The 113776-nt window shown below is 60.4% G+C and carries 110 protein-coding genes, 1 tRNA gene and 1 pseudogene; 62 read left to right on the top strand and 50 right to left on the bottom strand.

The window, feature by feature from the left end; genetic code table 11:
* Nucleotides 1-20: 20 nt before the first annotated feature.
* A complete protein-coding gene (locus tag Q7V03_RS08330) occupies nucleotides 21-965 on the bottom strand; it encodes a LysR substrate-binding domain-containing protein (protein WP_304925136.1) in 945 nt (314 codons plus the stop codon).
* A 143-nt stretch (nucleotides 966-1108) separates the two neighbouring features.
* Here Q7V03_RS08330 and chvE point away from each other — a divergent pair, with 143 nt between their 5' ends.
* The 7 genes from chvE to Q7V03_RS08295 all read left to right on the top strand — a co-directional run bounded on the left by chvE (nucleotide 1109) and on the right by Q7V03_RS08295 (nucleotide 10198).
* Complete coding sequence (chvE, locus tag Q7V03_RS08325) at nucleotides 1109-2185, top strand: multiple monosaccharide ABC transporter substrate-binding protein (protein ID WP_304925135.1); 1077 nt, start codon at nucleotides 1109-1111, stop codon at nucleotides 2183-2185.
* A 49-nt stretch (nucleotides 2186-2234) separates the two neighbouring features.
* Entirely contained in the window at nucleotides 2235-3764 is a 1530-nt protein-coding gene (mmsA, locus tag Q7V03_RS08320) for a multiple monosaccharide ABC transporter ATP-binding protein (RefSeq protein ID WP_304925134.1), read from the top strand.
* Entirely contained in the window at nucleotides 3764-4939 is a 1176-nt protein-coding gene (gene mmsB, locus Q7V03_RS08315; protein WP_304925133.1) for a multiple monosaccharide ABC transporter permease, read from the top strand. The genes mmsA and mmsB overlap by 1 nt, the downstream gene beginning before the upstream one ends.
* A gap of 12 nt (nucleotides 4940-4951) precedes the next feature.
* Nucleotides 4952-5944: an AraD1 family protein gene (gene araD1 / locus Q7V03_RS08310; RefSeq protein WP_304925132.1), complete on the top strand. Its 993-nt coding sequence runs from the start codon at nucleotides 4952-4954 to the stop codon at nucleotides 5942-5944.
* Between the two features lie 7 nt (nucleotides 5945-5951).
* Complete coding sequence (gene araD / locus Q7V03_RS08305; RefSeq protein ID WP_304925131.1) at nucleotides 5952-7694, top strand: L-arabinonate dehydratase; 1743 nt, start codon at nucleotides 5952-5954, stop codon at nucleotides 7692-7694.
* A gap of 11 nt (nucleotides 7695-7705) precedes the next feature.
* A complete protein-coding gene (locus Q7V03_RS08300; RefSeq protein WP_304925158.1) occupies nucleotides 7706-8617 on the top strand; it encodes a Gfo/Idh/MocA family protein in 912 nt (303 codons plus the stop codon).
* Between the two features lie 75 nt (nucleotides 8618-8692).
* Nucleotides 8693-10198 (top strand): aldehyde dehydrogenase (NADP(+)), encoded by a 1506-nt coding sequence (locus Q7V03_RS08295; RefSeq protein WP_304925130.1) that lies wholly within the window; start codon nucleotides 8693-8695, stop codon nucleotides 10196-10198.
* Between the two features lie 174 nt (nucleotides 10199-10372).
* Here Q7V03_RS08295 and Q7V03_RS08290 read toward each other — a convergent pair whose 3' ends face one another.
* On the bottom strand, nucleotides 10373-11524 hold the full coding sequence (locus tag Q7V03_RS08290) for a fumarylacetoacetate hydrolase family protein (RefSeq protein ID WP_304925129.1): 1152 nt from the start codon (nucleotides 11522-11524) through the stop codon (nucleotides 10373-10375).
* A gap of 72 nt (nucleotides 11525-11596) precedes the next feature.
* On the bottom strand, nucleotides 11597-12958 hold the full coding sequence (locus tag Q7V03_RS08285) for a four-carbon acid sugar kinase family protein (RefSeq protein WP_304925128.1): 1362 nt from the start codon (nucleotides 12956-12958) through the stop codon (nucleotides 11597-11599).
* A gap of 73 nt (nucleotides 12959-13031) precedes the next feature.
* On the opposite strand from Q7V03_RS08285, the gene Q7V03_RS08280 reads away from it, so the two are divergent.
* The gene (locus tag Q7V03_RS08280; protein WP_304925127.1) at nucleotides 13032-13859 is read left to right on the top strand and encodes a phosphogluconate dehydrogenase C-terminal domain-containing protein; all 828 of its coding nucleotides are present in this window, start codon (nucleotides 13032-13034) and stop codon (nucleotides 13857-13859) included.
* Nucleotides 13860-13906: 47 nt separating this feature from the next.
* Here Q7V03_RS08280 and oiaX read toward each other — a convergent pair whose 3' ends face one another.
* The gene (oiaX, locus tag Q7V03_RS08275) at nucleotides 13907-15154 is read right to left on the bottom strand and encodes a 3-oxo-isoapionate-4-phosphate decarboxylase OiaX (protein WP_304925126.1); all 1248 of its coding nucleotides are present in this window, start codon (nucleotides 15152-15154) and stop codon (nucleotides 13907-13909) included.
* Between the two features lie 99 nt (nucleotides 15155-15253).
* Here oiaX and Q7V03_RS08270 point away from each other — a divergent pair, with 99 nt between their 5' ends.
* The 3 genes from Q7V03_RS08270 to nanR are packed head-to-tail and all read left to right on the top strand — an operon-like array spanning nucleotide 15254 to nucleotide 18666.
* A complete protein-coding gene (locus Q7V03_RS08270) occupies nucleotides 15254-16273 on the top strand; it encodes a Gfo/Idh/MocA family protein (RefSeq protein ID WP_304925125.1) in 1020 nt (339 codons plus the stop codon).
* Nucleotides 16270-17907, top strand: a complete 1638-nt coding sequence (locus Q7V03_RS08265; RefSeq protein ID WP_304925124.1) for a hypothetical protein — start codon at nucleotides 16270-16272, stop codon at nucleotides 17905-17907. The genes Q7V03_RS08270 and Q7V03_RS08265 overlap by 4 nt, the downstream gene beginning before the upstream one ends.
* Before the next feature lie 54 nt (nucleotides 17908-17961).
* Nucleotides 17962-18666, top strand: a complete 705-nt coding sequence (gene nanR, locus Q7V03_RS08260; protein ID WP_304925123.1) for a transcriptional regulator NanR — start codon at nucleotides 17962-17964, stop codon at nucleotides 18664-18666.
* Between the two features lie 128 nt (nucleotides 18667-18794).
* Here the strand turns inward: nanR and dhaL are convergent, their stop codons facing one another.
* The 5 genes from dhaL to Q7V03_RS08235 all read right to left on the bottom strand — a co-directional run bounded on the left by dhaL (nucleotide 18795) and on the right by Q7V03_RS08235 (nucleotide 22487).
* Nucleotides 18795-19394, bottom strand: coding sequence for a dihydroxyacetone kinase subunit DhaL (dhaL, locus tag Q7V03_RS08255; protein ID WP_304925122.1), 600 nt, complete (start codon nucleotides 19392-19394; stop codon nucleotides 18795-18797).
* Between the two features lie 3 nt (nucleotides 19395-19397).
* On the bottom strand, nucleotides 19398-20396 hold the full coding sequence (locus Q7V03_RS08250; protein ID WP_304925121.1) for a dihydroxyacetone kinase subunit DhaK: 999 nt from the start codon (nucleotides 20394-20396) through the stop codon (nucleotides 19398-19400).
* Nucleotides 20397-20503: 107 nt separating this feature from the next.
* Nucleotides 20504-20953, bottom strand: coding sequence for an RpiB/LacA/LacB family sugar-phosphate isomerase (locus Q7V03_RS08245; RefSeq protein WP_304925120.1), 450 nt, complete (start codon nucleotides 20951-20953; stop codon nucleotides 20504-20506).
* Between the two features lie 11 nt (nucleotides 20954-20964).
* Nucleotides 20965-21720, bottom strand: coding sequence for a triose-phosphate isomerase (locus tag Q7V03_RS08240; protein ID WP_304925119.1), 756 nt, complete (start codon nucleotides 21718-21720; stop codon nucleotides 20965-20967).
* The gene (locus Q7V03_RS08235) at nucleotides 21717-22487 is read right to left on the bottom strand and encodes a DeoR/GlpR family DNA-binding transcription regulator (RefSeq protein WP_304925118.1); all 771 of its coding nucleotides are present in this window, start codon (nucleotides 22485-22487) and stop codon (nucleotides 21717-21719) included. The genes Q7V03_RS08240 and Q7V03_RS08235 overlap by 4 nt, the downstream gene beginning before the upstream one ends.
* Before the next feature lie 150 nt (nucleotides 22488-22637).
* Between Q7V03_RS08235 and fsa the strand changes: the two genes are divergently transcribed.
* Complete coding sequence (fsa, locus tag Q7V03_RS08230; protein WP_304925117.1) at nucleotides 22638-23291, top strand: fructose-6-phosphate aldolase; 654 nt, start codon at nucleotides 22638-22640, stop codon at nucleotides 23289-23291.
* A gap of 68 nt (nucleotides 23292-23359) precedes the next feature.
* On the opposite strand, the gene Q7V03_RS08225 is transcribed toward fsa, so the two are convergent.
* The 5 genes from Q7V03_RS08225 to Q7V03_RS08205 are packed head-to-tail and all read right to left on the bottom strand — an operon-like array spanning nucleotide 23360 to nucleotide 29455.
* A complete protein-coding gene (locus Q7V03_RS08225; RefSeq protein ID WP_304925116.1) occupies nucleotides 23360-24307 on the bottom strand; it encodes a sugar-binding transcriptional regulator in 948 nt (315 codons plus the stop codon).
* Nucleotides 24304-25425, bottom strand: coding sequence for an iron-containing alcohol dehydrogenase (locus tag Q7V03_RS08220; protein ID WP_304925115.1), 1122 nt, complete (start codon nucleotides 25423-25425; stop codon nucleotides 24304-24306). Before Q7V03_RS08220 ends, Q7V03_RS08225 begins: the two co-directional genes overlap by 4 nt.
* Before the next feature lie 10 nt (nucleotides 25426-25435).
* Entirely contained in the window at nucleotides 25436-26365 is a 930-nt protein-coding gene (locus Q7V03_RS08215; protein ID WP_304925114.1) for a sugar phosphate isomerase/epimerase, read from the bottom strand.
* Between the two features lies 1 nt (nucleotide 26366).
* On the bottom strand, nucleotides 26367-27890 hold the full coding sequence (locus Q7V03_RS08210; protein ID WP_304925113.1) for a glycerol-3-phosphate dehydrogenase: 1524 nt from the start codon (nucleotides 27888-27890) through the stop codon (nucleotides 26367-26369).
* A complete protein-coding gene (locus Q7V03_RS08205) occupies nucleotides 27887-29455 on the bottom strand; it encodes an FGGY-family carbohydrate kinase (RefSeq protein ID WP_304925112.1) in 1569 nt (522 codons plus the stop codon). The genes Q7V03_RS08210 and Q7V03_RS08205 overlap by 4 nt, the downstream gene beginning before the upstream one ends.
* A gap of 671 nt (nucleotides 29456-30126) precedes the next feature.
* Here Q7V03_RS08205 and Q7V03_RS08200 point away from each other — a divergent pair.
* The 13 genes from Q7V03_RS08200 to Q7V03_RS08140 all read left to right on the top strand — a co-directional run bounded on the left by Q7V03_RS08200 (nucleotide 30127) and on the right by Q7V03_RS08140 (nucleotide 43382).
* The gene (locus tag Q7V03_RS08200) at nucleotides 30127-30774 is read left to right on the top strand and encodes a DUF2291 family protein (RefSeq protein WP_304925111.1); all 648 of its coding nucleotides are present in this window, start codon (nucleotides 30127-30129) and stop codon (nucleotides 30772-30774) included.
* On the top strand, nucleotides 30771-32300 hold the full coding sequence (locus Q7V03_RS08195; RefSeq protein WP_304925110.1) for a sugar ABC transporter ATP-binding protein: 1530 nt from the start codon (nucleotides 30771-30773) through the stop codon (nucleotides 32298-32300). Before Q7V03_RS08200 ends, Q7V03_RS08195 begins: the two co-directional genes overlap by 4 nt.
* Nucleotides 32301-32309: 9 nt before the next feature.
* Nucleotides 32310-33359 carry an ABC transporter permease gene (locus Q7V03_RS08190; RefSeq protein WP_304925109.1) on the top strand — a complete coding sequence of 350 codons (1050 nt, stop codon included), beginning with the start codon at nucleotides 32310-32312 and terminating at the stop codon, nucleotides 33357-33359.
* Between the two features lie 91 nt (nucleotides 33360-33450).
* Complete coding sequence (locus tag Q7V03_RS08185) at nucleotides 33451-34398, top strand: D-ribose ABC transporter substrate-binding protein (protein WP_304925108.1); 948 nt, start codon at nucleotides 33451-33453, stop codon at nucleotides 34396-34398.
* 84 nt (nucleotides 34399-34482) lie between these two features.
* Nucleotides 34483-35352, top strand: a complete 870-nt coding sequence (locus Q7V03_RS08180) for a DeoR/GlpR family DNA-binding transcription regulator (RefSeq protein ID WP_304925107.1) — start codon at nucleotides 34483-34485, stop codon at nucleotides 35350-35352.
* Between the two features lie 71 nt (nucleotides 35353-35423).
* Nucleotides 35424-36932, top strand: a complete 1509-nt coding sequence (locus Q7V03_RS08175; RefSeq protein WP_304925106.1) for an FGGY-family carbohydrate kinase — start codon at nucleotides 35424-35426, stop codon at nucleotides 36930-36932.
* Nucleotides 36929-37717: a DeoR/GlpR family DNA-binding transcription regulator gene (locus tag Q7V03_RS08170; protein ID WP_304925105.1), complete on the top strand. Its 789-nt coding sequence runs from the start codon at nucleotides 36929-36931 to the stop codon at nucleotides 37715-37717. Before Q7V03_RS08175 ends, Q7V03_RS08170 begins: the two co-directional genes overlap by 4 nt.
* Nucleotides 37714-39405, top strand: a complete 1692-nt coding sequence (locus tag Q7V03_RS08165) for a glycerol-3-phosphate dehydrogenase/oxidase (protein WP_304925104.1) — start codon at nucleotides 37714-37716, stop codon at nucleotides 39403-39405. Before Q7V03_RS08170 ends, Q7V03_RS08165 begins: the two co-directional genes overlap by 4 nt.
* Before the next feature lie 39 nt (nucleotides 39406-39444).
* A complete protein-coding gene (locus Q7V03_RS08160) occupies nucleotides 39445-39804 on the top strand; it encodes a winged helix-turn-helix domain-containing protein (protein WP_304925103.1) in 360 nt (119 codons plus the stop codon).
* Between the two features lie 57 nt (nucleotides 39805-39861).
* Nucleotides 39862-40662 (top strand): molybdate ABC transporter substrate-binding protein, encoded by an 801-nt coding sequence (gene modA, locus Q7V03_RS08155; protein ID WP_304925102.1) that lies wholly within the window; start codon nucleotides 39862-39864, stop codon nucleotides 40660-40662.
* Nucleotides 40663-40668: 6 nt separating this feature from the next.
* Nucleotides 40669-41385 carry a molybdate ABC transporter permease subunit gene (modB, locus tag Q7V03_RS08150; RefSeq protein ID WP_304925101.1) on the top strand — a complete coding sequence of 239 codons (717 nt, stop codon included), beginning with the start codon at nucleotides 40669-40671 and terminating at the stop codon, nucleotides 41383-41385.
* On the top strand, nucleotides 41382-42479 hold the full coding sequence (gene modC / locus Q7V03_RS08145; protein ID WP_304925100.1) for a molybdenum ABC transporter ATP-binding protein: 1098 nt from the start codon (nucleotides 41382-41384) through the stop codon (nucleotides 42477-42479). The genes modB and modC overlap by 4 nt, the downstream gene beginning before the upstream one ends.
* A gap of 12 nt (nucleotides 42480-42491) precedes the next feature.
* On the top strand, nucleotides 42492-43382 hold the full coding sequence (locus tag Q7V03_RS08140) for a bestrophin family protein (RefSeq protein ID WP_304925099.1): 891 nt from the start codon (nucleotides 42492-42494) through the stop codon (nucleotides 43380-43382).
* 56 nt (nucleotides 43383-43438) lie between these two features.
* On the opposite strand, the gene Q7V03_RS08135 is transcribed toward Q7V03_RS08140, so the two are convergent.
* The 9 genes from Q7V03_RS08135 to Q7V03_RS08095 form a co-directional block, all read right to left on the bottom strand.
* On the bottom strand, nucleotides 43439-44131 hold the full coding sequence (locus Q7V03_RS08135; RefSeq protein ID WP_304925098.1) for a ribulose-phosphate 3-epimerase: 693 nt from the start codon (nucleotides 44129-44131) through the stop codon (nucleotides 43439-43441).
* The gene (locus tag Q7V03_RS08130) at nucleotides 44112-44930 is read right to left on the bottom strand and encodes an alpha/beta fold hydrolase (protein WP_304925097.1); all 819 of its coding nucleotides are present in this window, start codon (nucleotides 44928-44930) and stop codon (nucleotides 44112-44114) included. Before Q7V03_RS08130 ends, Q7V03_RS08135 begins: the two co-directional genes overlap by 20 nt.
* Nucleotides 44930-45757 carry a sugar phosphate isomerase/epimerase gene (locus tag Q7V03_RS08125; protein WP_304925096.1) on the bottom strand — a complete coding sequence of 276 codons (828 nt, stop codon included), beginning with the start codon at nucleotides 45755-45757 and terminating at the stop codon, nucleotides 44930-44932. The genes Q7V03_RS08130 and Q7V03_RS08125 overlap by 1 nt, the downstream gene beginning before the upstream one ends.
* Complete coding sequence (locus Q7V03_RS08120) at nucleotides 45757-46833, bottom strand: Gfo/Idh/MocA family protein (protein WP_304925095.1); 1077 nt, start codon at nucleotides 46831-46833, stop codon at nucleotides 45757-45759. The genes Q7V03_RS08125 and Q7V03_RS08120 overlap by 1 nt, the downstream gene beginning before the upstream one ends.
* 3 nt (nucleotides 46834-46836) lie before the next feature.
* A complete protein-coding gene (locus Q7V03_RS08115; protein WP_304925094.1) occupies nucleotides 46837-47778 on the bottom strand; it encodes a carbohydrate kinase family protein in 942 nt (313 codons plus the stop codon).
* 30 nt (nucleotides 47779-47808) lie between these two features.
* The gene (locus tag Q7V03_RS08110; protein WP_304925093.1) at nucleotides 47809-48558 is read right to left on the bottom strand and encodes an ATP-binding cassette domain-containing protein; all 750 of its coding nucleotides are present in this window, start codon (nucleotides 48556-48558) and stop codon (nucleotides 47809-47811) included.
* Between the two features lies 1 nt (nucleotide 48559).
* On the bottom strand, nucleotides 48560-49612 hold the full coding sequence (locus Q7V03_RS08105) for a ribose ABC transporter (protein ID WP_304925092.1): 1053 nt from the start codon (nucleotides 49610-49612) through the stop codon (nucleotides 48560-48562).
* A 129-nt stretch (nucleotides 49613-49741) separates the two neighbouring features.
* Nucleotides 49742-50725: an ABC transporter substrate-binding protein gene (locus tag Q7V03_RS08100; RefSeq protein ID WP_304925091.1), complete on the bottom strand. Its 984-nt coding sequence runs from the start codon at nucleotides 50723-50725 to the stop codon at nucleotides 49742-49744.
* A 179-nt stretch (nucleotides 50726-50904) separates the two neighbouring features.
* Nucleotides 50905-51813, bottom strand: coding sequence for a sugar-binding transcriptional regulator (locus tag Q7V03_RS08095; protein WP_304925090.1), 909 nt, complete (start codon nucleotides 51811-51813; stop codon nucleotides 50905-50907).
* A 165-nt stretch (nucleotides 51814-51978) separates the two neighbouring features.
* On the opposite strand from Q7V03_RS08095, the gene Q7V03_RS08090 reads away from it, so the two are divergent.
* The gene (locus Q7V03_RS08090) at nucleotides 51979-52890 is read left to right on the top strand and encodes a tagatose-bisphosphate aldolase (protein ID WP_304925089.1); all 912 of its coding nucleotides are present in this window, start codon (nucleotides 51979-51981) and stop codon (nucleotides 52888-52890) included.
* A 2-nt stretch (nucleotides 52891-52892) separates the two neighbouring features.
* Nucleotides 52893-54284 carry an ROK family protein gene (locus tag Q7V03_RS08085; protein ID WP_304925088.1) on the top strand — a complete coding sequence of 464 codons (1392 nt, stop codon included), beginning with the start codon at nucleotides 52893-52895 and terminating at the stop codon, nucleotides 54282-54284.
* Nucleotides 54285-54510: 226 nt separating this feature from the next.
* Here the strand turns inward: Q7V03_RS08085 and Q7V03_RS08080 are convergent, their stop codons facing one another.
* The 3 genes from Q7V03_RS08080 to Q7V03_RS08070 form a co-directional block, all read right to left on the bottom strand.
* Complete coding sequence (locus tag Q7V03_RS08080) at nucleotides 54511-56982, bottom strand: M10 family metallopeptidase C-terminal domain-containing protein (RefSeq protein ID WP_304925087.1); 2472 nt, start codon at nucleotides 56980-56982, stop codon at nucleotides 54511-54513.
* A 196-nt stretch (nucleotides 56983-57178) separates the two neighbouring features.
* Nucleotides 57179-57664 carry a hypothetical protein gene (locus Q7V03_RS08075; RefSeq protein ID WP_304925086.1) on the bottom strand — a complete coding sequence of 162 codons (486 nt, stop codon included), beginning with the start codon at nucleotides 57662-57664 and terminating at the stop codon, nucleotides 57179-57181.
* 54 nt (nucleotides 57665-57718) lie between these two features.
* Nucleotides 57719-58735: a LacI family DNA-binding transcriptional regulator gene (locus Q7V03_RS08070; protein ID WP_304925085.1), complete on the bottom strand. Its 1017-nt coding sequence runs from the start codon at nucleotides 58733-58735 to the stop codon at nucleotides 57719-57721.
* A gap of 171 nt (nucleotides 58736-58906) precedes the next feature.
* On the opposite strand from Q7V03_RS08070, the gene Q7V03_RS08065 reads away from it, so the two are divergent.
* The 13 genes from Q7V03_RS08065 to Q7V03_RS08005 all read left to right on the top strand — a co-directional run bounded on the left by Q7V03_RS08065 (nucleotide 58907) and on the right by Q7V03_RS08005 (nucleotide 70511).
* Entirely contained in the window at nucleotides 58907-60223 is a 1317-nt protein-coding gene (locus Q7V03_RS08065) for an ABC transporter substrate-binding protein (protein ID WP_304925084.1), read from the top strand.
* 106 nt (nucleotides 60224-60329) lie between these two features.
* Nucleotides 60330-61274, top strand: coding sequence for a carbohydrate ABC transporter permease (locus tag Q7V03_RS08060; protein ID WP_304925083.1), 945 nt, complete (start codon nucleotides 60330-60332; stop codon nucleotides 61272-61274).
* Entirely contained in the window at nucleotides 61271-62209 is a 939-nt protein-coding gene (locus Q7V03_RS08055; RefSeq protein ID WP_304925082.1) for a carbohydrate ABC transporter permease, read from the top strand. Before Q7V03_RS08060 ends, Q7V03_RS08055 begins: the two co-directional genes overlap by 4 nt.
* On the top strand, nucleotides 62206-62394 hold the full coding sequence (locus Q7V03_RS08050; RefSeq protein WP_304925081.1) for a hypothetical protein: 189 nt from the start codon (nucleotides 62206-62208) through the stop codon (nucleotides 62392-62394). The genes Q7V03_RS08055 and Q7V03_RS08050 overlap by 4 nt, the downstream gene beginning before the upstream one ends.
* A 3-nt stretch (nucleotides 62395-62397) precedes the next feature.
* Complete coding sequence (locus Q7V03_RS08045; RefSeq protein WP_304925080.1) at nucleotides 62398-63492, top strand: ABC transporter ATP-binding protein; 1095 nt, start codon at nucleotides 62398-62400, stop codon at nucleotides 63490-63492.
* Nucleotides 63485-64477, top strand: a complete 993-nt coding sequence (locus Q7V03_RS08040) for an ABC transporter ATP-binding protein (protein WP_304925079.1) — start codon at nucleotides 63485-63487, stop codon at nucleotides 64475-64477. Before Q7V03_RS08045 ends, Q7V03_RS08040 begins: the two co-directional genes overlap by 8 nt.
* Before the next feature lie 10 nt (nucleotides 64478-64487).
* Complete coding sequence (locus tag Q7V03_RS08035) at nucleotides 64488-66110, top strand: dihydroxyacetone kinase subunit DhaK (RefSeq protein ID WP_304925078.1); 1623 nt, start codon at nucleotides 64488-64490, stop codon at nucleotides 66108-66110.
* A gap of 85 nt (nucleotides 66111-66195) precedes the next feature.
* The gene (locus tag Q7V03_RS08030) at nucleotides 66196-66615 is read left to right on the top strand and encodes a cytochrome c family protein (RefSeq protein WP_304925077.1); all 420 of its coding nucleotides are present in this window, start codon (nucleotides 66196-66198) and stop codon (nucleotides 66613-66615) included.
* 206 nt (nucleotides 66616-66821) lie between these two features.
* Entirely contained in the window at nucleotides 66822-68501 is a 1680-nt protein-coding gene (gene rpsA, locus Q7V03_RS08025; RefSeq protein ID WP_304925157.1) for a 30S ribosomal protein S1, read from the top strand.
* 181 nt (nucleotides 68502-68682) lie between these two features.
* Nucleotides 68683-68964 carry an integration host factor subunit beta gene (gene ihfB, locus Q7V03_RS08020; protein WP_054007070.1) on the top strand — a complete coding sequence of 94 codons (282 nt, stop codon included), beginning with the start codon at nucleotides 68683-68685 and terminating at the stop codon, nucleotides 68962-68964.
* Nucleotides 68965-69027: 63 nt separating this feature from the next.
* Entirely contained in the window at nucleotides 69028-69390 is a 363-nt protein-coding gene (locus Q7V03_RS08015) for a LapA family protein (RefSeq protein ID WP_304925076.1), read from the top strand.
* On the top strand, nucleotides 69391-70053 hold the full coding sequence (locus Q7V03_RS08010) for a phosphoribosylanthranilate isomerase (RefSeq protein WP_304925075.1): 663 nt from the start codon (nucleotides 69391-69393) through the stop codon (nucleotides 70051-70053). It abuts the gene before it with no gap.
* Between the two features lie 71 nt (nucleotides 70054-70124).
* A complete protein-coding gene (locus Q7V03_RS08005) occupies nucleotides 70125-70511 on the top strand; it encodes a VOC family protein (RefSeq protein WP_304925074.1) in 387 nt (128 codons plus the stop codon).
* An 82-nt stretch (nucleotides 70512-70593) separates the two neighbouring features.
* Here the strand turns inward: Q7V03_RS08005 and Q7V03_RS08000 are convergent, their stop codons facing one another.
* From Q7V03_RS08000 to Q7V03_RS07985, 4 genes are all read right to left on the bottom strand, one after another.
* Nucleotides 70594-70830 carry an Lrp/AsnC family transcriptional regulator gene (locus Q7V03_RS08000; RefSeq protein ID WP_054007065.1) on the bottom strand — a complete coding sequence of 79 codons (237 nt, stop codon included), beginning with the start codon at nucleotides 70828-70830 and terminating at the stop codon, nucleotides 70594-70596.
* Between the two features lie 46 nt (nucleotides 70831-70876).
* Complete coding sequence (locus tag Q7V03_RS07995) at nucleotides 70877-72415, bottom strand: ATP-dependent RecD-like DNA helicase (RefSeq protein WP_304925073.1); 1539 nt, start codon at nucleotides 72413-72415, stop codon at nucleotides 70877-70879.
* Nucleotides 72416-72767: 352 nt separating this feature from the next.
* Entirely contained in the window at nucleotides 72768-74060 is a 1293-nt protein-coding gene (ccrA, locus tag Q7V03_RS07990; RefSeq protein ID WP_304925072.1) for a crotonyl-CoA carboxylase/reductase, read from the bottom strand.
* 129 nt (nucleotides 74061-74189) lie between these two features.
* Complete coding sequence (locus Q7V03_RS07985; protein WP_370651090.1) at nucleotides 74190-75509, bottom strand: 1-acyl-sn-glycerol-3-phosphate acyltransferase; 1320 nt, start codon at nucleotides 75507-75509, stop codon at nucleotides 74190-74192.
* A 267-nt stretch (nucleotides 75510-75776) separates the two neighbouring features.
* Here Q7V03_RS07985 and Q7V03_RS07980 point away from each other — a divergent pair, with 267 nt between their 5' ends.
* From Q7V03_RS07980 to deoD, 3 genes are all read left to right on the top strand, one after another.
* Complete coding sequence (locus tag Q7V03_RS07980) at nucleotides 75777-77750, top strand: protein meaA (RefSeq protein WP_304925070.1); 1974 nt, start codon at nucleotides 75777-75779, stop codon at nucleotides 77748-77750.
* A 90-nt stretch (nucleotides 77751-77840) separates the two neighbouring features.
* Nucleotides 77841-78191, top strand: coding sequence for a DUF6455 family protein (locus tag Q7V03_RS07975; protein ID WP_304925069.1), 351 nt, complete (start codon nucleotides 77841-77843; stop codon nucleotides 78189-78191).
* Between the two features lie 68 nt (nucleotides 78192-78259).
* Complete coding sequence (gene deoD, locus Q7V03_RS07970; RefSeq protein ID WP_304925068.1) at nucleotides 78260-78964, top strand: purine-nucleoside phosphorylase; 705 nt, start codon at nucleotides 78260-78262, stop codon at nucleotides 78962-78964.
* On the opposite strand, the gene Q7V03_RS07965 is transcribed toward deoD, so the two are convergent.
* Nucleotides 78961-79839: a LysR family transcriptional regulator gene (locus Q7V03_RS07965; protein ID WP_304925067.1), complete on the bottom strand. Its 879-nt coding sequence runs from the start codon at nucleotides 79837-79839 to the stop codon at nucleotides 78961-78963. The genes deoD and Q7V03_RS07965 overlap by 4 nt on opposite strands.
* A 121-nt stretch (nucleotides 79840-79960) precedes the next feature.
* Between Q7V03_RS07965 and glyA the strand changes: the two genes are divergently transcribed.
* Complete coding sequence (glyA, locus tag Q7V03_RS07960) at nucleotides 79961-81280, top strand: serine hydroxymethyltransferase (protein WP_304925066.1); 1320 nt, start codon at nucleotides 79961-79963, stop codon at nucleotides 81278-81280.
* Nucleotides 81281-81330: 50 nt separating this feature from the next.
* Nucleotides 81331-82305: an aldo/keto reductase gene (locus Q7V03_RS07955; RefSeq protein WP_304925065.1), complete on the top strand. Its 975-nt coding sequence runs from the start codon at nucleotides 81331-81333 to the stop codon at nucleotides 82303-82305.
* A gap of 69 nt (nucleotides 82306-82374) precedes the next feature.
* On the opposite strand, the gene Q7V03_RS07950 is transcribed toward Q7V03_RS07955, so the two are convergent.
* The 3 genes from Q7V03_RS07950 to Q7V03_RS07940 all read right to left on the bottom strand — a co-directional run bounded on the left by Q7V03_RS07950 (nucleotide 82375) and on the right by Q7V03_RS07940 (nucleotide 84835).
* Nucleotides 82375-83244 (bottom strand): DUF1989 domain-containing protein, encoded by an 870-nt coding sequence (locus Q7V03_RS07950; RefSeq protein WP_304925064.1) that lies wholly within the window; start codon nucleotides 83242-83244, stop codon nucleotides 82375-82377.
* Nucleotides 83245-83518: 274 nt separating this feature from the next.
* Nucleotides 83519-84193 (bottom strand): acyl-homoserine-lactone synthase, encoded by a 675-nt coding sequence (locus Q7V03_RS07945; RefSeq protein ID WP_304925063.1) that lies wholly within the window; start codon nucleotides 84191-84193, stop codon nucleotides 83519-83521.
* Between the two features lie 129 nt (nucleotides 84194-84322).
* Complete coding sequence (locus tag Q7V03_RS07940; protein WP_304925062.1) at nucleotides 84323-84835, bottom strand: LuxR family transcriptional regulator; 513 nt, start codon at nucleotides 84833-84835, stop codon at nucleotides 84323-84325.
* 216 nt (nucleotides 84836-85051) lie between these two features.
* Between Q7V03_RS07940 and Q7V03_RS07935 the strand changes: the two genes are divergently transcribed.
* Complete coding sequence (locus Q7V03_RS07935) at nucleotides 85052-85516, top strand: autoinducer binding domain-containing protein (RefSeq protein ID WP_304925156.1); 465 nt, start codon at nucleotides 85052-85054, stop codon at nucleotides 85514-85516.
* Nucleotides 85517-85588: 72 nt separating this feature from the next.
* On the opposite strand, the gene Q7V03_RS07930 is transcribed toward Q7V03_RS07935, so the two are convergent.
* The 13 genes from Q7V03_RS07930 to Q7V03_RS07870 form a co-directional block, all read right to left on the bottom strand.
* The gene (locus tag Q7V03_RS07930) at nucleotides 85589-86365 is read right to left on the bottom strand and encodes a succinate dehydrogenase iron-sulfur subunit (RefSeq protein WP_304925061.1); all 777 of its coding nucleotides are present in this window, start codon (nucleotides 86363-86365) and stop codon (nucleotides 85589-85591) included.
* A 27-nt stretch (nucleotides 86366-86392) separates the two neighbouring features.
* Nucleotides 86393-86689 carry a hypothetical protein gene (locus tag Q7V03_RS07925; protein WP_304925060.1) on the bottom strand — a complete coding sequence of 99 codons (297 nt, stop codon included), beginning with the start codon at nucleotides 86687-86689 and terminating at the stop codon, nucleotides 86393-86395.
* Nucleotides 86690-86692: 3 nt separating this feature from the next.
* Nucleotides 86693-87025 (bottom strand): hypothetical protein, encoded by a 333-nt coding sequence (locus Q7V03_RS07920; RefSeq protein WP_304925059.1) that lies wholly within the window; start codon nucleotides 87023-87025, stop codon nucleotides 86693-86695.
* Nucleotides 87006-87425 carry a hypothetical protein gene (locus tag Q7V03_RS07915; protein ID WP_304925058.1) on the bottom strand — a complete coding sequence of 140 codons (420 nt, stop codon included), beginning with the start codon at nucleotides 87423-87425 and terminating at the stop codon, nucleotides 87006-87008. The genes Q7V03_RS07920 and Q7V03_RS07915 overlap by 20 nt, the downstream gene beginning before the upstream one ends.
* On the bottom strand, nucleotides 87425-89227 hold the full coding sequence (gene sdhA / locus Q7V03_RS07910) for a succinate dehydrogenase flavoprotein subunit (RefSeq protein ID WP_304925057.1): 1803 nt from the start codon (nucleotides 89225-89227) through the stop codon (nucleotides 87425-87427). Before sdhA ends, Q7V03_RS07915 begins: the two co-directional genes overlap by 1 nt.
* A gap of 9 nt (nucleotides 89228-89236) precedes the next feature.
* On the bottom strand, nucleotides 89237-89608 hold the full coding sequence (sdhD, locus tag Q7V03_RS07905; RefSeq protein WP_304925056.1) for a succinate dehydrogenase, hydrophobic membrane anchor protein: 372 nt from the start codon (nucleotides 89606-89608) through the stop codon (nucleotides 89237-89239).
* Between the two features lie 10 nt (nucleotides 89609-89618).
* Nucleotides 89619-90011, bottom strand: a complete 393-nt coding sequence (sdhC, locus tag Q7V03_RS07900) for a succinate dehydrogenase, cytochrome b556 subunit (RefSeq protein ID WP_304925055.1) — start codon at nucleotides 90009-90011, stop codon at nucleotides 89619-89621.
* A 205-nt stretch (nucleotides 90012-90216) separates the two neighbouring features.
* Nucleotides 90217-90978, bottom strand: a complete 762-nt coding sequence (locus Q7V03_RS07895; protein ID WP_304925054.1) for a DUF4344 domain-containing metallopeptidase — start codon at nucleotides 90976-90978, stop codon at nucleotides 90217-90219.
* Nucleotides 90979-91044: 66 nt separating this feature from the next.
* Nucleotides 91045-92073, bottom strand: a complete 1029-nt coding sequence (locus Q7V03_RS07890) for a MaoC family dehydratase (RefSeq protein ID WP_304925053.1) — start codon at nucleotides 92071-92073, stop codon at nucleotides 91045-91047.
* A 40-nt stretch (nucleotides 92074-92113) separates the two neighbouring features.
* Nucleotides 92114-92317: a DUF1737 domain-containing protein gene (locus tag Q7V03_RS07885; RefSeq protein WP_304925052.1), complete on the bottom strand. Its 204-nt coding sequence runs from the start codon at nucleotides 92315-92317 to the stop codon at nucleotides 92114-92116.
* Nucleotides 92317-92874, bottom strand: a complete 558-nt coding sequence (locus Q7V03_RS07880; RefSeq protein ID WP_304925051.1) for an NnrU family protein — start codon at nucleotides 92872-92874, stop codon at nucleotides 92317-92319. The genes Q7V03_RS07885 and Q7V03_RS07880 overlap by 1 nt, the downstream gene beginning before the upstream one ends.
* A 10-nt stretch (nucleotides 92875-92884) precedes the next feature.
* Nucleotides 92885-93733, bottom strand: a complete 849-nt coding sequence (locus tag Q7V03_RS07875) for a CoA ester lyase (RefSeq protein WP_304925050.1) — start codon at nucleotides 93731-93733, stop codon at nucleotides 92885-92887.
* A gap of 236 nt (nucleotides 93734-93969) precedes the next feature.
* A complete protein-coding gene (locus tag Q7V03_RS07870; RefSeq protein WP_304925155.1) occupies nucleotides 93970-94722 on the bottom strand; it encodes a sulfite exporter TauE/SafE family protein in 753 nt (250 codons plus the stop codon).
* A 224-nt stretch (nucleotides 94723-94946) separates the two neighbouring features.
* On the opposite strand from Q7V03_RS07870, the gene mdh reads away from it, so the two are divergent.
* From mdh to Q7V03_RS07850, 4 genes are all read left to right on the top strand, one after another.
* Entirely contained in the window at nucleotides 94947-95909 is a 963-nt protein-coding gene (gene mdh, locus Q7V03_RS07865; protein ID WP_304925049.1) for a malate dehydrogenase, read from the top strand.
* 334 nt (nucleotides 95910-96243) lie between these two features.
* The gene (pepT, locus tag Q7V03_RS07860) at nucleotides 96244-97485 is read left to right on the top strand and encodes a peptidase T (RefSeq protein ID WP_304925048.1); all 1242 of its coding nucleotides are present in this window, start codon (nucleotides 96244-96246) and stop codon (nucleotides 97483-97485) included.
* Between the two features lie 82 nt (nucleotides 97486-97567).
* A complete protein-coding gene (locus Q7V03_RS07855; protein WP_304925047.1) occupies nucleotides 97568-98239 on the top strand; it encodes a class I SAM-dependent methyltransferase in 672 nt (223 codons plus the stop codon).
* A 71-nt stretch (nucleotides 98240-98310) separates the two neighbouring features.
* A complete protein-coding gene (locus Q7V03_RS07850; RefSeq protein ID WP_304925046.1) occupies nucleotides 98311-99510 on the top strand; it encodes a hypothetical protein in 1200 nt (399 codons plus the stop codon).
* Here the strand turns inward: Q7V03_RS07850 and Q7V03_RS07845 are convergent.
* Nucleotides 99434-100507, bottom strand: coding sequence for a glycosyltransferase family 2 protein (locus Q7V03_RS07845; protein ID WP_304925045.1), 1074 nt, complete (start codon nucleotides 100505-100507; stop codon nucleotides 99434-99436). The two genes, Q7V03_RS07850 and Q7V03_RS07845, sit on opposite strands and share 77 nt — an antisense overlap.
* A 220-nt stretch (nucleotides 100508-100727) precedes the next feature.
* On the opposite strand from Q7V03_RS07845, the gene sucC reads away from it, so the two are divergent.
* From sucC to lpdA, 9 genes are all read left to right on the top strand, one after another.
* Nucleotides 100728-101921: an ADP-forming succinate--CoA ligase subunit beta gene (sucC, locus tag Q7V03_RS07840; RefSeq protein ID WP_304925044.1), complete on the top strand. Its 1194-nt coding sequence runs from the start codon at nucleotides 100728-100730 to the stop codon at nucleotides 101919-101921.
* Nucleotides 101918-102394: a hypothetical protein gene (locus Q7V03_RS07835; RefSeq protein ID WP_304925043.1), complete on the top strand. Its 477-nt coding sequence runs from the start codon at nucleotides 101918-101920 to the stop codon at nucleotides 102392-102394. Before sucC ends, Q7V03_RS07835 begins: the two co-directional genes overlap by 4 nt.
* A 55-nt stretch (nucleotides 102395-102449) precedes the next feature.
* Entirely contained in the window at nucleotides 102450-103334 is an 885-nt protein-coding gene (gene sucD, locus Q7V03_RS07830; RefSeq protein ID WP_304925042.1) for a succinate--CoA ligase subunit alpha, read from the top strand.
* A gap of 2 nt (nucleotides 103335-103336) precedes the next feature.
* Nucleotides 103337-104005: a hypothetical protein gene (locus Q7V03_RS07825; protein ID WP_304925041.1), complete on the top strand. Its 669-nt coding sequence runs from the start codon at nucleotides 103337-103339 to the stop codon at nucleotides 104003-104005.
* A 72-nt stretch (nucleotides 104006-104077) separates the two neighbouring features.
* Complete coding sequence (locus tag Q7V03_RS07820; RefSeq protein ID WP_304925040.1) at nucleotides 104078-107062, top strand: 2-oxoglutarate dehydrogenase E1 component; 2985 nt, start codon at nucleotides 104078-104080, stop codon at nucleotides 107060-107062.
* Between the two features lies 1 nt (nucleotide 107063).
* Nucleotides 107064-108275 (top strand): 2-oxoglutarate dehydrogenase complex dihydrolipoyllysine-residue succinyltransferase, encoded by a 1212-nt coding sequence (gene odhB / locus Q7V03_RS07815; RefSeq protein ID WP_304925039.1) that lies wholly within the window; start codon nucleotides 107064-107066, stop codon nucleotides 108273-108275.
* Nucleotides 108276-108333: 58 nt separating this feature from the next.
* Nucleotides 108334-109359, top strand: a complete 1026-nt coding sequence (locus Q7V03_RS07810) for a glycosyltransferase family 2 protein (protein ID WP_304925038.1) — start codon at nucleotides 108334-108336, stop codon at nucleotides 109357-109359.
* Nucleotides 109356-109751 (top strand): MAPEG family protein, encoded by a 396-nt coding sequence (locus Q7V03_RS07805; protein ID WP_304925037.1) that lies wholly within the window; start codon nucleotides 109356-109358, stop codon nucleotides 109749-109751. The genes Q7V03_RS07810 and Q7V03_RS07805 overlap by 4 nt, the downstream gene beginning before the upstream one ends.
* Nucleotides 109752-109808: 57 nt before the next feature.
* Nucleotides 109809-111197, top strand: coding sequence for a dihydrolipoyl dehydrogenase (gene lpdA / locus Q7V03_RS07800; RefSeq protein ID WP_304925036.1), 1389 nt, complete (start codon nucleotides 109809-109811; stop codon nucleotides 111195-111197).
* A 229-nt stretch (nucleotides 111198-111426) separates the two neighbouring features.
* On the opposite strand, the gene Q7V03_RS07795 is transcribed toward lpdA, so the two are convergent.
* Complete coding sequence (locus Q7V03_RS07795; RefSeq protein WP_054007020.1) at nucleotides 111427-112089, bottom strand: GntR family transcriptional regulator; 663 nt, start codon at nucleotides 112087-112089, stop codon at nucleotides 111427-111429.
* Between the two features lie 31 nt (nucleotides 112090-112120).
* Nucleotides 112121-112825 (bottom strand): M48 family metallopeptidase, encoded by a 705-nt coding sequence (locus Q7V03_RS07790; RefSeq protein ID WP_304925035.1) that lies wholly within the window; start codon nucleotides 112823-112825, stop codon nucleotides 112121-112123.
* A 158-nt stretch (nucleotides 112826-112983) separates the two neighbouring features.
* On the opposite strand from Q7V03_RS07790, the gene Q7V03_RS07785 reads away from it, so the two are divergent.
* The 3 genes and pseudogenes from Q7V03_RS07785 to Q7V03_RS07775 form a co-directional block, all read left to right on the top strand.
* A complete protein-coding gene (locus Q7V03_RS07785; protein WP_054007019.1) occupies nucleotides 112984-113322 on the top strand; it encodes a TIGR02300 family protein in 339 nt (112 codons plus the stop codon).
* Between the two features lie 104 nt (nucleotides 113323-113426).
* Nucleotides 113427-113502, top strand: a tRNA-Ala gene (locus Q7V03_RS07780).
* 87 nt (nucleotides 113503-113589) lie between these two features.
* Nucleotides 113590-113776 (top strand): annotated as a pseudogene (locus tag Q7V03_RS07775) (IS5/IS1182 family transposase); the annotation flags it as partial.

Below are 113776 nucleotides of genomic sequence, written 5' to 3'. Positions count from 1 at the left end.
CTTGTGTCCCTAAGCGGGTCTCACACGATCACCATACTCTGAATCTCTCGCGCCAGCCTTGCGGCCACTGGCGGCAGGATGCTGCCTGCGCGGGTGACAAGGCCGAAGGGTTCGACCTCAATGCCAAGGTCGATGGCCAGTTCGGTATAGGGCGCGTCGGGATGCGCGGAAAAGCTGGTGACCACGGCGCGCGCCAACGGCGCGATGGCGTTGGATTGTTGGATCAGTGCGAAGATCAGCAGGAAGGATGCGGTGGACAGCCGCTGCGGTGGGCTCGGCATGCCGCTGGCGCGCAGGCGGGCGTGGACGGCACGCGATAGCAGGGATTCGGGCGGCGGCATCACCCAATCGTAGGACATCAGGTCTGACGGTGTGGGGTTGGGGTGATTGGCAAGCGGATGGCCTTTGCGCACAACCAGGCTGACGAGTTCGGTGGCGATGGGGCTTAGCGTGAACAAATCGCGGGTCGGGCCTTCGGGCAGCCGGCCGATGACGAAATCCAGGCGTCCGGCGAGCAGTTGTTCGCACAAAAGGTCCGAGGGCGAGACGACGACCTCAACCGTCACAAGGGGCGCGGTAAGGCGGGCGTTGCGCAATGTGGGCAGCACGCGGTCGATGGCGGGTCCGGTGACGGCACCAATGCGGACGTGGCCGCTTGTGCCAGAGGCAACTTCGGTCATATCTCGGGCGGCGTCGCGCAACTCCATCTGGATGCGTTGGGCGCGGGCGGCGAGGGCTTGGCCTACGGCGGTGAGCGACATACCGCGCCCGGTGCGGTGGTGAACCGGGTGGCCGACGATGCGTTCCACCTCTGACAGCAGGCGCGAGGCGGCGGGTTGGGTGGTGCCGATCTGGCCCGCAGCAAGGCTGATCTGCCCAGTGTCGGCCAAGGCGGCCAGCAGGCGCAAATGGCTCAGTTTCAGGCCGCGCTGGGCCAGAAGATCGGCGCTGAGGGGTTTTGGCATATCAATTCCGCCATATGTCTATACGATTTCATCATTTGACCGATATATTTCGCTGTTGCAAGAGTGCCGCACGGTCTCGGGAGGGCCTACCTTTTCGAGCCGTCGGGTTATCGCGGCCATTGTGCCGCTTGGGAGGATACAGAATGCAAGTTTCAAGAAGGGCGCTTTTGGCGCTGGGCGGCGCAGCCGCTGCCACAAGCATCGTCGGTCTGCCAGCTTTTGCGCAAGACAAAGGCACCATCGGCATCGCGATGCCAACACAATCTTCGGCGCGCTGGATTTCGGACGGCAAGTCGATGGTGGAGCAGTTCACCGCGGCAGGCTACACCGCCGATCTGCAATATGCAGAAGACGACATTCCGAACCAGCTGAGCCAGATCGAAAACATGATCACCAATGGCGTCAAGGCGCTGGTGATCGCGGCAATTGACGGCACCACGCTGTCGAACGCTTTGGATGCGGCCAACAAGGCTGGCATCAAGATCATCGCTTATGACCGCCTGATCCGCGACAGCGGCTCGGTCGATTACTATGCGACCTTCGATAACTTCAAGGTTGGCGTGCAGCAGGCGACTTCGCTGGTTGAAGGCCTCAAAGAGCGTTTCGCCGACACCAAGCCATGGAATGTCGAACTGTTCGGCGGCAGCCCAGACGATAACAATGCGTTCTTCTTCTATGATGGCGCGATGTCAGTTCTGCAGCCGATGATTGATGCGGGCGATATTGCGATCCCGTCCGGCCAGTCCGGCATGAAGGTGGTTGGCACTCTGCGTTGGGATGCTGCCGTGGCGCAAGCCCGGATGGACAACCTGTTGTCGTCGAACTACGGCGACAAAGTGCTGCACGGCGCGCTGTCACCCTACGATGGTCTGTCGATCGGCATTCTGTCGTCGGTCAAGGGTGTCGGCTATGGTTCGGGCGATCTGAAAATGCCGATCGTCACCGGTCAAGATTGCGAAATCCCGTCGGTGAAGTCGATGATCGCAGGCGAGCAGTATTCCTCGATCTTCAAGGACACCCGCGAGCTGGCGAAAGTCACCGTCAAGATGGTGGACGCGGTTCTGTCCGGCGGGACTCCGGAAATCAACGACGAGAAAACCTATGACAACGGCGTCAAAGTTGTGCCGTCGTATCTGCTGGAAAGCCAGCCGGTCAACGCCACCAACTATGAGGCTGTGCTGGTGACTTCGGGCTATTACACCGCTGATCAGCTGAAGTAAGATAACGCCGTGCCCGTCTTTGGGCGGGCACGGGCTTTAGGGGGGAACCATGGCAGCATTGTTGGAAATGCGGGGGATCAGTAAGGTCTTTCCGGGTGTTCGGGCGTTGGATAATGTGTCGCTCAGCGTGCAGCCGGGCGAGATCCACGCGATCTGCGGCGAAAATGGCGCGGGCAAATCCACCCTGATGAAGGTGCTGTCGGGGGTTTATCCGTTTGGCTCTTACGAGGGCGATATTATTTACGACGGCGAGACTTTGGCTTGCCGCAACATCCGCGACAGTGAAGCGCGCGGGATTATCATTATCCATCAGGAACTTGCACTGGTGCCGTTGCTGTCGATTGCCGAGAACCTGTTCTTGGGCAACGAGGTGGCGAAGAACGGTGTGATCAACTGGGGCGAGGCCTATCAACGCACTGAAGGTTTGTTGAAGAAGGTCGGCCTGAAAGAACTGCCGACCACCAAGGTCGAAAAGCTGGGCGTCGGCAAGCAGCAGTTGATCGAGATCGCCAAGGCCTTGGCCAAGGATGTGCGGTTGCTGATCCTCGATGAGCCGACCGCAGCCTTGCAAGAGAATGACAGCCAGAAGCTGCTGGATCTGATGCTGGAATTGAAGGCGCAAGGCGTCACGCAGATCATCATCAGCCACAAGCTGAACGAAATTTCCCGTGTCGCCGACCGCATCACCGTGATCCGCGATGGCGCGTCGGTGTCCACCATGGACAAGCACGAAATCACCGAAGACCGCATCATCCGCGATATGGTCGGCCGCGATATGGCGCATCGCTATCCGGAACGCACCCTCAATCCGGGGCCGGTGCTGATGGAAGTTGCGGGCTGGAACGTCTGGCACACCGAACAAGCCGAGCGGCAGATCATCAAGGATGTGTCGTTCAACGTGAAAAAGGGCGAGATTGTTGGCATTGCCGGGCTGATGGGCACCGGGCGCACCGAACTTGCGATGTCGATTTTCGGCAAGTCTTATGGGCAGGGCCATAAGGGCTCGATCAAGATGCACGGGGTTGAGGTGGATGTGTCCACCGTGCCGAAAGCGGTCAAGGCGGGGATTGCCTATGTGACTGAGGATCGCAAAGGTCTGGGGCTGATCCTTGAGGAACCCATAGTCAAGAATATCACCCTCGCCAATCTGGCCGGGGTTGCGATGCGCGGTGTGCTGGATAAGCGGCGCGAAACCCGCGTGGCCGAGGGCTATCGCAAGCAACTCGCGATCCGCACGCCGGGGGTGCAGCAAAAGGTGGTGAACCTGTCGGGCGGCAACCAGCAAAAGGTGGTGCTGTCGAAATGGCTGTTCACCGAACCCGAGGTTCTGATTCTTGACGAGCCGACGCGTGGCATCGACGTCGGCGCCAAGTTTGAGATTTACACCATCATGAAGGAACTCGCCGAACAGGGCAGATCCATCGTGATGATCAGCTCGGAAATGCCCGAGTTGTTGGGGATGTGTGACCGGATTTATGTGATGAATGAGGGGCGCATCGTGGGGGAATTGAGCAGGGCCGAGGCCAGCCAAGAGAAGATCATGGCGTTGATCCTGAAGGGCGAAGGGAAGGCTGCATAATGGCACAAGATCAAAAATCCGGCTCGGCTTTGGGCGACCGCTTGCGCGAGAATGGCATGCTGTTGGCGCTGGTCGCCATTGTGGCGCTGTTTTCTATACTGCTCGCCTATCAGGGCAAAACGTTTTTGCAGCCGCAAAACATCACCAACATTTTCCTGCAGAATGGCCATGTGATCATCCTTGCCTTGGGGATGCTGCTGGTGATCGTGTCTGGGCATATTGATCTGTCGGTGGGGTCGGTGGCGGCATTTACCGGGGCGGTTGCGGCCTATCTGACCGTCAATCTGGGGCTGCCGTTCTATGTCGTGATCCCACTGACGCTGATCGTCGGCGGCTGCATCGGCGCTGTGCAAGGCTATTGGGTGGCGTTCTGGCGCATCCCGTCGTTCATCGTCACGCTGGCGGGGATGATGGTGTTCCGGGGGGCGACGATGTGGATGCTTGGCGGGCAGAACATCGGGCCGTTTCCGAAGGAATTCCAAGCGATTTCAAGTGGTTTTCTGCCGGATTTGACCGGGATCGGCCAGCCGCATGGGCTGACGGTGATCTTGATTTTGCTGGCGATTGGCGCGCAATTCTGGCTGGGGTTCCGGGCGCGGGCGCGCGATGCCGAGTTCGGGATTGAACCCGAGCCGATGGCGTTGTTCATGGGCCGCACCGTGTTAATCGCCGCTGCAACCGGGTTTGTCGGTTATCAACTCGCGTTTCTGAAGGGCCTGCCGAACGTGCTGGTGGTGCTGATCGTCCTCACCGTGCTTTATGCGTTTTTCACCGAAAACACCACGATGGGGCGGCGGATCTACGCGGTGGGTGGCAATGAAAAAGCCGCCAAACTCTCGGGCATCAACTCGGACCGTCTGGTGTTCGCCTGCTTTGTCAACATGGGCGTGCTGGCGGCTTTGGCGGGCATGATGGTGACGGCGCGGTTGAACTCGGCGACGCCAAAGGCAGGCACCGGATTTGAGCTCGATGCGATTGCCTCGGTGTTCATCGGCGGGGCTTCGATGACCGGAGGGTCAGGCAAGATCGTTGGCGTGGTGATCGGCGCGTTGATCATGGGCGTGATGAACATGGGCATGTCGATCATGGGCATCGGCATTGATTATCAGCAGATGATCAAGGGTCTGGTGCTGTTGGCTGCCGTGATCTTCGACGTCTACAATAAAGCGAAATAAGGCAGGAATATCATGCTGTTGTCTCAGATACTGAATGCGGATGGCTCGGTCAGCGTGGTGGCGCGGGAAGGCTCGGAAGCGGCTGTGGTGCGCGGGGCTGTCAGCACCTATGCGCTTGCGTCGGAGGCCTTGGCGAAAGGCATCGGCTTGGCCGAGGTGATCGCGGCGCGGGGTTTGGGCGAGGCGGTGGATCTGGTGGCACTGGCGGCTGCGGGCCGTCTTGCCCTGCCGATTACCCACCCCGATTTGACACATATGCATATGACCGGAACTGGCCTTACCCATCTGGGGTCAGCGGCGACGCGGGATGCGATGCACGCCAAGCTGGACGGGGCCGAAACGCTGACCGACAGCATGAAGATGTTCCAGATGGGTCTGGCCGATGGTCGGCCTGCGCCGGGTCAAGTCGGCGTGCAACCGGAATGGTTCTACAAGGGCAATGGCCATACGGCCGTGGCCCCCGGTGCGGCGCTGACCTCCCCCGGTTTCGCGCTGGATGGCGGGGAAGAACCGGAACTCGCAGGCATCTACCTGATCGACAAAGACGGCACCCCGGCGCGCGTCGGCTGGGCCTTGGCGAATGAGTTTTCCGATCATGTGACGGAACGGATCAACTATCTGTTCCTTGCCCATTCAAAACTGCGCGAGGCGTCGTTTGGGCCAGAGTTACTGGTTGGCGATCTGCCGAATGATGTGCGCGGGGCCAGCCGGATTTGGCGCGATGGTAAGGCGATCTTTGACAAGCCGTTCCTGTCGGGGGAGGCCAACATGTCGCACACCTTCGCTAATCTAGAGCACCACCACTTCAAATATGCCCTGTTCCGCCAGCCCGGCGATCTGCATGTGCATATGTTCGGCACCGCGACGTTAAGTTTTGCCGAGGGGCTGAACGTGCTGCCCGGCGATACCTTTGAAATTCAGGTGGACGCGTTTGGTCTGCCGCTGCGCAATACTTTGGCCATCGCCCCTGCCCTGTCGGGTGCGGTGACTGTCAAGCAACTCTGAGGATAACATGACCTTCAAACCCGCCGCATGGCCCCGCAAACTGCGCTCGCAAACTTGGTTTGGCGGCACCTCGAAGGACAATATCTATCACCGGGGCTGGATGAAGAACCAAGGCTTCCCGCCGGATTTGTTCGATGGCCGCCCGGTGATCGGCATCCTGAACACTTGGTCAGAACTGACCCCCTGCAACGCGCATCTGCGCGATCTGGCCGAGCGGGTGAAGCACGGTATTTATGAGGCGGGCGGGTTCCCGGTTGAGGTTCCGGTGTTTTCCGCTTCGGAAAGCGCCTTCCGCCCCACCGCAATGATGTTCCGCAACCTCGCCGCGATGGCCGTCGAGGAAGCCATGCGCGGCCAGCCTATGGATGGCTGCGTGCTGATGGTCGGCTGCGACAAGACCACGCCTTCGCTGCTGATGGCGGCGGCAAGCACGGATATTCCGTCGATTGTGGTGACCGGCGGGCCGATGCTGAACGGCTATTATAAGAATGAGCGGGTTGGCTCAGGCACGCATCTTTGGAAGTTTTCCGAGGCCGTGAAGGCCGGAACGATGACCAAAGAGGAATTTGTTGACGCCGAGGCCTCGATGTCGCGCTCGCCAGGGTCATGCAATACGATGGGCACAGCTTCGACGATGGCCTCGATGGCGGAAGCCTTGGGCATGGCCTTGTCGGGAAATGCCGCAATTCCGGCGGTAGACTCACGTCGCCGTGTGATGGCGCAGATTACCGGGCGTCGGATTGTGCAGATGGTCAAGGATGATCTGAAGCCGTCGGACATTCTGAAAAAAGAAGCCTTTGAGAACGCCATTCGCACCAACGCGGCGATCGGTGGTTCCACCAACGCTGTGATCCACCTGCTTGCCATCGCTGGCCGGGTTGGCGTTGATCTGACGCTGGAAGACTGGGATCGCTGCGGCCGCGATGTGCCGACGATTGTGAACCTGATGCCATCGGGCAAGTACCTGATGGAGGAATTCTTCTACGCAGGTGGTCTGCCGGTGGTGATCAAACGCCTTGGCGAGGCGGGTCTGCTGCACAAGGATGCGCTGACGGTGTCGGGTGAAACCGCATGGGAGCAGGTCAAAGATGTGGTCAACCACAACGATGACGTGATCCTGCCCGCAGACAAGGCGCTGGCGCAATCGGGCGGCGTGGTGGTGGTGAAGGGCAATCTCGCACCGAAGGGGGCTGTGCTGAAACCCTCTGCGGCGACGGCGGCTTTGCTGACCCACCGGGGCCGCGCCGTGGTGTTCGAGGATATCGACGACTACAAAGCCAAGATCAACGATGAGGATCTCGACATCGACGAGACCTGCATCATGGTGCTGAAAAACTGCGGGCCAAAGGGGTATCCGGGCATGGCAGAGGTCGGCAATATGGGCCTGCCGCCGAAGATCCTGCGCCGCGGCATCACCGATATGGTGCGGATTTCCGATGCGCGGATGTCTGGGACGGCGTACGGCACGGTTGTCTTGCACACCTCGCCGGAAGCGGCGGCGGGCGGGCCTTTGGCAGTGGTGCAGAACGGCGATTTCATTGAACTCGACGTGCCGAACCGCCGCCTGCATCTGGACATTTCCGATGAAGAACTGGCCGCGCGGCTGGCTGCATGGGTGCCGATCCATCCTTTGTACGAAAGCGGCTACGGCTGGCTGCATCAGCGCCACGTCGAGGGGGCCGATACCGGGGCGGATCTCGATTTCCTCAAAGGCGCGCGTGGCAATGCGGTGGGCAAGGATTCGCATTGATGCCCAAACCTATGAATGTGGCTCTGGTTGGCATCGGCAAGATCGCCATGGATCAGCATGTTCCGGCGATTGCCAATTCCAAGGATTGGGAGTTGGCGGCGACGGTTTCACGCAAGGGCTCGGTTGACGGCGTTGAATCCTTCACAGATTTCGCGGCGTTCCTGACCGCGCGCCCGGATGTAACAGTGGTCAGCCTCTGCCTGCCCCCGGTGCCACGGTTTGACTATGCCGAAGCCGCTTTGCTGGCAGGTCGGCATGTGATGCTGGAAAAACCCCCCGGCGCAACGCTTGCAGAAGTCCATGCTTTACAATCGCTTGCAGCCGAAAAAGGTCTGACGCTGTACACCACATGGCACAGCCGCATGGCGCATGCGGTGGCCCCGGCGAAGGCGTGGCTGGCAGATAAAACGATCCTGCGCGCCCATATCACTTGGCGCGAGGATGTGCGCAAATGGCATCCGGGGCAGGATTGGGTGTTTGAACCCGGCGGCATGGGCGTGTTTGATCCCGGCATCAATGCGCTCTCGATCCTGACAGAGATCTTGCCTGCGCCCGTGCATCTGACCGCCGCCAGCCTTGAGTTTCCGTTGAACCGCCAGACCCCGATTGCAGCCAAGCTGACCTTCTCGGGCCAGGTCACCGCCGATTTCGACTGGCGGCAAACCGGGCCGCAGACCTGGGATATCGAGGTGGACACCGACCAAGGCGCGATGGCCCTGCGGATGGGCGGCAACGTGCTGGAAATCAACGGCAAAGCGGCGGGCGGCGAGAATACCATCATGGGCGAATACCCGGCGCTGTACAAAAGGATGGCGGAATTGGTGGCGCATGGGGTGTCCGAGGTTGATCTTGCGCCGATGGTGCATGTGGCTGATGCTCTGACTTTGGGCCGCCGTATTGAAACCGAGGCTTTCGACTTCTAATTTCACATTGGCTCAAACACTCCACGGGGGTCTGGGGGGGTGAAACCCCCAGCCTGCGTTGAAAGGGAAACCACTATGCTGACTGGCAAACACCTTATCGCAGGCAACTGGGTTGCGGGCGACGCGACCTTCTTGTCGTCTCCGGCAACGGGCGAGGCTTTGGCCTTCGCCGTCGGCAGTCCGGCGCATGTCGATACGGCGGTGCAGGGGGCTGAGGCCGCTTATCCATCCTATTCGGCCCTCAGCCGCGAGGCGCGGGCGGCGTTTCTGGACAAAATCGCCGAGGAAATCGACGCGCGCGGGGCCGAGATCACAGCGATCGGCACTTCGGAAACCGGGCTGCCCGCCGCACGGCTAGAGGGCGAGCGGGGCCGCACCACCGGGCAGCTGCGGCTGTTTGCCAATCATATCCGCAAGGGTGAATATCTCGACCGCCGCTTTGATGCCGCACAGCCAGACCGCGCCCCCGCGCCGCGCCCTGAAATTCGCATGATGCAGGTGCCAGTGGGCCCGGTTGCGGTGTTTGGCGCCTCAAACTTCCCGCTCGCGTTTTCCACGGCAGGCGGCGATACCGCCAGCGCTTTGGCGGCTGGTTGCCCAGTGGTGGTTAAAGGCCATTCCGCGCATCCCGGCACGGGCGAGATTGTGGCGCAAGCCATTGATGCGGCAATCAAAGCGCATGGCCTGCATCCCGGCGTGTTTTCCTTGGTGCAGGGCGGCAACCGCGATGTCGGTGAAGCTTTGGTGCAGCATCCCTTGATCAAAGCGGTGGGCTTCACCGGGTCTTTGGGCGGCGGTCGGGCATTGTTTGACCTCTGCGCACGCAGGCCAGAACCGATCCCGTTCTTTGGCGAACTCGGTTCGGTCAACCCGATGTTTCTGCTGCCCGCCGCCGTCGCAGCGCGCGGTGTGGCTTTGGCCGCTGGCTGGGCCGGGTCGCTCACGATGGGCGCGGGCCAGTTTTGCACCAATCCCGGCATCGCGGTGGTGATCGACGGGACCGAGACGCAAGCCTTCATCGACGCGGTCAAGGCTGGGCTGGCCAAAGTCGGCCCGCAGATCATGCTGACCGATGGCATCGCTGCGGCCTACAGGGCTGGTCGAGACAAGATTGCGGCGGCGACGGGCGTGCAAGAAGTGCTGACCTCGGTCTGCGATATGCGCCAAGCCACGCCTTACCTGTTCGAAGTTTCGGGTGCCGATTGGCTTGCCAATCACGCCTTGGGCGAGGAAGTGTTCGGGCCCTTGGGGTTGGTCGTGCGCGTGGCCGATTTCGCCGAAATGCAGGCGGTGGCACAAGCCTTGCAGGGCCAGCTCACCTGCACTTTGCACATTGATGCCGCCGATTACCCGCACGCCCGCGCACTGCTGCCCGTGCTGGAACGCAAAGCGGGCCGCATTCTCGCCAACGGCTTCCCGACGGGCGTGGAGGTGGTCGATGCGCAGGTGCATGGCGGGCCATACCCCGCTTCAACAAACTTTGGCGCAACGTCTGTGGGCACGCTTTCCATTCGGCGTTGGTTGCGCCCGGTGGCGTTCCAGAACCTGCCAGCAGAATTGTTTCCGGCGGATTTGGTCTGACACCAAGGCCTAACTGACCCAACAAAAGCCTATCGGCACATCGTGCAGATAGGCTTTTTCGGCCAAATCTGCAGAAATTCCGCAATCAAATCAACATTTAGTGGTCAGTTCGCAACAGATACACAAGTCATTCCCAGCGGGGAAGACCGGCTGAACCCGCCCAAAGGGCTTGGATCACAGCAGCCCACGCCCCGCCAAATTGCGCATCAGCGCAGCACTGCCAAAGGCCCACTCCGGTGCCTCGGTCGATAGCCGCACTGTGTTCCTCAAAACCCCAAGTTCGGGCGCGGCGATGCGCACCACATCACCTAAATGATGCGTAAAGCCTTGCCCCGGCCCATCGCGATCTTGCACCGGCGAAAACATCGTGCCGCAATAAAGCATGAAGCCGTCAGGGTATTGGTGATGGCGGCCGCGGGTTTGGCCGACCAGATCGGCAGGGTCGCGGCTGATCTGGCGCATCGAGGAGGCCCCCGTCAGATGAAAGCCGTCTTCGCCCGTGACCGTCAGGCTCAGGTCTAGGTTGCGCACGGTATCCAAGGTGAAATCGCCGTCAAAAATCCGGATGAACGGGCCGATGCTGGCCGCCGCGTTGTTGTCTTTCGCCTTACCCAGCAGCAGCGCCGAGCGGCCTTCAACATCGCGCAGGTTGACATCATTGCCAAGGCTCGCGCCGACGATTGTGCCATGGGAATTGACCGCCAGCACCACTTCAGGTTCTGGATTGTTCCATTGGCTGATCGGATGCAGACCGACGCTCGCCCCATAGCCGACCGCAGACATCGGTTGCGCCTTGGTGAACACCTCGGCATCCGGGCCAATGCCGACCTCAAGATATTGGCTCCACAGATTTTCGGCTTGCAGCAGGGCTTTGACCTCGGCGGCTTTGACAGAGCCTGGGATCAGATCGCGCAAGCTGTTGCCGATCACATCCGCCACCCGAGCACGGATCTCAGCGGCGCGGGCCGGATTTCCGGCGGCACGTTCTTCGATCACCCGTTCAACCATCGAGCGGGCAAAGGTGACACCGCAGGCTTTCACCGCTTGCAAATCATTGGGGGCGAGCAGGTGGGTTTGGCTTGGATCTGGCTCGATCGAGGCTGCGGCGATGTCGGCAAGGGAGCCTAGGTCTTCACCTTGGATGTTGGCGATAAATCCCGCGATGTCAGTTTTTTCAAGCATATCCCGCATCGTCGGGGCAGCTTTGCTGGTGATGTCGATGACACGATCCCCGCGCAAAGTGACAAGGCTGGGCCCAATGCCCGCACGCCAGATACGGCCCAGCCAGAGGCCGTTTGGCAGGGCAAGATTTGCGGTGTGCGACATGGTTCGGCCTTTGTTTGGGTGTCGTCAGAGTGGAGGATTTTGGCGGTGGTGTCGATGGTTTAGCGCGAGGATTTAACGCGGCCCACCGCCCTGTCTGATCCAGCCGAAATAGTCAGCACTGCCCATTTGGCCGCCCTTCAGCGCCAGTTGCAACCCGTCATGCCCGCCGTCGCCATGCGCGGTAAACAGCGCGGCACCGGGAATGGTGGGGGCCAGAGCGGAAAGGGCGAACAGGCCCAACTGGCGCGCGCCATGGCCGGAAGTGTCGCCGCCAGAAATGACCGCGCGGCGCAATTTAGAGGCTTTCAGCGTGGCATCCAGCACGCGGCCAAGGCTTTCGCCGACGCGTTGGTTGGCAGATTCGGCGGCGATTTGGCTTTGGCTTTGGGCGGTGCGGAAGGCCGCGACAGCGGGGTCATTCGGGCCTGCGGCGGTCAGGATCAGCGGGCTTTGGCCTTGGTCGATCAAGGTAAGCGCGGCTTGGGTAGCCTCGGCTTCGGCGGCTTTGGGGGCGCTGAGCAAGCTTGCGGCGTTCAGGCGGACAAGGCCGAAGCCGTTTGCAGCCGACCATTCGATCTGCACGGCAGTGATGGGCGAGACCGAACCAGAAACGGCGATGATCTGGGACACCGCACCTGCAGAGGGGGTGGCGCATGCTGTGGGGATGAGGCCTTCGCGCTGCCAATGTTCAATAAGTGCATATTCTACGCCTTGAGAGCCGATCAGAAGCCGCAGACTGTCGCGATTCTGCCAGATCAACCGACCTGCGGCGGCGTCGGTCTCGGCGGTCATTGTATCAAAGCTCAGCAGACGAACCGAGTGTAGCGCGCTGTTCAGGGCGGTTTGGGCGGTTTGCGGATCGGCCAAAACCTCTAGATCCAGCAGCGCCGAGGGCAGATCGGTTTGCGTCGCCAAGTGGCGCAGCACATCGGATTCCTCCATCGGCGTCACCGGGTGCTGCGCCATCACCGGGTGGCGGTCAAGTCGGAACACCCCCTGCGGCGTGCCTGCGAACAGATGGCCGAAGGCTTGGTAGCGGCGCATCCGGGGGGCGGCGGTCAGCACCGCGATGCCCTTGGACGGACGCGCTTGCAGCGCAAGGTCAAGGGCGGTGCCGATGTTGCCGACATGGCGGGCGGAATCGAGGGTGGAGCAGATTTTATAGTGCAGGAAGGGCGCGTTTAGGGCCGCCAAGAAGGCCAACGGCGCGGGCAGGTTTGCGGCCATCCATGCCGGGCTATGGCTGCGGGCGGTAGAGGCGATGCCCAAGCCCCGCACGCCGGGAAAGCGGGCAAGTTGCGCGGGGGTGGGGGTGTCGAAGAACAGGATCGAGGGCAGACCTGCGAAGCTAAGCGCCTCCATCACCGCTGCCGATCCGGTGAAATCGTCGCCACACCATGTCATCAGCAGGCCGTCCGGCAGGATTTTTCGCATGGGTGTTCCTTCGACTTGACCTTAGCATATTATCTCATCATACCAGTTGAGCAAGAGGCGAATGGAGAGAGCTATGACGAAGATTGCGTTGTTTGGGGCTGGCGGAAAAATGGGCGTGCGGCTGTCGCGCAATCTGGCGAAAACCGATTATGTGGTGGCGCATGTGGAGGTGTCCGAGGCGGGTCAGGCGCGCTTGCATGAGGCTATAGGTGCGGAATCTGTGCACCCTGCGGTGGCGGTGCAAGGCGCGGATGTGGTGGTGCTGGCGGTGCCGGATACCGCGATTGGCAAGGTCGCCGCGATGGTGGTGCCGCTGGTGGCGCCGGGGACGATTGTGATCTGTCTGGATGCGGCCGCCCCCTTTGCCGGGCATCTGCCTCCCCGTGCGGATATCACCTATTTCGTCACCCACCCCTGCCATCCGCCGATTTTCAACGATGAAACCGACCCTGTGGCGAAGCGTGATTTCTTCGGCGGGGTGGCGGCGAAGCAGGGCGTGGTGAACGCTTTGATGCAGGGGCCGGAAGAACATTACGCGGTAGGTGAGGCAGTGGCGCAGGCGATTTTCGCCCCCGTGGTGCGCTCGCATCGGGTGACCGTTGAGCAGATGGCGATGCTGGAGCCGGGCTTGTCGGAGACGGTTGTGGCGTCACTTCTGGTGGTGATGCGCGAGGCGATGGATGAATGCGTGGCGCGCGGGGTGCCGCAAGCGGCGGCGCGGGATTTCCTGCTGGGGCATATGAATATCCTCGCGGCGGTGATCTTTGACGAGCAGCCGGGGGTGTTCTCGGACGCCTGCAACAAGGCGATAGAGTTCGGCAAGCCGATGCTGATGCGCGATGACTGGAAAAAGGTGTTTGAGTGGAACGAGATTACCGCGTCTATTCAACGGATTACCTGATGTTCTTCAGGTGAATTGACGCCCCTTCCGCAAGGTTGGGGGCGTTCTTATTTCTGGCCGAATTTCTGAAGTGCCTGCGCCAACTCTTTGTGATCTTTGGCATAATCGGCCAAGGCTACACCCTGCACCGCCGCCTCCCATGCCTGACGGATCGCTGCGACGCCAGAAGCCGCACCGCCCGGATGGCCGTGAATACCGCCCCCGCCGAGATACATCAGATCGGTGGTCTGTCCCGTTCTGGCATAGGTTTCAATGGCTTGGCCTCCCCATTGGCCGGACCCCACCACAGGTAAGGGACGGTCTGCGGGGCTGAAGATCGGCGCGCGGCAGGAGTGGAACGAACGTACGAAACTCTCATCCGGCTCCCAATATTTTGCGGCTATGCCATTGATTTGAAACTGATCTACCCCCAGAAGCCGCCAGATTGTGCCATAGGCCGTAAATTCCATGCCAAGGCCGGGATGTCGGGTCAGAATATCCCAGCCGTTGCGGTGGGCGTGCAGGCACAAGGCAGAGCGTTTGCGCAGAAAGGTCATGCCGCCATAGCCCACGGAATTGATGTTGATCACCGCCGCGTTGCCGCCGGCGTTGACGACAAGATCATGATTTTCCAGCATTTGATCGGGGTCTGCTGAAGAGATTCCCCATGCGTACATCACCCTCTTGCCAGTTTTCTGTTCGTGGGCGTCGATCACTGGCATCACGGCCGCAATACGGTCGGCCAAGGGGGAATAGCCGGGGCTCATCAGTTTTTCGTCGTCTTTGATGAAGTCAACACCGGCCTCGCAAAGTTCCTGTACCATCATCGCAGTTTCGGCGGGCGTCAGGCCCAAGGCGGGCTTGATGATCGAGCCGATGATCGGGCGGTTGTAGACATTGGTGAGTTTGCGCGAGCCGTCGATGCCGAATTGCGGGCCGGGATGGCGGGCGAAGGCGGCGGGAAGGTCGAAATGCATCACCCGCACGCCAGACAGCCCCCGCACTGCATACACGCCACCGACGGTGATGGTCATCAGCGCGGCGATATCGGTGCCGACGGCCTCAAGCGGGTAACCGATCACTACATCGGCGCGGTGGAAGGGTCCGCCATCGGTCGGGAAGGACGGCGTTTGGGTATCAGGCAAAGTGGTGATCGACAGCACGCGGGCGGCGCAACGGGCTTTCACGGCGTCGGTTTCACCCGGCAGATCGGTGAAGGTGCCAGTCGACTGATCCGACGCAATCTTCGCGGCAAGCGCCGCCACATCACCGGAGGTTTCCAGACGGTAAGTGACTTTGATCAGATCATCGGACATCGGTTGCCTCTCCATAGATGTAGCTTGCATACTCATCATACCTGTTGAATTCAAGCGCCCTGCATGGCAAGTTGCGCGCAGTTTGTAAGGAGCCTTCATTTGCCACAACCTCTGATCGGTGCCGTGATCGGCTGCGGATTTTTTGCACAAAATCAGCTACATGCTTGGGCAGACCTGCCGGGGGCGCGGATAGTGGCTTTGTGCGACCGCGATGCGGTGCGGCTGGCAGAGACGGCGGCGCGGTTTGGCATTGCGCGGACCTATGCCGATGCAGGCGAAATGTTTGCCGCCGAACGCTTGGATTTTGTCGATATCGCCACCACGGTCGCCTCCCATCGTCCCTTGGTCGAGATGGCGGCGCAGGCGCGGCTGGATGTGATCTGCCAAAAGCCGTTTGCGGCCAATATGGCGGATGCGCGCGCGATGGTGGCAGCGGTGGAAGCGGCGGGTAAGACCCTGATGGTGCATGAGAATTTTCGTTGGCAATCGGCGGTGCGGCGGGTGATTGAGATCGTGCGGTCGGGTGCGTTGGGCGAGGTGTTCTTTGGCCGGGTTAGTTTCCGGTCTGGCTTTGATGTGTTCGCGGGCCAGCCTTATCTGGCAGAGGGCAAGCGGTTTATCATTGAGGATTTGGGCATCCATACCCTTGATATTGCACGGGCTTTGTTTGGCGATGTGGTGCGGATGGCGGCGACGACGCGACGGATCAACCCAGGCATCAAGGGCGAGGATGTGGCGACGATGCTGCTGACGCATGGCGCGGGGGCGACTTCTGTGGTGGATTGTTCCTACGCCACCCAGCGCAGCCCCGAGACGTTTCCGGAAAGTTTGATAGAAGTTGACGGAACCAAGGGCAGTTTGCGGCTAGAGGCGGGGTATCGGCTGGAGATGGGGGGCCAGGTGGAGGATCTGTCGCCGCCGGTTCTGGATTGGGCGAGCCAACCTTGGCACAATATTCAGGAAAGCGTGCTGATCATTCAGCGGCATTTTCTGGGATGCATCGCGGCAGGCACGCAACCGGAAACCTCGGGTGCAGATAATTTGCAGACTTTGGCCTTGGTTGAGGCCGCCTATATTTCGGCTGCCGAAGGCCGGATGGTCGCATTGGCCGCGCTATGAAGATCAGCCATGGCGCGCTGAGTTTCGACTATGACGGCGGCGCGCTGCGGCGGATCAGTTTGGGCGAGACCGAGGTGATCCGCGGCATCGCATATCTGGTGCGCGATCGCGACTGGGGAACTTTGGTGCCGCAGATCAGCGATGAAGAGATTGAACCAACACGGATTTCCTACTGTGCCCGGTTTGAAAGCCAAGGCGCTGCTTTGGCGGTGGCTGTGGTGATCGACCTTGCCGAGGGATTGAGTTTCACCGCCACAGCGCAGGCGATGGGCGATTTTGAGACCAATCGCGCGGGCTTCACCGTGCTGCATCCGATCACTGGGGTGGCGGGGGCTGCGGTGACGATCGAGCATTGCGATGGCAGCATCCGCTCCGCACAGTTTCCGCTGTTGATCGAACCATGGCAGCCGTTTCAAGACCTGCGCGCGCTGACGCATTGGCTGGGCGGCCGGCAGATCAGCTGCCGGCTGGAGGGCGATGTCTTTGAGATGGAGGATCAGCGGCAATGGGGTGATGCTAGCTACAAGACCTATGTGCGGCCTTTGGCGCGGCCTTGGCCGTATAAGATCGCGGATGGCGCGCAGTTTGATCAGGCGGTGCGGCTCAACTGGCAGGGGACGGCAGGCGTTGCAACCACCCTGCCCCGCACCACCGCCACCGGGGTTTTTCCGCAGACAGCGCTGGTGATCACCGCCGAAGAAGCAAGGCGCGTGGTTGAGCGGCCCGGTGATCTGGCTCTGGTGAAACCGCAACGGCTGCTGTGCCATTTCGATGCGACCCGGCATGGGCTGGCAGAGTTACGGGCGTTTTCGGTGCTGCAAGCCAGCTATGACGCCGCCTACGATCTGGAACTAATCGCGCGCTGTGACGGCGATCTGGATGCTGAATTCTCGGCCCATGCCATAGACTTGGCCGCATCGGGGCTACAGGTGGCCTCGATCATGATTTGCCCTTCGGTGGACCGGCAATCGACCCCGCCGGGATCAGACTGGCCGCCTTGCCCGCCTTTGGCAGATGTCTACAAAGCCGCGCGGAAGGCCTTTCCGAGAGTGAGCCTTGGCGGTGGCATGGTCAGCTTCTTCCCCGAACTGAACCGCAAGCGGCCTCCAGTCGTGGGCTTGGATTTCGTCAGCCACGGGCTTTGCCCGATCGTGCATGATGCCAGCGACGCAGGCGTGATGCAAACGTTGGAGGCGGTGGCGCATATCACCGCCTCGGCCCGCGCGATCATCGGTGACAAGGCTTACCGCTTGGGGCCCAGCACGATTGCGATGCGGCAGAACCCGTATGGCGCGCGGGTGATTCCCAATCCCGACGGCGCGCGGGTCTGCATGACCAATGATGACCCGCGCCACCGCACGGTGTTCGGCGCGGCCTATGCGCTTGGCTTGGCTGCGGCACTGGTTGGCTCTGGGGCAGAGGTGTGGACCCCCGCCGGGCTTTACGGGCCGCGCGGCGTGATGGATTGGCAGGGCCAAGCCTATCCGATGGCGCGGGTGCTGGCGGAACTCGCCACGCGGGCAGGGCAGCAGGTCGAGGCCGAACTGATGCCGAATGTCTCGGCGCGGTTGCAGTTTGCCGGGGCCGAGATGACAACAGATCTGGCGCGTTATGTGCGCACAGAGCTTGCCTGACTGCGAGGTTTGCGCTTAAGCCGGACAGAGTGCGGTGATAAGACTGGGGGAGTGATGGTTTCGGAAAAGATCACCCGGCGCAAGCTTTCGGATCAGGTGTTTGATCGGCTGAGGGCGATGATCCTGACGGGTGAATTGGCGGCGGGGGCGGTAGTACCCTCGGAACGCGCCCTGATGGCGCGCTTTGAGGTGGGCCGCCCTGCAGTGCGCGAGGCCCTGCAGCAGATGCACACGATGGGACTGATCACCATCGCCCATGGCGAGCGCAGCCGGGTGAAAGCGCTGAACGCCAGTGCGGTGTTGGGCCAGGTCGATGCGGTGGCGCAACTGCTGCTCTCGGCAGAACCGGGGGCTTTGGCGCATCTGAAAGAAGCGCGGCGGATGTTTGAGGCAGGGATGGTGCGGCTGGCAGCCGAGAAAGCCGTTCCGGCGGATGTGGCGGATCTGCAGGCCATTCTGGCGCATCAGCGCGACTGTCTTGGCGATGCGCGGGCCTTTGTCGCGGCCGACGTCGCCTTCCACACCCGGATTGCCGCGATGACCGGTAATCCGATCATGCTGGCGGTGTCCGAGGCGATGCTGAAATGGCTGTTTCAGTATCATGCGGCCCTGCTGCATTGGTCGGGCAAAGAGCAGGTGACCTTGCAAGAACACGCTTTGATCCTTGACCGCATTGCCGCCAAAGATGCGCCGGGGGCGGTGGCGGCGATGCAGGCGCATATCGCACGCTCGGCGGATGTTATTGGGCATCACGGCTGAAAGCGGCGCGGGTTTTGGTATTTTCTCTTTTTAAAATACTCCCGCCGGAGGCTTCTGACATGTATGGCGGATGCCTCCGGCGGGAGTATTTTCGCCAAGATGAAAAATTTTAGATAAGTTTTAGCAGTTTAGCCAAGGATCTTGGCGCATTCCTCGATAATCACACAAGCACTGACAGCGCCGGGGTCTTTGTGGCCCAAGCTGCGTGCGCCAAGCCGGGCGGCGCGGCCCAGAGTGGCTTGCATCTGGGCGGTACCGTCGGCTCCGGCTTGTGCGGCAGCCACAATATCCGGCCAGCTTGCGCCAGATTTGGCGGCTTCGGCGGCAGGATACCATGCGTCGATCATGGTCTTTTGGCCGGGTTCGGCTTTGCCGCGATGGGCAATGCCTTCGGCCATTGCGATGATCAGCCCGGGGGTTTCGGCGCGCGGCATGGCGGCGCGCGGGCCCGCGGTTTTGGCGGCGCGCATGAGGGCAGTTGCATAAAGCGGGCCGGAGGAGGCGCCGACGGCGTTCAGGAAGGCTTTCGCGGCGGCGTTGAATTGGTCTTGCAGGGTCGGCAGAGTGGCGACGGCTGCGGCGGCAGCCTGCATTCCTTGCTCCATTGCGATGCCGTGGTCGGCGTCTCCGATCAGGCCATCCAGCGCGCAGAGGGCATCACGTTCGGCGGCCATGCGGATGGCAAGGGCTTGAAACAATTGGGTGCAGGTTTCGGTTGTGAAATCCATCGCTTAGCCCACCCGGAACATGGCGCAGTCGCAGGGGTGGTCGAGCATTTTGGTGAGTTCATCGTCGAGGTGCATCAGGGTGATCGATGCGCCTGCCATCTCCATCGAGGTGCAATACGGGCCGACGAGGGCGGAGTGGACGGTCAGACCCGCCTGCCCCAGACGTTCGGCGACGCGGGCGTAGAGGATGTAAAGTTCCATCAGCGGCGTGGAGCCGAGCGAGTTCATCAAAACCGCAACTTTTGAACCCGCAGGCGCGGCCATTTCCATCAGGATCGCATCCATGATCTCATCGGCAACATCATTGGCGGACTTCAGCGGGCCCCGCCGGATACCCGGTTCGCCGTGGATGCCCATGCCGATTTCCATTTCTCCGGCGGGCAGGTCGAAGTTCAGGCGGCGGGTTTGCGGCAGCGAACAGGCAGATAGCGCCACGCCCATCGTATAGGTGCGGGCATTGGCGTTGCGGGCGATACGCTCGACTTCGGCAAGCGGCAGCATCAGATCGGCAGCGGCCCCGGCGCATTTGAAGATGAAGACATTTCCGGCGACACCGCGGCGCTTTAAGCGGTCTGATGACGATGCGATGTCATCCGTGGTCAGCACGGTGCGGGCCTCAATGCCCTCCATCTCCAGCATCTCGCTGGCCATGTCGAAATTCATCACGTCACCGGCATAGTTGCCGTACATGAACAGCACCCCTGCCCCACCGTGCGTGGCAAGCGCTGCATCAACGGCGGGCTGCGGCGGGGGCGAGGCGAAGACATTGCCCACCGCTACGGCATCAGCCAAGCCCTTGCCGACAAATCCTAAAAAAGTCGGTTCGTGCCCCGATCCGCCGCCGATTACCAGTGCGACTTTACCGGGTCGGGGCCCGTGTTTGGCGACGATGGCGCGCGGGGCGGCGAGGGTGAGATGGTTGGGATGGGCGGCGAGAACGCCCACCAACATCTCATCCACCGCGCGGTTGCCATCGTTGATCAGCTTTTGTGTCGGTGCCATCTGCGCCTCCGGTTGCGCCGCAAGAATGAGGGCTCTGCGGGATTGAGACAAGCCCGGTTAAAGAGAAAACAGGGCCTGCCCGCCTGCGGCTAAAGCGCCGCCACGGGTTAGGAGTATTTCTGATCCAAAGCGTTGATCGCATCGACATTGGTGGCAGAGCGGCCTTCCGCGTCGAAAGTTTGTGCAAGGAAGGCATCAGCAATGGCTTTGGCGAGTTCCGAGCCGATCACCCGCGCGCCCATGGTGATGATTTGCGCGTTGTTCGACAGGGCTGCACGTTCCGCCGAATAGGTGTCATGCGTCAGCGCGGCACGGATGCCCGGCACTTTGTTGGCGGAAATGCAGACACCAATGCCGGTGCCACAGATCAGAATGGCGCGGTCGTATTTGCCTTGCAGGACTTCATTCGCCACCCGGTCGGACAGGTTGGCATAGAAGGCATCCGGCCCGGCTTCGGTGCGCGAAATCTCGGACACCTCATGCGTGGCTTTCAGATGGTCGGCGAGGATTTTGGCAAGGCCTTCGCCCGCGCTGTCGCCCGCGATTGCAAGTTTCATCGGTTTCTCCTTCACAAAGTTGCGGCGACGCGGGCAAGGATGTCGAGGTAGCCTGCGACATTCCAGGCCGAGCGGCCAATGAACAGCCCGTCGATATGCGGGCAGGTGATAAGTTCGGCGGCGTTACCGGGGTTGACCGAACCGCCGTAAAGGCAGGGGATGCGGCGGTTTAGGATGGCCTCAGACGTAGCGATGATTTCCGCTTGTCTTGCATCGGCATAGTCCGATGTGGCGGGGATTCCGTTTGCGCCGATCGCCCAGACCGGCTCATAGGCCAGCAGGATCGGCTTGGATTTTTGCGCGGGCGAGAGCTTACCCAAAGCGCCTGTGACTTGGGCGGTGAGGGTTTCAGTGGCGCGCCCTCCTTCGCGTTCGGCCAAGGTTTCACCGATGCAAATCAACGGGATAAGACCGTGACGCACGGCGGCTTCGACCTTGAGGCCAACGGTTTCATCTGTTTCACCGAAGAACTCGCGGCGTTCGGAATGGCCCAGCTCGACGATATCCAGCGCGCAATCGTTCAGCATCAAGGGTGAGATTTCACCCGTCCATGCGCCGTCATCTGCCCAATGCATGTTCTGCGCACCGACCTTTACTGTGGTGTCGGCCAGCATGGCTTTCACCTGACGCACGGCGGTAAACGGCGGGATCACGAAGCGTTGGATGCGTGGATCACACTCGGCCGGCAGGCCCTTGGCGAAGACCTGCGCCTCGGCCAAAGTTTTGTTCATCTTCCAACTGGTGCCGACCCAGACGTGTTTGCTCATACGCGGTCTCCTGCGATGCTTAGACTGATCCCGGCCCGGTCCAAAGCGGCGCGGGACTCAGATTCAGGCGGGGCATCGGTGATAATGGTGTCGAACTCGGACAGATCGGCCAGCACATGCAAAGCCTGGCGGCCAAAGCGGTGGTGGTTGACCAAAAGGCAGGTCTTGGCGGCCGAGGCGATCATCGCCCGCTTGGCGCGCACCGCGTTGTCGTCCATGTGAAAAGCGCGGGTACCCTGCACGGCGGGGGCAGAGATGAAGGCCACATCGGCGTGCAGACGGGTGAGGGTTTCTTCGGTTACAACGCCAAAGAAGCCATTGAATTTATAGGAATAAACCCCACCCAAGGCAATCAAAGTGATGCCATGCTCGGCCCGAAGCGCGTCGATGATCGCGGCATTGTTGGTGATCACCGTCAGCGGGCGTTTTTCCGGCAGCATCGCACCTAAGACCGCCGCCATCGAGCCATCATTGATCATCAGCGTCATGCCGGGTTCTATCAAATCCAGGGCTGCACGGGCCATCCGGGCTTTGGCGGCACCTTCTTGGCGGGCGCGAAAGCGGAAATCGGATTCGAACTGCGTGCCGGATTCAATCGTCGCCCCGCCGCGCATTTTACGCAACAGGCCCTCGGATTCCAGATCATCAAGATCGCGGTGGATGGTCATTTTCGATACCGCAAAACGGTCGGCCAGATCATCAAGATCGACCGCGTGCTGTTCCACCAGCAAATCCATAATCGCCTGTTTGCGATCTTCGCGCTTCACTAGATTTCCCCTATTTTCATGAATTCTAACATCGCAGATCATAAATGAAAAGTTACTTATGTGATTTTGTGATTTTAACTTGTGATAATTTGTCAGTTTCTGTACACTTTGTATAAGCATATCCCATCGATTCCCACAGAAGAGAGCGTGATGAAATTCTTCGTCGATACCGCCGAAATCAAAGATATTGCCGAGCTGAACGATTATGGCCTGCTGGATGGTGTCACCACCAACCCCAGCCTGGTTGCGAAATCTGGTCGTGATTTCAAAGCGGTGATCGCAGAAATCTGCGCTTTGGTTGATGGCCCGGTTTCGGCTGAAGTCGCCTCGATGGACTATGATGGTATGGTCGCCGAGGGCGAGCACCTGGCGAAGATCGCGAAAAACGTCGTGATCAAGCTGCCGCTGACCTTGCACGGTTTGAAGGCCTGCCGCTATTTTACGCGAAAAGGTATCAAAACCAATGTGACATTGTGCTTCACCGCCAATCAGGCGTTGTTGGCGGCGAAAGCCGGGGCGACGTATATCTCGCCATTTCTGGGCCGCCTGGACGATATCAACATCGACGGCATGGATCTGATCCGCGACATCCGTGAGATTTACGACAACTACGGCTTTGAGACGCAGATCCTTGCGGCCTCGATCCGCAGCGCCAACCATGTAAAGGAAGCAGCGCTTGCGGGCGCGGATGTGGCGACGATTCCGCCCAATGTTATCAAAAGCTTGGCCAATCATGTGCTGACCGACAAGGGGCTTGAGCAATTCGCCAAGGATTGGGCGGCCACTGGCCAAACGATCCTGTAGCGCGCCTTGAGGTAGCACCTCAAAGCGCTTGGCGATAGGCCGGGCGACCGTGGTGGGCCAGCCCGGCCTCATTTCCGCAAAACCAACGCGCGGGCGGTGGCCTCATCGGTGATCAGGCCCTTTAGGCGGCGGCTGGACAGCACCGCGCGGATCGACTGCACCTTGTCCGGCCCGCCCGCAATGGCGATGATTTGATCGCCCACTTCGGTAAAACTCACCGCCAAAGTCCGCGCTGTCAGCTGGGTTTGCAAGATGCGTCCCATGGCATCAAAGAAATGCCCCAGCAGTTCCCCCACCCCGCCTGCCGCCTGTATCGCTTTGATTTCCTTCGGCTCTATCATGCCAGAGGCCACCAGTTGCGCATCAGCCTCGACCGTACCGATGCCGACCAGTTTCAGACCTGCGCCTTGCGCCATGGCGAACACTTCGGCCACACCGCGCTGTGCCAGCAAAACCTCACGATCTTCGGCGGTATTGGCGAAAAACGGCACCGGCATGACATAGGCGCGCGCGCCAGTTTTCTCGGCAATGCGGTGCATCACGTCATGCGGATTGGCCGAGTAATTCCGGGTAAGTCCGCCCAACAGCGAGACAAACTTTAGATCAGGCGCCTCGATGCGTGGCAAATTCTGCACCATCGCGGCCAAAGTGCGCCCATGGCCCAGCCCGATCACCGGGGTGGTGCCAAGCTCGATTTGACGACGCAAAAAACCCGCGCCCGCCATGCCCAAGGTGCGGATCGGTAGGCCGACCTCATCGAGATCGGGGGCGACTTCACAGAAATCCAAGCCATAGCGGGCGGCGAGTTCGGTCTCCAACGCGACACATTCGACGATATCGCCATCGATGGTGACCTTCACAGCGCCGTCCGCCACCGCGCGGGCGATCAAACGGTGGGCTTTGACCGAGGTAATCCCCAGCCGTTTGGCGACAGCGGTTTGCGTTAACCCGCCGACGTAGTGCAGCCAAGCAGCGCGGATCGCCAACGACTGTTCTGGGTCAAGCGCGCGGCTCATGCGCTGGCCATCAGGATCGCCAGATCAGAGGCAGAAAGCCGCGCCGGGTTGGCCTGCATCGACGAAGATGTGGCGGCGGCTTCGGCGGCTTGGTGCAGATGCTGCGGCGTAAAACCCATCTGCGTAAGGCTCGGCAGGCCGTTTTCGCGCGACCATTTGATGAGCGTTGGCAGGGCGTTTTCATAAGGCGTTTCAAAAGCTTCTGCGATCCAACCGATCACCTGTCGGATGCGCGTGGGATTTTCCGCGCGGGCGGCGTTCTGCGCCAAGCCATGCGGCAGCAGCGTGCCACAGATCGCTCCATGCGGCGCGGGCAACAGACCGCCCAACGGCCCGGCAAGACCATGGATCACCCCAAGGCCGGCATTGGCCAATGCTAGCCCGCCGCAGAGGCTGACCCAAGCCATGTCATCGCGGGCTTGCGCATCCTCGCTCACCATCAACCGCCGCAACGCGCGCAGACCCTGCGGGATCGCATCGCGGCAAAGCGCATCGGTCAGGCGGTTGGCACGGGTGCAGATATAGGGCTCGATCACTTGCGTGATAGCGTCGAGGCCCGAGGCGAGGGTGATGCTTTTCGGCGTGTTGTCGGTCAGCGCGGGGTCGATGACCGCCAAAGCGGGCAGCATCCGCTTGTCGCGCAAAGACACCTTGCGGTGATGCTCGGGCGAGCCGATTACCGCATTGCGGGTGACTTCCGCGCCTGTGCCTGCGGTGGTGGGGATCGCGACGAAGGGCAAAGGTGCCTGATCCAGCGGCAGGGATTTACCAATAATTTCAAGATGATCCATCAAGGGCCGTGTGGCCGGGACCATCGCGGCCACGGCTTTTCCCGCATCAATCACGGCGCCACCGCCAAGGCTAACGACCACTTGCGCGCCTTTCGCAGCTTGGGTCGCGGCCTCAATCAGTGCGATGTCCGGCTCGCCCTGCACCACAAAACGGGTGACGGTACAGCCCTGCCCTACCAACGCTTCCGCCAGCCAATCGGCGCGGATGGGGCTGCCGTGCAGCAAGAAAACCCGTGTGCCGAGAGCCTTGATGCGGCCCGCCGCTTGCCCCGCCTGCCCGCGTCCGAACAGGATTTCTGTGGCAGTTAGAAAGGCGAAAGCAGACATGGGAGCCCCCTCAGAGGTTAAGATCGTTAACGCCGCTGTTAATATGTGGGGCCCAAAACGCAATGCTTTCAGCGATTTGCCCGATCACGTCGCGGTCATTCGGGTTACGCTCTTTGAACGACAGCTCCAGACAGATTTCATTGTCTTTGGCACCGCCCTCGGCGAAGGCTTTGAGAAGCGGCTCAGGATGAATCCGGCCTTTGGCGTTGAAACCGGCGGTGAAGGGGCGGTGACCGCCTTTGTCCATAAGGCTTTGCTTGATATGGATAATCGGCGACACCCTGGGCACGGCGCGCGCCCAGGCGTAGGGGTCGACATCATCGGGGTTCGGGCTGGTCAGATCGCCGTGGTCAATGTCGGCCATCATCCACATCGGAATGGCCATCTTGGCTTCGGTCAGGCGGGTTTGCAAAGCCATCGCTGCAGCGATGGTCTCACCAAACTCACGGCCGACGCTCATCGGCTCCCAGAACACATTTGTCAGGCCAGCGGATTTAGCATGCTCGGCGACTTCGGCCCAACAGTCGATGGCGGTCTGGATCAAGGTTTCACGGCGGTTGAGGTCATCGAAATCAGCGTAGGTGAAGATGGCAAACTGGGTGCCGATGCTGGTGCCGCCCAGATCGGCGGTGATATCGGCGAAGGTTTTGAACCAATCGATATAATAGCGGCGTACGTCACGGTCGGGGTGGCCGAAGTGGTTCAGGCGGCCATAGGGCCCGGTCATGCCCGAGGTGACGCGGACACCGGTGCGTTGCAAGGCCGCGCACATCTGACGGGTCAGGCGGCGGATCACCGGGGCGGGCCACGACGGATTGATGAACTCATGCGTCAGTTGCAAATCGCGGATGCGCAGGTCGCGGGCAACGGTCTGGATCAGGTCATCCGGGTCGGCGAAGCGGTTGACGAGGGGGTTGGTGTTGAGTGAAAGCGTTAACATCTCAGGCCGCCTGCCCCATCCAAGTGGTGAAAGCCGCTTGCTGCTCGGTGGTCAGATGCAGGTTATGCTTGGTACGCCGGGTCAGGATATCTTCCGCCGTTTGCGCCCATTCGCGGGCAATCAGATAGCGGACTTCGGCCTCGTAAAGATCGCCGCCAAAGTGTTGGCCCAAGCCGTCTAAGCTGGTTACCGTGCCGACCAGATCACGGGTACGCGCACCGTAATGGCGGCCATAGTGCCGGATCAGGCTGCGTGGCATCCACGGATAGGTCACCCGCAAGTCATTGGCAAAGCTTTCATAATCGGCATTCGGCATCTCTCCGCCCGGCAGTGTAGCGGTCGCGGTCCAATCCGACCCCATCTGCGGAAACACAGTTCTCAGGCGGTGCAAACCACGCTCGGCCAGTTCGCGGAAGGTGGTGATCTTGCCACCAAACACGTTCAACAACGGCACGCCGCCCGTCTCATCGAGATCAAACACATAGTCGCGTGTCACTGCCGAGGGATTGCCTTTGCCATCGTCAAACAGGGGGCGCACGCCTGAAAAATGGTGCACCACATCGGCGCGGCGCAACTTTTCCTTGAAATAGCGGTTAACGGCGGCGATCAGATAGTCGATCTCGGCCTCGCTCGCCGTGACCTCCTCCGCCCGGCCCTCATAGGCGACATCGGTGGTGCCAATTAGCGCCTTGTCTCCCTCGTAGGGGTTGATGAAAATCACCCGTTTGTCGTGGTTTTGCACGAGGTAAGCGTGTTCCCCGGCCCAAAATTTCGGCACGATGATATGGCTGCCCTTGACCAGCCGGACATTGCGCGCCGAGTTCGATCCCGCCACCCGCGTGACGATATCCGTCACCCACGGCCCCGCCGCATTGACCATACAGCGCGCCCGAAAGCTGCGGGTTTCGCCATTTTGATCGGTGGTTTCCACCGTCCAAGCGCCGTTCTCGCGCCGCGCCGAGGTGCAGGCGGTGCGGGTCAAAACCAGCGCGCCCTTCTCAGCGGCATCCAAAGCGTTCAGCACCACCAAGCGCGCGTCATCCACCCAGCAATCGGAATATTCAAAGCCGCGTTTATACTGATCCATGATCGGCGCACCCTGCGGATCGCGCATGAGATCCAGCGTCCGGGTGCCGGGAAGTTTCTTGCGCCCGCCGAGGTGGTCGTACAGGAACAGCCCCAACCGCACCAGCCACGCAGGCCGATCCGTGGGCGAATGTGGCAGCACAAACCGCATCGGCCAGATAATATGCGGGGCGGCATTTAGCAGCACCTCGCGTTCGATAAGGGCCTCACGCACAAGGCGAAATTCGTAATATTCCAGATAGCGCAGACCGCCATGCACCAGCTTGCCAGAGCGTGATGAGGTGCCCTGCGCCAGATCATCCTTTTCACACAAGACCACTGAAAGCCCCCGCCCCGCAGCATCGCGCGCGATGCCCGCGCCGTTGATGCCACCACCAATGACGAACAGATCAACCAAATTAGGGTCAGAAATCTTAGGCTCAGAAATACTAAGGCTCATTCGGTTGTCCTGTCTTTGACGTGGCGGCTGTCCGCAAGCTGCGACCATGCGGCGGTCAGCCCCTCGCGGGCGGATTTATAGGCGGGATAGGTTTGGGCGTAGGTGTCAGTCAGGGCGGGATCAGGCGCTTCCGCCGCGCCAAGCAAGGGTGTGACCCATTCGGCAATACAGGCGTCCATCGATGGATACGCGCCAATCGCCACCGCTGACATCATTGCGGCGGCGGCGGCACCCGCCTCCTCCCTCGCCGACACCCGCACCGGCGCACCCGTGGCCGCAGACAACACGCCGCGCAGGCCTTGTGATCGCGCAGCCCCCCCCGTCAGCCGCAATTCCAACGGCATAGCGCCCATCGCGGCGTAACAATCCCGGGTCGCCATGCCCAAACCTTCGACCACAGCCCGTAGCAAATCGGCGAAACGGTGATTGAAATTCAGGCCGACAAAGCCCGCGCGGGCGTCGGCATTCACAAAAGGCCCGCGCTCGCCAGCCTCGGAAATATACGGGTGATAGAGCAAGGCGCCGGGTTTACTCGCCGCCAACCAGCTTTCAATCAGCGGCACCAGATCGGCATGTTTAGTGGACCGCCCGAAATCGGACATAAGGTCAGCCGCCATCCGCAGCAGCCAATCAATGTTTAACGTCGCTGCCATATTGGTCTGCACCTGCGTCACCATGCCCGGCACCGGCAAGCAGATCACATAGCCGGTGCCCTCGGCGTTCAGATTCACGCCCGCGACCGGAGTGGACCGCATGTGCACGCCGGTCGAGCCAACCGTAGAACAGGCCGCCCCCACCGCCTCAGTGTGCACCCCCGCCCCCAGCGCCGTCATCACCATATCGACGAAGCCAAGGCTGACGGGCGTACCCGCGCGCAGGCCAGTTTGGGCGGCCGCCTCGGGCGTGAGGAAATGCGTGATCTGGCTGCCGTCGATGATTTCGGGCATGAGGTTGCGACGATGGTGCAGGCCCAAAGCCTCGATCACTGTATCGTCATAGGCGCGGGTTCGGAAGTTGCCGAAGGTAAAGCTAGCCTCGGAAGGGTCAGTCGCACGGACGCCCGTGAGATTCAGATAAATCCAGTCTTTGCAATGTAATACCACCTCGGCTGCATCCAGCAACTCAGGGTGGAAACGATCCATATGCGCCATCTGGCTGCCCTGCTGGCAGGTGTTCAGCCCGGTTCCCGTCGCCTCAAATCGGGCGCGATTGGCGGGGCTGGCGGCGAGACGTTCGACGGTTAGGGCCGCGCGGGCATCCAGCCACAGCCACGCATCGCCGATGGGTGTGTTGCCCGGACCCACCAACCAAGTCCCATCGCCTTGTGCTGTGACCGACACCGCTGCCGTGCGCGCGGCGAGGTTCGGCACCTTTTCGGCCAAGCCACGCAGGGCAGTCGCACAATCGGCCCAAGTCTGCGCAAGGCTTTGCGTCGCCGCCCCATCCCCGCCCGCCCTGTAGGCGTTGGGCACCGCAAAGGCGGCGATTTGCGCGCCATTCAGGGCAAACGCCACAGCTTTGACCACTGAAGTGCCCGAATCAATGCCGATCAAAAGCTCTGCCATGCCGCCTCCCCCTCAGCCCGCGCGCATTCCCATCCCCGCCGACTGGCCTGACCGCATTATCACAGAGAGATAACACAGAAAATGAATTATTTTACGGACAGCGCAATTTATTTCAGATAAACTACCGTGTGTCAACCAAAGCTCAAGGCAGATCGGCGCGATCACAACCGACTTGAGATGGGTACCGTCGCGGGACTTCGCCTGTTGTGGGCCTGAATCGACAGATATTGTATATTATCTTTGTTTATTAGTATCTTGCATTTAATATTGCTGAAATCTTCACGCTCTTTCGCCGCATCGCAGCACTTTCCGCGGATGCAAGAATTGCTGACGACTCGGGCCGCCGGGCGAAAACCACGGGCAGATTGCTAAGAACACAGGCCGCACGATTGCAAAAGACCCGATTGACAGATGCAAAAACTTATAACATTATGCCAAGAGTTGATATCATAACTCTATCACAACGATAGATTTACGATAGGCCAGATCGCGCGGCGGGAGGAAATCGCCCCACGGATCGGCAGAAAGAAGGGGGGAGTCATGCTGAAAACGCAGCCGCATCAAGGCTGGGCGCGCTGTTTGTGCTGGGCACGACCGGTGTTCTCCCTATTCGCCCCGCGCAGCTCATCCACCGCCACATCTTTTGCCGTCACATCCAAGGTCGCCACCTTATGAGCCAACAGCCTGACGCCGCGCCACATTCCGATCAGCCCCGCGCCAATCGCGCAGTTCTGATCACCGCTGCTGTGGTCGTGGCGGTGCTGGGCGCGATGGCGCTGGATACCACGGTGGTGCGGATCGGCTCGGATGCCGATGTGCGCGCGGCGGTGTTTTCGCCCGAGGCATTTGGGGCCGAGACCTTCCCGAAAGTGCAGGCCAATGTCACGGCGCGCGCGGTGGATGCGCAGGAGTTGGCCACCGCGATTGCAGCTGATCCGAAGGCAGCAGAGGCGAAATATAGCGTCGGTGGCGTCTATTCGGTGAAGCTGGAAGGCGTGGCCGGTGAAGGCAAATCCGGCATCTATTATGTTGATGTTGCGGGCATTCCGGCCCCTTTGCGCTTGCGCGTGCAGACCGGCCCCGCGATCAACGGCACCGAATTGCGCGATGCCACAGGCGAGATCAGCTTCAGCCAATTCACCAATCAGATCGAATATCAGGACGCCGGCTCGGCGCTGAACAAAGAGATGAAAAAGCTGGTGCTGGATGGCGTTGATAACAGCGCGCTGACGGGCAAGACCGTGTCTGTGGTGGGCGCGTTCAAGCTGGTGAATCCGAAAAGCTGGATGATCACCCCGGTGTCTTTGGAGCTGAAATGAGCCTCGATCTGCCACAAGAACCGGTGCTTTCGGCGCGCAACATCGCCAAGTCTTACGGCAATATTCACGCTCTGAGGGGGGTGAACTTCGACATTCATCGCGGGCAGGTCACCACTTTGTTTGGCGAAAATGGCGCGGGTAAATCGACGCTGATGAAGATCCTGTCAGGCGTGGTGAAACCGACGTCGGGGCAGATCGTGCTGGATGGCGCGCCTGTCAGTTTCGCCAATTCCACCGATGCGCGGAATCGCGGAATTTCGATTATCCACCAAGAGCTTAGCCTTGCCACCAATATGAATGTCCGCGACAATATCTTTATGGGCCGCGAGATTATGACCCGCACTGGCGTCGATTATGCCGAGGAAGAACGCCAGACCCGGGCTTTGATGGCGGAATTGGAAGAAGACATCGACCCGCTGACCCCGGTAGAGGAACTGCGGTTGGGTCAGCAGCAAATCGTTGAAATTGCGCGGGCCTTGTCGGTGAACTCGCGCATCCTGATCATGGATGAACCCACCAGCGCGCTGTCTGCGACAGAAGTGCAGGTTTTGTTCAAAGTGATCCGAGATCTGACCGCGCGTGGCGTGTCGATTGTCTATATCTCGCACCATCTTGAGGAAGCCTTGCAGATCACCAACCATGCGGTGGTTCTGCGCGATGGCGCGATGACGGCCGATGCCGAGCGGGCACAGATTGATCTGGAATGGATCGTGCGCAACATGGTCGGCGAGAATTTCGACCTTGGCTCGCCGCCCGACGGCTATGCGATGGGCGAGATGGCGCTGAGCATCGAAAACCTGTCGGTGCCGGATGCGGCGGGGGTGGGGTTTTCGGTGGTGGACAGGCTTTCGCTTTCCGTCCGCGCCGGAGAAATCGTCTGTATTTATGGGCTGATGGGTGCCGGTCGCACCGAACTGCTGGAATGTGTGGCCGGGCGTCTGGCCCCGTCTGGCGGCCGGGTGATGCTGCAAGGTCGCGATGTGTCTGGCCTGACCATCGCGCAACGCATCGCCCGCGGGCTGGTTCTGGTGCCAGAGGACCGCCAGCGCGACGGCTTGGTGCAGACCATGTCAGTCGGCCAGAACCTGTCGCTTGCCAGCATTGGCGCGTTTACCAAGGGACTGTTTACCTCTCGGAAGGCCGAGCAAACCGTGATCAGTGACGCCATCCGTAAGGTGACCGTGAAGACCGATGCGAGCGGTACAGCGCCAATAGGCTCGCTGTCAGGCGGCAATCAGCAAAAGGTGGTGATCGGCAAGATGCTGGCGACCAATCCGAAGGTGATCGTGCTGGATGAGCCGTCGCGCGGCATCGACATTGGCGCAAAAGCCGAGGTGTTCCGGCTGCTGTCCGAAGGCGCGAAACAGGGGCTGGCGGTGGTCTATTCCACCTCGGAAGTCGGCGAATGCCTGTCGATTGCGCACCGGATTATCGTGATGCACCGGGGTCGGATTTCGGCCGAGTTTGATCACACTGTCAGCAAAGAAAAGATCATGGCCGCCTCTGGCGAAGCCGTGGCCCACTAGGAGCAACCGATGTCAACGACCCCAAAAACCGCCGTGAAACAAAGGTTTGACCCGATTGCACTGCTGCTGGAAGGCCGCGCCTTCTTCGCGCTGATCGCCATCATCGTGGTGTTCTCGCTGCTGTCGCCGCACTACTTCTCACTGGCGAATTTCCTGATCATGGCGAGCCATGTGGCGATCTATGGCATCCTGGCGATCGGCATGCTGTTGGTCATCCTGAACGGCGGGATTGACCTTTCGGTGGGGTCCACCTTGGGGCTTTCGGGCTGCATCGCGGGCTATCTGATGCAAGGCGTGCAGATCGATAGCTTTGGCGTCATCCTCTATCCCCCGGTCTGGGCGGTGGCGCTGTTGACCTGCGCTTTGGGCGGGTTTGTCGGGCTGGTGAACGGAGTGCTGATCGCTTGGTTCAAGGTTCCGGCCTTTGTCGCCTCGCTTGGCGTGCTGTATGTGGCGCGCGGCGTTGCGCTGCTGATGACAAATGGTTTAACGTTCAACAATCTTGGGGGCAAACCCGAGCTGGGCAATCAGGGCTTTGATTGGCTGGGTTTCAACCGCCTTGGTTTTAGCCGCGAATGGAGTGTGCCGATTGGCGTCGTGGTGCTGGCCACCCTCGCCATCCTTGCAGGCCTGATGCTATCGCGCACAGCCTTTGGCCGCTGGCTTTATGCCTCGGGCGGAAATGAGCGGGCGGCGGAACTGTCAGGCGTGCCGGTCAAGCGGGTGCAGATCACGGTCTATGTTTTGTCGGGCATCTGTGCCGCCATCGCTGGCCTTGTGCTGTCTTCACAGCTCACATCGGCTGGCCCGACCGCTGGCACAACCTATGAGCTGACCGCCATCGCCGCCGTCGTGATCGGCGGGGCGGCGCTGACGGGCGGCCGCGGCACCATTCGCGGCACCATGCTGGGCGCGTTCGTAATCGGCTTTCTGTCCGATGGTCTGGTGATCATCGGCGTGTCGTCTTACTGGCAGACCGTGTTCACCGGTGCGGTGATCGTTCTGGCGGTGCTGCTGAACTCGATCCAATACAAGCCGAAGGCGAAAGCCATGGCGTAACCCACTTCGCCGCAACGAGGCCTATCCGGTGCGGAAAGACCCCGCCAAGTCATTGGCAACCAAAGACTAAATCAACCAAGGGAGAGAGACTATGTTCACAATGACCAAACGCGCGCTGCTCGCCGCTGTTGCGATCAACGCCCTGCTCGCAGGCACATCCTTCGCCGAAGGCCTGATCACCATCATCGTTAACGACCCGGCGAACCCCTATTGGAAAACCGAAGGCGATGTCGCGGCTGCCACCGCCGAAAGCCTCGGCTACACCGCCAGCGTTTCGGCGCATAAAGGCGACACCAATGCGGAATCGACAATGATCGACACCGCGATCACCAACAAATCTGTTGCGATCATCCTTGACCCGGCAAATGCCGATGGCTCGATCGGTGCAGTGCAAAAGGCCGTTGATGCGGGCATTCCTGTGTTCTTGGTGAATGCCGAGATCAACAAAGAAGGCCTCGCCAAAGCGCAGCTGGTGTCCAACAACGCACAGGGTGCCGCGATGGGCGCACAGCAGTGGGTGGCTTCGGTCGGTGAGACCGGCAGCTACGCCGAACTGTTCGGCAACCCGGCGGACAACAACGCAGCCACCCGTTCGAACGGCTATGAGACCGTGCTGACGCAATATCCTGATCTGGTGAAAGCCGCCAAGGAAGTTGCCGATTGGGATCGTACCAAGGGCCACGACAAGATGCAGTCGATCCTGCAAGCCAACCCCGACATCATCGGCGTGATCGCTGGCAATGACGAGATGGCTTTAGGCGCGATTGCAGCTTTGAAAGAAGCGGGCAAGCTGGAAGGCGTGAAGGTCGGCGGCTTTGACGGCTCGCCAGACGCAGTTGCTGCGATCACCGCGGGCGAGATGCAATACACCGTGTTGCAGCCCGTCGCCGTGTTCTCGGCAGAGGCCGTGAAGCAAGCCGACAGCTTTATCAAAACCGGGGCCACCGGTGCCGCGACCGAAAAGCAGCTGTTCGATTGCCTGCTGATCACCAAAGACAACGTGGACAAATACACCGGCCCGTTCACCCTGTCGCAATAATCTGACGTTGGAGGGCGCTGGCAATGGCGCCCTCTTGCTTTTTAACAGCGGCGCGGGCATCGCTACACGGACCGGGAGGCGAGAATGACCGATATGAAACCGCCCTCTGGCCTCACACCTGCACAACTGCCCTCGGACAGCCGTCACGCCCGCCAACTCGCCCGCCGCCAGTTGATCACCGAAGCGGTAATGGCCGAAGGCTCGATGCGGATCGAGGATCTGACCGAGCGGTTCGGCATCTCTTTGATGACCGCCCACCGCGATCTGGATGAACTGGTCTCGCGTGGTCTGCTGCGCAAAGCCCGCGGAATTGTCTCAGCCGCCCCCACCAGCCTGATTGAAGCGTCCGACGTCTACCGGTTTTCCCGCCAGTCTGCCGAGAAAAAAGCGATTGCCAGCGCTGCGATGCAGTTCGTCGAACCCGGCCAGGCGATCTTTTTCGACGATTCCACCACGGTTTTGCAGATGGTCGCCCACCTGTCCGCCAAGGTGCCGCTGACCGCGATCACCAATTCTCTGATCCTGATGAACGAGCTGAACGGCATCCGTGACCTGACCTTGTTGGGCCTCGGTGGGCAGTTGCACAACTGGTGCAATGCGTTCATGGGACGGATGACGATAAATGAAATCAAACGCTTGCGGGCGGATACGCTATTTCTGTCAATGCCCGCGATCACCGAGGACATGGTGTTTCACCAATCCCCCGATATGGTCGAAACCAAACGCGCGATGTTTGAGTCTGCCTCAAAACGCATTCTTTTGGCCGATCACACCAAATTCGGCCGCCGCGCTTTGCACGCCTTTGCTGATCTGACCGAGTTCGATGTCGTGATCGTCGATCAACTGACCGATGCCGCCCATATCGCCCGGATGCGCGCCAAAGGCATTAACGTGGTGATCGCCGACGAAGCTATGCAGCGGGTCGCGGCAGGTGCAGAGCTAGAATTATTGTAACACCGCTTGCCGTTATAATCTCATCATGTGATGTTCATTTCATCAGATTCGCACTTGCGAAAGGCTGAGGCATGACCAGCATTCTTGGTATCGACAACGGATTGACCGTCACCAAAGCGGTGATCTTTGACGTCTCGGGCCAGCAACTCGCCGTCGCCCGCCGCCGCGTGCCGCAGCTTTTGCCCGCCCCGCATCATGTCGAACGTGATATGGAAGGTCTGTGGCGCGCCACGGCCGAGGCGATCGCCGAAGCGATTCAGCTTTCGGGCCGCCCCGCCAGCGATATCGTCGCCGTCGCAGCCACTGCCCATGGTGATGGGCTGTATCTGCTCGACCACGAAAGCCGCCCGCTCGGCAACGGGATTCTGTCGCTTGATGGCCGCGCTGGCGCTATCTGCGAAAGCTGGCGCGACCGTGCTGATGCAGCGCTAAAGCTGACAGGCCAAATCCCCCCCGCCTGCTCGCCCGCAGCTCTGCTTGCTTGGGTGCGCGACAATGAGCCCGCGCGTTTCGCCCAAATCGGCACTTTTTTGGCCTGCAAAGACTGGCTGCGCTTTTGCCTGACGGGCTCCATCGGCACCGACCGCACAGAGGCGTCCACCGCCTTCACCGATGTGCAAACCCAAGACTATACCCTTGATGCGCTGCAACTTTTCGGGCTGGAGAACGTCGCCCACGCCCTGCCCGATATCGCCGAATCTGCCGAGATCATCGGACATATCACCGCCGAGGCTGCTTTACTGACTGGCCTTGTCGCGGGCACTCCGGTTGCCGCTGGCCTGCATGATGTGACGGCTTCGGCGCTTGGCATCGGCGGCCATGCGACAGGAGTGGTGGCCATCGTCGCCGGCACTTACTCGATCAACGAAGTGGTCTCAGACACCCCCAACACCGACCCGCGCTGGCTGTGCCGCAACGCCATTCTGCCCGGCCAATGGAACAACATGGCGCTGTCGCCCGCCTCTGCCGCGAATTACGATTGGTTTATTGAGACTTTGTGTGAGGCCGAACGGGTAGAAGCTGATGCGTCGGGCGAGTCGATTCACGCAACACTTGGGCGCGAGATTGACGCGGCACTCCAGAAACCCACCACCTTGATATTCCATCCCTATCTCTACGGTTCGCCCTTCGGCCCGCAAGTCAGCGCCAGCTTTGTCGGCCTGCGCGGCTGGCACACGCGCGGCGATATGCTGCGCGCGGTGCTGGAAGGCATCATCTTCAACCACCGCACCCACGTTGACGCCCTGCGCGCAGGCTTCCCGGTGCGCGAAGCCCGTCTGACCGGCGGCGTCGCCCGCAACCCGGCTTTCGCACAGATGTTCGCCGATATTCTGGGCATGCCCGTCACCACCAGCCAAACCGACGAAGCCGCTGCTTGGGGGGCTGCCTTGTGCGCAGGGGCTGCCGTCGGCCTCTACGCCTCCCCCTTGCATGACCCGCGCGACATGTCGCTTTTGGGGCAAACCTACACGCCCGATCCCACCCGCGCCGCCAGCTATGAAAAACGCTTTCAACTCTACCAGAAAATCATCAACGTCATCGCCCCGCTCTGGCCCGAAATTGAGGCCTTGGTCGAATGACCCTCGAACCCCGCGCAAAGGAAAATCGGCGCGAAGAAATTGCCGCTTACGTCCTGCAACAAGGTGAGACCCGGATCGACGCTCTGGTGCAACGCTTTGGTGTGTCGCGGATGACCATCCATCGCCATATCGACCAACTCGCGGCGGCGGGGCTGCTGCGCAAACTGCACGGATCCGTCAGCGCCCTGCCCTCTGGCATCTACGAAAGCCTGTTCCGCTACCGCCAAACCGTGGCCTCGGCCGAAAAATCCAGCCTAGCCCGTGCCGCCCTGCGCTACATCGCGCCCGGCCAAGTGGTGATGATCGACGATTCTTCCACCAGCCACGCCCTTGCCCCTCTGCTGCCCAAAATCGCCCCGCTGACCGTGATCACCAACAGCCTTGCCTCGATCCAGACCCTGACCGGGGCTGACGAGATCACCCTGATCTGCCTTGGAGGCCAGTTTCACCCGACCTACAACGCGTTCATCGGCCATCTCTGCGAAACCGCTTTGCCCGCCTTGCGCGCCAATGTGCTGATCTGCTCGGCTTCTGCTGCGCGAAACGGCACGGCTTATATCCAAGACGCCCAAGTCACCCGCGCAAAGCAAGCGATGATGGCCGCCGCCAACAACCGTATCCTGTTGTTGACCCACGAGAAATTTGGCCGCTCTGCCCTGCACGCCTTGGCCCCGCTCACCGCCTTTGACGCCGTGCTGACAGGTGCGGCCCTGCCTGCCGCTGAAGCCTGCGCCTTGATAGCCGCCGGCGTGCGGCTACATCTGATCGAAACGGATATCCTATGAACCACGACACCCGCCTGCAAGACCTGTCGGAAAACGGCCTCGATGTGCTGATCCTCGGCGCAGGCATCAACGGCGCGGGGCTGTTTCGTGACCTTGCCGAACAAGGCCTGCGCGTGCTGATCGTTGAGAAGGGTGATTTCGGCGGCGGCACCTCTGCGGCACCTTCAAGGATGATCCACGGTGGGCTGAAATATCTGGAAACCGGCGAATTCCGTCTGGTGGCGCAATCGACGCTAGAGCGCAATCTGCTGCTGAAAAATGCAGCCCACGCCGTCACCCCGCTGCCGACGCTGATCCCGATTTTCTCTTGGACCAAAGGGGTTTGGGCTGCGCTGCGCACCCTGTTCGGATCGACCACCGCCGCCCGCAGCCGGGGCGCGCTGCTGCTGAAAGTCGGCCTCACGATCTACGATCACTACGGCAGCCGCGCCAATGTCATGCCGCGCCACAAGATGAAATCGCGCGCCAAAACCCTTGCCGAATTTCCGCAAATGACCCCGCGCATCGTCGCCTCGGGCCTCTATTACGACGCCAAAATCGCAGGTCCCGAGCGGCTGGTGTGGGAGCTTCTTGCCGATGGCATCGTGGCCAACCCCAATGCCCTCGCCCTGAACTATACCCAGATCAGCACCCACAACGGCGCGGAAATCAGCTTCATCCGCGAAGATGGCACCGCCTTCACCATCCGGCCCAAACTGGTGATCAACGCCGCAGGCCCGTGGATTGACCGCGTCAACGCCACTTTGGGCGCACAAACCAAGCTGATCGGCGGCACCAAGGGCTCGCATATCCTGCTCGACCACCCGCAGCTTTTGAAAATGCTGAACGGCCAGATGATCTATTTCGAGGCCGACGATGGCCGCATCCTTTTGGTCTATGATTACCTGGGCCGCGCGCTGGTGGGATCGACCGATATCAAGGCCGCCGACCCCGAAAACGTCCGCTGTGAGGATGACGAGATCGCCTATTTCCTCACCGCTCTGCGCGCCCTGCTGCCCGGTCTTCCCTTCGATCACAGCCACATCATCTACGCCTATTCCGGTATCCGGCCGCTGCCTGCGTCGGATGCCGCCACCCCCGGCCTGATCAGTCGCGACCATTCCGCACCGGTGCTAGAAGCCACCGCCGAGCGCCCCTACCCGATCATCTCGCTGGTTGGCGGCAAATGGACCACCTTCCGGGGCTTTGCCGAGGAAGTCGCCGACATCTGCCTGACCCGCCTGAACCAGCCTCGCCGCATTTCCACCCGCGCGCTTGGCATCGGTGGCGGCAAAGCCTATCCCGCTGACAACGCAGCCAAATCTCGGCTGATCGCCAGCGCTGCCGCCACCGGGGGCCTGAACCTTGCCCGTGCGGCAGAGTTGTTCACCCGCTACGGCACCAGCCTGACCCGCCTTGTTGCCCATAAATCCCCCTACAGCGACACCACCCGTCTGCCCCACGCAACCGCCTACAGCCATGCCGAAATCGACTGGATCGTTCGCACTGAATCCGTCGAGCACCTGTCAGACCTCGTGCTGCGCCGCACCACCCTCGCCGTCACCGGCGCGCTGAACGCCGCCGACCTCGCCCAAATCGCTGATATCATCGCCACCGCCAAATCTTGGTCGCCGCAGCGTCGCACCGCTGAAATCGCCAAACTCACCGCCCAGCTTGCGCGCACCAACCGCCAGACCCTGACGCCGTAACCCCTTGCATTGCGCGCGGTTTGGCGAGACGCTCGCGCCATGAAACCCCAGCCCCATACCCTGCTGCGCTTCTTCTTCGGCGCCACCAAACTCGGCCCCGGCAAGATCACGCTGCTGGAGCGTATCCGCGACACCGGCTCCATCTCGGCCGCAGGCCGCGCGATGGAGATGAGCTACAAGCGCGCTTGGATGCTGGTTGAAGAAATGAACGCCGCCTTCAGCGATCCGCTGGTGACAAGCGCGCGCGGCGGCGCAAAGGGCGGCGGCGCGCAGGTCACCGCAACCGGGCTGGCGGTGATCAGCCATTACCGTGCGGCTGAGGCCGCCACCGCACTGGCGACTGCGCCGCATCTGCAAGACCTGCAAGGCCTGCTTCGCGATATTCCCGAACAGAAATAACGCTTGCACCGCGCCGCGCCATCGATATGTTCTATAAAACACATCAACAGAGGTTTCATGACCGTTTTCACCCGCCGCAGCGCCCTCTCTGCCGCCCTGCTCGCCAGCCTTGTGCTGCCCGCCAGCCTCGCAATGCCCGCAGACGCACAAGCCGAGGAAATCACCGTCTTTGCCGCAGCCTCCCTGAAAAATGCCCTCGATACCATCGCCGCCGATTGGCAGGCCGAAACCGGCAATAAAGTGGTAATTTCTTATGAAAGTACCGCAAAACTGGCGAAACAGATCGAGCAAGGCGCGCCCGCCGATCTGTTCATCTCGGCGTCGAAAAAGTGGATGGATACCCTGTCAGATGAAAATCTGATCAACAAGGACAGCCGCAAAGACATCCTTGGCAACACGCTGGTTCTGGTTGCTGCGGGCAAAACCACCCCGGTAGAAATCAGCAGGGACCTTGATCTGAAAGCACTTCTGGGCGATGGCAAGCTGTCGATGGCGACCGTCGACTCCGTCCCAGCAGGCGAATACGGCAAGGAAGCCTTGGAAAGCCTTGGCCTGTGGCCCTCCATCGAGGCCAATGTCGCACAATCCGACAACGTCCGCGCCGCCCTCGCACTGGTCGCCACAGGCGAAGCCCCCTATGGCATCGTCTACGCCTCGGATGCCATCGCCGATGACGAAAGCGGCGACAAGGTAGGCGTGATCGGCACCTTCCCTAGCGACAGCCACAAACCAATCGTCTACCCTGCCGCTGTTCTCGCCGCTAGCACAAAGCCCGCAGCGCAAAGCTTTCTGGAGGCGTTATCCAGCGATGCAAGTGCTGCCGTGTTCACTGCCCAAGGCTTCACCGTTCTGAAATAAGGCCCGATGCCCGACTGGTTTACCCCCGCCAACTGGTTCACTCCCGATGAATGGCGTGCAGTGGCTTTGTCGCTGCGCGTTTCGGTCTGGGCAACCGCGCTCAGCCTGCCCTTGGGCATCTACACCGCGCATCTCTTGGCGCGGCGCGATTTCTGGGGCAAGCATATTGTGAATGGCCTTGTGCATTTGCCCTTGATCCTGCCCCCGGTCGTCACCGGATACCTGCTGCTGCTGGCCTTCGGGCGTAAAGGCTTTATCGGCCAATACCTTGACCAGTGGTTCGGCCTCGTGCTGGCGTTCAAATGGACAGGTGCTGTGCTGGCCGCCGCCGTCATGGCGTTCCCGTTGATGGTGCGCGCCATCCGTATGGCGTTTGAGGCAGTAGACCCGAAACTGGAACAAGCCGCAGGCACGCTGGGCGCATCGCCGCTTTGGGTGTTCCTGTCCGTCACTCTGCCGCTGATCCTGCCCGGCATCATCGCAGGCGCGGTGCTGGCCTTTGCCAAAGCCATGGGCGAGTTTGGCGCGACGATTACGTTCGTCTCAAACATCCCCGGCCAAACCCAAACCCTGCCCTCGGCGATCTACACATTCCTGCAAGTTCCCGGCGGCGACAGCCAAGCCTTCCGATTGGTGCTGATCTCCATTGCAGTCGCAATGCTCGCGCTGATCCTGTCCGAGTTCCTCAGCCGCGCCGTTGCCCGCAGGATCAAAGGCACATGAGCCTCTCCGTCGCCCTCAGCCACCAGTTCCCCGGCTTCACGCTGGAGGTGAATTTCACCGCCACGCCCGGCCTCACCGCTTTGTTCGGCAAGTCCGGCTCTGGAAAAACCAGCGTGATCAATGCAGTGGCAGGCCTCTTGCACCCCGACCAAGGCCGCATCACCGCAGACAACACCACCCTGCTGGACACCCGCGCGGCGATAAACCTGCCCCCCCACCGCCGCCGCCTCGGCTATGTCTTCCAAGACGCCCGCCTGTTCCCGCACCTGACCGTCAGCCAGAACCTTGCCTACGGTCGCTGGTTCGCCCCAAAAACCCCTAATCTGAAAAACGGCGGCCCCAATTTCGACGATATCATCGACCTCTTGGGCCTGAACGCCCTACTCAACCGCCGCCCCACAGCCCTCTCTGGCGGTGAGAAATCCCGCGTGGCGATCGGGCGCGCTTTGCTGTCGAACCCCGCCCTGCTGTTGATGGACGAGCCCTTCGCCGCCTTGGATGAGGCCCGCAAAGCCGAGCTGCTGCCCTATATCGAAACCCTGCGCGACCAGACCCAGATCCCGATCCTCTACGTCAGCCACGCCCTTGCCGAGGTCGCCCGCCTTGCCACCACCATTGTCGTGCTCGACCAAGGCCGCACCCTGCGCGCAGGCCCCGCCGCCGATCTGCTGGCTGACCCCGATCTCGCCCCCAGCCTTGGCATCCGCGCCGCAGGGGCCGTCCTCACCGCCACCGTAACCGCGCAAAACTCCGACGGCCTGACACAATTGCACACCCACGGCGGCCCGATCTGGCTGCCAAAAATCGCCGTCGCCCCCGGCACCAAACTGCGCATCCGTATCGCCGTCCAAGACGTGATCCTGGCGCGCCAACGCCCCGAGGGCCTGTCCGCCCTCAACATCCTGCAAGCCACGATCACCGAAATCCGCCTCTCCGAAGACGGCGCGCTTATCCAACTTGGCCTTGGCCCCGAGCATCTGCTCGCCCGCATCACCCGCCGCTCTGCCGAGGCGCTTGCGCTCTGCCCCGGCCAAACCGTGTTTGCGATTGTGAAATCCGTCGCGGCGGCTCAAACAGATGTGGGCACTCGATAAGGAAGGCTGCACATGATCATCCGCGACAAACCCCGCGCTTGGGAGCTGGCCTTTGCGATGCGCGGCTCCGTGCTGCCGCATATCGCCCTACCTCTGCTCGGCGTGATCGCACTTGCCGCCGCTATGGTGGTGCTCGATCACCAATTCGGCGTGCTGCCGCATATTGAAGGCATCCCGTTCACCGTCTTCGGCATCGCCCTCTCGCTGTTCCTCAGCTTTCGCAACAACGCCGCCTATGATCGCTGGTGGGAGGCCCGTAAGCTGTGGGGCGGTCTGCTGGCTGATCTGCGCAGTCTTGCGCGTGAGTTGGAAGTCTTCGCCCCCGACCAAACCCTGCGCCAGCGTATCCTGCGGCAATCGCTGGCTTTTCTGCACCTGCACCGCGCACAGCTGCGCCGGTTGACGCATGATGCCGAAACCCAAGCCCGGTCGCCCGAACTGCTGGCCGATCCGCACCCGCCCTGCTCGGCCTTGAACAGGATCAACACCGATCTCGCGCAAGCCTATGCCAACAACCAAATAGACGGCTTCGGCGCGCGCACCCTGACTGCCCGCTTGGGCAGCATGGCGCTGCAACAAGCAGGCTGCGAGCGCATCGCCGGAACCCCGTTGCCCTTCGTCTATTCGCTGTTGATCTACCGCACCACCTACCTGTTTTGCCTGCTGCTGCCGATGGCCCTCATCGGCACCTCCGGCTGGCTGACACCGTTGTTCGTCGGCATCGTAGCCTATGTTTTCCTAGGGCTGGCGGAAGTGACCGAGGAACTCAGCCATCCCTTCGGCACCACCCTGAACGCCCTGCCGCTGGATGCAATCTGCCGCGCCGCCGAGATCAGCCTCGCGCCATATCTGGGCGAGCCTGCCCCGAAACCGCTACAGCCAACCGATTTCCATCTCAGCTAACGCATATCCAATTCCCCAAGCCGCCCCGGCCCTGCGCCGGGGCCTCGTGGTTTTCGTCACAGCCCATGCAGCCAGAGCATCCGCTCGGCCAAATCCGGCGCGCCAAACGCCAGCGAGCCCATCACCACCGTCTCCGCGCCCGCGCCGCGCAACAGCGGCACCGTGGTGTCCCTGATCCCGCCATCCGCCGCCAAAATCACCCGGCGACCCGCACCCGCAATCAATGCCGCAGCCTCCCCCAACCGCGCCCCCGCCGTCGGATCAAGCCCCTGCCCCTTCACTCCAATCGCAGTGCCCAAAAGCGTCAGCATATCCAAGCGGCTGACCCATTCCGCCGCTTTCGCCACCGGAGTTTCCACCCGCAAAACCATCCCCGCCTTCAGTCCATGCGCCGCGATCCGCTGCAAGCCGTCGCCCGCATTTGCATTTTCGACATGCACCGAGATCAGATCGGCCCCGGCTTCGGCAAACTGGTCAATCTGCGAAAGCAGCACCGCAGCATCCACCATCAGATGCACATGGATCGGGATCGCCGTGAGCGCGCGCAGCCCCGCCACAAGATCAGGAAAGAACAGCAAAGCGGGGGCAAAATGCCCATCCGCCACGTCGATATGCAAAATATCGGCGTGCGGCGTGATCCGTTCCAGATCATCCGCCAGCCGGATCAAATTGGCCGACCACATCGAATATTCCGCAAGCAATCGGCTACGTGGCAGCGCCGAAATCCAGTCAGGGTGCGGGCGGGGCATCATCAATCTCCTTCAGAAATTCTGTCATCGCATCGGCAAGCGCCGCCAGATGCGCTACTTTATCGCGTGCCTTCGCAGGCAGTTCCACCAGCCGCGCCTGCGGGATCAGATCAGCCAAAGCCTGCGCATGGGCCATCGGATGAATAGCGTCCTCGCCGCAGCCACAGACCAGAGCCGGAATACGAAGGCTGCGCAGATCATCCGCCGTAATCCCCGGCCCATCGGCGGAAATCGTGGTCAACAACCGCGCAGTTTCCACCTGCGGCCTACGACTGAAAAAGCCTTTCAACGACGCAAGGTTATCCGGTGCCTCGATCTCCAGCCGTCGCGCCGTCTCACCGCTCGCGAAAAACGCCCGCGCCTGATCCAGCGGCAACACCTCCAACAACATCCCGACCTCGGCGTTCGGCGCCATGTTTTCCGGCGCGTCCTCCACCACCCAAGCGGGTCGCACCAGCACCAAGGCCCGCACCAGATCAGGCCGCGTCACCGCCAACCGTGTGGCAATCGCCGCCCCCATTGAGATGCCACCCAAGACCACAGGCGTGCCAATCGCTTCAATCATCGCCGCCACATCGTCCGCGAAACAGGCGATGGAAACCTCATCCCCCAGCGGCGACATCCCGTGCCCGCGACACTCCAACCCCTGCCAACGCTGCAAGCCAAGCCCCTGCATCGCCTCAGCAATCTGCCCGGACCCACCGCACAGCCCATGCTGAAACACCAGCGCCGGGCCCGTCTCACCACCGCGATAAACTGCCAGTTCCAAGCCATCGCGCTGCAGTGCCGAAATCTGCATCACAGCCCCGCCAACACGCCGGAAAGATAACGCGCCACGCCCGCAGCCTCCGCCGCCGCCAAGCCATGCGTCACCAGATCGCCGTCAAAGCCTGCCGCGCGCAAACGCCCCAGAAAATGTGGAAAATCCACCACGCCCTTGCCTGCCGTGGCAAAGCGACCCGAAGCATCGCGGTCCTTGGCATGCGCCATCGCAATCCGATCCGCCAGCAAATCCACCGAACGGCTCAGCAAATCGCGTTGCTCCGCCAGCGTCGCCACCTCAAACAGGTTCGCCGGGTCCAGCACAATTCCCAAGGCTGGACTTTGCAACGTATCCAGCAGCAAGCGCGCCCGCGGGGCGGTATCGACCACATTCGCCAGTTCCGGCTCGATGCCCAGCTTGATCCCCAAAGGTTCCGCCAAAGCACAAGCCTTGCCCATCTCCGCCACTAAATCCCGCCACGCCTCTGCCGAGCCATTGTCAGGATGATGCCGCCACTGGTCTGTCGCGTCCCGCGTGCCGGTACACAGCGTCACCATCCCCGTGCCCATCGCCGCCGCATGGCGCAGCAAAACCTCTAACCGCGCCAAGCCCTTAGCCCGCATCGCCGGGTCCGGATGGATCATGTTATACGTCCCCGACACCGCTGCAATCGCAACCCCCGAGGCCCCACGCGCCGCCGAAACCGCCGCCACATCCTGCACGCTCAACGCATCCGGCATCGCCGCCAACCCCGAGCAGGCCATATTATACTGCACGCAAGCAAAGCCCGCCGCCTTCGACGCTGCCAACACCGTGCCCGGATCACTGCCCGCAAAGGTCTTGGCGAAAATCCCCAACCGCATCACAGCGCCCCCGCCACATCCGCCAGTTTCACCGGACGCCCCTCGCGCGCCGACACTGCAATCGCAACCATGGCGCGGACGGATGCAATGCCGTCCTCAATATCCGCCCCCGACTGCGGGGTTCCTTTCAGAATGGTATCGGCAAAGCCCTCCATCTGGCGGCGATAGAAATGCCCATCCGCGCCCAGAACCCTATGCGTCGCACCGTCGGATTCCTTGAAAATATCCACCTCTGACGACTTATAATACCACGGATTATAAGTCTTCCCCAGCACCGAGCCCTGCGCGCCGTAAATCTGAAACCCCTCGTGCCAATCCATCCGCACCGCCACCGTCAGATCGAGATGCCCCAGCACGCCACTGGCAAATTCCACATCGACAAACCAGCAGCGGATGCCCGCCCGATTGAGCAACCGCGCATCGACCGCCACGATCTCACCCGCAAAATACCGCGCCGTATCAACCAGATGGCTGCCATGCGCCAACATGTAATAGCGATCCAGATCAGCCTTCGGATTTTCACTCGGCTTGCGCGCGTTCTTCGAGGTCACCATCAACGGCTGCACCGCATCGGTCATCGCATAGCGGTGGGTATTGTCGCAATACCACGCTTTCAGCGCCACCATTTGCCCCATTTCACCGTCAATAAAGCCCTTCGCCGCCTGCAATCCGGCGTCATAGCGCTTCATATGGCCAACTTGCAGTGTAAGCCCCGAAGCCACTACCGCAGATCGCAAACTCTCCGCTTCCTCAATGCTGACCGCCAAAGGTTTCTCGCAGAGCACATGTTTGCCCGCCTGCAACGCCATCAAGGCCGCAGGCACATGAAACGCGTCTGAGGTCGCAATCACCACCGCCTCAAGCTCAGGGTCCGCCAGCATCCGGGCGTAGTCATTATAGCTATGCCGAGGCGCGTGGGTGGCCGCCATCCGGTCGCGCAAATCATCCGCCACATCGCAGATCGCATAAAGCTCGGCATTGCGCGCCTTGGTGCAGGACTCGAAATGCGCGGCCTGCGCAATCGGCCCGCAGCCCAGCACACCCACCCGCAGCAACCGGTCCTGTTTCACGGGCATCGCCTATCCTTTCACAGCATTAATTTCGGCCAAGGAAGAATTTCCCTCCATCGGCCCCAGCTTTTGCACCGCCAAAGCCCCCGCCGCATTGGCGCACGCCAAAGCCTGCGGCAAAGCCTGCCCCGCCGCGAGCAACGTCACCAAAGTGGCACAAAAACAATCACCCGCCCCGGTCGGGTCGACCACCGTCACGGGGTGCGCGCGCAGGGCCACCTGCCCATCCGCATCGCGCCCGATACAGCCCTGATCACCACGTTTCAGCACAACCACTTTCGCCGCCCCGGCCAACAACCGCTCCGACCAATCGGTAAAATCCTGCCCCGGATACAAAACCGCTGCATCCGCATCCGACGGCAACACATATTCCGCCATCGCAATGATCCGCATGAGCGCGCTCAGATATCCTGCATCCGAGATCAACTCTGCCCGGATATTCGGATCTATCGAGATCGCAACCCCTTGCGCGCTAAGCCTTTCGCATAAAGCCAGTCCCACCGCCCGCATAGCAGGATCACCCAGCATGGAGCCCGAAATATGCAGCACCGAGATCCCCGCCACCAGAAATCCTGCGGTAATCTTCTCCAGCGCGAGCAAATGCGCCGCCGCTGAATGGGCGATGTTGAACACGAAATCCCGGCTGCCATCGGAATTATAGCTGACAAAAGCCGAACCCGTTGGCACCCCCGGCACCACCCGGATCAGCGCCGGATCAACGCCATCCGAAACCAAACGATCCAGCACAACCCGCCCAAACGCATCGTCCCCGACAGCCCCGGCAAACACCGCCCGCCCGCCGAAACTCGCCGCCACCCGAGCGGCCTGGTCAATGAAGATCCCCGGCGCACCCGAAGGAAACGGCCCGACATAGGGCGCGGCCACAAGGTTGCGCCCATCCTTTTGCGCGCAGACAAACTCCACCAGCAACTCGCCGATGGACCCGATCACCATGGGCCTCTTAGACGTCGCAGCCATAATTCAGCCGCCAACCATCAGCTTGACGACCTCATCATGCGTCGTCTCGGAAATCCGCCGCTCTCCGGCCTGCACCCCGCGCCGCAACACCACGATCCGGTCGGCCACCGCGAAGATATCCTGCAAGTTGTGCGAGATGAAAATCACCCCGCGCCCCTGCGCTTTCAACTGGTGGATCAACTGGATCACCTTGCGCTGTTCCGGCACGCCCAAAGCCGCTGTGGGTTCGTCCATGATCAGGATTTGCGCGTTCCAATACACCGCGCGGCCAATCGCAACTGCCTGCCGCTGCCCGCCCGAGAAATTCGACACTGGCGCATCCAGGCGGCTGACATGGAAGTCCAGCAACGCCATGGTGGACTTCGCCGCCTCCGCCATTTTCGCGCGGTCCAGCACCGGCAAAAACCCAAACGCGCGGCGCATCGGCTCACGCCCCAGAAAGATATTCGCGCCGATGGTAAGGTTATCAGCCAGCGCAAGATCCTGATAAATAGTCTCAATCCCAATATCGCGCGCCTCTTGCGGCGAGGCAAAACTAACAGGTTTGCCTTGCAGCAAAATCTCCCCTGACGAGGGCTGATACACCCCAGAAATCGCCTTGATCAGCGTGGTTTTGCCCGCGCCATTGTCGCCAGCCAGCGCCACAACTTCGCCTGCCCGCACCATCATCGTCAGATCATTCAGCGCCTGCACCGGGCCGAAATTCTTCGACAGGTTGCGCACTTCCAACAGCGGTTGCCCGATTGGGGTCATCTCACTCACTTTGCCGCCCTCCCGAAAACCGCCGTTGCGCTTGGTCGATCAGCACCGAGATGATGATCACCACGCCGACAGAAATAAACTGCCAGAACGGCGCTACGTTGATGAACACCAGCCCGTATTGAATAACCGCGATCACAAACGCGCCCGCAACCGTGCCTAAAATCGTGCCCGAGCCACCAAACAGGCTGGCCCCGCCGATCACCACCGCCGCCACCGAATCCAGCAACAACGGCTCACCCGCCTGCGCAGCACCCGCGCTGAACCGCGCAGCGTACAAAACTCCCGCCAGCCCCGCGCACATCCCTGATAGGATATACAGCCGCAGCAAATGCCATTTGATGTTGATGCCAGCCCGCCGTGCGGCTTGGGCATTGGCCCCAATCGCATAGTTATGCTGGCCAAACCGCGTCTGCCCCAGCAGGTAATGCATCACCAGCACGAACACGGCCGTCACCAGAATGATATAGGGCACGCCGTAAATCTTGCCATTGCCCAACGCCGCGAACACCTCGTTCTTCACCGGAACCGTGGTGCCGCCCGCCAGCAGAAACGCCACCCCGCGCGCCACGCCAAACATCCCCAAGGTGCCAATAAACGGCGGAACCTTCAGCAAAGCCACCAGCAAGCCGTTGATAAAGCCCGGAATGGCCGAGACCGCCACCGCGACCAAAGACCCCAACAACACCGCAGGCCAAAACCCCAAACCCGGCGTCAGCCAGTTGATCACATGCGCCGCCACCACCGCCGCCAGCCCCATGATAAAGCCCATCGACAGATCAATCCCGCCCGAGATGATCACGAAGGTCTGCCCGGTCGCCAGCAACAACGGCGCCACCGCGAACACCGCAATCGACTGGATGTTGAACGGGTTGAACAGGAAAGTGCCGCCAAAACTTAAGCGTGACCAAATCTCAAACCCGAAGATCAGAAAAGCCAGAAACAACCAGGCCCGCAAATCAGCCACGCGCTGCAGCACTGTGCGCGCCTTATCGGCATGGTCGGCTTGCGGGGCCACATGGGAGGTGGCAGCAGGAGGCGATGTCATATGAAATTCCTAAACTTGGGCAGACCCGCTTGGCCTGCGCAACAACAAGCGGCCCGCCTGAAGGGGCCGTCTTGGATCGGCAATTCGGTCGGTAAAATGGGGGAGGGTTCTGCCCTCCCCCTAATCGTCTCACTCAGCGTAGATGTATTTCGCGATTTCCGGATCGGCGATGTTCGACTTGTCCATGATGGTAAAGCCAGTGCCGATGCTGACCGGGATCGAGTTTCCGGTCAGGTGGGCATAGGCCGCAACCACGCCGAAATAGCCAATCTCTGCCGGATGCTGCGCAATCGCCACGTCAACAAGGCCAGTGCTGATGTTATCGACAATCGAGCCCGGTGCGTCAAACGCCACAACTTTGATATTGCCGGTCTGGCCCGCTTGCTGCACGCCAGTGCCCGCGCCCAAAGCCGAGAACAGGTTGGCCCCGAATACGCCTTTCAGATCGGCATCGCGGGCAAACACGCCTTGCAGTTGCGAGGCGGCTTTGTTGGCATCATTGTCGTTGAATTGAGTTTCCAACACGGTGACTTTCGGGAAATTCTCCGCCATTTCAGCCTTGAAGCCCGCTTCGCGCTGGTCAGTGGTCGAAATGCCGGGCTTGACGTTCGATACAAAAACCTTGCCCTCGCCGCCGATGGCATTGGCCAAAGCCCGCGCCGCCATCCGGCCGCCCAACACGTTGTCCGACGCAATATAGGCCAACGGGAAATCCGCATCGCCTGCGCCGGTCTGGTAAATCCCAGTGCCGATGAACGTATCCACGGTGATCACCGCGATACCCGCATCATGCGCCTTACGCAGTGGCTCGATCAACTGGGTGGTGTCGGTCGGCGCGATCAGAATCGCATCTGGGCCGCGCGCAATCACCGCGTCCAGCACCGGAACCTGCGTCACCGGGTTGAAATCGGGTGCGCCCTGAAACACCAGCTCGACGCCCAAAGCATCCGCAGCCGCCTGAGCGCCCTTTTGCATGGTGATGTAGAACGCATCGGTGGTCAGGCCGGGCACCAGCGCGATGGTGAATTTCTTGTCTTGAGCCACGGCCGAGGTGGCGATCGAGAATGTCAGCGCCAGTGCCGAAGCAGCGCCCAGAAAACTACGACGTTTCATTTTATTCCTCCCTGAATACCCGTCCTTGCCCCCTCCTCAAGCGGCAAAGCGGATGGCTGTGTCACCCGTTTTGGGCGCGTCCAGTGCGGTGATAACACGTCGCGAAACGGCCTTCGTCAAGAGAAATATTTTGCTGCAAGTATTTTCTTAGGCTTTTCAGCCCGAAACCGAATCGCAGCCTAACCCTGCCGCGCCAAAGCATCCAGAACCGCCTCAGCCGTCCGCGTATCGGTGAGCAGACCCGAGATCAGCCCCGCCCGCGCCGCGCCGATGATCGAATGCACTTTCGCCTCGCCCACCGCGACGCCAATCACCAACCCCGCGCGGCGCAACTGCATGCAAGACACCGCAATCATCGCGCCCTCGCCGCGCCACTGCACGATCTGGCCCTGCGCATCGAAGTAATGCCGAACCACATCGCCCGCGGCCTCCGCCAGATCCGGGTCACCCACATCCGTCGCGCCTTGCGTCGGGCGATCCAAGCCATACGGCAGGCCCACGCCCACCACCGCCACGTCAATCCGGTCCCACAAAGCCACCGCAGCCTGCACCGCAGGTTCCGCCAGAAAGAAATCCAATGCTTCCGGCGCAGGCAAGTAGGGCGCATGGATAAAATGCGGCACCCCACCCGTCACCTCGGCAGCCCTGCGCGAAAACTCATTGCTCTGGAAATGCTGCGCGTGCTGGCTCATCCCGCCCGTCGAAGGCACCACCGACACCCCCGGCAAAGACGGCAAACCGCCGTCGATAATCGCCGACACCGTCCGCCCCCAGCCCACCATCAGCACCGAACCTTGCCCCAACCCTTGCGCCCCAACCATGCGCGACAACGGCCCCGCCAGCGCCTGCACCCCCGCCGCCACCGGCGCATCCACCGCCACTACGGTCTTCAACCCCAACCGTTCCGCCAGCATCCCGCCCAACGCATCCGGCGCGTGGATATCGCGCACCTCGATGCGCACGATTCCCTCGGCCCGTGCCCGTTGCAACAGGCGCGAGATTGTGGCCGTCGACAGCCCCAACTGCTTGGCGATCTGCACTTGGCTCAGATCCCCCTCGTAATGCAGCTTGGCGACGGTGTGCAGCATGGCTCGGTTTTCACCGATGACGGCTCCGCTGGAAATTGACAGGTTGCAATTCCTTTCTGCAAGGTGTTACAGGTTCCACATGTGATGCTTATCCCGCAATATCCGCGTTCAGGCAACTGGCATCTTCGCCACCCCTGCGTCGCGCCAAATTTCTGGAGACTTCCGATGGCTGCCCCGATGTCTAGCATGACAACCGCCGAACGCCGCGGCTATCAACAAATCTGTGGCGACGATGGCGCGATGATGGTGATCGCCTGCGATCAACGCGGTGGGATGCGTGCGCTTCTGGCGAAATCGCCCGAAGAACAGGCCGCAATTTCCAATATGACGCTTGGCGAAACCAAGATGGACATCACCGCCTACCTCGCCCGCCAAGCTGGCTGCGTGCTGGTCGATCCGCTTTGCGCCGTGCCTGCTTTGGTCGACGAAGGCGCGATCCACCGTTCTACCGGATTGCTGATCGGCCTGGATGCCTCGGGCTTCGATCTCACCCCCGAAGGCTACCGGATTTCCAACATGTGCGAAGGTATCAACGCCCGCCGGGTGCGCGAACTGGGTGGGACGGGCGCGAAAATCATGATCTACCTGCGCTCGGATACCCCCGCGGCGAACACCGCCAACATAGAAACACTGCGCGCGTCGATCAAAGATTTCGCCGCCGAAGATCTGCTGCTGGTGGTCGAATTCCTGACCTATGCCCTGCCCGGCGAGGCCCCCGAGGCCTATGCAGCCAAGATCCCCGAACTGATCGAAGGCGGCTCGAAACTCTGCCTTGGTGCAGGCTCGAAAGTGCTGAAAATCCCTTATCCGGGCACGCCCGAGGCCTGCGCCAACATCACCAAGATGTGCGGCACCGTGCCGTGGGCCGTTCTGTCGGCAGGCGTCGATCATGCCACCTTCCTCGGCCAAGTCGAAATCTCCATGGCCAACGGCGCCTCTGGTGTCATCGCAGGCCGCTCGCTGTGGAAAGACTGCATCTCGCTGGACCGCGCTGTCACCCAGAGCCGGCTTAAGACCATCGCCGTCCCCCGCCTGCGCGAAATTCAGGCGGTTATCGCCAAACATTTCAAGGCCTAGGCGTGACAACGGGCACCGCCATTGGCATCGACATTGGCGGCACTCGCCTGCGCGCCGCCCGCGTCACGGAGGGCGTGATTGAAGCCCGCGCCAGCACTGAAAGCGCCCGTGATCCGGCTGAAGTCACCGCCCGTGTGCTGGAACTTGTGGAAAAGGTGCGCAACGAGGCTGTCACCGCCCTCGGCATCGGTGTTCCCGGCCAAGTCCACGCCACCACCCGGCAAGTCCTATCCGGCGGCTATGTCGATCTCTCGGGTTTCGACTTCGCCGGGCAGATCGAAGCCGCCACCGCTCTGCCCGTCACGCTGGAAAACGACGCCACCATGGCCCTATTGGGTGAGGCCGCTTACGGGGCCGCCCAAGGCCAACAGAACGTCGTCATGCTCACCATCGGCACCGGCATCGGCGGCGCGATCTTGGATCAAGGCCAAGTCCTGCGCGGGCGCGGCGCGGCGGGCCAGTTGGGCCATATCGGCATTGATCCGCAGGGGCGCCCCTGCGTCTGCGGCAAAATTGGCTGCGTCGAAACCACCTCTTCCGGCACCGCCTTTGGCGTGCATCTGGGCGAAGCGGGCTTTGCGCCCGACACCCGCGCGGAAGACCTGCTCAGCCGCCAAGATCCCAACGCCCGCGCCGTGATCCACGCTTGGGCCGCCCCCCTGCGCGCCGCCATCGACAGCTTGATCGCCACCCTCAACCCCGATTGCGTGCTGATCGGCGGTGGGGCCGGAACCGCCGCCCACGCCGCCCTCGCCCAATTCCCCGCCGCCCCCTCATGGTTCAACGCCGCCGTCCTTGCCGCCAGCTTAGGCGACGACGCAGGCGTGATCGGTGCCGCCACCACCGCGCTCAAAAACCGCCCCCACAAACGCGCGGTCTTCGTCAACGGCGTCCCCGCTTCTGGCAAATCCGGCGTCGCGCGTGCATTGTCCGATGCGACAGGCTGGCCGATCCTCGCACTCGACACCATCAAAAACCCGTTCCTGACCATCCTGCCGCCCGGCGACCGCCTGTTCAACCGCACCTTAGGCCGTGCCTCTTACGCCGCGATCTTCGATCTGATCGCCGACGCCCCCGCCAATACCACCGTGATCATCGACGCATGGTTCGGCTTCCAACCCATCGAGACTCTGCAAGCCCATATCAACCGCGCAGGCCTCACCGAGATCGCCGAACTCTGGTGCCACGCCCCGCCCGAGGTGATTGGTAGCCGCTACGCCGCGCGCTTGGGCCAACGCCCCGCTGGCCACCCCGGTGCGCAATATGTCCCCGAACTGATCAGCCTCGCGGCAGCCGCAAAGCCCACAGGTCTCGCCCCGCGCATCGAGGTCGACACGACAAAGGCCATCAGCGCCAAACCCATGACCGACTGGCTGGCACAACTCTGGCGCTAAGACTAAGCTACCAACGCCGCGGATAAATCACCGCCCCCGCAAATTGCTCTTTTCAAAATACTCCCTGCGGAGCATCCAACACCCGCCACCACCGCTCCGCCAAAGCATTAACAAACCCTTAAGCCCGCCTTCCAACCCATTGACCCATCTCCATAAAAAAATGGTCCCGAGTTGGGACCACCTAAACAGGGCCAGTCCCAAAGGCCAGCCCCCCAAACAGCCCCAATCAGAAAACCGAAAACTCGCCCACCCCAAAGCCCGGCATATTCACGCCGACATTGCCAAACTCCAACCCCGCCGCCCCGCCAAATCCGTCCGCATCATAAAACATATTGCCGGTATCAGTCTCATAAATGATCCGATCCGTAGTCCGCACCGCCAACCCGGTCAAATTAGCGACAAAATTTGCCGCCGCCAACGCCCCCACCGACAGCGCCCCAAACATCGCATCATCCAGCCTGATCCGATCATCTGCCGAAACATAACCGCTGATCGTATCCGAACTCGCAACCCCAGCGGCGGCGTTAAACACGAATACATCCAACCCCGCCCCGCCAATCAGCAGATCCTTGCCCAACCCGCCGTTCAGCACATCATTGCCGGTGCCACCGTTCAGCGTATCGGCCCCCTCCAGACCACTCAGCGTATCATTGCCGCCCAGCCCGATCATCTGGTTCGCCGCCTTATTGCCCACAATCGTCTGCGTCAAACCATTGCCGGTCAGATGGATCACCGTGCTCAGCGCCGCGTCAATCGTTGTCAAAATCTCAATGTCATCATCCGCCGCCAACACATAGCTCGCCAAGGCCCAGACGCGGTCTGCAGTGCCATGTCCGGCGATCTCGACAATGCTGTCTTGCTGGGTGTTGACATAATACCAATCGTCGCCGCCACCGCCGTCCAGCGTATCATTGCCGATGCCGCCGTAAAGTTGGTCCGCCCCGCCAAGCCCGTACAGCACATCATTTCCGCCGGAACCCGCCAAAATATTCCCCCCCGCATTGCCCGTGATCGTCTGCGCCAAATCATTGCCGGTCAGATTAAGCGCCTGCGTCACAGCAACATTGGTGGTGGTGAGAAATTCGATATCATCATCCAAAGCAAGGCTGAAGCTAACCGACGTCGCGACGTGATCCGCCGTGCCAGCGCCGCCCACCTCGTTGATGTGATCCAAGGCGTTGTCCACGATGTAAGTATCATTGGCGCTGCCGCCCGTCATCACGTCCCGGTCCACGCCTCCATTCAGCGTATCTGCACCTGCCCCCCCCTCAATTGTATCGTTGCCGCTGCCGCCGATCAGCATATCACTGCCATTGTTGCCGCGCAGTGAATTGGCACTCGGGTTACCAGAGATCACATCATTGCCGCTGCCGCCAAACGCCTGCTCCACCACCGTGCCATAAGCGATGCCCATATTCAGCCGCCCGCCCAGCACATCCGACGAGGCGCCCTGCTGCAAAGCAATCCGTTGCGCGCCCGCGAATCCCGACATATCCACCGTATCGGTGCCGCCATTGTCGAAGATGGTGAAGGCGACATAATTGTCATTCGCTGGATCATTCAAACTCACCGCAGCATCCAGCGCCGCATTGCCTGTATTAGAGTTGAAACCGTAGGTGGTGTTGCCGGTGCGGGTGGTGGTGGACAGCCCATAGAGATTGCCGATCGCCAGAATATCCGCGATCATCGGCGTCAGCACCCAGCGAAATTGCGCGTTAACGAAGGTATTGTAATCAGTGCCATCGCGCGAGAATTCGTCATGCATCGACTGCATATAGGACATGATCGACAGATGCTGAGAATCGTTCAGATAGTAATTGCTGGTGCCGTAAGTCGCCGAGCCATTGTAATTGCCGCCATGGCCCAAGCCAAGCGCGTGACCCAATTCGTGGATGGTGGTCTCAAAGGCGTAACTGTCCAGCGTCGTGCCAAACTCGGTCAGCCACCCCGTCGTGATCATCAGCGCAGAACTGGTAATCGTGCCATCCGCCAAAGTGACATTGTTGTTATAGGCGTTCACCCCCGCCTCGCTGTCATCAAAGCTGATCTGCGCCGCGCCCGCCGTGGCGGTAAAGGTGATGCCGCTGACATCCGACCACATGTGCAGCGCCTGCAGCGCCATGGCCGCCCCGGCCGCGGTCAACTGGGTCACATTATAGGTGATGGTGCGCCCGCCCGACAGATCATAGGCGGTGGCGGGAACGTTCTCTGACGTATCCGCCCCGAAAAAGCGCTCAAAATTATTGGTCAGCTGCCACGCCACCTCATCCGCCGTCAACATCATGCCCGCGGCTTCATGCCGAACAGCCGAGATCACGAAATCGCCGGTATTTGTGCCAAAACCGCTGGCATCGACAAAATATGTCCCTGTCGTCGTAGCGGTAAACGTCACAAGGGAATTCAGCGCCAACGCAGCGCCAGCATCGTCATTTGACACCAGAATCGACCCTGAAGCATTGCGCAAAGCCAGAAACGGATCCGAGACCGGCGTGCGCCCCACCCCTAACAGGCGGAAATCATAGCTTTGCCCGGCGACCAGCGTGACGGCAAACCAGTCATGATCCTCCGCGACACCCACCGAACCATAAGTGCTGGTGCCAAGGATAACTCGCGCGGTGGTCGCAGTGTTTGCCGCGACATCCACCAGCGGCAAAGGCAGAGCATTGATCGACTCTGTGTTTGTGTTGGAGTATGGCATTTTAATCTCCTTACTTCATTGCAAAATATGCGGTATTTATAAAATGCGCGGTCAATCGAATTGGGTTGCAAACAGCAGCATGGTCCCAAACGGGATTATTTTGCACGTCATGAAAATTTTAACATTTGGCAAACATTCTGTCTATGCCGCCATCCGGCACAAACTCGGCCCAATGTTTCCTCAGAGCAGTATTTCCTCAGCCCAATGTTTCCAGCAGGCTGACCAGCGGACAGACCAAAGCCGCCGCCGAACTGGCCTGCAACGGTGAATCCACGCTCCCCAACCGCATCTGTTGCGTGGTAAAGGCCACGAACTGCCCCTGCACCTGCCGCCCGACCGTTAGCATCACCATGGCACGATGCGCATCGCGCGGCGCTACCGTGACAATCAGCACCTGTGCCCCCTCCGGGGTTGTGGCTTCGGTACTGAGCACGCGGCTCGACTGACGGGTAAAATCCGCCCGCAGCCGCGCGCAAAACCCCGGCATTTCGGGGCTTTGCCCAGCCCCAATTTGCCCCGCCCCAAACTGACACTGTAACCAGACCGGAGCCCGTTGTTTCACCATAACAATCCCCTGCTCTCCATACTGCGGCACAGGTTGCGCTGTCGTCGCACCAACCTCCAAGCTTGCAGCGACACCCAGCACCAGCATCCCGCCAATCTGCGATACATGCTTCAGCATCAGACCCTCCAACCTCTGCAAAGCGCTCTGTAACGCCAGCAGCCAAGCCCAAGCTTACAGGTTTTCCTTAATGAAAATCTCAATCCTGATCTTTTCTTGCGAGGCTAAAATCTCGCGCCGATCACAGCGCGCCCGCAAAATCCGCATCACCGAGCGCACCAGATGGCCGGGGTCTTGCGTGATCAGCGCATCGATCTGGCCCGACAGCAGGGCCGCCTCGGTGAACGGCGTGCGCTCATGTGCAATGATGGCGGCACGGGTCGGCTGCGCCGTCACAATCTCCAACGGCACCCGCGCTTCCGGCCCCAGCACATAAACCCCGGCAATCCCGGCATGGCTGGCAAAACTGGCGCGGATGATCCGGGCCGAACGCTCGGGGTCGCCGTAAGTTTCCAACGACGGCAGCACGGTCAGATGCGGATAATCGGCATGGATCACTTCATCAAAGCCCAAGCGGCGCTCTAGGCTGTCACGGGCGTGCATGGTTTCGGCCACCACCAGAATTTTTCCCGCAACGCTGGGCGCAAACCGCCCCATCAACCGCCCCGCCGTCGCCCCCGCCGCGCGGTTGTCGATGCCGACGAAATCTTCCGGCGCAGAACTGATCTGACCCGAGATAAAACTGACCGTGGCAATGCCGCGCTCGGCCAGTCGCGCCATCGCGTCGCGCACCTGCGGAAACTCTGGGGCCATGATCGCCACGCCATCGACTTGCTCGGCATCAAGCCTGCCCAAGAGGTTCGCAATTTGATGCGGATCGCTGTCGTGGATATGCCGTACCTCGGCGCGCATCATCTCGGGCGCAAAAGCCAGATTGGCTTCCGTGATTCGCGCCACCACCCCAGCGAGAAACTGATCCCCGCCGCGCGGCAGCAGAAACAAAAACCGATAATCCTTGCCGCGCGCCAGATTGGCCGCAACCAAATTTCGAATAAATCCTAACTTTTCAATAGCTTGATTGACTCGTTCGACAGTATCTTTGCGCACGCCGGATCGGTCGTTCAACACGCGGTCCACCGTGGCCAAGCTGACCCCTGCGGCAATCGCAAGATCTTTCGTCGTCGGTCGCATCGGATTTGAACCCCTCTCCTTCGATTCTTTTGTTCGATATTTCCGCAGCTTGCAATCAAATTGAGGTACGCACCTCAAAAATCGCTTGCTATGAGGTACGTACCTCATTTAGCCTTCTCTTAGCAAAGAGTCGTGGCGAGGAGGCCGTGGCCTGCAACCGGGAGGAATAAAATGAACGCGAAACTGCTGCTGACCACGGCGTCCGTCGCCATCATGGCCATGAGCGCCGCAAAAGCCGAAGATCTGACCCTGTGCTGGGCCGCATGGGACCCAGCCAACGCCCTGATCGAGTTGTCGAAGGAATATGAGGCCCAATCCGGCAACACCATGCACTTCGAATTCGTGCCATGGACCAGCTTTGCCGACCGTATGCTGAACGAGTTGAACTCGGGCGGCAAACTCTGCGATCTGATGATCGGGGACAGCCAATGGATCGGCGGTGCCGCTGAAAACGGCCAATATATCAAGCTGAACGACTTCTTCGACGCCAATGGCATCAAGATGGATGATTTCATCCCCGCCACCGTCACCGGCTACGCCGAATGGCCGAAAGGCACGCCAAACTACTGGGCGCTGCCGGCCTTTGGCGATGTGGTCGGCTGGACCTACCGCAAGGACTGGTTCGCGCGGCCTGAACTGCAAGCCGAATTCAAAGAGAAATACGCCCGTGACCTCGCCCCACCCGCAACCTTTGACGAGCTGAAGCAGATCGCCGAATTCTTCCAGAACCGCCAGATTGACGGCAAAACCGTTTACGGTGCCTCAATCTATACCGAGCGCGGCTCGGAAGGCATCACCATGGGTGTCATGGATGTGCTGTATTCCTTCGGCTTCAAATACGACAACCCTGAAAAACCTTATGATATGGAAGGCTTTGTGAATTCCGAAAGCGCCGTCAAGGGGCTTGAATTCTACAAATCCCTCTACGATTGCTGCGTCCCGCCGGGGTCTTCCAACGGCTATATGGGCGAAGGCGTTGATGCCTATAAATCCGGCCAGGTTGCCCTGCAGATGAACTTTGCTTTCACATGGCCTGGCTTTAACACCGACGCCAATGTCGGCGGCGACAAGACCGGCTATTTCGCCAACCCAGCTGGCCCGAACGGCGATAAATTCGCCCAACTTGGCGGTCAGGGCATCTCGGTGGTTGCCGCTTCCGACAAACAAGACGCGGCGCTGACCTATATCAAATGGTTCGCCCAGCCCGAGGTTCAGGCGAAATGGTGGAAACTCGGCGGCTATTCCGCCCTGCGCGCCGTGGTCGAAGACCCCGGTTTCGCCACCAGCCAGCCCTATGCGCAGACCTTCCTTGACAGCATGGCGATCGTGAAAGATTTCTGGGCCGAACCCAGCTACGCCACCCTGATGCAGAGCTCGCAGAAGTGGTTCCATGACTATGTGGTGGCAGGCAATGGCACCGCGAAAGAAGCCCTCGACGGTCTCGTCGTCGATTGGCACGCGACCTTTGAGGAAGAAGGCAAATACTAAGCCAAACTCCCCCCGCGATCAAAAGCGGGGGGTTCGCGCGAGGCTCTTGAGGGCCAACAGAGCCTCGCGCATGATACCCAAAGCGGCCCTCAGGAAAGCCAATCCCATGCCCGATCCCTTCCAGCGCGCTGCACTCGCCACGCCGCCGAAACTTGCACACCAAATTCGCGGCCTCTCCGACCGCACCATTGCGTGGCTGTTCGTCGCCCCGACGATTTTCCTGCTGCTCGCCGTCAACATCTTCCCGCTGATCTGGACCATTCGCCTTTCCCTCACCAACTTCCGCACCAACCGTCCGAACAATGCGGTGGAATGGGTCGGGATTGAAAATTACCGCAAAATCCTGACCAACCCCGACACTTGGGCCTCGCTGCAAGCCACCGCACATTTTCTGGTCTGGACCATCACGCTGCAAGTTCTGATCGGCTTTTCCCTCGCTTACCTCATCAACAAAAAGTTCCGCAGCAATGACCTCTGGACCACTTTGATCGTGCTGCCGATGATGCTGTCCCCCGCCGTGGTCGGCAATTTCTGGACCTTCCTCTACCAACCGCAAATTGGATTGTTCAACTATTTCATTGCCTTCCTGACCGGTGCCGACCCCGCCAGCTTTTCAATGATCGGCGAAGTCGCCCTCGCCCCCTGGGCCATCATCATCGTTGACACTTGGATGTGGACGCCCTTCGTCATGCTGATCTGCCTTGCTGGCCTGCGCTCCATCCCGCCAAGCATCTACGAGGCCGCCGAATGTGACCGCGCCTCGAAATGGCGGCAGTTCTGGACCATCACCTTGCCGATGGCCCTGCCCTTCCTGATGCTGGCCGTGCTGTTCCGCGGCATCGAGAACTTCAAAATGTTCGACCTCGTTGTGCAACTGACAGGCGGCGGGCCGGGGGCCACAACCCAGCTGACCTCCATCGACCTCAAGCGCGAAGCCTTTGAGAAATGGCGCACCGGATACGCCAGCGCCTATGCGGTAATCCTGTTTGTCACCGTCTTCGGCCTCGCCTCGATCTACGTCAAAGCCCTGAACAAGGTGAAAGACAGATGAGCTATTCCATCACAGAACCCTCATCCCGCCAAAAATGGATCGCCGGTGGCTTAGTCATAGCCTACGCCATCCTCACCCTGCTGCCGCTTGCATGGATCATCGCCACCGGGTTCAAAACCCCCGCCGACGCCATCGCCTACCCGCCGAAAGTGCTGTTCACCCCGTCCCTCGAAGGCTACGTCAACCTGTTCACCAGCCGCTCGCGCGTCACGCCCGAAGACCTCGCAGCCCTCGGCCCACCGACCACATGGTATGACAGCATCGTGCGCCAATACGACATGGTGATCACCGGGGCCTCGCGCTACGGCGAGCGTTTCCTGAACTCGGTCATCATCGGTTTCGGATCAACCTTTCTGTCGGTTTTTCTAGGCACCATCGCGGCTTACGCCTTCAGCCGCTTCAAAGTGCCACTGAAAGATGACCTCTTATTCTTCATCCTCTCCACAAGAATGATGCCCCCCATCGCTGTCGCGATCCCGATTTTCCTGATGTATCGCCAGCTTGGCCTCAGCGACACCCATCTCGGCATGATCCTGCTTTACACCGCCGTTAACCTGTCACTCTCAGTCTGGCTGCTCAAAGGTTTCATCGACGAAATCCCCATCGAATACGAAGAAGCCGCCCTGATCGACGGCTACACCCGCTTTCAGGCCTTCTACAAAGTGGTGCTGCCGCAAGCCGCCACCGGCATCGCCTCGACCGCCATTTTCTGTCTGATCTTTGCGTGGAACGAATACGCCTTCGCCGTCCTTCTCACCTCTGGCACCGCCCAAACTGCCCCGCCCTTCATCCCCACCATCATTGGCGCAGGCGGCAAAGACTGGCCCGCCGTCGCCGCAGGCGCCACGCTGTTCCTGCTGCCGATCATGGTCTTCACCATCCTTTTGCGCAAACACCTGCTGCGCGGCATCACCTTCGGGGCAGTACGCAAATGAAAAACTTTCTCAACGGCATCCTGCACCTGCGCCGTGGCCCGTGGGAGATGCTTGCCACCATCCTGATAGCCCTAGGCGTGTTCATGCTGATGCAGCCCTTCGCTTTGATCTTGTTCACCTATTCCTTCTTGGTGACGCTTATCGGCACGGTGATGTTCATCATCACCAGCCATTTCCCGGAGTAACCGATGGCCCAAATCGTCATCAAAAGCCTGCGCAAAGAGTTCGGCGCGTTCACGGCGGTGCAATCGTCCAGCTTCACCATCGAGGACGGCGAGTTTTTCATGCTGCTGGGGCCATCCGGCTGCGGCAAAACCACCACCCTGCGGATGATCGCCGGGCTGGAATTGCCGACCGCAGGCGAGATTTTTATCGACGGGACCGAGGTTAGCCAAAAGCCCGCCAGCCAGCGCGACATCGCCTTCGTGTTCCAGATGTTCGCGCTTTATCCGCATATGAACGTTCGCAAAAACATCTCTTACCCGCTGGTCAGCCAAGGCATGAAGCGCGATCAGGTGCGCGCCAAAGTCAACGAAGTCGCCGAAATCCTCGGCATCACCTCGATCCTCGAAAAGCCCGTCGGCGGCCTCTCTGGCGGTGACCGCCAGCGCGTCGCCCTAGGTCGCGCCATCGTCCGCGACCCCGCTTGTTTCCTGATGGACGAACCCTTGGGCGCGCTGGACGCCGAATTCCGCGAACATATGGCGCTGGAACTGCGTGCCCTGCACGACCGCATGCGCGCCACCACAGTCTACGTCACGCACGACCAACTCGAAGCCATGCAAATGGGCGACAAAATCGTTGTGATGAACCATGGCGTGGTCGAGCAATTCGGCCGCCCGCAGGAAATCTACGACTGGCCCGCCACCACCTTCGTCGCCCGTTTCATCGGCTCGCCTGCGATGAACCTGCTGAATTTCGACGGCATGGTCGGCAATGGCAGCACCCAAGTCACCCTCTCCGACGCCGCGATAAAAATCCCGCCGATGATCAGCGGTGCCAGCGGCCCCCTCACCCTCGGCGTGCGCCCCGAACACATCCGGCTTGACGACGCAGCCCCGCTGAAGGCCCGCATCAAAGCCGCCGAATACCTCGGCACCACCCAGATCATCACGCTCGACACCCCCCACGGCCCCGTCAAAGCCCGCATCGCCTCAGATCAGCCCGCCACCATCGGCGACACCACCGGGCTGGCCTTCGACCCCCGATCCATCACCCTGTTCGACCCCACCGGCCACGCGCTGATCTCTGAGGCAAATCAAAAGGTTCTGTCCCATGGCTGAAGTGATCTTACACAACGTCTCAAAATCCTACGGGGTCCAAAGCGCGCTAAACGGCGTCAGCATGACCATCCCCGATGGCGCGTTCGTGGTGCTTTTAGGCCCCACAGGCGCAGGCAAAACCACCACCCTCCGCCTCGTCTCAGGCCTAGACACCCCCACCACGGGCGACATCCTCATCAACGGCCAAAGCACAAAAGGCCTTACCCCCGCCCAGCGCAATGTCGCAATGGTGTTCCAGCAATACTCGCTTTACCCCCACCTGACAGTGCGCGAAAATATGGAATTTCCGCTGAAATCGCCGCTTCTGCGCACGCCCCGCGCGGAAATCACCCGCAAAGTCGCCGAAGTCGCAGAAATCCTGCAAATCTCCCACAAACTGGACAACAAGGCGACAGCCCTGTCAGGTGGCGAGATGCAGCGCGTCTCGATCGGCCGCGCCCTTGTCAGAAATCCCGCCGTCTATCTGATGGACGAACCCCTCAGTTCCCTCGACGCCAAACTTCGCGCCGACCTGCGCGTTGAACTCAAGAACATCCAAGCCAACCTTGGTGCGACCTTCCTCTATGTCACCCATGACCAGATCGAAGCGATGACCATGGCCACCCATGTCGGCGTCCTTGACTGCGGCCGCCTCGTGCAATTTGGCACCCCGCGCGAGATCTACGAACAGCCCGTCAGCATCTATGCCGCAGGCCGATTGGGCCAGCCGCATATCAACATCCTGCCCGCCGATCTGTTCGGCCATGCCCCGGCCAATGCCAGTCGTATAGGCCTGCGCCCCGAACACATCCAGCAAGGTGTGGGCCAAGACGCGCTGGTGAAACGTATCGAACACCTCGGCGATCAAACCCGCCTGCATCTCACGTTCAAAAACCACGATCTGACCACCGTGACCGAGGCCCACACCCCTCTGCGCAGCGGCGATATCCTGAAAATCCAGCCGCAGCGCCCGTTCTATTTCGACGCCAGCGGCACCCGCATTTAAGGAGACCACGATGACCCAATTCATGAACAAACGCGAAAACATCGTGACCGAGGCGATTGACGGCCTGCTGATGGCCTCGGGCGGGCGGCTTTTGCGGCTCGACGGCTACCCCCATATCCGCGTCGTGCTGCGCGCCGATTGGGACAAAACCCGCGTCGCCCTCGTCTCGGGCGGCGGTTCTGGCCACGAGCCCGCCCATGCCGGGTTCGTCGGCCCCGGTATGCTGACAGCCGCCGTTTGTGGTGACGTTTTCGCCAGCCCGTCTGTTGACGCGGTACTCGCAGGCATCCTTGCCGTCACTGGCCCCGCGGGCTGCCTGCTGATCGTGAAAAACTACACCGGAGATCGCCTCAACTTCGGCCTCGCCGCCGAGCGCGCCCGCGCCTTTGGCCTGAAAGTCAGCATTGTGATCGTCGATGACGACATAGCCTTGCCCAACTTGCCGCAATCGCGCGGCCTTGCGGGCACCCTGTTCGTGCATAAAGTCGCGGGGCATTTGGCCGAGCATGGTCATGATCTGACAGCCGTCACCGAAGCCGCCGAACGGGTGATCGCCGGGACAAAATCCATCGGCATGTCGCTGGACACCTGCACCGTCCCCGGCTCGCACAAGGAAAACCGCATCGCCGCCGGTATGGCCGAGCTTGGCCTTGGCATCCACGGCGAACCCGGCGTCGAGCAGATTGATTTCAACGGGGCCGCGCAAGCGATGGCCGCGATGATTGACAAGCTGTCGATTGCAGCGGGCAGCGGCCAATATGTCGCCCTGTTGAACAACCTCGGCGGTGCTTCGGTTCTGGAAATGTCGGTTCTGGCCTACGAACTCCTCCGCTCCCCGCTTGCCGCGCAGATCAAATACATCATCGGCCCTGCCGCGATGATGACCTCGCTGGATATGCGCGGGGTCTCAATCTCGCTTTGCCCACTGACACCCGAGGATGAAGCCGCGCTGACCTGCCATTTACCCCTTGCCGCTTGGCCCGGTTGTCACCCCACCACCGCCGTCAAAACCCGTGCTTTGCCAGACGGTCTCACCCCGATCCGCCCGATTCCATCGCAACACAAACCCACGAAAGATTTCCTGATCAAATGCTGTCAAATCATGATTTCCTTAGAATCTGATCTGAACGCGCTCGATGCCAAATCCGGCGACGGTGACACTGGGTCCACGCTTTCCGGGGCCGCCCACGCCCTGATCGACGCCGTCGACCAGCTGCCGCTGTCCGATCACACCCAGCTTTACCGTGCCATCGGTCTGGAACTCAGCCAAACCATGGGCGGCTCGTCGGGCGTGCTCTTGGCGATCTTCTTCGCCGCCGCAGGCGATGCCGCATCATCGGGATTGACCATGCGCGACGCCCTGCGTGCTGGGCTAGAGCGGATGCAGCAAATCGGTGGCGCAAAACTTGGCGACCGCACCATGATCGACGCGCTGCAACCTGCGCTCGACGCGCTTGATGATGGCCTGCCAGCCGCCGCAAAAGCCGCCCGCACCGGGGCTAACCACACCGCCACCATGCTCACCGCCCAGGCTGGCCGCGCCGCTTACGTCAACGCAGGCAACCTCAGCGGCCATATCGACCCCGGAGCCGAAGCCGTGGCGCGACTGTTTGAAGCACTCTGCATAAGTTGATGTGAATCAACGCCGCTCGCGCTATGTTCCGCCAATAGGGTATAGTAACAGCCCTGCTTGCCAGCCCTTACAGGAGCCCGCCCCGATGAAAGCCGCCACAACAAAATTTGCCCTTCTCGCCCTCAGCCTGCTTGCAGCCACCCCCGCCCTCGCCGAAGGTGACGCAGGCAAAGGCGAAAAACTGTTCAACCGCTGCAAAGCCTGCCATGCGATCATCGCGGCGGACGGCACCAAGGTGCAGGTGGGCGGCAAAACCGGCCCCAATCTGTTTGGAGTGATCGGTCGCCCGATCGGCAGCTACCCGGATTTCAAATACGGCACCGGTTTGCTGGCCCTGAATGCCAAGGGCGATGTCTGGGACGAAGCCAAACTTGCCGCCTATATCACCAATCCGACCGCATGGGTGAAAGAGGAATCCGGCGACCCCGCCCTCACCGCCAAAATGGCCTTCAAAATGGCCAGTGGAGCCGAGGATATGGCGGCCTATCTGGCGACAATGAAGTAGCAGGCTGTAGAGCATACCAACCAAGTGGATTTATCGGCGGCAAAGCCCGCCTACAGCCCTAAAACGCTTGCAGAATCCCGCTTTTCCCCCTAGAGACGCCAACGATTGCAGGGTCGGGCACAAGCCACGGCCCTGTGGTTATTGCAGGCAAGACCGGCGGAGCCAACCGCATGGCCAGTGACATAAACGAAAAGGACCCAAACTACATGAACTCCAAAGCTATGGACGAATTTGAAGCGCTCTTGAAAGAAAGCTTCGAAATTGACACCCCCGAAGAGGGAACAGTTGTCAAAGGCAAGGTTATCGCAATCGAAGCGGGCCAGGCCATCATCGACGTCGGCTACAAGATGGAAGGCCGCATCGATCTGAAAGAATTCGCGAACCCCGGTGAACTGCCGAATATCAACGTCGGCGACACCGTGGAAGTCTACCTCGACCGCGTGGAAAATGCCCGCGGCGAAGCCCAAATCTCGCGCGAGAAAGCCCGCCGCGAAGAAGCTTGGGATCGTCTGGAAAAAGCCTATGCGACCGAGACCCGCGTCGATGGCGCGATCTTTGGCCGTGTCAAAGGCGGCTTCACGGTGGATCTGGGCGGCGCTGTCGCCTTCCTGCCGGGCAGCCAAGTCGATGTGCGCCCCGTGCGCGATGCTGGCCCGCTGATGGGCATGAAGCAGCCGTTCCAGATCCTGAAAATGGATCGTCGTCGTGGCAATATCGTGGTGTCGCGTCGCGCCATCCTCGAAGAGTCGCGTGCAGAACAGCGTGCTGAAGTCATCGGCAACCTGACCGAAGGCCAAACCATCGACGGCGTTGTGAAAAACATCACCGAATATGGCGCGTTCGTCGATCTGGGCGGCGTTGACGGCCTGCTGCACGTCACCGATATGGCGTGGCGTCGCGTCAACCATCCGTCGGAAATTCTGGCGATTGGCGAGACGATCAAGGTGCAAGTCATCAAGATCAATAAAGAAACCCACCGCATCAGCCTTGGCATGAAGCAACTGCAATCCGATCCGTGGGATGCTGTTGAAAAACTTTACGCCATCGGCACCGTGCACAAAGGCCGTGTCACCAACATCACCGATTATGGCGCCTTCGTAGAGCTGGAAGCCGGTGTTGAAGGCCTCGTCCACGTCTCGGAAATGTCCTGGACCAAGAAAAACGTCCACCCCGGCAAGATCGTTTCGACGAGCCAGGAAGTGGAAGTTATGGTTCTGGAAATCGACAGCACCAAACGCCGCGTGTCCCTGGGCCTCAAACAGACCCAGCGCAACCCGTGGGAAGTGTTTGCCGAAACCCATCCGATCGGCACCAACATCGAAGGCGAAGTTAAGAACATCACCGAATTCGGTCTGTTCGTTGGCCTCGACAACGACATCGACGGCATGGTTCACCTCTCTGACCTGTCATGGGATCAGCGCGGCGAAGACGCGATTGCGAACTACCGCAAGGGCGACACCGTCACCGCTTCGGTCACCGAAGTTGACGTCGAAAAAGAGCGTATTTCGCTCTCGATCAAAGCCTTGGGCGAAGACACCTTCACCGATGCGGTTGATGGCGTGAAACGTGGCGGTATCATCACCGTCGTCGTGACCGCGATCGAAGAAGGCGGCGTTGAGGTTGAATACAACGGCGCGAAATCCTTCATTCGCCGGTCAGACCTGTCGCGGGAACGCAGCGATCAACGCCCCGAGCGTTTCAGCGTTGGCGACAAGATCGACGTGCGCGTCACCAACATTGATCCGAAAACCCGCCGTATGGGTCTGTCGATCAAGGCGCGTGAGATCGCTGAAGAGAAAGAAGCTGTCGAGCAATATGGTTCGTCCGATTCGGGCGCCAGCTTGGGCGACATCCTCGGTGCAGCTCTGAAGGGCGACAAAAACTGATCTTTCCGTTAGCGGAAGACAAAAGGGGTCCCGTGGCAACACGGGGCCCTTTGCTTTGGCAGCTTTAGCTTGGAATTTTGTTTGTGCCTTTGGAAATTATGCCTATAGTCCAATGCGTAACAGGATAGCACGGCCGAGAATCCCAAAACTGGGGCGCGGCACCACTAGGGGGATATCGCGGATGATCCGGTCTGAACTGATCCAAAAAATCGCGGATGAGAATCCGCATCTGACGCAGCGCCATGTTGAACGCATCGTCAACACGGTGTTTGAAGAAATCATCGAAGCCCTCGCCAAAGGCGACCGGGTCGAATTGCGCGGCTTCGGCGCGTTCTCGGTGAAAGCCCGCGATGCCCGTGTCGGTCGCAACCCGCGCACCGGCGAAGCGGTCAGCGTCGAGGATAAGAAGGTGCCGTTCTTCAAAACTGGCAAACTGCTGCGCGATCGGCTCAACGCCAAATAAGTCGCATTGCGCATCAGCGATATCGCCCCGATAGTGGGTCAGCACCTGCAAAAAGGCGGTTCGATGTTTCGTTACCTGCGCTATCTGACTTTGGCGGCCGTTGGTTTGGCCCTGCTGATCGTGGCTCTGGCCAACCGAACCCCTGTGCTGGTCAAGGCAATGCCGGATGATCTGGCGGCGTTCTTGGGCGTGACATGGCAGCTTGAACTCCCCGTATTCGTGCTGCTGTTCGCGGGCATCGTTGCGGGCGTGCTGGTGGGTTTCCTGTGGGAATGGGCGCGCGAGCACAAGCATCGCAGCACCGCCTCGACCAAAACCCGCGAAGTCAGCAGACTTGAGCGTGAACTCGCCACCATGCGCGATGCCACGTCGGTGCCGCAACAAGACGATATCCTCGCTTTGCTCGACCGCCCTAAGGCCAAGTGAATGCCCGAGATTCGTGTCAAAATCTGCGGGTTGCGCAGCTTGGAAGATTTGGCCGCCGTTGCCGCGACCAAAGCCGCCTACGCGGGGTTCGTGTTCTTCCCCAAAAGCCCGCGCCATCTGACCATCCCGCAAGCCCGCACCCTCACCCTCGCCGCCCCCGTGGGTCTGGCGAAAGTTGCCCTTGTCGTAGATGCTGACGATGCCCTGCTCGATGCCATAACCGAAGCGATGCCCTTGGATATGCTGCAACTCCACGGCCACGAAACCCCAGAACGCGTTGCCGAAATCCGCGCGCGCTACGGTCTGCCGGTGATGAAAGCCATCGGCGTCGCCGATGAAGGCGATCTGAGCGCCCTGCTGGAATACTCTCTCGCCGCCGATCAAATTCTGGTCGATGCCAAGCCCCCCCAAAACTCCGCCCTTCCCGGCGGCAATGGCCTGTCGTTTGATTGGAGGCTGGTAGCCCAACGCCGTTGGCTCAAACCGTGGATGCTGGCAGGCGGCCTGACCCCCGACAACGTGGCCGAAGCCATCCGCCTGACCAACGCCCGCCAAGTCGATGTCTCCTCTGGCGTCGAATCCAGTCACGGCGTCAAAGACCCCAGCAAAATCACCGCCTTCGTCCAAGCGGCCACCCAAGACGGCCCACCCATCCTGCGCTGACAGCCACCCGCCAAGCGCGCACACTTAAAGCATTTGCTCTTTTCAAAATACTCCCGCCGGAGGCACCCCCCATGTCCGCCTACATCACGCTTGGCGCAAATGACCCCGCGCAATCCCACGCCTTCTACGATGCCGTGCTGAAAACCATCGGCTGGTCAGCGCATGACGACTTTCCGGGCGGATGGAAATGTTACTCAGAAAGCGGGAGCGGTATGGGCTTCAAATTCTGGGTCTGCCCGCCGTTCGATGAGGAACCCGCCACCCCCGGCAATGGCCAAATGCTCTGCCTGCCCGCCCGCAGCCGCGCCGAAGTCGATGCCTTTCACGCCACAGCCATAGCCGTAGGCGCAAAAGACGAAGGCGCCCCCGGCATCCGCGCGATTTACAGCCCAACATGGTATGCAGCCTACCTGCGCGACCCCAGCGGCAACAAACTCTCAGTGATGTTTGAAGGCTAACGCCAGATGACCAAGGCCATACTAAGCCTTTTATTCATATAAGACGGCAGCCATGTCCACGCGTGGACACACTCAAAAAAACCTAGAACGCCTTGAATGTCATCGTCGTCAAAGTCCGCACGATCCCCGGAATATCAAACAGCTTTTCCGACAAATAATGCCCCACATCGGCATCCTCGGGGATGTAAATCTTCGCGATCAGATCATATTCGCCCGAGGTCGAATACAATTCCGAAACCACTTCGCGATCATAAATCGCAGTGGCAACCTCATAGGTCTTGCCGGGGGTGCAGCGAAATTGAACGAACACGCAGATCATGATGCCTCACAAGTTTTTCCCACCCTAGCCCAAGCGCCGCCAGAGTCTAGTCATCGCCCTGCGCGCTCAATGTCAGCGGCACCGAAGCCGGCCGCAAATCCCCGACAGTCAACCCCTGCAATGGCCGTGCAAGCCTAGGCCGCACCACCCACATCAAGCGATGCTGCGCCCGCGTGATCGCGACATAAGCCAGCCGTTTCCACAGCGCCACCCCCGCCTCAGATCGCCCCGCCGCCGCCGCCGCATAGAGATCCGGCGCGAACACCTGCACGGTTTCCCATTGCGAGCCCTGCGCCTTATGGATCGTCACCGCCGCGCCATGCAGAAACGCCGCCCCCATCGTGGCCGCCGAGGCAATAAACGGCTCATCCTCATCCGGCCGCTCTATCTTGATGATCGAGGCGGCCGAGACCTGCGGATCTTCCGCCCCCACCACATGAATCTTCGCAAACCCCGGACGATTGCCCGGCCCCAGAAAGATCACCTGCGCGCCCTTGATCAGCCCGCGTGCCTCTAGGTCAATCCGTTTCTTGCGGTGCTTCAACGGCAATTCGATACCATCACAAATCAGCGGCTCGCCCGGCAGCAACTGATCATCCGGCGCGCCATGTGCGGCCCGAAACGCCGTGATCAGCCGGATCCGCGTCGCATTGCGCCAGACCAGAACCGGACTGCGCGCCATCAGATCGGCATCGACCCGCTCGGCCCAGACCACCCGCTCATCCTTTTTCGAAGCCGCCTCCACCATGCGCTCAAACTCATCGAACCCCAGATTTGGATCGCCCAAAGCATGCGCCAGATCCAAGATCGGATTGTCCTGCGCCTGACGGTGGATGCGGCTAAGCACCAACTTGCGGCCATCGCCCAGTCGGTCAAACACCATCTCACCCGACAGCCCGACCGGGGCCAACTGCGCCGGATCGCCGAACAGCACCAAAGTCGAGAAAATCTCGCGCAGATCGCTCAGCGCGCGTTCGTCCAGCATCGAGGATTCATCGACAAAGCCAATATCAAGCGGTTCTTCGCGCCGTTTCCAGCCCTTGATGAAATCTGATCCCCGCAAACCTGCCGCCGCCAGCGCCCCGGGAATCGAGGCAACATTCTGGTAGAACGCATGCGCGCGGTCGAGCGCCAGTTCAGTGAGCCCTTCGACAACAGGGCGCTGGCCTTGCCCGGTCAGCCATTCAGCGATCTTCTCATACTGTGGATCATAGACCGGCGTGTAGAGAATCCGGTGAATCGTGGTTGCGGGCACGCCGCGCATCCGCAGCACAGATGCGGCCTTGTTGGTTGGCGCCAAAATCGCCAGAGTGCGGCGTTCTTTACGCTTTTTCGGCTCGTAATCGCCGGAAACCAGATCAACACCCGCCGCGACCAAGGCTTTATATAGGCTGGCAAGCAGCATGGTCTTGCCCGAACCCGCTTTGCCCACAACCGCCAGCACCGATGATTTGTCCTCTGGCCGAGGCTCTAACCCGCCCTTGTCCAGATCAACGCCCATGCTGAACAATTCCGCCGCAACACGGTCATAGGCTTCGGCCTGATCATCAGAAAATGTCAGCTTTACGGGGGCGAGTTCGGTCATTTGGCGACCATATCCAAGGTTGGGACCAAGGGCCAGACCTGAAGCCCAAACCTGACACCAAGTGCCGTTTTGCGGGGCATCGAGCCCCTTGAAACGGCGCTGCCAGGACACAGTCTGAGGCGTCGCATCGGTTGCATGTTCGGGAGGGGGGCCAGCCCCCCGCTTGCGCCGCCCCCGGAGTATTTATGCCAATGTGAAATGGCTATTGGCATCATCTCTTAACGCGGCGGGGAGAATTCTGGCGATGCGGTTTTCCCCGCGGGGAATGACTTGTGGAAAATGGCAAGTTGTTTGCCATTTTCCACCATATGTAGTGGCTACACGCCAGCTTTAACCGAAGAATGCTGCTAAATCAGCGGTTCAGGCTGGCGTCAAGCGTGTCTTCAAAGGTGCGCAAGCCGGTGCGCGTGGCTTGCACCAGCACCGCCATATTGCCCGGTTTGTGCTTGTTGCTGCGCATCAGCATGTGCGCCGCAGGGATTTCTGCCCAAGGGAAAACTTCCGACATGCAGGGATCAAGGCGGCGTTCGATCATCAGCTTGTTCGCCGCTGCCGCTTGTTTCAAATGCGCAAAATGGCTGCCTTGCAGGCGCTTTTGATGCATCCACATGTAGCGGACGTCAAAGGTGCAGTTGAAACCCGAGGTTCCGGCGCAGATCACCACCATGCCGCCCTTTTTGCACACCAGTGAACTGACCGGAAACGTCGCCTCACCCGGATGTTCAAACACCATATCGACGCTGACGCCCTTGCCGGTGATGTCCCAGATTGCTTTGCCAAAACGCCGGGCTTCCTTCAGCCAGTCGTTATATTCGGGCGTATTCACCGTGGGCAATTGGCCCCAGCATTTGAAATCCTTGCGGTTGATCACGCCTTTCGCGCCCAACCCCATGACAAACGGGCGCTTGTCTTCTTCCGAGATCACACCAATCGCATTCGCGCCTGCGGTGTTGATCAGCTGGATCGCGTAAGAGCCAAGCCCGCCCGACGCACCCCAAACCAGCACATTCTGCCCCGGTTTCAGATCATGCGGCTCGTGCCCGAACAGCATCCGGTAGGCGGTGGCTAGGGTCAGGGTATAGCAGGCAGATTCCTCCCACGTCAGATGCTTCGGGCGTGGCATCAACTGCTGTGCCTGCACCCGGGTGAACTGTGCGAAAGAGCCGTCCGGCGTCTCATAGCCCCAAATCCGCTGGCTGGGCGAAAACATCGGATCGCCGCCGTTGCATTCTTCATCGTCGCCGTCGTCTTGGTTGCAATGCACCACGACCTCGTCACCGACCTTCCAGCGCTTCACCTTGTCGCCCACCGCCCAGACGATGCCAGAAGCATCGCTGCCTGCGATATGGAACGGCTGCTTATGGCCATCAAACGGGCTGATCGGCACGCCCAAAGCCGCCCAGACGCCGTTGTAATTGACGCCCGCCGCCATCACCATGACCAGCACGTCTTGGCTGTCGAGCTTCCAAGTGTCGACCACCTCTACCTGCATCGCGGTATCGGGTTCGCCGTGCCGGGCTTGGCGGATCGACCACGCATACATTTTCGCCGGAACATGGCCCAAGGGGGGCATTTCGCCAATCTCATAAAGGTCCTTCACCGGAGCCTCATAGGGGGTGATTGCCGAGCTGATATCCAACGCCATGCTTGCCTCCAACTAATGCCGCGCCGCAGAATCGGGGCGGGTTGCGGTAGTGATAGCGGGCCACTGCGCAACTTTGCAATAGTCTTGATGCAAATTTTGTAATTTTATGTCTGCCGCGTTGCGGCAATTCTACACCTCGGCTTCCAACCTTTGCACCACGGGGGCGGCATAAAACCCGATCAGCGCGGCGGAACCTTGGGTGATTTGCAGATTCGCGTCGATGAGGCCGCGGTTGATCAGCGGCGTCAGGCCCTCTTGCAACGTGGCCTCCAGCCCCTGCGGCGGCAGCTTTTGCACAGCCCCCCGCGCCGAAAGCCGCGCCTGCAACGCGGTCATTGCGGCGCTGAGTGCCGCCCTGTCCGCGGGTTTTTCCAACAATGCCGCTGCGACCAAAGGCACCGGCAGCACCGGCACCACTTTGGTGATTTCAGCCATCAGGTAAGCCCCCAACTCCTCGGTCGGTCGATGCGGAGCCTCGGCCAGAAAGGCGCGCAGAGACACCGGCGGGCCAAAGCCAGCCGCTGTGGTGCCGAACCCCTTGAAGCGGCCACGGAATTTGCGCCAGAGGTTGCGCAACAGAAATCCGATGATCGCCATAGGTTTGCCGCGAAACCTGCGCGTGCCCGCCTCGGCCGCTCCGGTCAAAATCCGATCCTCTAGCACCCGGTCATAGGCCAGCCCCACCGGCACGAACACCACATCACGCCCGCCGGGCTCGTAGGCGGAGACGATATAGCTGAGCAGCCCCATCTTCGCGGCCCCCACCCGACCATCCAAACTCAGCCCGCCCTCGGGGAAAATCGCCTGCGTCGTGCCAGCGGCGGTCGCCATCTGCACATAGCGCGCCAGCACCCGGCGGTAGAGAATGTTGCGGCTGCCGCGCCTTATGAAATACGCCCCCATCGAGCGGATCAGCGCACTGAGCGGCCAAATCCGCGCCCATTCCCCCACCGCATAGGAAATCGCCGAGCGGTTCGCCACCAGCCAGGTGATCAGCACATAATCCATGTTAGAGCGATGATTCATCACGAAAATCACTGTAGCTTTCGGGTCGATATGCGCCAAAGCCGCGTCAACGCGGCCAATCCGCACCCGGTAGGCCAGACGCGACAAGCGGCGCGCCAAGCGGGTAGCGACGCCGAAATATAACGTCGCCGAAAATCCCGGCACGATTTCCCTCGCATAGCGGCGGGCTTCTTCAAACGCCACCGACCCCGGCACCCCGGTTTCGGCGGCATGATCGGCCACCGCCTCTAACACACGCGGATCATAGGACAATCGCACGATCATGTCCTGACGCCGCGCCAGTTTGAAAAACTCAATCGGGCGATCCAAGCGGCGGTTCAGCCGCGACAGCGCCTTCTCGGCGCGTTTGCGGAAAAACCAGCGCACCGAGGGGAACAGGAAATGCGAGGCAAAAGTGATCGCCGCAAAAGCAAGAATCAGCAACAACAACCAAAAAGGGACCGCGACGGGTTCTGTCATCCCGCAATATTGGCAGCCCGCCGCCGTCTTGAAAAGCGTCGTCTTTGGCTGGATGGCACGGGCTGCGGTTTGCCAGAACCGCACCGCGTTTGTACAATGATAAGGGCCGTCATGTTTGTGACACCTCAATTCCCATCCTACGCCGCAACGCAGCGAATTGACACTTGCGTTAAATTGCGCTTAGTGCTGCACTGACGCAAGAATATTGCCGATACGCTTCAGGAGGCCGAGATGGCGACGCCAGCATCCAGCAAAGAAACCCCGTGGTTGTTCCGCACCTATGCCGGGCATTCCACCGCCGCGGCCTCAAACGCGCTCTATCGCAGCAATCTCGCGAAAGGCCAGACCGGGCTGTCGGTGGCCTTCGATCTGCCCACCCAAACCGGCTACGATTCTGATCATGAATTGGCGCGGGGTGAGGTCGGCAAAGTCGGTGTGCCGGTCAACCATCTGGGCGACATGCGGGCCTTGTTCAAGGATATCCCCTTGGAGCAGATGAATACGTCGATGACGATCAACGCGACTGCGCCGTGGCTGCTGGCGCTTTACATCGCCGTCGCCGAAGAACAGGGCGCCGATGTGACCGCCCTGCAAGGCACCGTGCAGAACGACATCATCAAGGAATATCTGTCGCGCGGCACTTATATTGCGCCGCCGAAACCCAGCCTGCGGATGATCACCGATGTCGCGGCCTACACCCAAAAGCACCTGCCAAAGTGGAATCCGATGAACGTCTGTTCCTATCATTTGCAGGAAGCGGGGGCGACGCCGGAACAGGAACTGGCTTTTGCGCTGGCCACCGCCTGTGCCGTGCTGGATGATCTGAAAGGTAAAGTATCATCGGCTGATTTCCCCAATATGGTCGGCAGAATATCGTTTTTTGTCAACGCTGGCATCCGCTTTGTGACCGAGCTGTGCAAGATGCGCGCCTTCGTGGACCTCTGGGATGAGATTTGCCTGACCCGCTACGGCATCACCGAGGCCAAATATCGCCGCTTCCGCTATGGCGTTCAGGTCAATTCTTTGGGCCTGACCGAGCAGCAGCCGGAAAACAACGTCTACCGCATCCTGATCGAAATGCTGGCCGTGACCCTGTCGAAAAACGCCCGCGCCCGCGCCGTGCAACTGCCCGCCTGGAACGAGGCTTTGGGCTTGCCGCGGCCTTGGGATCAGCAATGGTCTTTGCGGATGCAGCAAATCCTCGCCTATGAAACCGACTTGCTGGAATACGACGATCTGTTCGACGGCAACCCGGCGATTGACCGCAAGGTCACGGCGCTGAAAGACGGCGCGCGGGCGGAACTGGCACAGATCGACGCGATGGGCGGCGCTGTCGCTGCGATCGACTATATGAAGGGCCGCTTGGTCGAGGCGAACGCCGAGCGCATCGCTAAAATTGAAAGCAAAGAAACCACAGTGGTCGGCGTCAACCGTTGGGTCGAGACCACCCCCAGCCCGCTGACCGCTGGCGATGGCGCGATCATGCTGTCGGACCCGAAAGCCGAAGCTGATCAGATTGAACGCCTGACCGCATGGCGCGAAACCCGCGATGAGGCCGCCGTGCAAACCGCCCTCACCGCCTTGCGCGCCGCCGCAGCCTCCGGCATCAACATCATGCCCGCCTCCATCGCCGCCGCAAAGGCCGGGGCCACCACCGGCGAATGGGGCCTGATGGTGCGGGCGGCTTTCGGCGAATACCGCGCGCCGACCGGGGTGTCCCGCAACCCCTCTAACCGCACCGAAGGGTTGGAGCCGATCCGCGAAGCGGTGCAAATCCTCGCGGCCAAACTCGGGCGGCCCTTGAAATTTCTCATGGGAAAACCGGGGCTTGACGGCCATTCCAACGGCGCCGAGCAAATCGCCGCCCGCGCCCGCGATTGCGGCATGGACATCCATTACGAAGGCATACGCCTGACTCCCGCCGAAATCGTTGCCGCCGCTGTCGAACAAAACGCCCATGTCATCGGCCTGTCGATCCTCTCGGGCAGTCACATTCCCCTGATCCGCGACACCCTTGCGAAAATGCGCGAAGCGGGCCTGTCGGGCATTCCGCTGATCGTCGGCGGCATCATCCCCGAGGACGACGCAAAAGCCCTCCGTACCATGGGCGTTGCCGCCGTCTACACCCCGAAAGACTTCGAGTTAAACCGCATCATGCTTGATATCGTCGGTCTGGTCGACAAAACCACACTGGCGGCTGAATGACGAAATGTCGTCAATCCGCGAAGGACTTGCGCTAGATCAAATCCGCCCCAGCCCATCCATGGCATCTCTTGAACAACACAGGAGATGCCCATGTTTGACCGGATCAAGGCACTGAAGCACCGCTGGCAAGATCTGAAACAGATCGCACAGCTTGACCAACGCGATTTGGACGATCTGGGCATGACCCGCGATCAGATCGAGGCTTTCGTACGGATGCCGCAGGATGTGCCCGACCGCGTTGTGGCGATGGCGCAGATTTTTGGGCTGACCGAAGCGCAGGTCCGCGCTGATCACGACCGCTACCACGAATTGCTGCACACCTGCGGCCAGTGCAAAGACCGCAAGAATTGCGGCAAAGTGCTGGAGCGTGGTGCGCTGGCGCAACCCGCGGATGCCGAATTTTGCCTCAACAAATCCAGCTTCACGGCCGGATTGATCTAAGTCTACCCTGGCCCAAGGCTTCCCCTGCCCCGCAAAACGTCATAGCTTCGCCAAAAACGGAGAATGCGATGACCTTTCATATCGGTGCCAAGCCAGGCGAGATTGCCGAAACCGTGCTTTTGCCGGGCGACCCCTACCGCGCCCGTTGGGCGGCACAGAAATACCTTGAAAACCCGGTTTTGGTGAACGAGGTGCGCGGTATGCTGGGCTATACCGGCACATGGCACGGCCACCGGGTCACCATCCACGGCTCGGGGATGGGGATGCCGTCGCTGTCGATCTATGCCAATGAATTGATGAAAGATTATGGCGCGCAAACCCTGATCCGCATCGGCTCTGCAGGCGCGTTGCAGACGCATGTCAAGCTCCGCGACGTGGTTCTGGCGCAGACCGCCAGCACCTGCGGCAGCCCGTCGCAAAGCCTGTTCCGCGAGTTGAATTTCGCCCCCTGCGCCGATTTTGCCCTGCTGTCCGCCGCCCATAAAGCCGCGCTGAAAATTGGCGTCCCAGTGCATGTCGGCGGAATTTTTTCCTCCGACACCTTCTATGATGAACGGCAGGATTTGTCGGATCAGTTGCAGCGCCACGGCACGCTTTGCGTCGAGATGGAGGCCGCCGAGCTTTACATGCTCGCCGCCCGCTACAACCGCCGTGCCCTCGCCGTGCTGACGATTTCCGACCATATCCTGACCCATGAAGCCCTGCCCGCTGACCAGCGCGAAACCAGTTTCGGTGCCATGGTCGAAGTGGCTCTGGAAGCCGCTTTCGCCTAGACCCGCGCCCCTGCCAGTTGCAAAAACCGCGCCGCGCGCTGCACGGCACAGCCCGGCCGCATCGGCCGGGCCGACCACAACCGCAAACCGCCCGGCAACGTCACCTTTTGCGCAAACGGTGCCACCAAGGCCCCTGCCGCCAGATGCGAGGCGACCAAAGCCTGATGCGCCATCAGCACGCCCGCGCCGCCCGCAGCCTCCTCCACCGCCAGCGCATAGAGCGAAAACATCGGCCCACGTGGGGTGAAACTTACCCCCGACATTGCGGCATCTGCCCAGATTTGCCAATCCTGCGCCCAACTGGCGTCGGTCAGGCAGGTCACTGCTGCCAAATCCTCGGGCCGCTGCAACTTTTCCGCAAGTGACGGGGAACACACAGGAAAAATAACATCCGGCGCGATAATCTGATCACCCTCACCGTAAAACAGGCTCAGATCATAGGGCAAACGCTTCAGGTTCGGCGGGACCTCCATCGCGGTGATCGAGATTTCAATCTCGGGGGCCGCCGCGCGCAAAGCAGGTAAACGCGGTGACAGCCAAAGCTGCGCAATCGACGGCAAAGTCGCGATATGCACCACGCGGGGCGCTGCTTCGGCGCGCAGAACCTGCACTGCCGCCCCCAGCGCATCAAAGGCCAATGTGAACTCGGGCAACGCCCGCGCCCCTGCCGCTGTCAACACCACGCCGCGCCCAGCACGTTGAAACAACGGCGATCCCAACGCCGCCTCCAGTGCCTTCACATGCGCTGTCACTGCCCCCGCCGTCACCCCCAATTCGGCAGCGGCCAACGCAAAACTACCTAGCCGCGCCGCCGCCTCAAAGGCGCGCAACGCAGACAGGGCCAGATCTTTTGGGCGCGGCGGAGCAACAGCCATGTTACCTCAATTTTTCTGCGCTTAGTTTTTTTATACCATAGTTTTTCTAACCCTAGTTTTCCGCAATTCTGATTTGCCCGCAAGCCCCCGCTCTGGTTTGCTCTGATAAAAGGAGATCGCCATGCCCCATCTTACCCGCCGCCATTGGGTTCCCGCCGCCTGTGAAAGCCTGATCCAACGCCTTGCCTCTGATGCCGGCGCGCCGTCAGCGCAGGTTGCAAACCGCATCGAAGCGCTGATCCAAGCCAATGCCCAAATCCACGACCGCGATTGCTTCAACCTCAATCCCGCCACCAACATCATGAATCCCCGCGCCGAAGCCACCCTGTCGCGGGGTCTCGGCAGCCGCCCGTCCTTGGGCTATCCGGGCGATAAATACGAAATGGGGTTAGAGGCGATTGAGGAAATCGAGGTCATCGCCGCCGAACTTGCCGCCGAGATTTTCCAAGCCAAATATGCCGAAATTCGTGTCGGCTCGGGCGCTTTGGCCAACTTGTATGGCTTCATGGCGCTGACCAAACCTGGCGATGTGATCATAGCACCCCCCGCAACCATCGGCGGCCATGTTACCCATCACGCCGCTGGATGCGCGGGTCTTTACGGCCTGATCACCTATCCCGCCCCAGTCAATGCCGACGGCTATACCATTGATCTTGAAGACCTTCGCAGCCTCGCCCATCGCGTCAAACCCAAGCTGATCACCGTCGGTGGCAGCCTCAATCTGTTCCCGCATCCGGTCGTTGAAATTCGTGCGATTGCCGATGAGGTCGAAGCCAAAGTGCTGTTTGACGCCGCTCACCAATGCGGCATCATCGCGGGCGGGCTTTGGGCCAATCCGTTGAGCCAAGGTGCGCATCTGATGACGATGAGCACCTATAAATCGCTTGGGGGCCCGGCGGGCGGCCTGATTGTGACCAATGATGCCACGATTGCCGAACGGCTGGACCATATCGCCTACCCCGGCATGACCGCGAACTTTGATGCCGCCAAATCTGCCGCTTTGGCGCTGTCGCTGCTGGATTGGCGCGACTTTGGCGCGGCCTATGCGCAAGCAATGGTTGATCTGGCGCAGGCTTTGGCGCAAGAACTCAGCGCCCTCGGCCTGCCGATCTTTGCCGCAGGTAAGGGCGGCACCCAAAGCCACCAATTTGCCATTGAAGCTGCGGGCTTTGGCGGTGGCCAGACCGCCTCGAAGACCCTGCGCAAAGCCGGTTTCCTCGCCTGCGGTATCGGCCTGCCGATCGCCGAGGTTCCGAATGACCTCAATGGCTTGCGCATCGGCACGCCAGAGATGGTGCGGCGCGGCGTCACCCCGAATGACGCCCCGGCGCTTGCTGCCCTGATCGCCGAAGCCCTGCGCTCGAACGCACCCGAAACGCTCGGCCCGCGCACTGCTGCACTGCGGCAAGGTTTCCAAGGCCTGCACTACTTGCACCCTTGACCTAACCGATTCGTGGGCGTCTATTGCGACCCCTTCAGCAGGAGACGCCCATGAAGACCCGCAAACTTGGCCAAAACGGCCCAAATGTATCTGCCATAGGCTTAGGCGCGATGTCCTTCGGTGGCATTTTCGGCGATACCCATGAGGCCGAAAGTCTGCATTGCCTTGATGCGATGCTAGACCAAGGTATTGATTTTATTGATACCGCCAATATCTACGGCATGGGAGTTTCGGAAACCATCATCGGCAAATGGCTGACCACGCGCCGCCCGAATGTCACCATCGCGACCAAAGCCAGCTTTGTCGCAGGCCCGCCGCGCCGCATCGACAATTCGGAACGCCATCTGCGCGCCGAGTTGGAAGCCTCGCTGAAGCGGCTGAACCGCGACCACGTCGAATTGTTCTACATCCACCGCCGCGAACACGCCCGCCCCTTGGCCGAGGTGGTAGGCACACTGTCACGCCTGATCGAAGAGGGCAAGATTGGTGGCTACGGCATGTCCGAAATCGCCCCCGACACCTTGCGCGCCGCCCACAAAATCCATCCCTGCAGGGCGGTGCAAAACGAATATTCACTGTGGAGCCGCCAGCCCGAACTGGGCATGATCCAAGCCTGCAAAGCGCTTGGCGTGGCATTTATCCCGTTCTCGCCGCTGGCACGCGGCATGTTGGGCGACATCGCGCTCGCCAAACCCACCGACGGGTTTCGGGGCCAGAACCCCCGCTTCACCGAACCGAACTTCAGTGAAAATACCAATGCGATCAATATCTTCCGCACCTTCTGTGCCACGCGCGGCTGGACCACCGCCGCCACGGCTCTGGCTTGGATTTTAGCGAAAGGCGAGCATCTGATCCCGATCCCCGGCACCCGCAAGGCGGAAAACCTTGGCCAATGGGCACAAGCCACCGAGATCACCTTCACCGCCGAAGATCACGCCGAAATCGACCGCATCCTGCCCCCCGGCTTTGCTGCGGGCGACCGCTACGGCGATCAGCAACTGCTGGCAGTGGAGCGGTATTGCTAGGCTTGCTCCAAGCATCATCCTTTGCGCGGAAATAGCGTCAGGGGGTTTGGGGGGCGCAAGCCCCCCGACTTACACCACACCTATGCCGTGGCTGCGGTCATAGCCGTTCGCCAGTGCCGGATGCCAGCCTTCGGGCAAGGCCAAAGGCTTAAACACCTCAACCAGCAACGGAAAACACGCCGCCTGATCCGAGGAATGTTCCGAAGAGCAATCGCCGCCGGGGCAAGCCGACAAGCCACCAATCAAATCCATCGCGGCAAAGAACTCGATGAAATCCCCCGGCCGCACGGGGCTGGCCTTCATGAAATACTGCCCAGTGTCGCGGGTGAAGCCGGTACACATGAACACGTTCAGCACGTCATGCACATGCGCCTCGGCCTGCCACAGCGGCAAACCCGTGCGCGCGGCCAGTGCCCGCGTCAGGTTGGAATGGCAGCAATGATGATACTGCCCGCCGGACAAAAGATTGCTGGTGTAGGGGTCGCAGCGGGTGCCGATCACATCATGTACGCTGCCGCCAAAGCCGTCAAAGCCATACCAATCAAGCGTATCTTCGGTGATCAAAGCCATCTCGCGCAAATAAGGCAGCGCCGACCACATCCGATCACCCGCCGACAGATGCGTGCCATGCAAGGCTCGGGTTTTGCCCGAGAAAAACCGCTCTGTCAGATCAGCTGCGTTCCACAGATTGAGATCGCCGACCTGCGGGCCTTCCACGCTGGTGATGCGAAAGAAATGCCCGGCGGGCACGTCAAAACACCGCGCCTCGCGTGCGGGCACCAGCACTTCGGCCACCCTGCTCCACCCAGCCCTTGCGGCAAGATAGGGCGTCAGATCTGGCCGCGGTAGGCCCGAGACCGGGTAGCAGATCACCGGCTTCACCGCTTTGCGTGCCTGTGCATCGGCGGGGCCAACATGGTCTGGCTGGTCTGGTTTCATCGCTTTCTCCCAAATTGTGTCAGCACACCAAATCTCCCGGGCTCACGCCACCCGCAAACATTGCCTTGGCCCGCGGCCCGCCCCTGGATCACAGACCGCGCCACAGGCGGCGCAGTGATAGCTGCTGGGGCCTGCCCGGCGATCCAAACGCCAGCGGCAGTCGCGCGTCAGGGTGGAGTTGCGGCGTGCTGCCCACGCATAGACAAACACTGACACCAGCAAAACCAGCAATAACAACGGCATAGGGGTTCCTTTTCATCATTCCCAGCATGGCCTAAGCTGTCGCCCCCTGCAAGAAGCTCGGCTCTGCGCGCAACCGATGGCTCGGGAACGGGATCGGAGCCACCCGCAACTGCCGCGCCCGCGAGAATTCGGCCGGCATCCTTAGCACTGCATATTGCCGCCCGTCCTCATCATTGCGGTAAGTGTCCCCCAGCCGCGACACCTCGTAGCCAATCTGGCGCAAAGCCCGCATCAGGGTCAGTGACGACAAACAAATCAACTCCTCACCGCCCTCAGCGCGGGTGATTTCGACCAAACCATCCACAATCAGGGTCAAACATTCGCTGCGCTCTGCCGCCGTGGTAAGCGCATCCGAGATCACCAACCGCGTACATTCCCAGACATGCGGCGTCGCAATTTCCACCGACATCACATGCGACGGGATATGCGGCAGCTTGCCGGAATAGGCATCGCGCAGCATATAGGTATGCGCCCCCCAAGTTGCGGTCGTGGCCATGGCGCGCGCGCCACCTACAACCTGGCCGTGTCTTAAAACCAGCGAGTAATGCGCCATCGGTGTGTCATACTGGTCCATTTCGACCTTGGCATTATGTGGCACATCCCAGCCAAGCTGATCGACAAACACCTGTTTGCGCAACGCCAAAAAGTCGTAAAATGCCGAACCGTAACGATGGAAATCGGAAAAATCGAACCGGATATTGTCCATAGGATACTCCTAAACATGCTGAATCGTTTCTGATAAAGCGACAATACCCCGGAAGTTGTATTTACCTACAGTCCACAGATTTTACGCGACTGTCGGAATAGTTAAAATTTGCTGGATTATCAGCGGCGCTTAAAGAATCCGCCGCGCGGCGGCGATCGAAGCCGCTTGGGATTGTGTTCGCGCGCCCAATTTTCGCTTAACGTTGTTCAGCCGGGCTTTCACAGCACTTTCCGAAATTCCAAGCTGCGCTGCAATTTGTTTCAGCCGCAAGCCTTCAGATTGCAGTTTCAACGCCTCAATCTCGGCATTTGTGAGGCTTTTCTCATCCTCCGGGCCCGCGTGCAGATGCTGCATGATTCGCAGCAGATCCTCCATCTCGGCATCTTCAAAGTCGCGGTCATCGCGGAAAAACAGCCCGTAGCTGCGCCGGCCCTTGTCCCGTGGCGTCATCACCGACACCGCAGCGCCATGGCCCAAGCCGAAAACTGCAGCATGGGCACGCACCTGATGCGGATCGGTCGCGATCATTTCCGAGAACCGAATACCACCGACATTGCCATACACCCAGCGCATCGCCGGATCCTGCACAACTAAGCCATGGGTTGTGTAAAACTCCACCCAGATGCCAGGCAGATTGTTCATCTCTTCCTCAGGAAATGAGAATCCAACCCGCAAAGCGACATAGGAACCCGCCGGGGCTATATGTTCGATCTGATTTTTCATTGCCTGCAGAAGTGTCATATGCTCAAAACAGTTGCCGACGTCTCTACCACGTCATAATCTCGCCAAGCAGATATTGCGCGGATAAAGTGCAATTCGCAACCTCTAGCATCCAAAGGGTGAGTGATCGTGAAGGATATGACTAAGGCAGACTCCGTTTCAGAACGGTTAGCCCGGTTGAGGGCGCTCTGCGACAGCGGTTTTGCTCTGGCAGCCCACATCCGCTACACGCGCCCGACGATCTTGTACAGAACCTATGATCAGGTGTGGATTGATCACTACAGCGAGCGCGGCTTCATGCTTAGCGACCCCGTCGTGCATTGGGGGCTGACCCATACAGGTGCAGTCAACTGGGCCGACCTCGCCGATCAAGACCCACAAGGCGTCATAAGTGACGCGTTGGCGCATGGGCTGCACAACGGCTGGACCTACGCGGTGGGGCCGCAAACCTCGCGCACCATCGCAGGCATTACCAAAACCGGGCCGGATTTCACCGTGGCAGAGCGCGCCGAGATTTCCCAGATCGTGAATGAGGTGCATGATCTGACCGAAGGGTTTGAAAGCGTCTCGCCCGAGACCCAAGCGGCGTTGCTGGCGCTTTAGTGCTGTCATCCGCAGAATTTCAAAGACGCGCCGATTGGGGCGCGTCTTGCGTGGTTGCGTTTTGCCAGTGGTTTACACCACCCGCTCAACCATCATCTTCTTGATCTCGGCAATCGCCTTGGCCGGGTTCAGCCCCTTCGGGCAGGTCTTGGTGCAGTTCATGATGGTGTGGCAGCGATAGAGCTTGAACGGGTCTTCCAGATCATCGAGCCGCTCTCCGGTCGCCTCATCGCGGCTGTCGATGATCCAACGGTAAGCATGCAGCAAGGCGGCAGGCCCCAGATATTTATCGCCATTCCACCAATAGCTTGGGCAAGACGTGCTGCAACAGGCGCACATCACGCATTCATAAACCCCGTCGAGCTTGGAGCGATCCTCGATCGATTGGCGCCATTCTTTCGCGGGCTTGTTGGTCTTGGTCTCCAACCACGGCATGATGCTGGCGTGCTGTGCGTAGAAATGCGTGAGATCGGGGATCAAATCCTTGATCACCGGCATGTGCGGCAAGGGATAAATCTTCACATCGCCCTTCACCTGATCCAGTCCATAAATACAGGCCAAGGTGTTGATGCCGTCGATGTTCATCGCACAGGATCCGCAAATCCCTTCCCGGCAGGAACGGCGGAAGGTCAGCGTCGGGTCGATCTCATTCTTGATCTTGATCAGCGCGTCCAGAACCATCGGGCCGCAGCTGTCCATATCGACGAAATAGCTGTCCACCCGCGGGTTTTCACCGTCATCCGGGGTCCAGCGGTAAATCTGGAACTTGCGCACATTCGCGCCCGCAGGCTTCGGCCAGGTCTTGCCGGTGCGGATTTTCGAGTTTTTCGGCAGGGTGAATTGAACCATCTGACAGACCTTTTCTTATCTTCCGCGTCAATATCGGCTGGCGGGAATGCTGCTGTAGGGACGCGTCGGCATCTCACCCGAGCGGTGATAGACGCAATTTTGGTAAACTTGATCAGGGTCTTTGCCCTGAAGATAATCGCTGCTGAAGGTGATCTCGCCGAACGTGGTTTTACGCCCGTCCGACCCGATCCCCACCCCAACCTCACCGCGCGGCTGCTCTGCCAGACGGGCACGCTGGAAACATTCGCGCTCGGCCTGCGCAACCGGGATCGGCCCGCAGGCGATCAGCGGCAACAGCGCAAGCAAGGCAAGGCTCTTGCGCATGACTTAGCCCTTCAACGGCGGCACGCCATTGCGTGCGAAACAGGCCGTGGCACTGGGCCGGGTGGCAAGATTGCGGATATTCTGCACTGTCAACGTGCCCGCCTCAACGCCCACATCCCGCGCTAAGGCCCGGATTTCGTCCGTCCCTGCCGCATCCAACACGCATTGCGTCGCAGCCTCGGCGACAGTGCCCGGCAATTCGCGCGCCAACACTGGGCGCACCACAGTTTCCGCCGTCCGCCGCATCGCCTTGTCGGCCAAAACCTGCGGATCGCAGGCGGCAAGCAGGCTTACGGCAATCAGCGCGCTCAGTGCACTAAATCGGCAAACAGGCATAGCCATCTCCTCCGGTAAACGTATTACGGCAAGCGCGGGGTCCCGTTGGGATGGCCAACGCCGCAGGTTTGCCCGCTGCTGTCGCAGGCGGTGGCGTTCCGTAAGTATATGTTTTCGTGACAGTTCCGCCTTGCACCTGCGTCTGCATCGTCTGCGGAATACCGCCAACAGACCGCATCTCTGGTGCCCGTGCCTTCAGGCAGGCGTTGATCGCCGCCATTTCTTTAGGCGTGCCGGGAATATCGCCCTGCACACCAGAGGCATGAGCCGCCGCCGCCCGCGCGGTAAAGCCAGACTCTGCGCTGCATTGCTCGACATCTTTGGCCACAACCGGGTCAACTGATCCCACCGGCACGCAGGCCGCCAGTGCCAAAACCACCAGAAGCGCCGCTGCCCGCATCAGAACTTCCTTTCAGCAGGCGCAATCTTCTTCAACGAAATCCCACCATCGGCTTCTGATGTCAGCGGTGCCGTATGCACTGGGCGATAGTCTAGCCGCACGGAATTGCCGTCAACCCAAGCCAGCGTGTGCTTGCGCCAATCGGCGTCATTGCGCGTGGCGTAATCTTCATGCGCATGCGCGCCGCGGCTTTCGGTGCGGGCATGAGCGCCCACAATCGTCGCCAGTGCATTCGGCATAAGGTTCTGAAGTTCCAGCGTTTCCATCAGATCGCTGTTCCAAACCATGGAGCGATCCGTCACCTTGATATCAGCCATCTTGCCCGCAATCGCCGTCATCTTGGCAACCCCTTCGCCAAGGGTCTTGTCGGTGCGGAACACCGCCGCATCGGCCTGCATGGTCTTTTGCATCTCAAGCCGCAAATCCGCAGTCGGCAGCGAACCATTGGCGTGCCGCGTCGCATCAAACCGCCCCAAAGCGCGGTCGACTTCCGCCCGGTTCACCTCTGCAGCCCGCTCTTTCGGCTTCACAATCTCGCCCGCACGGATCGCCGCCGCCCGGCCAAACACCACCAGGTCGATCAGCGAATTCGAGCCCAAACGGTTCGCGCCATGCACGCTTGCACAGCCCGCCTCGCCCACCGCCATCAGCCCCGGCACGGTGGCGTCGGGGTTGTCATGGGTCGGGTTCAGCACTTCGCCGAAGTAGTTGGTTGGAATCCCGCCCATATTATAATGCACCGTCGGCAGCACCGGGATCGGTTCTTTGTGCAGATCGACGCCCGCAAAAATCCGCGCCGATTCCGAGATCCCCGGCAGCCGCAAAGCCAAAGTTTCCGGTGGCAAATGGTTCAGGTGCAAATGGATATGGTCCTTATTGGCCCCCACCCCACGGCCTTCGCGAATTTCAATCGTCATGCAGCGCGACACATAATCCCGCGGAGCCAAGTCTTTGTAATGCGGCGCATAACGCTCCATGAACCGCTCACCTTCCGAGTTGGTCAGATAGCCGCCCTCGCCACGCGCGCCCTCGGTGATCAGACAGCCCGAGCCATAGATACCAGTCGGGTGAAACTGCACGAACTCCATATCCTGCAACGGCAGCCCCGCGCGCGCCACCATACCGCCGCCGTCGCCGGTGCAGGTATGCGCCGAAGTTGCGCTGAAATACGCCCGCCCGTAACCGCCCGTCGCCAGCACCACCATCTTGGCGTTGAACACATGGATCGTGCCATCGTCCAGCTTCCACGCCACCACGCCGGTGCAGCGGCCATCGGTCATGATCAGATCAATCGCGAAATATTCGATAAAAAACTCGGCATTATTCTTAAGCGATTGCCCATACAAAGTGTGCAAAATCGCATGCCCCGTCCGGTCTGCCGCCGCACAAGTGCGTTGCACCGGCGGGCCTTCACCGTATTCGGTGGTATGACCGCCGAAAGGCCGCTGATAAATCTTGCCCTCTTCGGTGCGCGAAAACGGAACACCGTAGTGCTCCAGTTCATAGACCGCTTTCGGGGCCTCACGCGCGAGGTATTCCATTGCATCGGTGTCGCCCAGCCAGTCGCTGCCCTTGACCGTGTCATACATATGCCACTGCCAGCTATCCGGCCCCATATTGCCCAAAGACGCGGCAATGCCGCCCTGTGCGGCGACAGTGTGCGAGCGGGTCGGGAATACTTTCGTCACGCAAGCCGTGCGCAAACCCTGTTCGGCCATGCCCAAAGTCGCGCGAAGACCCGCGCCGCCAGCCCCCACCACGACCACATCATAGTCGTGCACTTCATACGGATAAGCAGTCATATCAGCCCCTTAAAGTGCAATGCGCACAAGGGCATAGAGCCCCGTCGCCGCGATCACGGTGGAAAGCGAGATCACAAACATGATCGCGATCTTGCGCGCGGTGCCCTGCGCGTAATCTTCGATCATCATCGTGGCCCCCATCGCGAAATGCCGCATCCCGATCACCAAAACCAAAGCCGTCAGAATCGAAGTGAAGGGGCGCGCAAACGTCGCCCGCACCGCCTCGTAATCTTGGCCCAGCGCATGACCCACGATGTAGACCCAAGTTGGCACAAGGAAAGCCAATGCGACCGAAGAGAGGGTCATCGACCAATGATGCGCCGTCCCGGTATGCGAGGCACCGTTGCCCTCAGCCCGTTTGCGCGCGGTAAGATAACGCATGTTCAGCCCCTTACACGATCAGAATGGTAAGCGCGGTCAGAATGAACGACCCCGCGATGATGCCCCAGCCCAGCTTTTCAGCGGTGGCAATCTCCAGCCCGTGACCTGCATCGAAATACAGATGCCGCAGACCAGACAAATAGTGATACCACACCGCCCAAGCCGAGCAGGTGAACACCAGATCGCCAAACCAGCTTGTCGCCACGCGGTTCGCCACCGCGAAATATGCGAGCGATACCGCCGCCGCAAACAACCACCACACCGCAAGCATCACGCCGACGATCAGCCCGTTGCCCGTGATCCGCGTCAGGATCGACGTCACCGAGGTCAGTTGCACCCGGTAATAGGGGCCGATCATAAATGGCGAAAGTGGGCGTTCGACGACCCGTTTGTTCTCGGCCATACCTGTTGCCTTTCTCTTGATCTCTCTTGATCCGCATGGGGCCGCCCAAAACATTTATAATGGCGGCTTCATAGCTTGGCTCATTAATAGCGCTTATATCACGCATGTCACCCCAACCTACGCCGCAACTGCACAATGTTTCGCTATCAGGTGCAGTTTTTCAGATTTGTGATCACATGAAAAATTCATGTGATCACAAAATTTATCAATCTGGCGAAGCTTCCCACATCGCTTGCAGGTTCTGGGCATATTCGTTGCAAATCGTGATGGTCTGCTCACTCGGGCTGTAATAGGCGTTCGCCTCGCCGCAATCGGCCACCACAACGCTGACCTGCAGCGGCAGACCGAAGCGCGCGTTGATGCTCGTAACCTCTTCGGCGATCAGATCGGCAAGCGGCTGGCCTTCCTGCCCCGGCTGCATCACCAGCCCGACATTATCCCCGCCCGGAGTCGCATCCGCCAACACCGCATCCCAAGATCCAGCCGCCGCCTGCCATTCCTCGGGGCAGCGCTCGGCCCGTTCTGGCGGCAAGCCAAGCTCATCCGCAAGGCCCTGCCGGGCCTCGGGATTTGCCCCATAGAACAGGCACACCACCGAGTAATAGCGCTGCATATCCATGCTATGCTCATCGGAATAGGACGGCGCCTCACCGCCCGCTTCGCGCTGATCAGCCTGCAATGCATAGGCCGTGGCATCGCTGGCAAGGATATTCGCCGCCGCTTCTTCCTCCCAGATGTCGTTCATCAAGATCACCGAAAGATGGTCCGCCGCGTCTTCTTCCTTGCCCAAAACCGGCAGTTGCAGCACGTCGATCATCGCGTGGCCCAGTTCGTGATAGAAGGTCGCGATCACCTCGTTGGCGATGAAAGCGGATTCTTCTTCATCCTCGGGAAACTGAAATACCGTTTGTGCTGTGGCACCAGTGGCCGCTGCGCACAAAGCCGCCGCCCATAGAAATTGCCGCATGATACCCCCGATTTTGGATCACCCTGTCACGGCCTGCTCGTTCAGGCAACCGCCAGCAGACAAACACTAAACCGGCATCAACGCCCAAACATCCAGATCCAGCAGCACCTCGGGCAGATATTTACCATCCGATCCCCGAAGCGCCCCCGCAGCACCCTTGGTCGCCACCAGCCGCAACCGGATCGCGCCCACACCCTTTGCATCGGTTTCAACCATATCCAACACTTCCGACCACGCCCGCACCGTATCACCGGCAAAGCACGGATTGGCATGCGCACCCGCGTTCAGCGCCACCAACATTTGCGCATTGGCCAGCCCATTGAACGACAACGCCCGCGCCAAGGAAATCACATGCCCGCCGTAAATCAGCCGCTTGCCATCCGGGCGCTGCGTGGCATCAAAATGCACCTTGGCCGTGTTCTGCCACAGCCTTGTCGCCAGCATATGCTCGGCTTCCTCGATGGTCACACCATCGACATGGTCGATCACCTCACCCACCGCATAATCGCGCATCCGATGCGGCTCGCCGGCCAGCGCAAAGTTATAGCGCGAGAAATCAAGCCCCTGCGGGATCACCAACGCCGCAGGCTCCACCACCTTAGCCAGTTCCGGAACCACCGTCAGCGGAGCCAGCGCCGAAAAATCGCGTTTCTTCACCATCACCCAGCGCACATATTCCAGCACCGCTTCGTGATGCTGGTTCAGCCCGACCGTGCGCACATAGACCACGCCCGATTGCGCGTTCGAATTTTGCTTAACCCCGATCACCGTGCTTTCAGAGCGCAACGTATCGCCCGACCACACCGGCCGCAGCCAGCGCCCCTCGGCATAACCCAAATTCGCCACCGCGTTCAAAGACACATCCGGCACGGTCTTGCCGAACACCACGTGAAAACTGATCAGATCATCCAAGGGGCTGAACGGCAGGCCACACTCTTGGGCAAAAATATCCGAGGAATACAGAGCATGCCGCGCCGGATACAGCGCGTGATACAGCGCGCGCTCGCCCATTTTCACTGTCCGGGGCACCGCATGGGTGATGACATCGCCCACCCGGTAATCCTCAAAGAACCGCCCCGCATTGGTTTTCATCACGTTTTCACCCCGTAGGGTGGGGTTTCACCCCACCGCTTCTTTAAGCCTCACCCAGCTTCATCTCGGGGTCGTAAATCCCCGGCACATCCTTCAACACCGCCTGCCCGCAGCGCATCACGCCCCGGCTGGCGTCAAACCCGTAAGTCGGCGTGCCATGCAGCACCCAGCCTTTGCTCAGCGCCAAAGACACCTTGTGGCAAAACGCAGATGTGTCGTCGTCGGACAAAAACCGATACAGCTGCATCAGGAATACGTTCCCAAAAACACCGGATGCCCCAGCCATGCGTGGATCAACGCGATAATCCCCATCAGCACCACAGTGCCGACCAAATTCATCGCATCACCCTTGATGCCGCGGCCATTGACAGGGGCCACCCAAACTGCAGACCGATTGATCAGCACCATCTCGGCCAAGGCCCAAATCCCGATACCGCCAAACAGCACTATGGATGCCTGATCGCCATTCACCAACAAATGCGCCACCGCCCACACCACAGCCCCCCACAGCATCGGGTGCCGCATTTTGGGATATAAAGTGCCCTTGGTGCCGCCGACCCCAAACAGGAACAAAGACACCAACATCAAGGTGTTATTCAAATGCCCCATCCCCGGCAGCGGCGTGTAAACCGAAACCCAGTCCGCCGCGCGATATCCCACCACCATCAGCACCACCGCCAGCAGCAACAGCCCTGTCACCACCAGCTTGCCCCGGTCGCCCATGCCCGCCCGCACGTCCGGGGCCACACGTTTGAAAAAATGCGCGCCCACCCAAAGGGCCAGTCCCAAAATCAGCCAGATCATCGCCAAAACCTCATGCAGACAGCGCGGCTATCATCTGGGCCTTCCCTAGAACCGCCTGTGCGGTGACGATATGCAGGTTTTCGACGATCTTTCCATCCACAACCGCCACACCCTGCCCCGCCGCCACCGCTGCATTGAACGCCGCGATCTGACGATGCGCGAGGTCCAATTCCGCCGCCGATGGCGCAAAGGCCGCATTGGCAATCTGCAACTGCGCCGGATGGATCAGGGTTTTGCCGTCAAATCCCATGTCGCGGCCCTGTACAGATTGCGCCAGCAGCCCCGCATCATCCTTGAACGCGTTATAGACGCCATCGACGATCACCCGGCCATAAGCCCGTGCCGCCAGCAGACACAAGCCCAACCCCGCCTGCAGTGGCAACCGGTCCGCCCGATCGCGAGCGCCCAATTCCTTGGCCAGATCATTGGTGCCCATCACCATGCCCGCCAGCTTCGGATGCGCCGCAATCTCGGCGGCGTTCAACATGCCCAGCGCCGTTTCCATCATCGCCCACAAGGGCTTGGCCGTCACGGCCGCCACCGCGTCCAGATCAGACGCCCGGTTCACCTTGGGGATCAGCACCGCCTCCACCCCAGGATGCGCGCCAAACGCCGCCAAGTCTTCGCCCCCCCATGGGGTATCCAACCCGTTGATCCGCACAATGCGCGCCCGGTTGCCATAGCCGCCCTCAGCCAAAGCCTGCGCCAGCACCTCCCGCGCGAGCGCCTTCTCCTCGGGCGCCACCGCATCCTCCAGATCGAAGATGATCGCATCCGCCGCAAGGCTGCGCGCCTTCTCCAGCGCCCGCGCTTTCGAGCCCGGAATATACAGCACAGATCGGAAGGGGCGAGCGGTCATGATTCTCTCCAGCAACAATATTGCGCCAAAAGGCCTCATTTCGCCACTTTCAGCAAGTCCAGAAATGCCGCAGCGCAGAAAAACCCGCACGCGGCCTTAACACTTTCCTCGCATCTTCCGCGCAGCCTAAGCGCAAACCCCAACCCGGAGACCGCAATGGAAAAGACCTTATTCGCCCTGTCGCTCGGCTTCGCAGGCCTGATCCTTGCGGTGCACGCAGCCCAAGCCGCCCCGGTTCAGATGGCCTTATACCCATCCCACATCAGTTTGATCGACACCAACAGCAGCGCCCAAGTCACCAGCTGAAAAAACAATCGCTCGGGCAGCCATTTCACCAGCCGCACCCCGGCAAAAACGGATATCGCTGCAATCGGCATCAACACCAAGACCTTCTCTAGACTGGCGAGATTGATCTGCCCCAGCATGTAATACGGGATCAGCTTGATCGCATTGATATAGGCAAAGGCGATCGTCGAGGTGCCGGCAAACACCGCTTTGCTTAGGCCCAACGGCATGGTGTAGACCTGATAGGGCGGCCCGCCGGAATGGCTGACAAAACTGGTAAACCCGGTCACCGTCCCCCAAAACACCCCCGATGCCACCTTGGCCCGCGCAGGTGCCACGATCACCTGCCGCCGGATCAGCAGGTTCAGCGCGAACACCACACCGATCACCCCGATCAGCACCGTGACCCAAGCTTCCGACACCACAGTTGCGGTGAAATAGCCAATCGCCACCCCTAAGGTGCCAGCCGGAATCATAAGCGCCAGCACCCTGCGATCAAACGCATGGCGATAGGCGTAAAGCCCGAACATATCCGACACCACATACAGTGGCAAAAGCAACCCCGCCGCAGTCACCGGAGAAATTCCCGGCACAAGCGCCAGCACCGGCACCGACAGCATCCCCACCACCGGCAAACCGCCCTTGCCCATGCCGACCAGCACCGAGGCTAAGCTCGCAAGCGCCCAAAACGCAAATCCACCCATCATGGCTCTTTCCCCTGCCAGCGGAATCACCCATGATCACCGCGTTGCCGATCCCGGCGGCCCCTGAATCGCAAGCTTATCGCCGAAGCCTAAAGCTGCCAGCGCCCGTTTAGCGCAAACAGTCCAAGCAGGCCAGCGGCTTACCCTGCTGCAGTGCAGCAGCTTGCGTTCAAAGGCCAAACGGGTTTAGCATACCACAGTATACAAACCCTTCGGAGACTCAAATGGCACGCCCAAAAATCGCGCTGATCGGCGCAGGTCAGATCGGTGGCACGCTCGCCCATCTCGCCGCCATCAAAGAACTTGGCGACATCATTCTGTTTGATATTGCCGAGGGCACCCCGCAGGGCAAAGCGCTCGACATCGCGCAATCTGGCCCCTCGGCGGGCTTTGATGCGTCGCTGAAAGGTGCCAATTCCTACGCCGAAATCGCGGGCGCAGATGTCTGTATCGTCACCGCAGGCGTGCCCCGCAAACCGGGGATGAGCCGCGATGACCTGCTCGGCATCAACCTGAAAGTGATGAAAGCGGTGGGCGAAGGCCTGAAAGCCCATGCGCCGAACGCGTTCGTAATCTGCATCACTAACCCGCTGGATGCGATGGTCTGGGCGTTGCGCGAATTCTCTGGCCTGCCGCACCACATGGTCGTCGGCATGGCGGGCGTGCTGGATTCTGCCCGCTTCCGCCACTTCCTGTCGGTCGAATTCGGCGTCTCGATGCGCGATGTCACAGCCTTCGTTCTGGGCGGCCACGGCGACACCATGGTGCCTCTGGCGCGCTATTCCACGGTGGGCGGCATCCCGTTGCCGGATCTGGTCGCAATGGGCTGGACCACACAAGAGAAACTCGACGGCATCATCCAGCGCACCCGCGATGGCGGCGCAGAGATTGTCGGCCTGCTGAAAACCGGCTCTGCCTTTTACGCTCCGGCGACCTCGGCCATTGAGATGGCCGAAGCTTTCCTGAAAGACCAAAAGCGCTTGCTGCCCTGCGCGGCCTATGTTGACGGCGCACTTGGCCTGAAAGGCATGTATGTCGGCGTCCCCACCGTGATCGGCGCGGGCGGCATCGAGCGTATCGTCGACATCAAAATGACCGCCGACGAGCAAGCGATGTTCGACAAATCCGTTGACGCCGTGAAGGGCCTTGTGGCGGCATGCAAGGCGATTGATCCGTCGCTGGCGTAAGCCACAATCGGCAATCGGGTAGGGTGCGTGATTTCACGCACCGCCTATAAATGCGCGCCCGAAAAGGGTGCGCATTTTGCGTTTTGCCATTTGGGTTCAAATCGAAACTGGCTCGTTGTTTTATCCCGGATGATCACATAGGCCCTTCGTCAAGAGCGTGGAAGTGTGAAACCCACATCTTCGCCGGCGCAAATCCTTAACAAACTCTTAAATCCACCACCTCAACCCATTGATTATAAAGACACTAAAATGGTCCCGAGTTGGGACCGCCCCCACCCCCCTTGACACCCCCCTCTGGCTCCGCCCAACTCCGCCCAAACCTCCGGAGGCCAGAATGACCGATTTCCACGCCGAGCTTGAATCCCGCCTGATCCGCTACGCCAGCATCGACAGCCAATCCAACGACGGCGGCACCGCCTCGCCCTCCACCGAAATCCAGCTGACCATCCTGCGCCTGCTGGAAACCGAACTGCGCGAAATCGGCGCCGCAGATGTCCAACTCACCCCCTATGGCACCGTCATAGCCACCATCCCCGGCAACGTCCCCGGCCCCACCATAGGCCTGCTTGCCCATATCGACACCGCCCCGCAGTTCAACGCGACAGGCGTCAAACCCCGGGTGATCCGAGGCTACAACGGCGGCACGATCAGCTTCCCCGACAACCCCACCCTCACGCTTACCCCCGAGCACAACCCCTACCTCGGCACCAAACAAGGCCACGACATCATCACCGCCTCGGGTCTCACCCTGCTGGGCGCGGACGATAAGGCTGGCGTCGCGATCCTGATGACCGCCGCCCGCCATCTGCTCGCCAACCCCGAGATCTCGCACCCCACCCTGCGCCTCGCCTTCACCCCGGATGAGGAAATCGGTCGCGGTGTCCATTCCAACCTTCCCGCCGATCTGAAAGCCGATTTCGCCTATACCTTTGACGGCGGTGCGGTGGGCGAGATCGAATACGAAAGCTTCTCGGCCGACGGGGCCGTCGTGACCATCAAAGGTGTGTCGATCCACCCCGGCTTGGCCAAGGATAAACTCGTCAACGCCATCCACCTTGCCGCCAAGATCATCCAGACCCTGCCGCACGCCACGCTCACCCCGGAAACCACCTCAGACCGCGGCGGCTTCATCCACGCCACAGATATGACCGGCGGCTCCTCGGAAATGATCCTCAAGTTCATCCTGCGCGACTTTGAACGCGATGGCCTCGCTGCCAAAGGCGCACTGCTGCAACAGGTCTGCGCTGCCGTCGCCGCCACCGAACCGCGCGCTGAAATCACCTGCGTGATCAAGCCGCAATACCGCAACATGCGCTATTGGCTGGAAAAAGACATGACCCCGGTCGATCTGGCGCGCGACGCCGCCCGCAGTCTGGGGATTGAGCCAGTATCCGTTCCGATCCGCGGCGGCACCGACGGCTCGCGCTTGACCGAGATGGGCGTGCCCTGCCCCAACCTGTTCACCGGGATGCAGGATATTCATGGCCCACTGGAGTGGATTTCGGTGCAGGATATGGGCCAAGCCACCGCGTTCTGTCTCGCCCTCGTCCAACACGCCGCAAAGCCTGCAGCTTGAATCAAGTTTTGATCCTCTGCGCGCAAATATCCCGAGGGGGTCCGGGGGTGGGAAACCCCCGGCGTTTGTGGCAAGAAATCCCATGGCCCAGCACATCTCGCCCTATCATGCTCCGAATTTCTACGCTGATGCCCTCGCGAAAGGGCGGCACCGTGACATCGTTGGCGGACGGTGGGAGGAGACGGGCAAGATCCAGATGGAACTGCTGCTCGGGGCAGATTTGCAACCGGACCACCACCTACTCGATATTGGCGCGGGATCGCTGCGCCTAGGCTGCAAGGCGGTGCCATACCTGACCTCCGGCCACTATTGGGCGACAGATCTGTCCGGCACGCTGCTCAAACGCGGCTATGAGACGGAAATCGCGGATAAATCCCGCCTCTCGCCCGCGCAGCTGATTGAGGATGCCAATTTCAACTTCCCCGGCGTGCCCGACAATATCACCCATGCCATCGCCTTTGCGGTGTTCACCCATCTGCCCGCCAACCACCTGCGCCGGGCGTTGATTCAGATCCGCGGCCGCTTTCCCGCCTTGCAAAAGCTGCTGTTCACCGCCTTTCTTGCCCCCGATGCCAGCGCCAGCCTGCTTCCGGTCAAACAACCCGACGGCGTGGTCACCCATGATACCCGCGCGCCCTATCATATGCTGACCGAGGACGTGCTGCAGCTGACCCGCGCTTCGGGTTTTGCAGTGGATCAACACCAAACCCGCCTACCGCGCGGGCAGGTGTTGTTCGTGGCCACCCCAGCCTAGGGTCTGGAATCCCACAGTTGCCATCGCAGACCGCCTGGCGCACCCTGCGCCAAATTCCAGTGGAGATTGCCATGCGTATTCTGCCATCCCTATTGCCGCTTTTGTGCCTTGCGGCCCCGCTGCACGCCGAAACCCTTTCCGCCGAGATTGGCAGCAAGGGGCTGAGCACCACCGAGACGCGGCTGGCCGCACTGCCTGCGCCGACAGATGCCGACCGTTTTGCGCTTGGCGGCGTGCGGTTTCTCGGCGCAGTTGAAGCCGCCTTGCAACTGCGTTACGCGGCAGGAATGATCGATCGCACCGGGATGCTGCCGTTCCTGCGTCTGCCGCTGGAAGATAACCCCAGCCCTGCCGCCTTTCAGCCGGCGATGATTTCCGATCTGTTCCGCACCGTGGATGAAAAACTGGCTCAGGCCCGCGCACCATTGGCCGAAATTGCAGAACACTCTGATTTAATGTTGGAAATCAACTTCGCCGACCTGTGGTTTGACATCAACGCCAACCATACCCGCGACATCGGCGAGGATGCGATGGCGGTGCTGGGGCCAATGCTGCTGGGTTGGCAATGGGACAGCCGCGACCCCGCCACCCCGGCCCCGGTGGTGAAATTCGATGCCGCCGACGTGGCCTGGCTTTCGGCCTATACCCATCTGTTGCAGGGCGTCAGCGATTTGGTTTTGGCCTATGATCCGACCGAGCCAATCACCCGCATTATGGCTGCGCATGATAAAATGGTCAGCCTTGGCGGCACCGCTCCCAGCTTTCTCAGCGATGCGCAGGGTGGACTGGACGAGGTCGATCTGATCGCCATCCTGATCGCCACGCTGCAACGGGCCCCCGATGCCGCGCGGATGACCAGTGCGCAGCAGCATTTCCTAAGCATGATCGCCGACAACCGCCGCTTCTGGGCCGAAGTGGCGCAAGAAACCGATAATGCCGCCGAATGGTTGCCAAATGACAACCAGCAATCAGCCTTGGGCGTAACCCTGCCGCCGGGCACCAAAGCGGTGTGGCTATCAGTGCTAGACGATGCCGAAGCGCTGCTGAAGGGTAGCAAACTCGCTCCCTATTGGCGGCAAGAGGGGGCAGCGGGCGTGAACCTCGCCAAGGTCTTTACCGATCCACGCCCTGCTGATCTGGCTGGCTGGATTCAAGGCTGGGCTGCCGCACCCTACTTGGAACAGGGCCAGCTTGTCAGCGACCAGAACTGGAGCGCGTTTGAGCAGATGATGGGTGGCGAGGCGATGATGCTGTCGTTCTATTTGAACTAACTCTGGCCAAATCCGGCGCGTGTTTCTGCAAAAATCCAGCATAGCGCTGGCGCAAACTGGCATCAAACGCCGCCTCTGACAGATCCGGCGCAAGGCCCGCTGCGGCCAAAACCGGGCGTGGATCAAAGCCTGTCTCGTCCAAAGCACCCAAGCGCCGCAACTGCCGAATCTGATCAGGTTCCAACTCTTTCAGCACCGCCACCAAGGCCGTGCGCATCTCTGGCGCGGCCATCGCCTCGCACATCGACAAAAACTGCGTGCTGCGCGCGGCACCATGCCGATTGCTGGCGTGGCTGGGGGGCTCATGCGCGCGGCGCAGCAGTTTCAAGGTGAAATGCAGCCGGGTCAGCCCGTCAAAATGTAAAAGCCGGGTCGACTGGATGGCCTTGTGTGCGGGCTTACCCAGCGGCGCGTGTAGCCCCATCTGCATCCCCGCCCCCACCCGCACCAAGGCCTTGCCCGCCCGATGCCCCGTCAGGCCATAATGAAAATACGCCTGCATCTCGCCATAAACCTCGGGGCCATGGTGCGGATAGTCGGGAAGCTCATGCCGAAACACGCCAGAGAAAATCTGTGCCCCAACAGCCCCCCTGGGATAGGCGCGCTCGGCCACCAAAAGCCGCATATACATCGCTTTGGCAGGGGCGCGAGCCAGTTCGGCCCGCAGCATGACGCCGTCGCGCAGGAATTCGTCGCCGTCGCAGTGCAACAGCCAGTCGGCGCCGCAGCGGGCGTAAACCTGCCGCGCGTTTTTGACTTGGCGGCTGGTGTGCAACGCCGGACGCTTGCCGTGAGCCGATGCCGCCCAATAGCTGGCGTCGCAGACCGTAACCTCGCAGCCGGGCAGATCTGCCAGCATGGCCTGCGCTTCTGCATCCGGCTGATCAAGAAAAAGATGCACCTTCGCGGCCCCCTGCGCCAGATGATGGGCCACAAAAGCCGCCACCAGTGCTGCCGGCTCGTCCAGCGTGGCCACCACTGCCCAAGTTGGTTTCATCGAACTGCTGCCATCCCGTTTTACACCCATGCAGGAACAATGCCGGGCGTTAGCGCGAACAGCAAGCCCTGATAAACTTAAGGAATCCCCTCATGTGATCACAATTTTTTTTTGTGTGATCACAAATGTCGGTTTTCCACCAATGCCCCGTAATTCTGGTTTTCCTATTGGCCAAATTTATGCCACACCGCCTTCAAATCAAAGCTGATGGGACACATCCATGAATATCCATGAATATCAGGCCAAGGCTCTGCTGCGCAGCTATGGCATCCCGGTGTCCGATGGCCGCGCCGTGACCAAGGCGGAAGAAGCCAAGTCTGCGGCAGGCGAACTCGATGGCCCGCTCTGGGTGGTCAAGGCGCAAATCCACGCGGGCGGCCGCGGCAAGGGTCATTTCAAGGAACCCGAAGCAGGTGAAAAAGGCGGCGTGCGGCTGGCGCGCTCGGTCGGTGAGGCGGCGGAGTTTGCCCGCCAAATGCTGGGTCGCACGTTGGTTACCGTGCAGACCGGGCCTGCGGGCAAGCAGGTCAACCGCATCTACATCGAAGACGGCAGCGATATTGAGCGGGAGTTATATCTCGCCCTGCTGATTGATCGCCAGACCAGCCGGATCTCGATCGTGTGTTCTACCGAAGGCGGCATGTCGATTGAAGACGTTGCCCATGACACGCCGGAAAAGATCTTGTCATTCAGCGTCGATCCGGCCACCGGCTATTCCGATTTCCACGGTCGCCGCGTTGCCTTCTCGTTGGGGCTAACCGGCAATCAGGTCAAGCAATGCGTCGGCATCGTGAAGAACCTGTATAAGATGTTCGTCGAAAAAGACATGGACATGCTGGAAATCAACCCGCTTGTCGTGATGAAAGACGGCAACATGAAGCTCTTGGATGCCAAGATGAGCTTTGACGGCAACGCGATGTATCGCCACCCCGATATTGCGGCGCTGCGTGATGAGACGGAAGAAGACCCGAAAGAACTCGCAGCCTCCAAGTTTGATCTGAACTACATCGCCTTGGATGGCGAAATCGGTTGTATGGTCAACGGCGCTGGCCTTGCGATGGCGACGATGGACATCATCAAGCTTTATGGTGCCGAGCCTGCCAACTTCCTTGACGTCGGCGGTGGTGCGACCAAGGAAAAGGTCACCGAGGCGTTCAAGATCATCACCTCTGACCCGCAGGTCAAAGGCATCCTCGTCAACATTTTCGGCGGCATCATGCGCTGTGACATCATCGCCGAGGGCGTGATTGCGGCGGTGAAAGAGGTCGGGCTGAAAGTGCCGCTGGTGGTGCGCCTTGAAGGCACCAATGTGGAACTGGGCAAAGACATCATCCGCAATTCCGGCCTGAACGTGATCGCCGCGGATAACCTGTCAGACGCCGCGCAGAAGATCGTTAAAGCGGTGAAGGGATGATCCGCCAAGCCGCCATTTTTACGCTATTGGCAAGCGCGGCTGCGGCACAGGACGCCGAACCGCGCAACCAATTGGTTGAAGGGTATATGGCGTGCCTGTCGGGCGGCAATCAGGTTGATCTGACCGAAGCCATGCTCACCAGCCTATACTGGACGCGTAATGACGACGGCGAAGAGGGTTTGATCTATTTCTACCCCGGTGTCGGCGACGATACGATTGTTTACATGGCCGAGGGATCCTTCTGCCATGTTGAAAGCACCAGCGTAGACAGTTCCACCGCATCGGAAATCCTTGCCGCAGCACTTGGCGGCGAAGACGGTGCGCCGTTTGTCTATTCGAAGGATGGCATGGGCTGCACCCGGCTTGATTTCGACACAGGGGTCAGCGCCACCGTCACCTCGGCTGGTAATGATCCGACCTGCGGCTCTGACACCGATAGCGGCGTACGCTTTGAGGCGACACCAATAGAATGAACTGCGGGCCGGGGATCCGGCCTGTCCCGAAGCTGAAAATCAGGAGACGCCGAACATGGCCGTACTCGTAAACGCTAACACCCGCGTCATCTGCCAAGGCTTCACTGGCAGCCAAGGCACGTTCCATTCGGAACAGGCCATCGCTTACGGCACCAAAATGGTCGGCGGCGTCACGCCCGGCAAGGGTGGCTCCAGCCACCTGAACCTGCCGGTGTTTGATTCTGTGCATGAGGCCCGCGCGGTCACCGGGGCCAATGCATCGGTGATCTATGTGCCGCCGCCGTTTGCGGCTGACAGCATCCTTGAAGCGATTGATGCCGAGATGGAGCTGATCGTTTGCATCACCGAAGGCATCCCGGTGCTGGATATGATGAAGGTCAAGCGCGCGCTGATCAATTCCAAGTCGCGCCTGATCGGGCCAAACTGCCCCGGCGTGATGACCCCCGGCGAGTGCAAAATCGGCATCATGCCGGGCAGCATTTTCTCGAAGGGTTCGGTCGGGGTTGTGTCGCGTTCTGGCACGCTGACCTATGAGGCCGTCAAGCAGACCACCGACGTGGGCTTGGGTCAGACCTCGGCTGTCGGCATTGGGGGTGATCCGATCAAGGGCAGCGAGCACATTGATATCCTTGAAATGTTCCTCGCCGACCCCGACACCCATTCGATCATCATGATCGGTGAAATCGGTGGCGCGGCCGAAGAAGATGCAGCCCAATTTCTTGCCGATGAGAAAAAGCGTGGCCGCTGGAAACCCACCGCAGGCTTTATCGCCGGCCGCACCGCCCCCGAAGGCCGCCGCATGGGCCATGCCGGTGCCATTGTGGCAGGCGGCAAAGGCGATGCGCAATCGAAGATCGAGGCGATGAAAATGGCCGGGATCATTGTGGCCGACAGCCCGGCGACCTTGGGCGAGGCCGTGCTGAAAGCGATCAAGGGCTGAACATGGGCAAGCTGGGCATCCTTTTGGCAGTTCTTGCGACACTGGCGCTTCCCGCGCCAGTGTCCGCCCGCACATTGTCGGCGCAAGACGTGTTGACGGTTTGTCTGACCACGCCCAAAGATCCCAAGGATCTGTTGGCTTATTTCTATGCGAACGGCTGGGCGGACGTTGCCGAGACTGACAAGGCAATGCTTAAAGAAAGTGTGGCACTGATACTTTCTGCGACACTTGGCTCTGGCTATCCCAATGACCCGATAAAGAAGAAATCAGATACGCAGTTAAAATTCTGGCCACGGGCGCAAACCATGGCGGCTAATATCTTGGGTCCAGCCCCAAAAAATCCTGTTGTAGTTCTAAAGCATGACACAGGTGCGATCTTACTGATTACATCCAAGGCCAATGCCATGATTCTAAATCAGTGCTTTCTTGGCGTGCCTGAAGCTGCCACGAAGCCACAGGAATTTAGCCCCAAATTGGCCGCCCCTTCTCCGCCTGCGCTTTTTGAAGGCAAGTTTGAATCAACGGACTTCACCACCACACGCACAAGAATACTTGCCCAGACAGTCTCGGTTGACCCAGTTGCCGTTGAGCGAAGCTTTGGCATAAAGACTGACATTACAGCCGTGTACTATGGCTCAATCCAATACCCAGCATGGGCCGTAAGCCCATAACCAACAATCTAGCTGGCGGTGGGGGAAACCCCGCCACTAAGGCCACCCGGCCAACCCACTTGAGGCATCCAAATGACCGAACAATCCCCCAACAGCCAATTCCACGCCTCCAGCTTTCTGCAAGGCGCGAATGCGGATTATATTGACCAGCTGGCGGCAAACTATGCCGCTGATCCGGCTTCGGTCGATGCGCAATGGGCGGACTTTTTCCGCTCGTTGGCAGAACCCGAGATGGACGCCAAGCGGCAGGCCACCGGGCCGTCGTGGGGCCGCGCCGATTGGCCGCCGACGCCTTCAGATGATGTGACGGGGGCGATGACGGGCGAATGGCCTGTGACGGCGGAACCGAAGGCTGCGGGCAAGAAGATCACTGAGAAAGCGGCGGAAAAGGGTCTGTCGCTGACCGATGCGCAGGTGCAGCGTGCGGTGCTGGATAGCATCCGCGCGATTATGATCATCCGCGCCTACCGTATTCGCGGCCATCTTGCTGCCGATCTTGACCCGCTGGGGATGACCGATCGCGGCAACCACCCCGAGTTGGAGCCGGTGTCTTACGGTTTCGCCGAGGCTGATATGGATCGCCCGATCTTCATCGACAATGTGTTGGGGCTGGAATTTGCCTCGATGCGGCAGATCATCGACATCGTCAAACGCACCTATTGCGGCACGTTCGCGCTGCAATACATGCATATTTCCGACCCCGAGCAGGCGGCTTGGCTGAAGGAACGCATCGAAGGCTACGGCAAGGAAATCGCCTTCACCCGCGAAGGCCGCAAGGCGATCCTGAACAAGCTGGTCGAGGCTGAAGGTTATGAGAAATTCCTCCATGTCAAATACATGGGCACCAAGCGCTTTGGTCTGGACGGCGCCGAAGCGCTGATCCCGGCGATGGAGGCGATCATAAAGCGCGGTGGCGCTATGGGCGTGCGCGAGGTGATTTTTGGGATGCCGCACCGGGGTCGGTTGAACGTGCTCTCGAACGTTCTGCAAAAGCCCTACCGCGCGATATTCAACGAATTCCAAGGCGGCAGCTATAAGCCGGAAGATGTCGATGGCTCGGGTGATGTGAAATATCACCTTGGTGCCTCAAGCGACCGCACCTTTGACGGCAACACGGTTCACCTTTCCCTCACCGCCAACCCAAGCCACCTCGAGGCGGTGAACCCGGTCGTGCTGGGCAAAGTCCGCGCCAAGCAGGACCAATTCGGCGATACAGAGCGCAGCCAAGTGCTGCCCGTGCTGCTGCACGGCGACGCGGCCTTCGCGGGTCAGGGCGTTATCGCCGAATGCTTTGGTCTGTCGGGTCTGAAGGGCCATCGCACGGGTGGCACCATCCATATCATCGTCAACAACCAGATCGGCTTCACCACCGCCCCGGCCTATAGCCGTTCCAGCCCCTACCCTACGGACATCGCTTTGATGGTCGAAGCGCCGATCTTCCATGTCAACGGCGACGATCCTGAAGCCGTTGTGCATGCCGCCAAAGTTGCCACCGAATTCCGCCAGACCTTTCACAAGGATGTGGTGCTGGACATCTTCTGCTACCGCCGCTTTGGTCACAACGAAGGCGACGAGCCGATGTTCACCAACCCGGCGATGTACACCACCATTCGCAAGCAAAAGACCACTTTGCAGCTTTATACCGACCGACTGGTTGCCGATGGCTTGATCCCGGAAGGCGAGATCGAGGACATGAAGGCGGCGTTCCAGGCCCGCCTGAATGAGGAGTTTGAGGTCGGCAAAGACTATAAGCCCAACAAAGCCGATTGGCTGGATGGCCGCTGGAAGTCGATGAAAACCAAAGACTTGGACAATTACCAACGCGGCGATACTTGGATCAAGCCCGAGACACTGGCCGAAGTGGGTGCCGCTTTGACGCGGATTCCCGAAGGTTTTGACATTCACAAAACCGTCGCGCGTCAACTGGAAGCCAAGAAGAAGATGTTCGAATCCGGGCAAGGTTTCGATTGGTCGACGGCAGAAGCTTTGGCTTTTGGCAGCTTGCAAGTCGAAGGCTTCCCAGTGCGGCTGTCAGGTCAGGATTGCACCCGAGGCACCTTCAGCCAGCGTCATTCGGCCTTTGTCGATCAGACCACCGAGGAACGTCACTATCCACTGAACCACATTCGCCCCGGCCAAGCGCGTTATGAAGTCATCGATTCGATGTTGTCGGAATATGCGGTTTTGGGCTTTGAATACGGCTATTCGCTGTCTGAACCCAATGCTTTGACGATGTGGGAAGCGCAGTTTGGTGATTTCGCCAACGGCGCGCAGATCATGTTTGATCAGTTCATCAACTCGGCTGAGAGCAAATGGCTGCGGATGTCGGGCCTCGTGTGCTTGTTGCCGCATGGCTATGAAGGACAGGGGCCGGAACACTCCTCGGCGCGTCTGGAACGCTTCTTGCAGATGTCGGCGCATGACAACTGGATCGTGGCCAACTGCACCACACCGTCGAACTATTTCCACATCCTGCGACGCCAGATGCACCGCGATTTCCGCAAGCCTTTGATTTTGATGACGCCTAAATCGTTGCTGCGGCACCCGATGGCAGTGTCGGATGCGTCGGATTTCACCGAAGGCAGCTATTTCCACCGCGTTTTGTGGGATGATGCGCAAAAGGGCCATTCGGAAACCAAGCTGAACGCCGATGATGGCATCAAGCGCGTCGTGCTATGTTCCGGCAAGGTCTACTACGATCTGTTGGCTGAGCGTGACGCGCGCGGGTTGACCGACACCTATCTTTTGCGGGTTGAACAACTGTATCCGGTGCCCAAGCAATCTCTCACCGCTGAACTTTCGCGGTTCAAGGGCGCGGAATGGGTTTGGTGCCAAGAAGAGCCGAAGAACATGGGAGCTTGGTCGCACATCGAGCCGGAACTAGAAGCGCTTTTGACCAATATCGGTGCAACCAACACCCGGCCCCGCTATGCTGGCCGTGCGGCTTCAGCCTCGCCGGCCACGGGCCTTGCGTCAAAACACAAATATGAACAGCAAACCCTGGTGAATGAGGCGCTCGGCGGCCCGTCCCCAACCACCGCCCGCGCAGGAGAATGATATGACGGATGTAATGGTGCCCTCTTTGGGCGAAAGCGTCTCGGAAGCCACCGTATCGACTTGGTTCAAAAAGCCCGGAGATGTGGTGAAACTGGACGAGATGCTGTGCGAGTTGGAAACCGATAAAGTTTCCGTCGAAGTGCCCTCCCCCGTGGCGGGTGTTCTGACGGAAATCCTCGCCCCTGAAGGTACAACCGTGGCCGCCAATGCGCGGCTGGCGATTGTGACCGAAGGCGCGGCTGGTGCGTTGGCCGCGCCGAAAGCCGCCGCTGCTGTGGTGGCCGAAGCTGCGGCCCCAGCCCCTGCCGTGGCCGCCGCGAAAGACGTGGAAAACGCGCCTTCCGCCAAGAAAGCCATGGCTGAAGCGGGCCTATCGGCGGATCAAGTCCAAGGCACTGGCCGCGATGGCCGGGTGATGAAGGAAGATGTGGCGCGTGCCGCCAGCGCCGCCCCGATCGCCGCCGCCCCTGCTGTGGCCGCGATCCCGCGCGCCCCAGTGCCGGCGGATGATGCTGCCCGCGAGGAACGCGTCAAGATGACCCGGCTGCGCGCCACCATCGCGCGTCGCCTGAAAGACGCGCAAAACACCGCAGCCATGCTGACCACCTATAACGAGGTGGACATGTCCAGTATCATGTCTTTGCGCAATGAATACAAAGACATCTTTGAGAAAAAGCACGGCGTCAAACTTGGGTTCATGTCGTTCTTCGTCAAAGCCTGCACCCATGCTTTGAAAGAAATCCCGGAAGTGAACGCCGAGATTGACGGCCAAGATGTGGTTTACAAAAACTACGTCCACATGGGCGTCGCCGTCGGCACCCCAAACGGCCTTGTGGTGCCGGTGGTGCGTGATGCTGATCAGATGGGCTTTGCCGCGATTGAGAAGAAAATCTCGGAACTCGGCCTGCGCGCCCGCGATGGCAAGCTGTCGATGGCCGAAATGCAGGGCGGCTCGTTCACCATATCGAACGGTGGGGTTTACGGCTCGCTGATGTCCTCGCCGATCCTGAACCCGCCGCAATCGGGTATTTTGGGGATGCATAAGATCCAAGACCGCCCCGTTGTGGTTAGCGGCCAAATCGTCATCCGCCCGATGATGTATCTGGCTTTGTCCTACGATCACCGGGTTGTGGATGGTAAGGGCGCGGTGACGTTCCTGGTGCGGGTGAAAGAAGCATTGGAAGATCCGCGTCGGTTGTTGATGGATTTGTAACCAGCGGCGGGCAGCCAAGCCTCTGGCTGCCCGCCTCGCTTTGCTGAAAGTGACTTTCGTGAACCCGCCTCACCTGTATACCGCTGCCCCAGCCCGCACCAAGCGCGCCGTTGTGGTCTGTATGCGCAACGAGGCGGTGTTTGTGCTGGAATGGGTGGCCTATCACCTTGGCATCGGCTTTGACCGCATCTTCCTTGTCACCAACAATTGCCAAGACGGCACCGCTATGATGGCGGACAGGCTGGCGGAAATGGAACCCGTCGTTCACATCCGCAACGAAGTCGCCCCCGGTGAGGCACCGCAGGTCATAGGCCTCGCCCGCGCCTTAGCGCATCCAGCGATGGCGGAGGTGGAATGGCTGTTGCACATCGATGCGGATGAATTTCTCAACGTCACCACTGGCGCGGGCATGGTGGGCGATCTGCTGCAAGCCGTTGGCCGCTGCGACACTGTCGCTATCGCGTGGCGGTTTATCGCCAGCGGGGGGCGGCAGGTGTGGAATGGTGGCAGTTTGCTGGCCGAGCAAACCCAATGCTCCGCCCAGATCGAAGAACAACTGGTGTTCCACAAATCCTTGTTCCGGCCCAACCGCTTTGCACGTGCGATCGACCATATGCCGAAAGACCCGCTGGACCCCGATGTGATTGTGCGCAACAGCGCGGGCGCGAAAATTCCCAATCGCGGGTTGTCGCACCCCACTGCCGCCAATTATCGCGGCATCAAGGATGAAGACCTGACTTGGGCAAATGCCGATATCAACCACTATTTCGTGCGCTCGGAAGACGTGTTTCTGCTGAAAAACATCCGCGGCGATGGTATGGCGAAACAGCACGCCAACCATGTGCTCGGCTCGAAGATGTGGACCATTGCCGAACGTTCTACTGGCGAAGATCGCTCGATTCAACGCCATCTTCCCAGCCTGAACGCGCGTCTGGCCGCCTATGACGCCGATCCGCAGTTGTACGATTTGCACAAAACTGCGCTGGCTTGGCTGGCGCAGCAGCGCGACACTCACCTGACGCCTGAGAACCGCAAGCTGTGGGATCAGCGCCGCAAACGTCCAAAGAAAGTAGCGCCCGTATGACATCCGAACTCACCGCCCTCGCGCTCGCTGGCCTGCTGCAAGCCGGGCAATTCGCGCTGTTTGCCATCCCAGCCAATCTGCAACTGGGCACCGGCTACACCTCTGGCCCACGCGACCGCCCACCTTCGCGGCAGTTGTCGCTGCGCACCGCCCGGTTGCAACGCGCGCTGACCAATCATTTTGAAGGGTTGATCCTGTTCACCCTTGCCGTTGTCGTTGTCACCTTGGGCAACCAATCGACAGCCGTGACACAATACGCCGCCTACATCTACCTCGCCGCCCGCGTGCTTTATGTCCCGGCCTATGCCTTTGGGCTGCGGCCGTGGCGCTCAGCCATCTGGGCCGTGGGTTTTTTCGCCACACTCACCTTGATCGTGGCGGCTTTGATCTGACACATGCGTCCGTACACCTGTACGGGACCCAAACGCCAACCCTACGAAGGAAACCCTATGGCAAGTTTTGACGCAATCATCATCGGTGCTGGCCCCGGCGGCTATGTTTGCGCCATCCGGGCCGCGCAACTGGGCCTGAACGTGGCGGTGGTTGAGGGCCGCGATACCCTTGGCGGCACCTGCCTGAACATCGGCTGCATCCCGTCCAAAGCTTTGCTGCATGCGACGCACAGCTTGCATGAAGTGCATGAAAACTTTGAAAAAATGGGTCTTATGGGGGGTGCGCCCACGGTCGATTGGCTGAAAATGCAGGCCTATAAAACCGATGTGGTGAACGGCAACACCAAGGGCATCGAGTTTCTGTTCAAGAAGAACAAGATCACTTGGCTGAAAGGCTGGGCGAGCATCCCAAGCCCCGGCAAAGTGCAGATCGGTGACGAGGTGCATGAGGCGAAAAACATCGTGATTGCAACGGGGTCCGAGCCGTCGAGCCTGCCGGGTGTGACGGTGGATGAGACGATTGTGGTGACCTCGACCGGGGCTTTAGCGCTGCCGTCGATCCCGAAAACCATGGTGGTGATCGGCGCGGGCGTGATCGGGCTGGAGATGGGCTCGGTCTATGCGCGGCTTGGCACCGAAGTGACGGTGGTGGAATATTTGGATGCGATCACCCCCGGCATGGATGCTGAAGTGGCGAAGTCTTTCCAACGCATTCTGACAAAGCAAGGCGTCAAGTTCATTCTGGGTGCCGCCGTGCAGGACGTTGAAACCAAAGCTGGCGTGGCGAAGGTCAGCTACAAACTGCGCAAAAATAACACCGAAGCCAGCCTTGAGGCCGAAGTGGTTCTGGTCGCCACGGGACGCAAACCCTATCTCAAAGGCCTGGGGCTAGAGGCTTTGGGGGTTGAAATGCTGCCGCGCGGCCAGGTCAAGACCGATGCGCATTACGCCACCAATATCAATGGCTTGTATGCGATTGGTGATGCGATTATCGGCCCGATGCTGGCGCATAAAGCCGAAGATGAAGGCATGGCTTTGGCCGAGATCATGGCGGGGAAAGCCGGCCATGTGAACTATGCGGTCATCCCCGGTGTAGTCTACACTAGCCCAGAAGTGGCCTCGGTGGGGGCAACCGAAGAACAGCTGAAAGAACAGGGCCGCGCCTACAAGGTCGGTAAATTCCCTTTCATGGGCAATGCGCGGGCCAAAGCGATGTTTCAGGCCGAGGGTTTCGTGAAAATGCTCGCGGATGCGACCACTGACCGCATCTTGGGCTGCCATATCATCGGGCCGGGTGCGGGCGATTTGATCCACGAGGTTTGCGTGGCGATGGAATTTGGCGCGTCGGCCCAAGATCTGGCAATGACCTGCCACGCCCACCCGACCTGTAGCGAGGCGGTGCGTGAAGCGGCGCTGGCTTGTGGGGACGGTGCGATCCACGCCTAAGCACGCTCATCCGCCCGATAGGGCGCGACGAGCGCCGCCTCAGGCCTTTTTCACAGCCAATCAAGCGGAGCAGCCCGGCGAAGCCGCCGACCGGGCGCATCCCCACTACCAAAGCAGCCTCGGAAACCCACCACATCAGTTCAGGTTGCCGTCAAAATGGAAGCCGCGGAAAACGCGTTAGAGTGAAGCGAGAGGAAGCGATTTCCGATTCAATAATAACCTGAACTGCTTACGATGCCAGATGCCGCAACCCTTGCGTGACGTCCGTGCGCACCGCCAGGCGCAGCCCCGGCTCATCTCCTGCCCGCAAGGCGGCTAAGATCATCCGATGGTGCTGCGGCATATCGCGGCGGCGCAGCTTTTGGTAAAGCGCGCGCATGGTTGGCCCCAGTTGCAGCCAAACCGTTTCGCACAAGGCAAGCATCGCCGGGGTCTGGGCGCGCAGATACAGCGTGCGGTGGAATTCGAGATTGGTGCGCACATAGCCCACCGCATCTTGGTTCATCACCGCCTCTTGGTTCAGTGCATTGATCGCAGCCAGACGGTCGATCAGCGCGAAGTGCGCGCGCGGGAGTGCACGTGATGCCATCTCCGGCTCCAGCATCGCGCGGATCGCCGCCAACTCCTCAATGCGTTCCGGCGTCAGCTCTGGTGTCGAAATCCGCCCTGACGACGACATCGTAAACGCCCCCTCCGCCACCAACCGCCGTGCCGCCTCACGCGCCGGGGTCATCGAGACGCCAAATTGTTCGGCAATGCCACGCAGGGTCATCGCCTGACCGGGCGCGAGCTCGCCATGCAACACCTGCTGGCGCAGGCTGCGATACACCCGCTCATGGGCGGCGGCATTGGGGTCGGCCAGTCGCGGCGGTATGGGATAGGGTGAGATCATGTCCTAGCCAAGCACCCCGAGCGTGCTGTGGTCAAGCGACATCAAGATCGCCGCTGTCAAACCGGATCGCCTGAAGTGCCCCACCTTCGCGCTTCAGCCACGCGCGTTCTGCCTGCCAGCCCGGAAACAGCCGCTGCACCACCGCCCAGAATCGATCCGAATGGTTCATCTCCAACATATGCGCGACCTCATGCGCGGCCACGTAATCCAGCACGCGCGGCGGCGCCATGATCAGCCGCCATGAATACATCAGCGCGCCCTCCGAGGTGCAAGAGCCCCAGCGCGACCGCGTATCGCGCAGCGTCACCTGCGTTACCTTGCGCCCGATCAGCCCGGCGTAATGATCCGACGCCGTGACCAACCGATTGCGCGCCTGCACCCGCAGAAAGGCCGATACCCGCGCCGGCGCCCGATCCGGATCGCCCGGCACGATCAGCGAGCAACCCTCCACCCGCACCGACCGGCCCGCCCCGCTTTCCAGTTGCAAGGCCTTGCCTTCAAACGGTAGCACTGAGCCTAAACCAACGCTGACCACCTGCGGCATCCGCGCCACCGCGTCCCGGATCCAACCCTCTTGCGCGCGGACAAAGGCCATCGCATCGGCCTCGCGCGCCCGCATTGGCAACGATAGCGTCACCGCGCCATTCGCATGCGACACCCGCAAAGAAAACCGCCGCGCACGGGCGCTCCGGCGCAGAGTGATCTCTATCGGGGGTGGGCCGGGAAGCAGCAACATTGCACCTCTGGACATGGGGCGGCAGGATACCTATCTGAACCCACAGCCGCAACTGGGGTAACACTAACAAAAGCCTTTGACAGTCGCCCAAGCCTGTGGCAAGCGGCTACATTCCGAATTGACAGCCCGCAAGGGCCAGCCTGAACAAAGGGAAAACCATGCCATTGGCAGAATGGGGCACCAAGCGCGTATGCCCGACCACCGGCAAGCGCTTTTACGACCTGAACCGCAGCCCGATCGTCAGCCCCTACACGGGCGAGGTCGTGGACATCGAATCGGCGCGCCGTAAAATGGCCGCCGCCGTGATCGCGCGCGTACAGCCTGAAAAAGACGATGATGCGGTGCTGGTCGATGATCTGGAAGCAGACGATGATCTGCTGGTCGCAGGCGTCGCCGATGATGCCGAACTCGATGATGAGCTGCTGGAAGATGACGCCGACGACACCGTGTCGCTGGATGATCTGACCGACGTGGCCGGCGACGAGGAAGACGTTTAAGTGATCTAAGCGGGGCGTGGGGTGCGTGCATTTTCCTCTTGCACCCCGCCGCGCCCTCGCCTAAACACCGCCTATCACGACGCGCCCAACGTTGTGCAAAAGATGGGGTCATAGCTCAGATGGGAGAGCGCTTGAATGGCATTCAAGAGGTCGGGAGTTCGATCCTCCCTGGCTCCACCAAAATTCATAGTAAAAAAAAACGGTTACAAGCAGCCCCTTCGGGGGCTGTTGTCGTTGGTGAACCACCCATAAGTATTGCGTAAGTAAGCCGGGGTGGAACTGCGGCAATCCTATGCCCGCCTTGCACCTCGAATGGCGCTGCAGGTTGGCCGCTATGCCCATGCCAAGCAGTTCAAGCGCATGCGCAAGGCATTGAAAAAGCTGAAGGGCGACACCGGCAGGGTCATGCGGGATCTGCGCCGACACCTGCTGGATATCCCCGAAGGCAGCCTGC

It is taken from the genome of Cypionkella sp. (assembly GCF_030652235.1).
In the GTDB taxonomy this organism is placed as follows: Bacteria; Pseudomonadota; Alphaproteobacteria; order Rhodobacterales; family Rhodobacteraceae; genus Cypionkella.
Note: the sequence above shows the minus strand (reverse complement) of the source record. Positions and strands in the feature narration are given on the sequence as shown.

Bases quoted from the DNA above. Each gene is read 5' to 3' on its own strand.
- Q7V03_RS07795 (WP_054007020.1), bottom strand. From the start codon at position 112,089: ATGATCTCACCCTATCCCATACCGCCGCGACTGGCCGACCCCAATGCC.
- Q7V03_RS07870 (WP_304925155.1), bottom strand. From the start codon at position 94,722: ATGGGTGGATTTGCGTTTTGGGCGCTTGCGAGCTTAGCCTCGGTGCTG.
- Q7V03_RS08005 (WP_304925074.1), top strand. From the start codon at position 70,125: ATGTCCGCCTACATCACGCTTGGCGCAAATGACCCCGCGCAATCCCAC.
- Q7V03_RS08185 (WP_304925108.1), top strand. From the start codon at position 33,451: ATGTTCACAATGACCAAACGCGCGCTGCTCGCCGCTGTTGCGATCAAC.
- ihfB (WP_054007070.1), top strand. From the start codon at position 68,683: ATGATCCGGTCTGAACTGATCCAAAAAATCGCGGATGAGAATCCGCAT.
- Q7V03_RS08070 (WP_304925085.1), bottom strand. From the start codon at position 58,735: ATGCGACCGACGACGAAAGATCTTGCGATTGCCGCAGGGGTCAGCTTG.
- araD1 (WP_304925132.1), top strand. From the start codon at position 4,952: ATGCTGTTGTCTCAGATACTGAATGCGGATGGCTCGGTCAGCGTGGTG.
- nanR (WP_304925123.1), top strand. From the start codon at position 17,962: ATGGTTTCGGAAAAGATCACCCGGCGCAAGCTTTCGGATCAGGTGTTT.
- deoD (WP_304925068.1), top strand. From the start codon at position 78,260: ATGACCTTTCATATCGGTGCCAAGCCAGGCGAGATTGCCGAAACCGTG.
- Q7V03_RS08050 (WP_304925081.1), top strand. From the start codon at position 62,206: ATGAAAAACTTTCTCAACGGCATCCTGCACCTGCGCCGTGGCCCGTGG.
- Q7V03_RS08125 (WP_304925096.1), bottom strand. From the start codon at position 45,757: ATGCGGTTGGGGATTTTCGCCAAGACCTTTGCGGGCAGTGATCCGGGC.
- Q7V03_RS08090 (WP_304925089.1), top strand. From the start codon at position 51,979: ATGGCTGCCCCGATGTCTAGCATGACAACCGCCGAACGCCGCGGCTAT.
- Q7V03_RS07955 (WP_304925065.1), top strand. From the start codon at position 81,331: ATGAAGACCCGCAAACTTGGCCAAAACGGCCCAAATGTATCTGCCATA.
- Q7V03_RS07995 (WP_304925073.1), bottom strand. From the start codon at position 72,415: ATGACCGAACTCGCCCCCGTAAAGCTGACATTTTCTGATGATCAGGCC.
- Q7V03_RS08190 (WP_304925109.1), top strand. From the start codon at position 32,310: ATGTCAACGACCCCAAAAACCGCCGTGAAACAAAGGTTTGACCCGATT.
- Q7V03_RS07980 (WP_304925070.1), top strand. From the start codon at position 75,777: ATGGCGACGCCAGCATCCAGCAAAGAAACCCCGTGGTTGTTCCGCACC.
- Q7V03_RS08035 (WP_304925078.1), top strand. From the start codon at position 64,488: ATGACCCAATTCATGAACAAACGCGAAAACATCGTGACCGAGGCGATT.
- Q7V03_RS07945 (WP_304925063.1), bottom strand. From the start codon at position 84,193: ATGGACAATATCCGGTTCGATTTTTCCGATTTCCATCGTTACGGTTCG.
- Q7V03_RS08165 (WP_304925104.1), top strand. From the start codon at position 37,714: ATGAACCACGACACCCGCCTGCAAGACCTGTCGGAAAACGGCCTCGAT.
- Q7V03_RS07785 (WP_054007019.1), top strand. From the start codon at position 112,984: ATGCCATTGGCAGAATGGGGCACCAAGCGCGTATGCCCGACCACCGGC.
- Q7V03_RS08300 (WP_304925158.1), top strand. From the start codon at position 7,706: ATGAATGTGGCTCTGGTTGGCATCGGCAAGATCGCCATGGATCAGCAT.
- modC (WP_304925100.1), top strand. From the start codon at position 41,382: ATGAGCCTCTCCGTCGCCCTCAGCCACCAGTTCCCCGGCTTCACGCTG.
- lpdA (WP_304925036.1), top strand. From the start codon at position 109,809: ATGGCAAGTTTTGACGCAATCATCATCGGTGCTGGCCCCGGCGGCTAT.
- Q7V03_RS07825 (WP_304925041.1), top strand. From the start codon at position 103,337: ATGGGCAAGCTGGGCATCCTTTTGGCAGTTCTTGCGACACTGGCGCTT.
- Q7V03_RS08200 (WP_304925111.1), top strand. From the start codon at position 30,127: ATGAGCCAACAGCCTGACGCCGCGCCACATTCCGATCAGCCCCGCGCC.
- Q7V03_RS08290 (WP_304925129.1), bottom strand. From the start codon at position 11,524: ATGTCGCACACCGCAAATCTTGCCCTGCCAAACGGCCTCTGGCTGGGC.
- Q7V03_RS07965 (WP_304925067.1), bottom strand. From the start codon at position 79,839: ATGGCTGTTGCTCCGCCGCGCCCAAAAGATCTGGCCCTGTCTGCGTTG.
- oiaX (WP_304925126.1), bottom strand. From the start codon at position 15,154: ATGTCCGATGATCTGATCAAAGTCACTTACCGTCTGGAAACCTCCGGT.
- Q7V03_RS07940 (WP_304925062.1), bottom strand. From the start codon at position 84,835: ATGAACAATCTGCCTGGCATCTGGGTGGAGTTTTACACAACCCATGGC.
- Q7V03_RS08065 (WP_304925084.1), top strand. From the start codon at position 58,907: ATGAACGCGAAACTGCTGCTGACCACGGCGTCCGTCGCCATCATGGCC.
- sucC (WP_304925044.1), top strand. From the start codon at position 100,728: ATGAATATCCATGAATATCAGGCCAAGGCTCTGCTGCGCAGCTATGGC.
- Q7V03_RS08245 (WP_304925120.1), bottom strand. From the start codon at position 20,953: ATGAAACTTGCAATCGCGGGCGACAGCGCGGGCGAAGGCCTTGCCAAA.
- Q7V03_RS08075 (WP_304925086.1), bottom strand. From the start codon at position 57,664: ATGCTGAAGCATGTATCGCAGATTGGCGGGATGCTGGTGCTGGGTGTC.
- Q7V03_RS08215 (WP_304925114.1), bottom strand. From the start codon at position 26,365: ATGTTAACGCTTTCACTCAACACCAACCCCCTCGTCAACCGCTTCGCC.
- Q7V03_RS07885 (WP_304925052.1), bottom strand. From the start codon at position 92,317: ATGCAGCTGTATCGGTTTTTGTCCGACGACGACACATCTGCGTTTTGC.
- ccrA (WP_304925072.1), bottom strand. From the start codon at position 74,060: ATGGCGTTGGATATCAGCTCGGCAATCACCCCCTATGAGGCTCCGGTG.
- Q7V03_RS08280 (WP_304925127.1), top strand. From the start codon at position 13,032: ATGACGAAGATTGCGTTGTTTGGGGCTGGCGGAAAAATGGGCGTGCGG.
- Q7V03_RS08250 (WP_304925121.1), bottom strand. From the start codon at position 20,396: ATGGCACCGACACAAAAGCTGATCAACGATGGCAACCGCGCGGTGGAT.
- modA (WP_304925102.1), top strand. From the start codon at position 39,862: ATGACCGTTTTCACCCGCCGCAGCGCCCTCTCTGCCGCCCTGCTCGCC.
- Q7V03_RS08180 (WP_304925107.1), top strand. From the start codon at position 34,483: ATGACCGATATGAAACCGCCCTCTGGCCTCACACCTGCACAACTGCCC.
- araD (WP_304925131.1), top strand. From the start codon at position 5,952: ATGACCTTCAAACCCGCCGCATGGCCCCGCAAACTGCGCTCGCAAACT.
- Q7V03_RS07935 (WP_304925156.1), top strand. From the start codon at position 85,052: ATGACTAAGGCAGACTCCGTTTCAGAACGGTTAGCCCGGTTGAGGGCG.
- Q7V03_RS08040 (WP_304925079.1), top strand. From the start codon at position 63,485: ATGGCTGAAGTGATCTTACACAACGTCTCAAAATCCTACGGGGTCCAA.
- Q7V03_RS08045 (WP_304925080.1), top strand. From the start codon at position 62,398: ATGGCCCAAATCGTCATCAAAAGCCTGCGCAAAGAGTTCGGCGCGTTC.
- mmsA (WP_304925134.1), top strand. From the start codon at position 2,235: ATGGCAGCATTGTTGGAAATGCGGGGGATCAGTAAGGTCTTTCCGGGT.
- Q7V03_RS08055 (WP_304925082.1), top strand. From the start codon at position 61,271: ATGAGCTATTCCATCACAGAACCCTCATCCCGCCAAAAATGGATCGCC.
- Q7V03_RS08240 (WP_304925119.1), bottom strand. From the start codon at position 21,720: ATGAGCAAACACGTCTGGGTCGGCACCAGTTGGAAGATGAACAAAACT.
- Q7V03_RS08225 (WP_304925116.1), bottom strand. From the start codon at position 24,307: ATGAGCCGCGCGCTTGACCCAGAACAGTCGTTGGCGATCCGCGCTGCT.
- Q7V03_RS07845 (WP_304925045.1), bottom strand. From the start codon at position 100,507: ATGAAACCAACTTGGGCAGTGGTGGCCACGCTGGACGAGCCGGCAGCA.
- Q7V03_RS08140 (WP_304925099.1), top strand. From the start codon at position 42,492: ATGATCATCCGCGACAAACCCCGCGCTTGGGAGCTGGCCTTTGCGATG.
- Q7V03_RS08210 (WP_304925113.1), bottom strand. From the start codon at position 27,890: ATGAGCCTTAGTATTTCTGAGCCTAAGATTTCTGACCCTAATTTGGTT.
- odhB (WP_304925039.1), top strand. From the start codon at position 107,064: ATGACGGATGTAATGGTGCCCTCTTTGGGCGAAAGCGTCTCGGAAGCC.
- Q7V03_RS08265 (WP_304925124.1), top strand. From the start codon at position 16,270: ATGAAGATCAGCCATGGCGCGCTGAGTTTCGACTATGACGGCGGCGCG.
- sucD (WP_304925042.1), top strand. From the start codon at position 102,450: ATGGCCGTACTCGTAAACGCTAACACCCGCGTCATCTGCCAAGGCTTC.
- Q7V03_RS07875 (WP_304925050.1), bottom strand. From the start codon at position 93,733: ATGACCGCTCGCCCCTTCCGATCTGTGCTGTATATTCCGGGCTCGAAA.
- Q7V03_RS08195 (WP_304925110.1), top strand. From the start codon at position 30,771: ATGAGCCTCGATCTGCCACAAGAACCGGTGCTTTCGGCGCGCAACATC.
- sdhA (WP_304925057.1), bottom strand. From the start codon at position 89,227: ATGACTGCTTATCCGTATGAAGTGCACGACTATGATGTGGTCGTGGTG.
- pepT (WP_304925048.1), top strand. From the start codon at position 96,244: ATGACCGATTTCCACGCCGAGCTTGAATCCCGCCTGATCCGCTACGCC.
- Q7V03_RS07950 (WP_304925064.1), bottom strand. From the start codon at position 83,244: ATGAAACCAGACCAGCCAGACCATGTTGGCCCCGCCGATGCACAGGCA.
- Q7V03_RS08095 (WP_304925090.1), bottom strand. From the start codon at position 51,813: ATGCTGCACACCGTCGCCAAGCTGCATTACGAGGGGGATCTGAGCCAA.
- mdh (WP_304925049.1), top strand. From the start codon at position 94,947: ATGGCACGCCCAAAAATCGCGCTGATCGGCGCAGGTCAGATCGGTGGC.
- Q7V03_RS07915 (WP_304925058.1), bottom strand. From the start codon at position 87,425: ATGCGGGCAGCGGCGCTTCTGGTGGTTTTGGCACTGGCGGCCTGCGTG.
- glyA (WP_304925066.1), top strand. From the start codon at position 79,961: ATGCCCCATCTTACCCGCCGCCATTGGGTTCCCGCCGCCTGTGAAAGC.
- Q7V03_RS08100 (WP_304925091.1), bottom strand. From the start codon at position 50,725: ATGAAACGTCGTAGTTTTCTGGGCGCTGCTTCGGCACTGGCGCTGACA.
- Q7V03_RS07835 (WP_304925043.1), top strand. From the start codon at position 101,918: ATGATCCGCCAAGCCGCCATTTTTACGCTATTGGCAAGCGCGGCTGCG.
- Q7V03_RS08060 (WP_304925083.1), top strand. From the start codon at position 60,330: ATGCCCGATCCCTTCCAGCGCGCTGCACTCGCCACGCCGCCGAAACTT.
- Q7V03_RS07790 (WP_304925035.1), bottom strand. From the start codon at position 112,825: ATGTTGCTGCTTCCCGGCCCACCCCCGATAGAGATCACTCTGCGCCGG.
- Q7V03_RS08170 (WP_304925105.1), top strand. From the start codon at position 36,929: ATGACCCTCGAACCCCGCGCAAAGGAAAATCGGCGCGAAGAAATTGCC.
- Q7V03_RS08135 (WP_304925098.1), bottom strand. From the start codon at position 44,131: ATGCCCCGCCCGCACCCTGACTGGATTTCGGCGCTGCCACGTAGCCGA.
- Q7V03_RS07850 (WP_304925046.1), top strand. From the start codon at position 98,311: ATGCGTATTCTGCCATCCCTATTGCCGCTTTTGTGCCTTGCGGCCCCG.
- Q7V03_RS08205 (WP_304925112.1), bottom strand. From the start codon at position 29,455: ATGGCAGAGCTTTTGATCGGCATTGATTCGGGCACTTCAGTGGTCAAA.
- sdhC (WP_304925055.1), bottom strand. From the start codon at position 90,011: ATGGCCGAGAACAAACGGGTCGTCGAACGCCCACTTTCGCCATTTATG.
- Q7V03_RS07975 (WP_304925069.1), top strand. From the start codon at position 77,841: ATGTTTGACCGGATCAAGGCACTGAAGCACCGCTGGCAAGATCTGAAA.
- Q7V03_RS07895 (WP_304925054.1), bottom strand. From the start codon at position 90,978: ATGCGGCAATTTCTATGGGCGGCGGCTTTGTGCGCAGCGGCCACTGGT.
- Q7V03_RS08160 (WP_304925103.1), top strand. From the start codon at position 39,445: ATGAAACCCCAGCCCCATACCCTGCTGCGCTTCTTCTTCGGCGCCACC.
- Q7V03_RS07920 (WP_304925059.1), bottom strand. From the start codon at position 87,025: ATGCCTGTTTGCCGATTTAGTGCACTGAGCGCGCTGATTGCCGTAAGC.
- rpsA (WP_304925157.1), top strand. From the start codon at position 66,822: ATGAACTCCAAAGCTATGGACGAATTTGAAGCGCTCTTGAAAGAAAGC.
- sdhD (WP_304925056.1), bottom strand. From the start codon at position 89,608: ATGCGTTATCTTACCGCGCGCAAACGGGCTGAGGGCAACGGTGCCTCG.
- Q7V03_RS07855 (WP_304925047.1), top strand. From the start codon at position 97,568: ATGGCCCAGCACATCTCGCCCTATCATGCTCCGAATTTCTACGCTGAT.
- Q7V03_RS08285 (WP_304925128.1), bottom strand. From the start codon at position 12,958: ATGCGAAAAATCCTGCCGGACGGCCTGCTGATGACATGGTGTGGCGAC.
- Q7V03_RS08130 (WP_304925097.1), bottom strand. From the start codon at position 44,930: ATGCAGATTTCGGCACTGCAGCGCGATGGCTTGGAACTGGCAGTTTAT.
- Q7V03_RS08110 (WP_304925093.1), bottom strand. From the start codon at position 48,558: ATGACCCCAATCGGGCAACCGCTGTTGGAAGTGCGCAACCTGTCGAAG.
- Q7V03_RS08000 (WP_054007065.1), bottom strand. From the start codon at position 70,830: ATGATCTGCGTGTTCGTTCAATTTCGCTGCACCCCCGGCAAGACCTAT.
- mmsB (WP_304925133.1), top strand. From the start codon at position 3,764: ATGGCACAAGATCAAAAATCCGGCTCGGCTTTGGGCGACCGCTTGCGC.
- Q7V03_RS08015 (WP_304925076.1), top strand. From the start codon at position 69,028: ATGTTTCGTTACCTGCGCTATCTGACTTTGGCGGCCGTTGGTTTGGCC.
- Q7V03_RS07930 (WP_304925061.1), bottom strand. From the start codon at position 86,365: ATGGTTCAATTCACCCTGCCGAAAAACTCGAAAATCCGCACCGGCAAG.
- Q7V03_RS08175 (WP_304925106.1), top strand. From the start codon at position 35,424: ATGACCAGCATTCTTGGTATCGACAACGGATTGACCGTCACCAAAGCG.
- Q7V03_RS07880 (WP_304925051.1), bottom strand. From the start codon at position 92,874: ATGATCTGGCTGATTTTGGGACTGGCCCTTTGGGTGGGCGCGCATTTT.
- fsa (WP_304925117.1), top strand. From the start codon at position 22,638: ATGAAATTCTTCGTCGATACCGCCGAAATCAAAGATATTGCCGAGCTG.
- Q7V03_RS08080 (WP_304925087.1), bottom strand. From the start codon at position 56,982: ATGCCATACTCCAACACAAACACAGAGTCGATCAATGCTCTGCCTTTG.
- Q7V03_RS08330 (WP_304925136.1), bottom strand. From the start codon at position 965: ATGCCAAAACCCCTCAGCGCCGATCTTCTGGCCCAGCGCGGCCTGAAA.
- chvE (WP_304925135.1), top strand. From the start codon at position 1,109: ATGCAAGTTTCAAGAAGGGCGCTTTTGGCGCTGGGCGGCGCAGCCGCT.
- modB (WP_304925101.1), top strand. From the start codon at position 40,669: ATGCCCGACTGGTTTACCCCCGCCAACTGGTTCACTCCCGATGAATGG.
- Q7V03_RS08120 (WP_304925095.1), bottom strand. From the start codon at position 46,833: ATGCCCGTGAAACAGGACCGGTTGCTGCGGGTGGGTGTGCTGGGCTGC.
- Q7V03_RS08030 (WP_304925077.1), top strand. From the start codon at position 66,196: ATGAAAGCCGCCACAACAAAATTTGCCCTTCTCGCCCTCAGCCTGCTT.
- Q7V03_RS07925 (WP_304925060.1), bottom strand. From the start codon at position 86,689: ATGCGCAAGAGCCTTGCCTTGCTTGCGCTGTTGCCGCTGATCGCCTGC.
- Q7V03_RS08295 (WP_304925130.1), top strand. From the start codon at position 8,693: ATGCTGACTGGCAAACACCTTATCGCAGGCAACTGGGTTGCGGGCGAC.
- Q7V03_RS07805 (WP_304925037.1), top strand. From the start codon at position 109,356: ATGACATCCGAACTCACCGCCCTCGCGCTCGCTGGCCTGCTGCAAGCC.
- Q7V03_RS07820 (WP_304925040.1), top strand. From the start codon at position 104,078: ATGACCGAACAATCCCCCAACAGCCAATTCCACGCCTCCAGCTTTCTG.
- Q7V03_RS08105 (WP_304925092.1), bottom strand. From the start codon at position 49,612: ATGACATCGCCTCCTGCTGCCACCTCCCATGTGGCCCCGCAAGCCGAC.
- dhaL (WP_304925122.1), bottom strand. From the start codon at position 19,394: ATGGATTTCACAACCGAAACCTGCACCCAATTGTTTCAAGCCCTTGCC.
- Q7V03_RS08010 (WP_304925075.1), top strand. From the start codon at position 69,391: ATGCCCGAGATTCGTGTCAAAATCTGCGGGTTGCGCAGCTTGGAAGAT.
- Q7V03_RS08220 (WP_304925115.1), bottom strand. From the start codon at position 25,425: ATGTCTGCTTTCGCCTTTCTAACTGCCACAGAAATCCTGTTCGGACGC.